The organism is Amycolatopsis sp. TNS106, assembly GCF_019330265.1.
In the GTDB taxonomy this organism is placed as follows: domain Bacteria; phylum Actinomycetota; class Actinomycetes; order Mycobacteriales; family Pseudonocardiaceae; genus Amycolatopsis; species Amycolatopsis lurida.
In genome coordinates this window covers 5718863-5832460 of the sequence record NZ_CP024972.1, presented here as the reverse complement: position 1 = coordinate 5832460, position 113598 = coordinate 5718863, and the positions used below count along the sequence as shown (strand labels likewise).

Below are 113598 nucleotides of genomic sequence, written 5' to 3'. Positions count from 1 at the left end.
GCCAGCGCGACCGATCCGGCGACGTCCCATTCGCGGTAGCTGTGCAGCACCGCCGCGGCCGCGTGGCCCAAGGCGACCTGCGCGATCGCCAGCGCCGCCGAGCCGAGCACCCGGACCCCGGCGTGCGCGGCGGCGGCCCGTTCGATGAACTGGCCCATCCCCGGCCAGACACCCTTGCGCGTGAGTTCCGTGCAGACGATCGCCCCGGCGGTCCCGCAGCGGTCGGTGAGCGTGATCGGTTTGCCGTTCGCCCGCGCGCCGCGGCCGCGCGCGGCGGCGTAGATCTGGGCGCGGTACGGGTCCGCCACCACGCCCACCACCGGGCCCGAAGCGTCGATCAGGGCGAGGCTGTACGCGCACCAGGGGACACCGGCGACGTAGTTCGCGGTGCCGTCGACCGGGTCGACCACCCAGCGGTATTCGGCGACGTCGGCACCATGATCGGCACCGAATTCGCCGCCGACCACGGGGATACCGGGGAATTCCGCGGTCAGCACCCGCCGGGTGTGGCGTTCGAGGATGCGGTCGGTGTCGGTGACCCAGTCGAAGGGCGAGTCCTTCGGATCGGGTTGGGCGCCCCGGCCCGCGGTCGCGGTGATCACGTCGGTCGCGTCGTTGGCCAGCCGCCCGGCCACTTCGAGGGCCCTCGACACCAGCCCCGGCTCGACGGGCTGAGGCGGCCTTGAGGACAGGAGGGTCATGCCTGACTAGTGTGGCCGAGCCTGGTTTACGGAACACGACCTTGAGATGACATGTCGTCTGTTCCGCTTTTGTTGGGGTGGGCGTCACAACCGGATGCGACAGTGATCCGCGTGCGAGTCGCGATAGTCACCGAAAGTTTCCTGCCCCAGGTGAACGGCGTGACCAACTCCGTGCTCCGCGTCGTGGAACACCTCCGCGACCGCGCGCACGACGTGCTGATCATCGCCCCGGGGCCGGGTCCCGTCGAGTACCTCGGCGCCCCGGTCGTGCGCATTCCCGCCCTCGACTTCCCCGGCGTGAACTCTCTTCCGGTCGGCGTGCCGACCAGGACGGTGCTCACCGCGCTGGCCGACTTCGGACCGGACGTGGTGCATCTGGCGTCGCCGTTCGTGGTCGGCGCCCGCGGGCTCGCCGCGGCCAGACGGCTGCGGGTGCCGTGTGTCGCGGTGTACCAGACCGACATCGCCGGTTTCGCCGCCGCGTACGGCTTCGGTATCGCCGCCCGCGCGGCCTGGCGCTGGGTGCGCCGCCTGCACTCGCGGGCCGACCGCACGCTCGCACCGTCGACGGATTCGGTGGAACAGCTGAAACTGCACGGCATCCCTCGGGTGCATCGCTGGGCGCGCGGCGTCGACATCGAGCGGTTCTCGCCGGCCCACGCCGACCCCGCGTTGCGCGCCGAGCTGGCGCCGAACGGCGAACTGCTGGTCGGTTTCGTCGGCAGGCTCGCGCCCGAGAAGGAGGTCGAGCGGCTGACCGCGCTAGCCGGGGTCGACGGGATCCGCGTGGTCGTCGTCGGTGACGGTCCGGAGTTGCCGATGCTGCGCGAACGGATCCCGGGTGCGGCATTCCTCGGCGCCCGGTACGGCGAAGAGCTCTCCGCCGCGTACGCGAGCCTCGACGTCTTCGTCCACACAGGACCGCACGAGACGTTCTGCCAGGCCATCCAGGAAGCGATGGCGTCCGGGCTGCCGGTGCTGGCGCCGAACGCGGGCGGTCCGAAGGATCTGGTCCTGCCCGGCCGCACGGGATATCTGCTGCCCGCCGACCGGGCCGGCTTCGCGACGGCGCTGGTGGACAAGGTGAACGACCTGCGCGACGAAGCGCTGCGCGCCAGGCTGGGGGAGAAGGCGCGCAAGGTCGTGCTGGGCCGCACTTGGCCCGCCGTCTGCCACGAACTGGTCGGCCACTACGAGGCCGTCCAAGGCAAAGTCGCGCGCGCGGCCTGAAATGCACATCGTCCAGCTGGCCAACTTCTACGGACCACGCTCGGGCGGGCTCCGCACGGCCCTGCACCACCTCGGCGCCGGTTACGTGGCGAGCGGCCATCAGGTGACCCTCGTGGTGCCAGGGCGGCGCTACGCGGACGAGACGCTGCCCACGGGAGTCCGCCGGTTTTCCCTTCCGGCGCCGCAGATCCCGGGCACCGGTGGCTATCGCGCGGTCGACCCGCACCGGGTGCGCGCGGTGCTGGAACGCCTGGAGCCGGACAGGCTCGAAGTGTCCGACAGGCTCACCCTGCGCGGCATGGGCGTGTGGGCGCGGCGCAACGGCGTGCCCAGCATGGTGATCTCGCACGAGCGGCTGGACAGGCTGCTGGAGCAGTTCCTGATGCCGGAACCCGTCGCGCGGCGCGTCGCGGACGTCGCGAACCGGCGGATGGCGCGGCGCTACGACACGGTCGTCTGCACGACGGCGTTCGCCCGCGCTGAGTTCGACCGGATCGCCGCACCGAACGTGCGCCGGGTGCCGCTCGGCGTCGACCTCACGACGTTCACCCCGGCCCGGCGTGACGACGGCTGGCGGCACACGCTGTCCGGCACCGCCGACGCCCTGCTTGTCCACTGTGGACGCCTGTCGCCGGAGAAACACGTCGAACGCAGTGTGGACACCGTCGCCGAGCTGACCGAGGCAGGGCACGACGTGCGGCTGGTGATCGCCGGTGACGGCCCTCGGCGGCGTGCGCTGGAACGGCGGGCGCGCGGCCTTCCGGTGACCTTCCTGGGCTTCCTTTCCGGACGCGGCGACGTCGCGCGGCTGCTGGCCAGCGCCGACGTCTCCCTCGCGCCCGGTCCACACGAGACGTTCGGGCTCGCCGCGCTGGAGGCGCTCGCTTCGGGCACTCCGGTGGTGGTCTCGGCGTCGTCGGCGCTGCGGGAGATCGTGCGGCCTGGCTGCGGCGAGGCCGTCGACGATCTGGCCCCGGCGTTCGCGGGCGCTGTCACGGGTCTGCTGGAGCGCCCCGAGGACGCGCGGCGGGCGGCGGCGCGGGCGCGAGCGGAGGAATTCGCCTGGCCGAGGTCGGTGCGGGGAATGCTCTCCGCACTCAAGTGATCACTTTGTATCCATTTTGTACAACCGGCATTCATCGTCCCCTCACGCCATCGAGCGAGAGGACGGCACGTGAGGTTCGAAGTACTGGGCACGTTCAGCATCTCTTCCGGATCGCGGTCGGTCCCGCTGCACGGCCGGATGAGGAGAACGCTCCTCGGCGTGCTGCTGGTCCGCGCGAACACCTTCGTCCCGGTGAACGTGCTCACCGAGGCGCTGTGGGACAGCAAATGGGAGCCGCGCGCGGTGCCGAAGCTGCACTGGCACGTCCACAAGCTGCGGCAGGCCCTGCCCGAGGGCGACCGGCTCGGCTTCGACAACGGCGGCTACCGGCTTGAGGTCCACCCCGGCGAACTCGACGTCGAGACCTTCGAGACGCTGGCGGGCCAGGCGTTGAAGTCCGCCGACCCCGCGCAGCGCGCCTCGCTTATCCGGCAGGCCCTCACGCACTGGCACGGCGCCCCCTACGAAGGCCTCGACGTCCCGCTGCTCTCGGACGAGACGATGCGCCTGTCGGAGCACCGGCTTGTCCTGCTCGAAGAGCTCTACCAGGCCGATCTGGACCTCGGGCGGCACGCGAGCGCGGCCGTCGAGCTGGCGGATCTGGTGCGGCGGAATCCGCTGCGGCAGCGTGCCCAGTACCTCCTGATGGACGCTCTTTGGCGAGCCGGGCGCACCTCCGACGCGCTGGCGGCGTACCGGCGTGCGCGCCGGGTCTCGGTCGATCAGCTCGGCCTCGAACCGGGGCCGGAACTGCGGTTGCTGGAGCGGAGGATCCTCGCCGGCGAGGTCGCGGGGGCCGGTGCGCACCGTGCCCCGGCGTTGCTTCACCGGGTCAGGTGAACCTACGGGACGTCGCTTTGCTCCCGCTTGGCCGCGATCCCTCAGGACGAGCGAAGTAGTGTGCGGGTATGTCCCGAGCGAGTCTTGACAAGGATCCGCACGAAGTCGCCGCCATGTTCGACGACGTCGCGGACGGCTACGACCGCGCGAATTCGTTCATGACCTTCGGCTTCGACCGCCGCTGGCGCACCATCACCGGCCGGGTGCTGGACGCCAAACGCGGCGAGAAGGTGCTGGACCTCGCGGCGGGCACCGGCGTGTCCACGGTCGAGTACGCGCGCAACGGCGCGTGGTGCCTCGCGGCGGACTTCTCGGTCGGCATGCTCAAGGCGGGTAAGCACCGCGGCGTCCCCATGGTGGCCGCGGACGCGATGAAGCTGCCGTTCGCCGACGAGAGCTTCGACGCGGTGACCATCTCGCTCGCGCTGCGGAACTTCGTCGACACCAAGGCCGCGCTCACCGAGATCGCGCGCGTGGTCAAACCGGGCGGCCGTCTGGTGATCTGCGAGGTGTCGACGCCCACATTCCCGCCGATCCGGTTCCTGCACCGGAAGTTCATCGCGAAGCTGCTCACCTGGGTCGGCGCCAGGACCTCGTCGAACCCCGAGGCCTACTCCTACCTGGCCGAATCCATGCTGGCGTGGCCGGATCAGCGGACGCTCGGCGAGATCATCGCGAGCGCCGGGTGGACCGAGGTGGAGTGGCTGAACCTCACGTTCGGCGTCGTCGCCATCCACCGCGCCAAAAAGCCCGCATAAACTCGCGGCCATGACACGTCGCAACGCTGACCACGACGCCGAAGTCATCGTCGTCGGTGCCGGACCGGCCGGCTCCACCGCCGCCACGTACCTCGCCCGCGCGGGCGTCGACGTGCTGCTGCTGGAGAAGACCGAGTTCCCGCGCGAGAAGGTGTGCGGCGACGGTCTGACCCCGCGCGGCGTCAAGCAGCTCATCGACCTGGGGATCGACACCAGCGAGGACGCCGGCTGGGTGCACAGCCGCGGCCTGCGGATCCTCACCGGCGAGCTCACGCTGGAGCTGGACTGGCCGGACCTGACGAGCTACCCGCCGTACGGCGTTTCGCGGACCCGCCAGGACTTCGACGACCTGCTCGCGAAGACCGCGGTGAAGGCGGGCGCGCGGCTCTACGAGCGCACCACCGTCACCGGTGCCATCACCAGCCCCACCGGTCGCGTGATCGGTGTCGAGGCGAAGGTCGGCCCGGAGAAGACGCCGGTGAGCTACCGCGCTCCGCTGGTCCTGGCCTGCGACGGCGTCTCCGCGCGGCTCGCGCTGAGCGTCGGCATCCAGAAGAACGAGAAGCGCCCGATGGGCGTCGCGGTGCGGCAGTACTACAAGAGCCCGCGCCACGACGACCCGTTCATCGAGGGCCACCTGGAGCTGTGGGACCGCTCGGACCCGCGCGACCCGAAGCTGCTGCCCGGCTACGGCTGGGCGTTCCCGCTGGGCGACGGCACGGTGAACGTCGGTCTCGGCATGCTGTCGACGTCGGCCGCGTTCCGCAGCACCGACTACCGCGCGCTGCTGCGCCAGTGGCTCGACGGGACGCCCGAGGAATGGGGCTACCGCGAGGAGAACGCCATCGGCAAGGTCGGCGGCGCCGGTCTCCCGATGGGCTTCAACCGCACTCCGCACTACCGCGACGGACTGCTGCTGCTCGGCGACGCGGGCGGCATGGTCAGCCCGTTCAACGGCGAGGGCATCTCGGCCGCGATGGAGTCGGCGCAGCTGGCGTCGGAGTTCGTCGTGCAGGCGCTGGCGCGCCGCGAAGGTCCTTCGCGTGAGCGGGCGCTGGAGGGCTACCCGCGCGCCGTCGCGGAGCTGATGGGCGGCTACTACCGGCTCGGCAACGTGTTCGCGAAGCTGATCGGGAAGCCGAAGATCATGCACGCCGCGACGAAGTACGGGCTGCGGATCAACTCGATCCTTCCGTTGGTGTACAAGGGACTTTCGGGCTGCTACGACGCCAAGGGCGGCGACGGCGTCGACCGCCTCATCGCCGCTCTGGCCCGCGCCACCCCCTCCCCGCGCTGACACCTCCGGAACTCGCGTGAAGGCCCCCTTCCCTCGGCTCAGCCGAGGGAAGGGGGCCTTCACGCGCTTCAGGAGCCGGGGCGCAAGTAGGCGGTTCCACACGTCTGGACCAGTCACGGGTACTCCGGGCAGTGGTATCGGTCACAGGACAAATGTGGTCAAACGGGCCCCGGAAGCCGATCTTGGGAACGACGTCGCAGGTCATCGGTACCGCATGCGGGAAGCAAGCGTGCTGGCCGTGCGGTCAAGTTAGGGCAGCCTTATAGCACGGGGCCTAGGGACAAGAATGTGAGTCACGTCCTACACTCGCCCCATGCTTTGTGAATCGCTTCACATCCTCGACGGGAGGCTTGTGAACTATTTCACAAGCAAGGGGGCCGTCATGCACGGCCCGTAAGGGTTGCCTAACCCTCGGCGGTGTGACCCAGGTGACTTAGGGTGCCGACCGTGGGAAGCGGTGAACCCCGACTCGAAAACCGCAGCGGCGCGGAAAGGATGGCGAAAACCCCGTGCTGATGTTGCCCGTGCTGACCCAGGCGAACACCCCTTCGGTGCCGAACCTGGACATGTACCTCCCTTTGGTCCTCTTGTTCGTCCTCGCTCTCGGCTTCGCGGTGCTCTCGGTGCTGCTCGGCCCGCTCGTCGGCCCGAGCCGGGCCAACAAGGCGAAGCTCGCGGCGTACGAATGCGGTATCGAACCGTCGCCGCAGCCGGTCGTCGGCGGCGGCCGGATGCCGGTCGCGTACTACATCACCGCGATGCTGTTCATCCTGTTCGACATCGAGATGGTCTTCCTCTACCCGTTCGCGGTCTCCGCGGACGCGCTGGGCATGTTCGGCCTGGTGGAGATCGTGCTGTTCATCGCGACGGTCGGTTTCGCGTACGCCTACGTGTGGCGTCGCGGCGGCCTGGATTGGAACTAGAGAAGCATGGGCCTCGAAGAAAAACTCCCCAACGGCATCCTGCTCGCCAGCCTTGAGGGCCTGGTCAACTGGGCGCGCAAGAACTCGATGTGGCCCGCCACCTTCGGTCTCGCCTGCTGCGCGATCGAGATGATGACCGTCGGCGGTTCCCGTTACGACATCGCGCGTTTCGGCATGGAGCGCTTCAGCGCGACGCCGCGCCAGGCGGATCTGATGATCGTCGCCGGCCGCGTCACGCAGAAGATGGCGCCGGTGCTCCGCCAGATCTACGACCAGATGGCCGAGCCCAAGTGGGTGCTGGCGATGGGCGTCTGCGCCTCGTCCGGCGGGATGTTCAACAACTACGCCGTGGTGCAGGGCGTCGACCACATCGTCCCGGTCGACATGTACCTCCCCGGCTGCCCGCCGCGCCCCGAGATGCTGCTCGACGCGATTTTGAAGCTGCACGCCAAGATCCAGGACGAGCCGATCAACGCCCGCCGGGCCGCGATCCGCGCCGCCAGCGGTGAGCGCACCGAGCTGATCGCCTCCTCGATCAAGTACGCGAAGAAGTGAGCGACGTGCCCGAAGAAAACTCCCCCGAAACCCCGGAAACCGGCGGCGAGCAGTCCAGCGCCGACCGGCCCGAAGGCGGTCTCGAACCGCAGGGCGCCCGCCCGGCCGAGCCGGTCGTCACCGGTAAAGAGCGCCAGGGCATGTTCGGCGTGCGCGGCACCGGTGACACCTCCGGTTACGGCGGTGTCCGCCTCCCCGCGTACAGCCCGCCCCCGGCCGAGCGCCCGTACGGCGGCTGGTTCGACGAGTTCGCCGACGAGTTCTACGCGGCTTTGGCGGACAACAAGATCCCGGCGAACGCGATCCTGCAGACCACGGTCGACCGCGGCGAGATCACCTTCTACGTCTCCCGCGAGCATCTCGTCGAGATCGCCAAGGTCCTGCGCGACGACACCGGTCTCCGCTTCGAACTGCTCAGCTCGGTCTCCGGCGTGGACTACGGCGTCGACGTCCCGCAGCGGCTGCACTCGGTCTACCACTTCACCTCGATGACGTACCGCCGCCGCATCCGGCTGGAGGTCACGCTCGACATCGAAGACCCGCACGTCCCGTCACTGGTCGGGGTCTACCCGACCGCCGACTGGCAGGAGCGGGAAGCCTGGGACATGTTCGGCATCGTCTACGACGGTCACCCGGCGCTGACCCGCATCCTCATGCCGGACGACTGGGACGGCCACCCCCAGCGCAAGGACTACCCGCTCGGCGGGATCCCGGTCGAATACAAGGGCGCGGAGATCCCGCCGCCGGACCAGCGGAGGTCGTACTCGTGAGCACAGAACACCTCTCCGACGTCACGACGGGCACGGACACCAGCGCACGAGGCGCGGACAGCACCGACGACGTCAACTACGCCGACTCCCGCGAGACCACCGAAGGCCGCGTCTACACCGTTTCCGGCGGTGACTGGGAAGACCTCATCGAGGACTCCCGCCACGACGAGCGCATGGTCATCAACATGGGCCCGCAGCACCCGTCGACGCACGGCGTGCTCCGGCTCGTGCTGGAGATGGAGGGCGAGACCGTCACGCAGCTCCGCTCGGTCATCGGCTACCTGCACACCGGGATCGAGAAGAACTGCGAGTACCGCACGTGGACCCAGGGCGTCACCTTCGTGACGCGCATGGACTACCTCGCCCCGCTGTCGACCGAGATGGCGTACTGCCTCGGTGTCGAGAAGCTGCTCGGCATCCAGGCCCCGCGCCGCGCCGAACTGCTGCGCGTGATGTTGCTGGAGATCAACCGCATCGGTTCGCACCTGGTCTACATCGCCACCGGCGGCATGGAACTCGGTGCCACGACGGCGATGACGCTCGGGTTCCGTGAGCGTGAAGAGGTCCTGCACCTGCTGGAGCACCTCACCGGCCTCCGGATGAACCACGCGTTCATCCGCCCCGGCGGTCTCGCGCAGGACATGCCGGACGACTACCAAGAGGTGGTCAGCGCGTTCGTCAAGACGATGGACGAGCGGCTTCCCCTGTACGACAAGCTCTTCACCGGTCAGCCGATCTGGCGCAACCGGCTCAAGGGCGTCGGTTACCTGCCGGTCGACGCGTGCCTCGCGCTCGGTGTCACCGGTCCGGTGCTGCGCAGTGCCGGGCTCCCGTGGGACATGCGCAAGACCGAGCCGTACTCGCGCTACGACGAGTTCGAGTTCGACATCCCGACCTCGACCGAGGCGGACTGCTGGGCGCGCTACCTGCTGCGCGTCGAGGAGATGCACCAGAGCCTGCGGATCATCAAGCAGTGCCTGAAGAAGCTCGAGCCGGGCCCGGTCATGGTCGAGGACAAGAAGGTCGCCTGGCCGGCGCAGCTCTCGATCGGCAGCGACGGCATGGGCAACTCGCTCGAGCACGTCCGCAAGATCATGGGCCAGTCGATGGAATCGCTGATCCATCACTTCAAGCTGGTCACCGAGGGCTTCAAGGTCCCGCCGGGCCAGACCTACACGTCGGTGGAATCGCCGCGCGGTGAACTCGGCGTGCACCTGGTCTCCGACGGCGGCACCAGGCCGCTGCGGGTCCACGTGCGCGAACCGAGCTTCGTGAACCTGCAGTCGATGCCCGCGATGGCCGAAGGCGGCCTGGTGGCGGACGTGATCGCCGCCATCGCCTCGATCGACCCCGTCATGGGGGGAGTGGACCGTTGAGCACCCAGCCCGGAACGACACCGACACCCGAGCCCGGCACCAGCCTGGCCGAGCAGACCCACATCGCCGCCGGTGGTGACGTCGACGTGATCGCGATCGCGCCGGATCCCGCCGAGGCGGAGGGGATCCTGGAGAACGCGAAGCTCGAAGACATCTTCGACGCCGACACCTATGCCAAGGCCCAGAACCTGATCGCGCGGTACCCGCAGTCGCGGTCGGCGCTGCTGCCGATGCTGCACCTGGTGCAGTCGGTGCAGGGTTACGTGAGCCAGGAGGGCATCGCCTTCTGCGCGCAGAACCTGGACCTGTCCGACGCCGAGGTCAGCGCGGTCGCGACGTTCTACACCATGTACAAACGCCGCCCGTGCGGCGAGCACCTGGTGAGCGTCTGCACCAATACGCTCTGCGCGGCCATGGGCGGCGACGCGATCTACAAGAAGCTCCAGACGCACCTCGGCTCCGAAGAGAAGCCGTTGGGGCACAACGAGACCGCGGGCACGCCGAACGAGCCCGGCTCGATCACCCTCGAACACGCCGAATGTCTCGCGGCCTGTGACCTCGCCCCGGTCATCCAGGTCAACTACGAGTACTTCGACAACCAGACCGAGGACAAGGCCGTCGCGCTGGTCGACGCGTTGCAGGCGGGCAAGAAGCCCGCTCCGACGCGCGGCGCGCCGCTGACGAACTTCAAGGGCGCCGAACTGCAGCTCGCCGGGTTCTTCCCGGAGGACGCGCAGCAGTACCGCACGGACGTCGATGGTCCTTCGCAGGCCGTCGAAACCCTGCGGGGAGCGCAGGTCGCGCAGGACCGCGGCTGGACCGCGCCCGCGATGAAGGACGTTCCGCTTCCGGCTCTGCCATCAAAAACAGGGGAGACGAAGTAATGGCCGATCCCATCACTCCGGTCCTCACGAAGCGCTGGCTTTCGCCCAACTCGTGGACGATCCAGTCCTACGAAGCCCTCGAGGGCTACACCGCGATCCGCAAGGCGCTCAAGGCCACTCCCGAGCAGATCGTCCAGCTGGTCAAGGACTCCGGCCTCCGCGGCCGTGGCGGCGCGGGCTTCCCGGCGGGCATCAAGTGGTCCTTCATGCCGCCCAACGAGGACAAGCCGCACTACCTCGTCATCAACGCGGACGAGGGCGAGCCGGGTACCTGCAAGGACATCCCGCTGATGATGGCGGACCCGCACTCGCTGATCGAGGGCTGCATCATCGCCTCGTACGCGATGCGCTCGCACCACTGCTTCATCTACGTCCGCGGCGAGGCGCTGCACTGCATCCGCCGCCTCAACGCGGCCGTGCGCGAGGCGTACGAAGCGGGCTACCTCGGCAAGAACATCCTCGACTCCGGATTCGACCTCGACATCACCGTGCACGCGGGCGCCGGGGCGTACATCTGCGGCGAGGAGACGGCGCTGCTGGACTCGCTGGAAGGCCGTCGCGGCCAGCCGCGGCTCAAGCCGCCGTTTCCGGCCGCCGCGGGTCTCTACGCCGCGCCGACCACGGTGAACAACGTCGAGACCATCGCCAGTGCGCCGTACATCGTCAACGGCGGCTCGGACTGGTTCCGCCAGATGGGCCGCGAGAAGTCGCCAGGCCCGAAGATCTACTCGATCTCCGGCCACGTCGAGAAGCCCGGCCAGTACGAATGCCCGCTCGGCACCACGCTGCGCGAGCTGCTGGACATGGCGGGCGGCATGAAGGACGGCATCCCGCTGAAGTTCTGGACGCCGGGTGGTTCGTCCACGCCGATGTTCACCGCCGAGCACCTCGATGTTCCGCTGGACTTCGAAGGCGCGGCGGAAGCCGGGTCGATGCTGGGCACGACGGCCGTGCAGGTCTTCAACGAGACCGTTTCCGTGCCGTGGGCCGTGATGAAGTGGACGCAGTTCTACGAGCACGAGTCCTGCGGCAAGTGCACGCCGTGCCGCGAGGGCACGTACTGGCTGGCGCAGATCCTGGAGCGCATGGTCGAGGGCCACGGCACCGAGGAGGACATCGACACCCTGCTCGACGTCTGCGACAACATCCTCGGCCGCTCGTTCTGCGCCCTCGGCGACGGCGCGGTCTCGCCGATCCAGAGCGGGATCAAGTACTTCCGCGAGGAATTCCTCGCACTGTGTGAAACCAACAAGCGCGAACTGGTGGGGGCGCAGGCATGACGATCGCACCCGACAAGCCCGGAACCGAGGTCGAAGAGACTCCGGTCCCCGAAGGCCACGTCAAGCTGGTCATCGACGGCGAAGAGGTCATCGCGCCCAAGGGCGAGCTGCTGATCCGCACCGCCGAACGGCTCGGCACGGTCATCCCGCGCTTCTGCGACCACCCGCTGCTCGACCCGGCCGGTGCCTGCCGCCAGTGCCTGGTCGAGGTCGAAATGGGCGGCCGCCCGATGCCGAAGCCGCAGGCCTCGTGCACCATGACGGTCGCCGACGGCATGGTCGTGAAGACCCAGCTGACCTCGGCCGTCGCGGACAAGGCCCAGCAGGGTGTGATGGAGCTGCTGCTCATCAACCACCCGCTGGACTGCCCGATCTGCGACAAGGGCGGCGAATGCCCGCTGCAGAACCAGGCGCTCGCGCACGGCCGCGCGGACTCCCGGTTCGTCGACACGAAGCGGACGTTCCCGAAGCCGCTGCCGATCTCCTCGCAGGTGCTGCTGGACCGCGAGCGTTGCGTGCTCTGCCAGCGTTGCACCCGGTTCTCTCGTGAGATCGCCGGCGACCCGTTCATCGAACTGCTCGAACGCGGCGCCCACCAGCAGATCGGCACGGCCGAGACGGCGGACGTGCTGGACCTGGCTTCGCGGACGACGTCGGGCCAGCCGTTCCAGTCGTACTTCTCCGGCAACGTCATCCAGATCTGCCCGGTCGGCGCGCTGACGTCGGCCGCGTACCGGTTCCGTTCGCGGCCGTTCGACCTGGTGTCCTCGCCGAGCGTGTGCGAGCACTGCTCGTCCGGCTGCGCCGAGCGGACCGACTTCCGCCGCGGCAAGGTCATGCGGAAGCTCGCGGGCGACGACCCCGAGGTCAACGAAGAGTGGATCTGCGACAAGGGCCGGTTCGCCTTCCGTTACGCCACCGCCGATGACCGCATCCGGCGTCCGCTGGTCCGCAACGCCGACGGCGTGCTGGAAGAGGCTTCCTGGACCGACGCGCTGCGCGCGGCCGCCGCCGGGCTCGCCGAGGCGCGGGACGGCAAGGGTGCCGCGGTGCTGACGGGTGGCAGGTTGACTGTCGAGGACGCCTACGCGTACTCGAAGTTCGCGCGGATCGCCTTGGGCACCAACGACATCGACTTCCGGGCCCGTCCGCATTCGGCCGAGGAGCTGGGCTTCCTCGCGTCGCACGTGGTCGGCACGACGCCGGAAAGCGGCGTCACCTTCCGCGAGATCGAGCGGGCACGCACGGTGCTGTGCGTCGCGTTCGAGCCGGAGGACGAGGCGCCGATCGTGTTCCTGCGGCTGCGCAAGGCGGCCCGCAAGAACCGCACCCGCGTCGTCCACTTGGGACAGTGGACCACCTCGTCGGTCCGCAAGACCTTCGGCGAGCTGCTGGCCTGCGCCCCCGGGGCCGAGGCCGCCGCGATCGACGGCATCGCGCAGCACGCGCAAGACGTCGACCAGGCGCTGGCCTCGGAAGGTGCCGTGATCCTCGTCGGCGAGCGTGCCGCCGAGGTTCCCGGCCTGTTCTCGGCCCTGCACCGGCTGGTGGAGCGCACCGGCGCCCGGCTCGCGTGGATCCCGCGTCGCGCGGGTGAACGCGGTGCCCTGGCGGCGGGCGCGGCGCCGACGCTGCTCCCCGGTGGCCGCTCGGTCACCGATGCCGCGGCTCGCGCCGAGGTCGAAAAGGCTTGGGGCGTCACGCTTCCCGCCACGGAAGGCCGCGACACCACCGCCATCCTCAAGGCGGCGGCCGAGAACGGCCTCGACGGCCTGCTCGTCGGCGGCGTCGACCCGGACGACCTGCCGGATCCGGGCCTGGCGTTGCGGGCACTCGTGAACGCGAAGTTCGTGGTGAGCCTGGAACTGCGGCACAGCGCGGTCACCGAGCACGCGAACGTCGTCCTCCCGATCGCCCCGGCGGTCGAGAAGGCGGGCAGCTACCTGAACTGGGAAGGCCGCCGCCGCGAGTTCGCCGTCACCCTCGAAGGCACCGGCGCCCTGCCGGACTGCCGGGTGCTCGACACCCTCGCCGTCGAGATGGACGCGGACATCTTCACGCAGACCCCGGCCGCTTCGGCCGCCGATCTGGCGAAGCTGCCTGGCAAGACCGAGCCCGCGACCTTCGAGCCGGTGGCGGCCGCCGCCGCGAGCGCGGCGAACGGAAAGGCTCTCCTCGCCACCTGGCGGCAGCTGATCGACAACGGATCGCTGCAGGATGGCGAGCCGCACCTCAAGGGCACGCAGCGCGAGGTCGTCGCCAAGCTCTCGGCGAAGACCGCCGAAGGCTTGGGCAAGACCGTGAAGGTCTCCACCGAACGCGGTTCCATCACGTTGCCGATCGAGGTCGCGGACCTGCCGGACGGCGTCGTGTGGCTCCCGGGCAACTCCGACGGCTCGGCCGTCCGCGCCTCTCTCGGCGCGGGTCACGGTTCGGCCGTCACCCTCACCGGAGGTGAGAAGTGACTCCGTTGCTCAGCCAGATGCCGGACGCCGCCGAGCGGGCGGCGCTGCTGGCCGACGACCCGTTGTGGCTGATCCTGATCAAGACGGTCGTCATCCTGCTGATCGGCCCGATCCTGACGATCTTCCTGATCGTCTGGGAGCGGAAAGCGGTCGGCCGGATGCAGAACCGTCCCGGCCCCAACCGGGTCGGGCCCGGCGGCTACCTGCAGTCCCTCGCGGACGCGATCAAGCTGCCGTTCAAGGAACAGATCATCCCGGACACGGCCGACCGCAAGGTGTACTTCCTCGCGCCGGTGATCTCCGCGGTGCCGGCGCTGATCGCGCTGGCGGCGATCCCGTTCGGCCCGGTGGTCTCGATCTTCGGTGAGCGCACCACGCTCCAGCTGGTCGACCTGCCGGTCGGCGTGCTGGTGATCCTCGCCTGCTCCTCGATCGGTGTGTACGGCCTGGTGCTGGCCGGTTGGTCGTCCGGTTCGCCGTATCCGCTGCTCGGTGGTCTGCGAAGCGCGGCCCAGGTGATCTCCTACGAGATCGCGATGGGTCTGTCCATCGTCGGCGTCATCCTCTACGCGGGTTCGATGTCGACCTCGCAGATCGTCGAGTCGCAGCAGACCGGCTGGTACTTCTACCTGCTGCTGCCGAGTTTCGTGATCTACCTGATCTCCATGGTCGGCGAGACCAACCGCGCGCCGTTCGACCTTCCCGAGGCCGAATCCGAGCTGGTCGGCGGTTTCCACACCGAGTACAGCTCGATGAAGTTCGCGATGTTCTTCCTCGCCGAGTACGTCAACATGGTGATCGTTTCGGCGTTCGCGACGACGTTGTTCCTCGGTGGCTGGAAGTTCCCGTTCGTCGGCGCCGACCACGCGCTGAACCAGGGCTGGCTCCCGCTGATCTGGTTCGCCGCCAAGCTGTTCATCCTGCTGTTCGGCTTCATCTGGCTGCGCGGCACGCTGCCGCGGCTGCGGTACGACCAGTTCATGCGGCTGGGCTGGAAGGTCCTGGTGCCGGTCAACCTGGTCTGGATCGTCGTGATCGTCACGGTCCGCGCGATCAAGAACTCGGGTGGCCTGTCCACGCCGCAGATCCTCATCGGCGGCGGCGCGCTCATCCTCGTCGTCGTCATCCTGAGCCTGCTGCTGCCGGACAAGAAGATCCCGGACGACGACTACGTCCCGGTGACCGGTGGCGGGTTCCCGGTGCCGCCGCTCGACCTGCAGGTTCCGGACAAGACTCCGCGTCAGAAGGCCATCGCGAAGGCCGAAGCCCGGGCTGCCAAGCGCAAGCCCGCGGCGGTTTCCAGTGGAAGGGAGGCCGGCGATGGGGATGTTTGATCCCATCAAGGGTTTCGGTGTCACCTTCGGGATGATGTTCAAGAAGGTCGCCACCGAGGAGTACCCGGAGGCAGGCGCCCCCGCCGCTCCGCGTTACCACGGCAGGCACCAGCTCAACCGGCATCCGGACGGGCTGGAGAAATGCGTCGGCTGCGAGCTGTGCGCGTGGGCCTGCCCGGCGGACGCGATCTTCGTCGAAGGCGGCGACAACACCGAAGAGGCGCGTTACTCGCCCGGTGAGCGGTACGGCGCCGACTACCAGATCAACTACCTGCGCTGCATCGGCTGCGGGTTGTGCGTCGAGGCCTGCCCGACCCGGTCCCTGACGATGATCAACTTCTACGAGCTGGCCGACGACGACCGGCAGCGGTTGATCTACACGAAGGAAGACCTCCTCGCGCCGCTGCTGCCCGGTATGGAGCAGCCGCCGCACCCGATGCGGCTGGGCGACAACGAGCAGGACTACTACGTCAACGGCCCGGAACTCGCACGGAAGCCCGCTGAGCCGAAGGAGCCGGTCCAGTGATCACGGCTTTCCTCGCCCAGACGGATGTTTCGGCCGGGATCACCACCGGTGAGACCATCGCGTTCTGGGTGCTCGGCCCGCTCGCGCTGCTCGGCGGGCTCGGCATGATCTTCTCCCGCAACGCCGTGCACTCGGCGCTGTGGCTGGTCCTCACGATGCTGTGCCTCGGCGCGCTGTACATGATCCAGCAGGCGCCGTTCCTCGGCTTCACGCAGATCATCGTCTACACCGGCGCGATCATGATGCTGTTCCTGTTCGTGCTGATGCTGGTCGGCCGGGAGAGTTCCGACTCGGTCGTCGAAGTGCTGCGCGGGCAGCGGGTCATGGCGACCCTGCTCGGCATCGGCGTCGGTGGGCTGCTCGCCGCGGGTCTCGCCCGCGCGATGGCCAACGTGACCCCGGCCCTGCCGGTCGACCCGGCGAACGTCGACGGCGGCGGCCCCGGCGGGCTGGGACGGCTGATCTTCACGAAGTACCTGTTCCCGTTCGAGCTCACCTCGGCGCTGCTGATCACCGCCGCGCTCGGCGCGATGGTGCTCGCGTTCACCGACCGGCACGCCAAGGGCGGCAAGAAGAACCAGAAGGAACTCGTCGTCGACCGGTTCACCGGAAAGCACGACCGGCCTTCGCCGCTGCCCGGCCCGGGTGTCTTCGCCACGGCCAACTCGGTCGCCACCCCGGCGCTGCTGCCCGACGGCTCGATCGCCAGGGAGTCGCTCTCGGAGATCATCGAGTCGACTTCGGCCGCACAGCTGGAAACCGAGCGCAAGCAGGTCGCCGGAACGTCCGACGACGCTGTGGGCCCGCACGCGCTCGTAGGTAAGAAAGAAGGGGACGAGGAATGACCCCGACGTACTACCTGCTCCTGTCCGCGCTGCTGTTCGCCATCGGCGCGGTCGGGGTGCTGGTGCGCCGCAACGCGATCGTCGTGTTCATGTGCATCGAGCTGATGCTGAACGCGGCGAACCTGTCCCTGGTCACGTTCGCCCGGATCAACGGGTCGCTGGACGGCCAGGTGATGGCGTTCTTCGTGATGGTCGTCGCCGCCGCCGAGGTGGTGGTGGGGCTCGCGATCATCATGGCGATCTTCCGCACCCGGCGCTCGGCCTCGGTCGACGACACCAACCTGCTGAAGTACTAGGGGTTCAAGAGTGACCGCATCATCGTGGCTGCTGGTGGCCTTCCCGGCTCTTGGCGCACTGATTCTTCTGCTGGCCGGTAAACGAGCCAGGGGCTGGGGACACCTCCTCGGCAGTGCGACCGTCTCGCTGTCCTTCGTGTACGGCCTGTTGCTGTTCTTCACGGCCGACACGAAGGCCACCGCGGACGTCAAACTGTTCTCGTGGATCCCGGTTTCGGCGCTGCAGGTCGACTTCGGGCTCCGGATCGACGCGCTTTCGCTGACGTTCGTGCTGCTGATCACCGGCGTCGGCATGCTGATCCACTTCTACTCGATCGGCTACATGGCCGAGGACCGCGACCGGTCGAGGTTCTTCGCGTACCTCAACCTGTTCGTCGCCTCGATGCTGATCCTGGTGCTGGGCAACAGCTTCGTGACGCTGTACCTCGGCTGGGAGGGCGTGGGTCTCGCGTCGTACCTGCTCATCGGCTGGTACCAGGACCGCCCGTCCGCGGCCACCGCGGCGAAGAAGGCGTTCCTGATGAACCGCGTCGGTGACGTCGGGCTCGCGCTGGCGATCTTCCTGATGTTCAAGTACGTCGGGAGCACCGGTTACGCCGAGGTCTTCGGCGCCGTCGGCCAGATCCCGACCGGCGCGGTCACCGCGATCGCGATCCTGCTGTTGCTGGGCGCCTGCGGTAAATCCGGTCAGTTCCCGCTGCAGGCCTGGCTTCCGGACGCGATGGAGGGCCCGACCCCGGTCTCGGCCCTCATCCACGCGGCGACGATGGTCACCGCCGGCGTCTACCTGGTCGCCCGCGCGCACGAGATCTTCAACGCGACCGCGGACGGCCGCCTGATCGTCACCCTCGTCGGCACGGTCACGCTCTTGATCGGGTGCATCATCGGTTGCGCCTACGACGACATCAAGAAGGTCCTGGCGTACTCCACGGTCAGCCAGATCGGGTACATGATGCTGGCCGTCGGTCTCGGGCCGATCGCGTACGCGCTCGGCATCATGCACCTGGTGGCGCACGGTTTCTTCAAGGCCGGGCTGTTCCTCGGGGCCGGTTCGGTCATGCACGCCATGAACGACGAGGTCGACATGCGGAAGTTCGGCGGGCTGCGCAAGCACCTGCCGGTCACCTTCTGGACCTTCGCCCTCGGCTACCTGGCGCTGATCGGCATCCCGCCGCTCTCGGGCTTCTTCACCAAGGACGCGATCATCGAAGCGGCGCTGTCCCAGGGCGGCTGGCGCGGCTGGGTGATGGGTGGCGCGGCATTGCTCGGCGCCGGGCTCACCGCGTTCTACATGACGCGCCTGATGGTGATGACCTTCTTCGGCAAGGAACGCTGGAAGGAGATCAAGTCCAGCGACGGTCGGGACTTCCACCCGCACGAGTCTCCGGCGATCATGAAGTGGCCGATGATCATCCTGGCGATCGGCTCGATCGGCGCCGGTGCGTTCTTCGCCCTCGGCGACCGGTTCGCCGAATGGCTTTCGCCGGTGGTCGGTCCGCTCGAAGAGGGCGGCCACAGCGTCATCCCGCACGCGCTTGTCCCGATCCTCACCGTGGCGCTCTCCGTGCTCGGCGCGGCGGCGGCGTGGTTCTTCGTCGGCCGTAAGGACGTTCCGGTGGAACGCCCGGAGCGGGTCTCCGCAGTGGTCAAGGCCGCGCGCAACGACCTGTACGGCAACACCCTGAACGAGACGCTGGTCGCCCGTCCGGGCACCTGGCTCGCCCGCGCGCTGGTCTACGTGGACAACCGCGGGGTCGACGGCGCGGTCAACGGACTCGCCGCCGCGCTCGGCGGCGGATCCGGGCGCCTGCGCCGCCTTCAGACCGGCTTCGTCCGCTCGTACGCACTGTCCATGCTGGGCGGCACATTCCTGCTTCTGGCGGCACTCCTGCTGGTGAGGTTCTCCTGATGACCTGGGTACTCGCATCCATCCTGCTGCCGCTCGCCGGCGCCGCGGTCGTCGCGGGGATGAAGAAGAACGACAGGCTGGCGACGCTCACCGCGCTCGTGGTGTCGCTCCTGACGTTCCTGCTGGTGATCCCGATGTGGGCGAGCTACACGCCTTCGGGGGACCGGATCCAGCAGAAGTCCTCGATGGACTGGATCCCGAACTTCGGCATCCACATCTCGTTCGGCATCGACGGCATCGCGCTGGTGATGATCGCGGTGATCGGCCTGCTGGTGCCGATCGTGGTCGGCGCGCTGGGCCTCACCGACAAGCTCCCCGCCGGGCGCTCGGCGGGCGGGTTCCTGTCGCTGATCCTGGTGCAGGAGGCGCTGACCATCGCGGTGTTCGCCGCGACCGACGTCTTCCTGTTCTACGTGCTGTTCGAGATCATGCTGATCCCGATGTACTTCCTGATCGGCGGCTACGGCGGCGCGAACCGGCAGTACGCGGCGGTCAAGTTCTTCCTGTACTCGTTCCTCGGCGGCCTGATCATGCTGGCCTCGGCGATCGGCGCGTACTCGCTGGCTTCGGACGAGCTCGGCAAGGGCACCTTCGACTGGGAAACGCTCGTCACGGTCGTCCGTGACGCCCCGCTGGGCACCCAGATCTGGCTCTTCATCGGGTTCTTCCTCGCCTTCGCGATCAAGGCCCCTTTGGTGCCGTTCCACACCTGGCTGCCGGACGCCGCGGGTCAGGCGCCCATCGGCGTCGCGGTGCTGCTCGTCGGCGTGCTGGACAAGGTCGGCACGTTCGGGTTCCTGCGCTACTGCCTCCCGATGTTCCCGGAGGCCAGCAAGGAACTCGCGCCCTGGGTGCTGGTGCTCGCCGTCGCGGGTGTCCTTTACGGCTCGATCCTCGCGGCCGGGCAGCGCGACATGAAGCGCTTCATCGCCTACGTGTCGATCGCCCACTTCGGCTTCATCGCGCTGGGCATCTTCACCTTCAACGAGCAGGCGATGGTCGGCTCGGTGTCGTACATGCTCAACCACAGCCTCGCCACCGGCATGCTGATCGTGGTCGTCGGCCTGATCGTGATGCGCGGCGGGTCCACCCGGATCTCCGACTACGGCGGCATGGCGAAGGTGACCCCGCTGCTCGGCGGGATGTTGCTCATCGCCGGTCTGTCCACGTTGTCCCTGCCCGGCACGAACTCCTTCATCAGTGAGTTCCTGGTGCTGCTGGGGTCCTTTGTGGACTATCCGGTGTACACGATCATCGCGACGGTCGGCATGGTGCTGGCCGCGGCGTACGTGCTCTGGCTCTACCAGCGCGTCATGCAGGGGCCCGTCCGCGGTGACGCCCTGATCGGCGCCGGCGGCGGCCCTGGCACGGCCATCGCTCCCGAACTCGGGGCGACCAAAGCCATCAAGGACCTCGGCGGCAAGGAGATCGCGATCCTGGCGCCGATGGTCGTGCTGATCATCGCGCTCGGGTTCTACCCCAAGCCGGTGCTCGACACGATCACCCCGTCGGTGCAGCAGACCATGTCTGCCGTGCAGGGAGGCAAGTAAACCGTGCACTTCTTGACTCAGGCGCCACCGGTGACGGTGCCGTCGATCGACTACTTCGCCGTCACGCCGATCCTGATCATCCTCGGGGCCGCGTGTGTCAGCGTGCTGTTCGAAGCCTTCTTGCCCAAGCACATGCGGTGGCCGTCGCAGGTCTTCCTGTCCCTGGTCGGGATCGGGGCGGCGGGCGTCTTCCTGGCCTGGTACGCCAGTTCGTCCGCGCCGAAGAACGGCATCACGACCTTCAGCGGCTCGATCGCCGTCGACCGGCCGTCGCTGTTCCTGTGGGGCACGCTGCTGGCGCTGGCGCTGGGCGCGCTGCTGCTGATCGCGGACCGTTCGGTCGAGCCGGGTGGCGCGTTCGTCGCGCAGGCCGGTATCCGCCCTGGCACGGTCCAAGACCGCGCGCAGGTCGGCACAACCGGGATGCAGACGGAGGTCTTCCCGCTGACGCTGTTCGCGCTCGGCGGCATGATGGCGTTCGTCGCGGCCAACGACCTGCTCACCATGTTCATCGCGCTCGAGGTGCTGAGCCTGCCGCTGTACCTGATGTGCGGGCTCGCCCGCCGTCGTCGCCTGCTCTCGCAGGAGGCCGCGGTCAAGTACTTCCTGCTCGGCGCGTTCTCGTCGGCGTTCTTCCTCTACGGTCTCGCGCTGCTCTACGGCTACGCGAACTCCGTGAAGCTGTCGGACATCGCCAACGCCGCCGCCGGTTCGGATCGGTCGGACACGCTGCTGTTCGCCGGGCTCGGCCTGCTCGCGGTCGGCCTGCTGTTCAAGGGTTCGGTCGGCCCGTTCCACACCTGGACCCCGGACGTCTACCAGGGCGCGCCGACGCCGGTCACCGCGTTCATGGGCGCCTGCACCAAGGTCGCGGCGTTCGGCGGGATCCTGCGGGTGTTCCAGGTGGCGTTCGAGTCGACGAGCTGGGAATGGCGCGGTGTGCTCTGGGCCGTCGCGATCATCTCGATGCTGATCGGCGCGGTGCTGGGCCTGACGCAGACCGACGTGAAGCGCATGATCGCCTACTCGTCCATCGCGCACGCCGGGTTCCTGCTCGTGGGTGCCATCGCGATGACCGAGGAAGGCCTGTCGAGCACGCTGTTCTACCTGCTGGCCTACGGCTTCACCACGCTCGCCGCGTTCGGTGTCGTCTCGCTGGTGCGGGACGCGAACGGTGAGGCGACGCACCTGTCCGCCTGGGCAGGCTTGGCGAAGCGGTCTCCGGTGCTGGCAGGCGTGTTCACCTTCCTGCTGCTCGCACTGGCCGGTATCCCGCTGACCAGTGGTTTCGTCGGGAAGTTCGTGGTGTTCTCGGCGGCCCTGTCCGACGGGATGGCGCCGCTGGTCGTCGTCGCCCTGATCTTCAGCGCCGTCGCCGCCTTCTTCTACCTGCGGGTGATCGTGCTGATGTACTTCTCCGAGCCCGCCCCCGACGGCCCGACCGTCACCGTGCCCGGAGCGTTCACCACCACGGCGATCACGCTCGGCGTCATCGTCACGCTGGTGCTCGGCCTGCTCCCGGCGTTCGCCCTCGACTGGGCGGGCTCCGGCGGTTTCGCTCTCAAGTAGTCCGGCTTGACGAAAAGGCCCCCTCGCTGTCGTGAGGGGGCCTTTTCGTGTCAGGGCGACGTCAGAGCGGTGTCAGGCCCGACCTCGATAGTTGCCTCATGACTTCCTCTGCCTGGACCGGAATGCTCCCCGTCGAAGACACCGCGCTCGCCGTCACCGATACCGGCGGCCCCGGCGTCCCGATCGTCTACCTCAACGGCCAGTTCGCGACCCAGGGCTACTGGCGGCGGATCCTCGCCGACCTGGGCTCGGACTTCCGCCACATCACCTACGACGAGCGTGCCCGGGGCAAGTCTCGCCGGTCCGCTGACTACTCCTTCGAGGCGGCCGTCCGCGACGTCGGCGCGGTCCTCGATGCCCGGCAAGTGAAGCGAGCCGTGGTGGTGGGCTGGTCCTACGGCGCGGTCGTCGCCGCGCACTGGGCCGCCCGGAACCCGGAGCGCACCATCGGCGCGGTCCTGGTCGACGGCGCGTTCCCGTACGACTGGCTTGACGAAGCGATGGAGCAGCGGATCCGGAAGCTGTTCAAGCGGCTGAACCTGGTCATGCCGCTGCTGCGCCCGACCGGCCTGACCCCGCGGATGTCCGCCGGTCAGCTGGCGGAGAGCAACATCGAACTCGGCAAACTCTCGCGGGAAGCGGAGCTGGGCCCCGTGCTCGACGGCATCACCGTGGCGACGCGGTACGTGGTCGCCTCGGGGACCTCCTTCGGCAGCAAGGGCGAGGAGCAGGAACAGATCCGGGCCGGGCTCGACGGTGTGACCGCGCGCAACCCGGACATCAAGGTGAGCGCGAAGGTCGAGAGCAATCACGGGGCGTTGCTGAAGAAGGACTTCGGTGCCATCTCCAGCGCCATCCGCGAGGTCGCCCGCCTCGGGGGATGACTTGCCCGAGCGCACCGGGCAGGTTGTCGGCGATGCCGAAGCCGAGACCCACACCCCAGGCCAGGGCCCTCGCCGACGGACTGCGAGCCGCGCGGAAGGTCGCCAGGCTGGCCGCGACCGAAGTGGCCGACAAACTGGCGTGGTCCCAGTCGACGATCAGCCGGATCGAAACCGGTGTGCGCGCGGCATCCGCCGAGGAGGTGTCGGCGCTGCTCGCGGTCTACCAAGTCACCGGGGAGCGGCGAGAGGCGCTGCTCTCGCTGGCTCGCGACACCGGGCCGTGGTGGTTCGCCGACGTGTCCTTCCAGCGTGAAACGCTTACGCAGTACGAAAAGGAGGCCATCAAGATCGTCGCGTTCGGAGCCGCGCTCCTGCCTGGTCTGCTGCAGACCCCCTCCTACGCGAGAGCCGCGGGCTCGGGGGAGCGGCGGAAACTGATGGAGCAGAAGAGGTTCGTCGCCTATGTCGACGAAGCGGCGCTGCATCGTCAGGTCGGGGGGCCGCGGGTGATGGCGAATCAGCTTCGGCATCTCCTCTCGATGGCGGAGCGGCCCACCGTCGAACTCCGGGTCATCCCGTTCACGGCCGGAGCACATGCGGGCGATGCCTACGTTCTGTTGGAATTCGGTGACGCATCGCCGGTGGTGTACCTGGAACATCGGCGATGCGGGCTTTTCCTGCACCGGCCTTGCGATGTCGAACCCTATCTGCCGTCCACTGTGGACGCTGTCGCGCTGGATCCGGTGCGGTCGGTGCGGCTGATCGAGTCAGTGATCGAGGCTCGCCCGGAGCGCGGCGACTTTCTGGGCCAGTAACGTGGGTTCGCCGGGCAGGACGGTGATGTACCGGTTCCGGGGCGAACCGCTCACGTGCATGGCCACCCGTCCGGAGCCGAGGTCCAGATAGGACAGACCGTCCGTGGCCTCGGTGCGTTTACCCCCGTCCGGGTGCATGGCGGCGGCGAAGAAACCGACCCCGAAATAGGGCTGGTCGAAGACCTCGTCCAGCTGCCGCGCTTCGCGGCTTCGGGATTCGGGCTCGTCGTAAAGACCGTCCCCACCGTCGCCGTTGAAGTCGTCCTGGGGCAAGGAGAACGGGGCGAACCGCGCCGGCGGGTACTCGGGCAGGTTCATCACGAGCGCCGCCGCGCGGTCGGCGGTCCGCACGCCTTTCAACCACACGCGGTTGCCTTCACAGATCGCGGTCACCGCGGCACGTCCGCGTACGGCGACGAGCACGTTGTACTGCTCTGTCTCCGTACGCAACGTCGCGTAGTACTCGGTGTTCGGCCGGTCGAGTATGTGCAGGACGTCCTCGAAGTCGCTGGTCAGCCGCTTGCCCTCGGTGAATCCGAGCCCGCCGAGCTCCTCGAACGCCGCCCTGTCCTCGCCGTTTCGCGACGACGGCGGGATGTAGCGCAGCCCGCCGGCGAAGATCAGATGCGGATCTCCGCAGCCGGCGTGACGGAACGCGGTCAACAAGGTGTCGAGCGTGATCTCGACCGGGCGCGCGAGCACCACGTGCCTCCCTCCCCTGGGACTGTGGTGCTACTTCTTCTTCTCGCCGATCACCGGCGGCATCGGCTTCTCGGGATAACCGCCGAAGGTCTCGTCGGGATCCGGGTTCTGAAGGTACGCCGGAGCCTTCTTCTCCTTGTCCTCCTCGCCTTTACCGCGAGCCGCGCCGGGCGCCATCGGCATCCCGTTCGCCCCGCCACGACCGGCCGAACCGGCCGCGCCCGCCGCACCACGGCCGGCCGCGCCCGCCGCACCACGGCCGGCCATGCCCTCGCCGGGCATCCCGGCGCCGCTTCGGCCACCCATACCGGGCTGCTGTCCGGGCCCGCCTGTCCCACCCGGACCGGCGACGCCGCCGCGGAACCCGCCGCTGCCCGGCCCACCTGGTGACCTGACGCCCGAACCCGGGACTCCGGGACCGGTCGTTCCCGGCCCGTACCCGGGCGGGAAGGCGCCGGGCGGGTTGTACGTGGGGTTCGGCTTGCCGGTCGGCCCGAAGTCGAGGTTCGCCGCCGGCGGCACGACCGGGGTGGTCTGGGGCGGCGTGTACGAATTCGCGCGGGTTTCGTCCTCCGGCTGCTGGAAGCCGGGATGATGCTGACCTGGCTGGGATCCCGGCCCAGGCTGCGGTCCGCTGTCAGCCGCGCCCGGTGCCGGTGTGCTCGGCCCGCTGGGGCCACTCGGTCCGCTGGGCCCACTGGGGCCCCGGTATGGCTCGCCGACACCGTATTCGCGTCCGTCGGAGCCGTCGCCGAACCCTCTGACCGCCGGCTTCCCGGCACCGCCCTCGTCCAAGGTGACGCTGCCGCCGGGGTCGGTGAGCTGCGCGTACTGGGCGGGCAGCTCGTCACCATTGGCGGTGCTGGCGGAGTGGTAGCTCGCGAAGGTGTCGATGTTGTGCTGGCTGTCGGCCTGGTACCCCTTGACCCTGTCCCAGTAGGTGAACTGGCCGCCGCCACCCATGAGCGCCTTGACGTCCTCGGCCGTCGGTGTGGGCTGCTCGGGCGGAACCGGCTTGACCGAGTTCTTGGCCGTCCCGAACGCGTCCATCTGCGCGCTGATCGCCGACTGCGCCACGGCCAGATGCATCGCGTCGTCGTACGCGGCTTCCACGACAGGCTTCGTCGCGTCGGCTGCGGCGTCGCTCGCGCCACCCTGCCAGCCGGCCATGGTCTTCTGGGTGAGCGCGGTGAGCTTCTGCGCACGCTCGTGGTGCCGCTGGGTCAGGTTGAAGCCGCCCTGCTGTGCATCGGCCAACGATCCAGGGCCTTCGCCACCGGTGATCTGTTCGTAGATCTGGGCGGCGGTGAGCGGTCCTGCCGGCATCAGTTGCCCCCTCGGATTGTGGCGAGGACCCTGATTGCGGCTTCACGAGCAACATCGCAAGGGTCCTTCTTGCCAACGTTTGCTTCGGATTGCTCTGCGGCGACGCCGATGGTTTCGGTGTCGCTGGTTCCCAATGCGGCCGAGCATCGGCCTGCAGAGCGCTCATCCTTGATGCCGTAAGCGGTCAGAGGGTAACCGTCAACTGCTTCGAGCGGCTCCAGGAATTGGTATGCCTTCCCCTTGGCCTCATAGATCCTTGCCGTGCCGCTGTCTTGTGCGTTGCTGAAGACCACACTGATGAGAGGCCGAGTAGTGGAGGGGGCGACCCAAGTGCATGCGGGCCCCGCTGCACCGTCCCGTGCCTCGCCATCCGCCGCTACACCGATGAGTTCTTCGACCTGAGACTTGGTGAGGCTGTTGCAGGGCGTCTGCTTGAGACTTGTCAGGTCGATCGGGTTTCCGACCTTGGGTACGTCAGGGGACGCACTGGCTGGGTTTGACGGGCTCAGACTTGTTCCACCACTGGTGGGGGTGGGGGTGCCGTTCGTGGTGGGGGTCGAGCAAGCGCTGAGGGCAAGCGCGGCCGCGCCGACTATGAGGACTGTTCGACGCATCAGGCGATGCCTTTCGGCTGTTGGTTGACGACTGTGGTGGCGTGCTCTTCCGCAGTGGCGTACTTGCCGAGAGCGGCCAGATACTTCTTGGCCATGTTCTCGCAGTAGGTGATGCGCTGATTAAGGGCTTCGACAAGCGCTTCGCCGGACTGCCGAGTTATGGATGCGTTGTCTCCGCTTGCATACTCGAGTCCTGGCGGCTGAGCAAAGGCAATCCTGTGTGCGTCAATCAGATCGTTCTTGTACTCCACTGCCAGGTCGGACCACTCTTTCACCAGCTCGTGGAGGGTCGCCTCGTCGTACTTGAACCCCGCGCCCTGCGCGACAGGCGTCCCATAGGAACCCCCGCTGGGCCGGAACCGGTCGACCTCGCTCCATCGCAGGCCCGGCTCATAGGTCGGCGAACCTTCAGGCACGGCCATGCACCCCCATGGCGCCGAACCGTTCCCCGCTGAATGGCCTGAGCCGCCCCGAAGTCACCGTCGTCATCTGCCCCTCCCGTGGCTACAAGGCGCGTCTCCCCGATGCACCCTGCGTAATCCGACGCCGGGAAGATTACCAGGGTTCCCGGGGCGGTGAACCCGGCTGCATAAAGTCCCGCTCCCCGCTGAATAGCCTCCGTGATCATGGTGACTATCCGTGAAAATCAATCGTGTGAACCTGCCCTGGAAAACCGGGTTCCACCTGGTGAGCTACCCGGTGAATTCGCACACTCTGCGTAATGAAGTTTCGAAGAGTGATTCTTGGCGCAGTACTCCTCGGCCTGGTGGCGGCTTGTACGGATTCCGTGGATACGCCCCCGCCGCCACCGCAGTTTCCGAAATGGCAGCCGAAGCAACCGCGCCCCGCCGATCGCGACGGACAAGTCGTCGACGCCGCTCTCACCGCGACGGACTTCTGTGCCCTGATCGACCGCGGTACTTACGCGCTGCATCAGCCGCTCGATGCCGCGCTGGCGACCACGCGTCCGGAGGTGAAGCACGGGAGGAAACGGTGCGCCCTCGTCCGAGGAGACAAGGACCTCGTCTACGTCCAGGACGTGGACCCGTCCCACGCGGCCCTCCGCAACGACGGAGCCATCATCGACCTCGGCGGCGTGAAGGCGTACGAGATCGAATCCCGCCGCGAGGGCACGGTCGACGGCTGCGCGATCACCGTGCCGGTCAGTTTCCAGCGCGCGGTCAAGTTCGAGCTGGGGTTTCAGAGCCGGAGCAAGGACTGCGGACTCCTCCGCGACTTCGCCACCGCCGGGGCCGCGAAGCTGCCCCGCGATCTCGTCTACCCGCCGGACGCTCAGGACAGCGCCCGGGTCGGCGCCTGCGCGAACTGGGTCTCGACCAGCAAGGGTGAGACCTGCGATCCGGCGGTCGAGGCCCAGGTGCCCGCGGGTGCCGAGATGATCCTGGCCGCCGGCGCCGCCGACCCGAACGTCGAGTGCGCGGTGTTCCGTGACGCGGTCAAGAAGACCTTCGGGCCGGAGTTCGAGCCGATCGCGACGCCGGGTTCCTGCTATTTCGTCGAGCCGCGCCATCGGGTGCAGATCGAGGCCGGGGCCACCGCGAACGGTGGCGCGCCCGGCGAGTGGCACGCGGATCCGAACGGCACCTTCAAGGACCATCGTCAGCACACCTTCAGCGGGAACCCGGGAGCCACCCTGCGCACCAAGGACGACAGCGGATTCCTCATGTACGTCTCGCCGTTCGGGAATCTCGGCTCGCGCGGGCATGTCCGGCTGCTGATTTCGTCGCAGCAGGAGCGGGGCGTCGACGAATGGCCGCGCTCCAGGGCACTCTCGGCCGTGGACGTCGCCAAGGCGCACGCCGTGATGGAGCTCGTGATGGCGACCCACTTTCGGGGGCCCAGGTGACGTCCGCGCCGTCGTAAGCTTTCTCCATGTACATCGAGCGGGTCCGGCTGGAGAACATCCGCGGCTTCAGCGGCGCCCGCGCCGTCGACCTCCGGTTGCCCGGCCCTGGCTGGGTGGTGCTCGCGGGGCGCAACGGTTCCGGCAAGACCTCGCTGTTGCGCGCCATCGCGGTCGCGGCGGCGCCGGACGTCGCCTGGGGGCTGCTGTCGGACGCCGGCAGCTGGATCTCCAACGATCAGACGTCCGGGTCGATCGAGCTGTCGGTGATGCGCGAGGAAGGCCCGGCGCCGGTCGAGGTCCGCTGGCTCGACTCCGGTCTGCTGCCGATCTCCGGGCTTCCGCCTGGCCAGCCATTCTGTGCGGCGTATGGGCCCTTCCGGCGGCTCGCGGGCGGGAGCGGCGAGGCCGAGTCGTGGATGCGCGGCGCGGGATCGCTGGCGCGGATGGCCAGCCTGTTCCACGAAGACGCCTCGCTCGCCGAGGGCGTCACCTGGCTGATCAACCAGCATCTCCGCGCCCTGGAAGGAAAAGCGGGCGCCCGGGAGCTGAAGGACGCGGCGCTGGAGATTCTCGGTGACGGTCTCCTGCCGGGCGGATACCGGATCCGGGACGTCGATTCGGACGGGCTCTGGGTCGAGTACCGGGGCGACCGGTTCCCGCTGCGCGAGATGAGCGACGGCTACCGCACGGTGACCGCGCTCGTGGTCGACCTGCTCAAACAGCTCGACGGCGCCGGCCTCGACCACGAGAGTCCCGGTGTCGTGATCATCGACGAGGTGGACGCACATCTCCACGTGTCGTGGCAGAAACGCATGGGATCGTGGTTCAAGGCGCATTTCCCGCGGATCCAGTTCATCGTCACGACGCACAGCCCCTACGTCTGCCAGGCCGCCGACCCGGGCGGCCTCATCCGGCTTTCGGGGCCCGACGAGGACGTCCCGCCGCGCGTGGTCTCCGAGGAGCTGTACGAGCGGGTCGTGTTCGGCTCCGGCGACGACGCCGTGCTGTCCGACCTTTTCGGCCTGGACACGCCGTATTCGCCGCAGGCGGTCGAATTGCGGGAGCATCTGGCCGAGCTCGAATTCCAGGTGGCTTCCGGCCGCGCGGACGCGAACGGCGTCCGGGAATGGGAACGTCTGCGGGGCATGCTGAGCAGTTCGCCGCCGAGCCGGGTCGACGAGGTGGCCAGGCGGTTCGAGGCCGACGATCGGTGATCGGGATCCGCCGGATCGCGCTGCCGGGGCGGGTGGTGGCCGATCTCGAAGAGCTGTCGGCGCGGATCCCTCCCGGTGACACGAAAGAAGCCCGGCGGCTTTGGCGGGTTTCGCGTGCCGTGCGGCGTTCTCTGCGGGCGGGCCTGGACGTGATGGCCGCGGGCCGCGGCTACTGCATGTACTGCGGCGACGGCCTCGGGTCCACTGTGGACCATTTCGAGCCGATCGCGCGGAATCCGGGGCGCGCGTTCGACTGGCTCAACCACGTGCTCGCCTGCGAGTACTGCAACAGCCACCACAAACGCGACCTCTTCCCGGTGGACGAAGACGGCAACAGCCTGCTCATCGATCCGACCGCCGAGGACCCGCTGGAGCACCTGTTCCTGGTGCTGTCGATCGGGACCTACCGCGCGCTGTCCGCGAAGGGCGAGCAGACCATCAAGGTGTGCGGGCTGAACCGCGCGCAACTGGCGCGGGGGCGGGAAACGGCGGTCAACCAGGTGAGCGCGCTCGTCATGGGCTGGTGGGCCGCGCGCGAACTGGGCGACGACCGGAAGCGGCGCGCGATGGTCTGGACCCTGCTCGACCAGCCGCACGCCGACGTCCTCCACGCCATGCTCCGGCAGGCTGAGATGCCGGGAGCCCGCGCCGTGTTCCGAGCGGACGACGAGCTCATCAAGCTGCTTCGCGCCCCGGAACTCGCCGAGGACCTTCAGCTCTCCGGCGGCGCGGTGTAGGCGGCCAAGGTGGCGTCCGCGCGGGTGCGGGCGGTGGCCGCGTCCGTCCCGTTGGCGACGTCGGCCTCGTACCAGGCCTCGTTGCTCGAAGTCATGAACCGCACGCCCTCTTCGCTGGTCATCCAGGCCATGGCGGCCGCGGGGTCGGCGGCCTCATCGGATTCGAAGTGGAGGGCGAGCCCGTTCAGCATCATGTCCCAGCCGATGCCGACGGCGCCGGGCCCGAACTGGTTCCAGTGCTCATTGGGGACGGCGGTGTGGTCGAGTTCGAACCGGGTGCGCCCGTCGGCTTCAGGGCTCAGCCGGAGTTCGATCCAGCTGACGTCGCCGCCGTACTCCCAGGTGGCCGCGAAGCTCTTCGGCGGGTCGCAGCGCTCGATCGTTCCGCCCGCGTTGCCTTCGAGCTGGTACTTGCCGCCGACGCGCAGCTCGCCGCTGATCGGCAGGAACCAGCGCGAGATGCGCTCGGGATTGGTGCAGGCGTCCCAGAGGTCGTCGAGGCCGGTGTCGTAGACCTGGCTGACGGTGGCCGTCACGGCCTCACCCGCTTCGACCACGCGCTTGTCCAGTTTGCGCTGGACGGAGTTGATCTGGCTCGTCACGTCGACCATCGGTGCCCTCCTCGGCTCGATTGCCGACAAGATATCAGGCGAGGCTTATATAAGCCAGAATGGAAAAGGGGCGCCCGGTGAGTCCCGGACGCCCCTTTCCCGGCGGGATGGCTTACGGAGTGGGGGAGCAGGCCGTGCGCCCGACGACCACTTCCCCGGTGATGTTCGAGGCCGGGGCGAACTTGATCCGCAGCATCGTCAGCGCGATGCTGCCGTTGCCCGGCAGTGTCTGCTCGTTGAAGATCGCTTCGGCGAGCAGGGTGCCGTTGGATTTGGTGATCGGCTTGACGTAGCCGACCGGCACCGGCGACGGCAGGGTGCCGAGCCCGGTCGCGCCGCCGTAGGTCCAGCTCGCGTTCGTGCTGGTCTGCGTGGCCGTGCAGCTGACCGAGTAGGACCTGATCTTGATCCGCGGCCCGCTCGACGAGACCAGTGCCGACAGCTCGAAGTTCTGCCCCTTGGCCTCCGACTTCGTCGTGGTCACGTCGTTCTCGGGGTCGACGAGGGTGGTCGTGCACGTCGAAGTGCCGCCACCGAACGTGATCCCGGTCCTGGTCACGACCCCGGACGAGTTGCTCGTCGGTCCCTCGACCGCGCAGTCGGCGAGCGAGGCGATCGAGATCGGCGCCGAGGTCCCCTTGGTGAAGGCGGCTGAGCCGAGTGAGGCCATGCCCGCGGGGTTCGACGCGGCGGCCGGGGACACCCCGGCGCCGAGGCCCGCCAGCAGCAGCGCGCCGACCAGGCCTGCCCGGCTTGCGATGGTGATGCGCATTCCACGTCCTCCTCACGTGACGGAGAGCGAGCCGGTTGGCCGTTCTTCCTTTGTCATCACTATCTGCGTGTCGCATTCGCCCGTTGCGTGCGTGACGGTCGTTTCACTCGACCGTGGATCATGGGCACCCATTGGATATTCGAATCCGTATCCGGATACAGATCTGTATATTCGACGTCATGCCGACTTACCGCGTCCTTGTCAACGGCAAGTTCGATCACCCCGACGCAGACACCCGTGCCCGGCTCCTCGCCGAGCTCGATCAGCACCAGGCGATGGGGTTCACCGAGGACGGCTTGCTCACTTACAGCGCGCACCTCGGCGCGTTCACCTTCCGCATCACGCTGCGGGGCGAAGAGGAGCGCGACGTGCTCGACGAAGCCGAGCTGAAGATCATGGAACTGCTGGACGCCAAGGGCTACCCGTACCGCGACGTCGCGGGCAAGGCGACCTGCATGGACGACATCAAGGTCCGCCGCCGCTGACCCGTTCGTGCCGAAGCGAGCGGGATACTCGGCGGGGGTGTCATCTTCGTCACCGTTTCCGCAGGACAGCACGTCAACAGGCCTCAGCGGGTAGCCACTACGCTGGGAGCAACCCCGAACGGTGTCAAAGAGAGCGGAGCCGACGTGTCTGTGTCTTCACCTGCCCCAGGTGGTGCCATCGAGGACCTGCGCGCGTCCGTGGGGCTCCAGATCGCCGACGAGCAGCTCCTGCGCACGCTCGCGAACGGTCTCGCCGACGTCGAGACGCTGCTCCGTGAGGTCGTCCGCAGTGACGTCAAGGCCGTCGAGGACGCGGCGTCGCACCTCGTCGAGGCGGGTGGCAAGCGTTTCCGTCCGCTGTTCACGCTGCTGGCCTCGCAGTTCGGGCCGAAGCAGGGCGACCAGGTGGTCACCGCCGCGGCGGCGGTCGAGCTGGTGCACCTCGCGACGCTGTACCACGACGACGTGATGGACGAGGCGACGATGCGCCGCGGCGCGGAGAGCGTCAACGCCCGCTGGGACAACACCATCGCCATCCTGACCGGCGACTTCCTGTTCGCGCACGCCTCGCGGCTGGTCGCCGACCTCGGCACCGACGCGGCCCGGATCATCGCCGAGACCTTCGGCGAGCTGGTCACCGGGCAGATGCGCGAGACGGTCGGCCCGGCCGACGGCGACGACGCGGTCGAGCACTACCTCACGGTCATCGCGCAGAAGACCGGGTCGCTGATCGCCACCTCCGGCCGGTTCGGCGGGATGATGTCCGGCGCGCCTGACGACTACATCGACGCGCTCCGCCGCTTCGGCGACATCATCGGGACGGCGTTCCAGATCTCCGACGACGTCATCGACATCGCGTCCGCTTCGGACGAGCTCGGCAAGGCGCAGGGAACCGACCTGCGCGAAGGCGTCCGCACCCTGCCGATGCTGTACGCGCTGGCCGACCCGGCCACCGACCCGCGCCTGGTCGAGCTGTTGTCGGGCCCGATCTCCGACGACGCACTCGTCGCCGAGGCCCTGGACCTGCTGCGCGCCTCGTCCGGACTCGAACGCGCACGCGAAACTCTTTCCGACTACGCTCGTCGGGCGCGTGCCGAGCTCGCGGCGCTGCCCGCGTCGCCCGCCCGGGACGCCTGCGAATCGGTCGCCGACTACCTGGTCGCGCGAACGCATTGACAAAGGGCAGGTTAGATGTCCATTTTCGGACAGGTTTGGCTGTGGAGTCTGCTGGCGTTCGTCGTCGGCGCGCTGCTCACCTGGCTGGTGCTGGTGCTCCCGGCGCGCAAGCGCATCCGTGAGCTGGAAAGCTCGCTGGCCTCCGCGCACGCCGAGACGTCGAGACTGCCGGCCGGGGTGAGTCTCGGCGCGGGCGCGGCGGCCGTCGCCGGCGGGACCGCGTATCTCGCGAAGCCGTCGCACGACGAGCTGGACGAGGAGTTCGCGGCCGTTGAGGAGCCGAAGCCCGCGTACCCCGAGACGCTCACCGAGCAGGAGCCCGCGCAGCAGTGGACCGAGCCTGCCGAGGAGCCCGTCAAGGACGTCCACGAGGACGTTCACGAGGAGCCGGAGCACTCTTCGACGCAGGTCTTCGAGCCCGAAGAAGAGTACGAGGCCGAGTACCGCACCGCGCCCCAGCCGGACCCGGAGCCCGAGCCTGACCAGGAGCACCCGGCCGAGCGGACGCAGTACATCCCGGCGGCCCTGCCGGAGCCGGAGCCGGAACCCGAGCCGCAACCCGAGAACCCGTACGTCGCCGCGGCGACCGACTACCTTCAGCCCGCCTCGCAGCTTGAGGTCGAGCCGGAGCCGGAGCCGGAGCCGGAACCCGAGCCGCAGCCGTCCTTGCCGGGCGAGGGGCCGTACCGGTCCCGCCTGGAGATGCAGCTGGACCCCGAAGGCGCGGAGACGCAGCCGGAGCCGGTTTCGCTGTTCAACCCCGCGTCGCGCGTGGAGACCGAGCAGGCCCCCGTCGAGACCAACTGGTTCGAGCGGGAAGAGGAGCTGCACGACCCGACGCCCGCGTACGCCTTCGGTTCCGACGAAGAAGCGAAGGGCGGTCTCCTCGACTCGGAGCCCGAGACGCCCGCCGAAGCCACCCAGGTGCTGCCCAAGCGCACGCCGCGCGGCGCGGTGCGCGGTGGTTTCGAGCCGCCGCAGCCGATCCAGCCGTCGATGCGGGCGATCGAACGTCGTGAGCCGGAACTGTCCGGTGGGCAGAGCGGTTCGCTGTTCGAGCCCGCCGTCCAGCCCGGCGACGCGATGCCCGCCCCGGAGCCCCCGCCCGCGCGGCAGGTCGCTCCGGTGACGGAGTCCGTCCCGCCCGGTCCGTTCGGCCCCGGCTCGGCGATGCCGCGGCCGGGCGGTGGCCGTCCCGCCGATGACTTCGCGGTCAAGGCCAGCGTGACCGCCTTGCGGTACTGCACGGAGGAATCGCCGCAGTTCCCGAAGATGGTCGCGGAGGTCTGGTTCCGCTCCGCCGCCGACGCTGAGCGTGTGGGCTTCCGACCTCTCACCTGATGAAGCGCGTGAAGGCCCCCTTCCCTCGGCTCAGCCGAGGGAAGGGGGCCTTCACGCGCTTGAGGACCGGCTAGCTGACGACGGTCCAGGTGTCCTTGCCGCGCAGCAGCCCCTGCAGATCGGGCTTGCGGGCGGCCTGGGCCTCCGCGACCTGGGCGCGCGCCTGGTCGTCGTAGGTGGGCCGCTCGACCTGCCGCAGGATGCCGGTCGGCACGTGGTTCAGGTTCTGGTCGCCGATCCGCGAAAGCGCGAAAGCGTACGAGGTGTCCTCGATCGCGGGGTCGTGCACGACGAGGTTCTCCTCGCCGATGTTCGCGACCTTCCCGACCTCCAGGCCGGCCCAGCCGCTGCGCGTGACCCCGTATTCACCCTGCGGCCCGAACTTGATCGGCTCGCCAGCCTGCAGCGGGATGAGCCGGGTCGCGGCCTCGTCCTTGTCCTTGAGGACGTCGAAGGCGCCGTCGTTGAAGATCGGGCAGTTCTGGTAGATCTCCACCAGCGCCGACCCGCGGTGCTTCGCGGCGGCCTCCAGCACCTCGGTCAGGCCCTTGCGGTCCGAGTCGAGCGCGCGGCCCACGAACGACGCCTCGGCGCCGATCGCCAGCGAAAGCGGGTTGAATGGGGTGTCGACCGAGCCCATCGGGGTGGACTTCGTGACCATGCCCGGCCCGGACGTCGGCGAGTACTGGCCCTTCGTGAGGCCGTAGATCCGGTTGTTGAACAGCAGGATCTTGATGTTCACGTTGCGGCGCAGCGCGTGGATCAGGTGGTTGCCGCCGATGGACAGCGCGTCGCCGTCACCGGTGACGACCCACACCGAGAGGTCGGGCCGCGCGGTCGCGAGCCCGGTCGCGATCGACGGCGCCCGGCCGTGGATCGAGTGCATGCCGTAGGTGTTCAGGTAGTACGGGAACCGTGACGAGCACCCGATTCCCGAGATGAACACGATGTTCTCGCGCTTGAGGCCGAGCGTCGGCAGGAACGACTGCACGGCGTTGAGCACGACGTAGTCACCGCAGCCGGGACACCAGCGGACCTCCTGGTCCGACTTGTAGTCCTTCGCCTTCTGCGGTTCGGTCTCGGTCGGCACAAGGTCCAAGCCGCCGAGGGTGGGGATCCCCAGATCGATCGCGGTCACTTCGTCCCCTCCGTACTGGTGATGATCTCCGTGAAGACGCCTTGCAGCTCTTCGGCCTTGAAGGGCAGCCCGGCGACCTTCGTGTACGACTTCACGTCGACGAGGTACTTGGCCCTCAGGAGCATCGAGAGCTGTCCGAGGTTCATTTCGGGGACGACAACGGTGTCGTACGAACGGAGTACGTCGCCGAGGTTGCCCGGGAACGGGTTGAGATGACGCAGATGCGCCTGCGCAATCGGCATGCCGTCCTTGCGGACCCGGCGGCACGCGGCGCCGATGGGCCCGTAGGACGACCCCCAGCCGAGCGCCAGCACCCGTGCCTTGCCGCCGCTCGGGTCGTCGACGACGAGATCCGGGACGTCGATACCGTCGATCTTGGCCTGGCGCAGGCGGACCATCTTGTCGTGGTTGTCGGGGTCGTAGGAGATGTGGCCGGTCTTGTCGGCCTTCTCCAGCCCGCCGATGCGGTGCTGCAGCCCGGCGGCGCCCGGCACCGCCCACGCGCGGGCGAGGGTTTCGGGGTCACGCACATACGGCCAGAATTCCCCGGAACCGTCCTCCGCATTCGGCTCGGTGGCGAATTCCACGCGCAGATCCGGCAGGTTCTCGACGTCCGGGATCAGCCACGGCTCGGAGCCGTTCGCGATCGCGCCGTCCGACAGCAGGAACACCGGGGTGCGGTACTTCAGCGCGATCCGGGTGGCCTCCATCGCCGCGTCGAAGCAGTCGGCGGGGGACAGCGGCGCGACGATCGGCACCGGCGATTCGCCGTTGCGGCCGAACATCGCCTGCAGCAGGTCGGCCTGTTCGGTCTTGGTCGGCAGGCCGGTCGACGGGCCACCGCGCTGGACGTCGATGACGACCAGCGGCAGTTCGGTCATCACCGCGAGACCGATGGCCTCGGACTTCAGCGCGACACCGGGCCCGGAGGTCGAGGTGACGCCCAGCGCGCCGCCGTAGGAGGCGCCGAGCGCGGCGCCGATACCGGCGATCTCGTCCTCGGCCTGGAAGGTGAGGATGCCGTAGTTCTTGTGCTTGGACAGCTCGTGGAGGATGTCCGACGCCGGGGTGATCGGGTACGTGCCCAGCAGGATCTGCAGGCCGGACTGCTGCCCGGCGGCGACCAGCCCGTACGCCAGCGCGGTGTTGCCGGTGATCTGGCGGTACGTGCCCTGGTTCAGTTTCGCGGGCGCGACCTCGTACGTCGTCGCGAACGACTCCGTCGTCTCGCCGTAGTTCCAGCCCGCGTGGAAGGCCAGGATGTTGGCCTCGGCGATGTCGGCCTTCTTCGCGAACTTCTCGCGCAGGAAGCGTTCCGTGCCCTCGGTCGGCCGGTGGTACATCCACGAGAGCAGCCCGAGCGCGAACATGTTCTTCGCGCGTTCGGCGTCCTTTTTGGACAGTCCGGTGGCTTCGAGCGCGCCTCTGGTCAACGTCGACATGGCCACCCGGTGGACTTGATAGGCCGAAAGGGTGTCGTCGTCGAGCGGGTCGTTCTCGTAACCGACCTTGACCAGGTTCCGCTTCGTGAACTCGTCGGTGTTGAGGATGATCGTCCCGCCGGTCGGGACGTCGGCGAGGTTCGCCTTCAGCGCGGCGGGGTTCATGGCGACCAGGACGTCCGGCCGGTCGCCCGGGGTCAGGATGTCGTAGTCGGCGAAGTGCACCTGGAAGCTCGAGACGCCGGGGATGGTGCCCTGCGGCGCGCGGATCTCCGCGGGGAAGTTCGGCATGGTCGACAGGTCATTGCCGAAGGCGGCCGCTTCGGAGGTGAACCGGTCGCCCGTCAGCTGCATGCCGTCACCGGAGTCACCGGCGAACCGGATGACCACCCGGTCCAGCTTGGCGACCTCGGTGGGCCTGACGGCCGACAAGGAGCCGTTGCCGTTCGCACTCGTGCTCATAGGTCAGGGATTCCCTCTCTCCCGACGTGCGTCGTCCCCGGCCATGCCGGAGTTCGGCGTGCCTCGCCCGGCGATGTCGGCCAGGTCACAGGTGCCATGTCCCGAGGTTAGTCCTCGGGACACTTTCCAGGTTGCCGTAAAAACGGTCTGGACCTACTCCTCGAGTGTCCTGAGCTCGGCGCTGAGCGGGGATTATCCGGTTTATCTGTTACCGATGGTAACGGTCGGCGATGCGGCCCGATTGTGAGCCGTATCTCCTTCCAGCGTAGTGAAGTCCGGTCGAGGAACGGTCATCGGCCGGTAATGGCCGCGCGCAACTCGGTGAGTCGTTCGGCGAACGCGGGGCCGGTGAGCGACGCGATCTGCGGCTCGATCTCCGCGTCGACGGCGGCCGAATGGTCGGTCAGTCCCGCGGTGTGCCGGAGCGTGCGCTTGGTCGCCAGAAGGACGTCGCGCGGGGCGCCGACGGCGGGTTTCGCCAGTTCACGGGCCGCCTCGACCAGGTCCCCTTCGACGAGCCGGAGCGCGAGCCCGCATTCGACAGCGGCTTCGGCGCCGACGACTTCACCGAAGAGCGTCATCGCCGCCGCCTTCTGCGGGCCGACGAGCCGCTGGATCATCCACGTCATCCCGCCGCCGGGATGGATGCCCAGATCGAGAAATCTGGCCACGAATTTGGCCTTCGGTCCCACGATGCGGACGTCCGCGGCGAGTGCGAGGTTCAGTCCGGCCCCCACGGCGGCGCCGCCGACCGCGGCGATCGTCGGAAGTGAACACCGCGCCACCGAGAGGAATCCGTCGTAGATCGCGCGGAGCCCGTCTTCCCTGGCGCCGGCGAGCGTGTCCAGATCGGCGCCCGCGCAGAACGCCGGCGGTGCGCCGGTGATGACCAGAGCGTGGACACTTTCGTCGGCTTCGGCGCGTGAAACAGCCTCGGCCAGCTGCGCGGAGAGGTCGAGCGTCAGGGCGTTGCGGGTCGCGGGAGCGTCGATGGTGAGCACGGTGACGCCGCCGTCGTGGCTGGAGCGGATCTGATCGGTCACGGGATCGAGGGTGTCACGCTTCGGGCGTCGGTGGGCGCTCCAACAGCCGGGACAGGACGACGGTGGACACCGTGCGGTCGACGATCTCCAGGCCGCGCAGCCGCTCCAGCGCGGTCTCCAGATGGTGGATGTCCGACGCGCGCAGATGGACGATCGCGTCGGCCGCCCCCGACACCGTGTACGCCGCGACGACCTCCGGCAACGGCTCCAGCCGGGCGCGGATCCGCGCCGGGGTGATGTTGCCGTTGCAGGTCATCTCGACGAACGCCTCGGTGCCCCAGCCCAGCGCCTCCGGGTCGACGACCGCGGTGAACCCGCGCAGGACCCCGGTTTCGAGCAGTCTGTCGACCCGCCGTTTCACCGCGGGCGCGGACAGGCCGACGACCTTGCCGATGTCGGCGTAGCTGGACCTCGCGTTGGCCATCAGGCATGAAACGATTCGCTGGTCGATGGTGTTCACACGCAATGTTTAGCAGGTATATGCGCAGCGAACAGCGATTGATTGCGGAATTAGGTAAGCCTTACCCTTCGGGTATGCCGGAACTGGAGCAGCAGCCCCGTGTACCCACGACGCGCCGCTACCTCATGTGCCCGCCGCGGTACTTCGCGGTGGACTACGTCATCAACCCGTGGATGGACCCGTCGGTCCCGGTCAGCGTCGACACCGCGATGGCGCAATGGACCGAACTCCGCGACACCTATCGGCGCCTCGGCCACACCGTCGAGGAGATCGATGCCCAGCCAGGGCTGCCCGACATGGTGTTCGCCGCGAACTCCGGCACCGTCGTCGACGGCCGTGTCCTCGGCTCGCGGTTCCGCGCGCCGCAGCGCACCGCCGAGGCCGAGCACTTCCGCCGCTGGTTCGTCGAGCACGGCTACCGCGACATCACCATGCCCGAGAAGATCAACGAAGCCGAGGGCGACTTCGCGTGGACCGGCAAGGTCCTGCTCGCCGGTACCGGCTTCCGGACGGACCCGGCCGCGCATGCCGAAGCGCAGGAGGTCCTCGGTGTCCCGGTCGTGTCGCTGCGGCTGATCGACCCGAGCTACTACCACCTCGACACCGCGCTGTTCGTGCTCGCCGAGGCCACCGACACCACGTCCGCCCAGATCGCCTACTTCCCGGAGGCCTTCTCGGCCGGGTCGCGAAAGGTGCTGGAGCGGATGTTCCCGGACGCGGTAATCGCGAACCGGGCCGACGCGGAGTGTTTCGGCCTGAACGGGGTGTCCGACGGCCGCAACGTCGTTCTGCCGGTCGAGGCGACCGGATTGGCGGCACGGCTGACCGAACGCGGCTACGAGGTCGTCTTCCTGGACATTTCCGAGCTCAGGAAGGCGGGCGGCGGCCCGAAGTGCTGCACCCTGGAGATTCGCAAGTAACCCGTTCGTGGACACCTTGCGGGATCATGTAACTACTCCGTTCGCCAACTCGATTAATCGGGAAACACACTCGGTCCCGAATGAGGCGCGGATGGTGATCCTGGCGATAGGCGGCGTGGGCAGGCCCGTGCGCGCGCTGGATCCCGGTGAAAACGAATCATGGGTGACGGTCGAACAGTTCGAGCGGGTGCTCGACACCGTGGCCGGACGCGAAGACGTCGGCCTCACGTTCGACGACGGCAACTCCTCGGACGTCGAGATCGCGCTCCCCAGGCTGGTGGAGCGCGATCTCACGGCCGAGTTCTTCCCGCTGGCGGGCCGGATCGGGCAGCGGGGTTTCCTCGACGCCGACGGCCTTCGCGAGCTGGTCGAGGCGGGCATGTCGATCGGTTCGCACGGCTGGGAGCACCGCGACTGGCGGCGGCTCGACGACCGGAACGCCCGGCGTGAACTGGAAACCGCGCCGAAACTGCTCGCGGACTTGAGCGGGAAACCCGTGCGCGCCTACGCGCCGCCGTTCGGCGCCTACGACCGGCGGGTGCTCAGCAGGCTCCGGCGTTCCGGCGCGACGAGGGTCTATACGACCGAAGGTGGCACTGCTTCGCGCGACGGCTGGCTGCGGCCGCGGATCGAGGTGCGGCACGACGTCGACCAGGAGTGGATCGACAGTGTGCTCGGTGAGCGGGAAGGGCTGTACCGCCGAGCGGGACGGCTCATGGCGCGGGTCGCCAGGCTTGCCCGCTTTTGACCGGTTTTCTTTGTGCAGTGGGAAAATAACCCTTGAGCGGAATCGACCGCGAAGGCATTCTGAGCACCCTCGGTAAAGAAGTTTTATTAACAAAGGGGTGCTCGGTATGCGGAAACTGCTCCTCTTATCGGCGATGGTGATGGCCGCGGGGCTGACCCCCGCGGCGACGGCCGTGGCTTCCCCCTCGACACAGGCGGCCCCGACCGCGCAGCAGTTGCTGGCGAAGACCACCACCTGCAAGCAGGTGTCGAACGGCAAGTACAAGACCGACGAAGAAACCGGCCGGACCATCGCGGTCTGCGACGCGGGGAGCGCCGTTTTCTGGAAGGCCGACATGGACGTCGACTGCGATGGGCAGCCGACCGCGCGGTGCAACAAGAACACCGACCCGTGGTTCCAGGACGGCACCGCGTACCCGCGCTCCGACGGCAAGGCGCTGATCGCCGACCAGACGCCCTACGTCGTCGTGCCGAGCATCAGCAGCACGTGGAACTTCGAGAAGGCGGGCCTCAAGGGCGCCGGCTCGTGCGCGGTGATCTACAACGACAAGGTGCTCTACACCGTCATCGGCGACACCGGCCCGAAGGACATCATCGGCGAGGCGTCTTACGCGGCCGCGAAGGCGCTCGGGATCAACCCGGACCCGAAGAACGGCGGCGTCGACTCGGGCGTGACCTACATCTGCTTCAAGAACTCGAAGGTGTCGCCGATCGAGGACAACGGGAAGTCGGCCTCGGTCGGGCAGAGCCTGGCGGCGAAGTTCGTTCAGGGCTGAGCGGAAGTCGACGGCCCCGGGAGCCTTCGCCCCGGGGCCGTCCGAGCGGATGATCAGCGCGGGACCACGTGCAGGGTCCACTGGCCGGGGTTGTAAGGCGGTGCGACGACCTCGACGGTCTCGCCGGACGTGCTCGTCCGCCATGGGCCGAGTATCGAGAGCCGGTATTCGCCGACCGCGACGTTGGTGAAGGTCAGGAAGCCGTTGGCGTCGGTCTTGGCGAGCGACACGAGCTTCTTGTCGATCGTGCTCAGGGCGACGGTCGTGTTCGCCACTCCTTCGCCGGGGTCGATCCGATGATCACCGTTCTTGTCGTGCCAGAGCCGGCCGCGGGAGTCGGCCCTGGCGCCCGGCACCTTCGCGTTTTGGTAGGCATACGGCCCGGAACTCAAGGAGTTGTCGTTGTCGAACCAGCAATCGAGCCCGGTCTCACCGTAGGCGCCCGCCCTCGCGGGCACCTTGCCGGCGACCTTCAAGACCACGCTTTGCCCAGGAGCGACCTTGCCGGCCTTGTTCACGTAACTGAACGCGCCCCACTGGGTTTGCGGGACCTCCAAACCCCGTTCGAAGCCGCCCGGGTCGCAGCCCGCGTACAGGCCGGTGACTTCGCGGGTTCCGACGTTCGTCAGCGTCACCGTGGCCGTCGCGGTCTCGCCCACCGCGTAGCTGGCCTTGTCGAGCGCGATCTTCGCGCTCAACGAGTCCGTCAACGGGCGGATCGCCCTGCCCTCGAGCGCGGTGTTCTGCCCGCTGCCGTCCACTCTCAGGCTCGGCGGGTATTCGGTCACCCAGCCGTCCGGAAGCTTCTCGAAGTGCCACGAGATGTTGGAACCGACCGGGACGGCAGCAAAGGAGAATCGACCTTCGGCGTCGGTGATCGCGACGAGGTGCCCGGACATACCCGGACCGATCAGACGAGCTTCGGCACCGGCAAGCCCCTCGCCGGGCGAGAGCTTGCCGTCCTCGTCGCGGTCGCCGTAGAGCACCCCGGCGACACGGTCGGTGGTGTCGGGCGACAGCAGCCCGACTGTGGTCCGGCTGCGGTTGTCCGAGTAGTCGGCCTCTTCCGGGCTGCTCACATCGATGGTGAGCACCGGGTTGCCCTCGGTGAGGGTGTACACGCTGCCCTTGAGCGTGTACACCCTGCTCTCGCCCGGCGCGTAGGTCGCGCCGTCCGCGGAGCGGAGGTCGCCCCAGGAAGCTTCGTCGAAGGTGAAGTAGGCGCCGGACTCACGGTCGCCGTACCCCTTGACCTGATTCGCCGTCGTGTCACCGATGTTGGCGACCGTCACCTCGATCGGAATGGCGTCACCCGGCAGCCAGCGTCCCTCCTGGGCTTTGGCCGTCACCTTGATGTTCGGGCCGGTGGCGGCGTACGCGGGCACTGCGGTTGCCAGGCCGGCGACCATGAAGGCCGTGGTCAACGCGCCGATCGTGCGCAGCGACGTTCTTCGCATGGTGTTCCCCCAGTCTCGCCTGGTGCGCGCCCGTCTCCCACGGGCGCTCCCGGCGATCGTCGACGAAGCGAACCTAAAGTCCGGATCATCCGGGAGGGTAGAGCGGAACATTCCGGTGCCGTGGCCGGGCAACCGGGAGGGCGTTTCACGCGTGTACGAGGGATCGAGACGAAACCCTTACGCGCTTCCTGTAGCGTTTCGCGCCCCGCGGACGATGAGTAATTCCCTTGCCGCACAGGCATTCCGCCAAAAGCAGGCGAACGACGGACACCGGTAACGAACCCGGCCCTCCCGCCGACCAACGGGCAGCGGAATGCGGCTGGAGGAATTCGTCATGAAGATCAGTGTCTTCGGGCTCGGTTACGTCGGTTGCGTGTCGGCGGCGTGCCTTGCCGGACGCGGGCACGAGGTCGTCGGGGTCGACGTGAACCCGGTGAAGATCGAACTCGTCGCCAGCGGCAAGGCGCCGGTGGTCGAAGAGCGGATCGGGGAACTGACCGCGGAGGTGGTCGCCGCGGGCAAGCTGAGAGCGACGACCGACGTGAGACAGGCGATCGCGGACAGCGAAGTCTCCCTCATCTGCGTCGGTACCCCGTCGGCGCCGAACGGCAGCCTGTCGACGGCGTTCCTGGAGCGTGTCGCCGAGGAAATCGGCGAAGCGCTCAAGACCAAGACGCAACGGCACACCGTCGTCTTCCGCAGCACCATGCTCCCCGGCACCTGCCTGGATCTGCTCGTCCCCATCCTCGAGAAGTCGTCCGGCCGCACCGCGGGCGTCGACTTCGGCGTTGCGGTGAACCCCGAGTTCCTGCGCGAGGGGAGCAGCGTCAAGGACTTCTTCGACCCGCCCAAGACCGTCATCGGCGAGCTCGACGCGGCCAGTGGTGACGTCGTCGCAGCGCTGTACGAAGGCCTTCCCGGCGAGGTCTTCCGCGTCCCGATCCCGGTCGCCGAGATGACGAAGTACGCCGACAATTCCTTCCACGGGCTCAAGATCGGCTTCGCGAACGAGCTCGGCGCGATCTGCCGGGCGCTGGGGCTCGACTCGCATCAGGTGATCGACGTCTTCCTCGCCGACCGCAAGCTCAACATCAGCCCCGCCTACCTCCGCCCCGGGTTCGCCTTCGGCGGCTCGTGCCTCCCCAAGGATCTGCGCGGCCTGGTCTACGCCGCGCACCGCGCGGACGTCGCCGTCCCGATCCTGTCGCACGTGCTGCCCTCCAACGACGAACACCTCCAGCGTGCCTTCGATCTGGTCGCGCGCACCGGGAAACGCAAGATCGGCCTGTTCGGCCTCTCGTTCAAACCCGGCACCGACGACCTGCGCGAGAGCCCGCTGGTCGAACTTGCCGAGCGCCTGCTCGGCAAGGGGTACGACCTCCGCATCTACGACGCCAACGTCAGCCTTTCGCGGCTGATCGGCGCGAACCGCGAGTACATCGAGGGCAGGTTGCCGCATCTCGGCCAGCTGCTCGCCGGCTCGGTCGGCGAGGTCGTCGACCACGCCGAGGTCTGCCTCATCGGCTCCACCGATCCGGAGGTCCTCGCGGCCCTCCCGGCGGGTGGCGGCCACACCATCATCGATCTCGTCCGCGTACCCGACGCCGACCGTCGCCGGGCTGAAGAGGGATATGTCGGTCTTGCCTGGTAAAGCTCTCATCCTCGTCGAGAACCTCTCCGTCCCCTTCGATCGCCGCGTCTGGCAGGAGTGCCAGACGCTTCGCGACGCCGGCTGGGAAGTCCACGTCATTTGTCCACAAGGGACGAAGCGGGACACCGAAGCCGAGGTCACCATCGACGGCGTCCACATCCTGCGGTACCCGCTGAAGGCCGCGACCGGTGGTCCGGCCGGGTACGTCCAGGAGTACGGCTCGGCGCTGTGGCACACGCTGCGCCTCGCCCGCAAGGTGGGCCGGGTGGACGTCGTGCACGCCTGCAACCCGCCGGACCTGCTGTTCCTCGTCGCGCTGTACCTCAAGCGCCAGGGCGCGAAGTTCATCTTCGACCAGCACGACCTCTGCCCCGAGCTGTACCTTTCGCGCTTCGACCGCGGGGAGGACTTCCTCTACCGCGCGGTCTGCGCGCTGGAGCGCCGCACCTACAAGACGGCCGACGTCGTCATCGCGACCAACGAGAGTTACAAGGACGTCGCCGTGAAACGCGGCGGCAAGTCGCCGGACGACGTCTTCGTCGTGCGCAGCGCGCCCGTGGTCGAGCGGTTCCACCTGGTTCCGGCCGAGCCCGAGCTGAAGAAGGGCAAGCCGCATCTGCTGGCGTACCTCGGCGTGATGGGCCCGCAGGACGGCGTCGACTACGCCTTGCGCGCGCTCGCGTCACTGCGGGACGAGGTCGGCCGCAGGGACTGGCACGCCGTGTTCATCGGCTCCGGCGACGCTTTCGACGCCATGGTGGCGTTGTCCAAGGAACTGAAGCTCGACGACCAGGTCGAGTTCACCGGCCGGATCTCCGACGAGGACCTGCTGCGCTACCTGTCCTCGGCCGACGTCTGCCTTTCGCCGGATCCGCTGAACCCGCTCAACGACGTGTCGACCATGAACAAGATCATGGAGTACATGGCGATGAGCCGTCCGATCGTGTCCTTCGAACTGCGGGAGGCCAGGGTTTCGGCCGGAGAGGCCGCCCTGTACGCCCCGGCGAACGACGAGCCGGAGTTCGCGAAGCTGATCGCGCATCTGCTCGACTCGCCGGATCAGCGGGCCGCCATGGGTGAGCTGGGACGGGCGCGCGTCGCCGGTCCGCTGTCGTGGGAGAACTCCCAGAAAGCCCTGCTCGCGGCCTATGCGGCCGCGGTCCGGTGATCGACTTCCCGGTCGCGTTTTGAACAAGAGTCGGGAAACCCTGTAACCAACGCGGTGGCCGGTCCGACGGGATTCATGCACACCCCCACGCACCGGACGGAGATCCCGGCTTTGACTGACGACACGGTGCGCCTGTCCATGATCGGACAGGTCTTGCGCGGGCGATGGCGGACCTTGCTGGTCCTCGCCGTGCTCGGCGCCCTGCTCGGCGCGGGATCGTCGGTGATCCTTTCGCCCGGCTACACCACGACGTCCAGCGTGCTGCTGCAGGGCCCACGCGAGGCGGACGAACTGCTCACCCAGGCCGAGGTGGCGACCAGTTCGGTCGTCCTCGACCGGGCCGCGGCCGGGCTCGGCGACGGGATGACCGGCGCGGAGCTGCGGGACAAGGTGGCCACCTCGGTCGCACAGGGCAATGTCATCACCATCGAGGCCACCGGTGACACCGCCGAACAGACGCAGCGGATGGCAGACCAGATCGCGAGCGAGTTCGTGAAGTACTCGACGCAGATCATCGCCGGTTCCGGTGACGCGGCGGTCCAGCTGGCGCAGGAACGCCGCGAGACGCTGCGTCAGCAGGTCCAGCAGACGAACCAGCGCATCAGCGAACTCTCCGCGAAGGTCAATGAAGGCAAGACGACCGTCGAGAGCGTCCAGCTCCGCACCGAACTGCAGGGCCTGCGCTCGTCGATCGAATCGGCGATGTCCAGTTTGAACGCGGCCGACACGGCCAGCGGCCTCGGCAACATGGTCGTCCTCGGCTCGGCCGAACTGCCGTCCTCGGCGGCGGCGCCCACGCTCCCGCAGCTCGCCCTCGGCGGCGCGGTGCTGTTCTTCCTCATCGGCCTGTTCGGTCACCTCTTCACCGCCCGCACCGACCGGCGGCTGCGGGACGAGGAGGAGATCGCCGCGGCGATCGGCGGCCCGGTGCTCGCCACCTTCGACGCCGTGGAGCAGCCGTCCGACGGCACCACGTTGCGGGCCAAGCTTCTCCGTGACGATCGGCCGTGGAACGTCCCGCGGGTCGACGTCTTCGCCGACGAGATCGGCTCCGAAGTCCTGTACCGGCGCCTGATCTCCCGGCTGCCGCACCGGCGGCTGCTCGTGGTCGCCGCCGACGGCGATCGTGCCGGGCAGGCGGCCGCCGAACGGCTCGCCGCGCTCGCCGACCGGTGGTTCACCGTCGTGACGGTGTCCCCGGCGCGGCCCATCGTCACGGACACCGGCGCGGACGGGGTCCTCGTCGTGACGAGCCTCGGCTCCAGGTCTGCCTGGGAGCTGGTCGGGATCGCCGAAGCCGTCGCCGACGCCGGTCTCGCCATGGTGGGCACCGTGCTGATCCGGCCGGTCCGGCCGACCCGCACCCGGCCCGGCACATCCGCCCCGTCCGACCACGAAGCCCTGGCAGGTACCGCGTGACCAGCGCCGAAAAAGCGAAGTCAGAGCCGCTCGTCGACCTGCAGCGGCTGGTCGTCTCGGTACGGAGACGACGTCGGCTGTGGGTGGCCACCGCCCTGCTGGGCCTGATCGCCGGCGGGCTGGTCGCGATGCTGATGCCGTCGCCGCCCACCGCGGTCGCGCAGATCCTCGTGATCCACCCAGACGACTCGCCGACCGACAGCGGAACCCTGATGCGGACCGACGTCGCCGTGCTGGAGACGACGAAGACCGCGGGCGAGGCGCTCAAGAAGCTGAACAGCACGCAAGCGCCGGAGGAGTTCCTCAAGGACTACGAGGGGCTCGGCCTGACGAACAACGTGCTCCAGCTGACGGTCAAGGGCAAGACCAGGGACGAGGCGCTGGCCCGCGCTCAGGCGATTTCGGAAGCCTTCATCGCCGAGTACGTCGGCCGCAACCAGGCGGCCGCGGCGGCGCAGCAGAAGGCCCTGCTCGACCAGCGCAATCAGGCCCAGAACGAGCTCACCCCGATCGAAGCGTCGATCGTCACCGAAGAGGCCAAGGGCCGCAACGCCAACCCCGCTCAGCTGGAGCGGCTGTACTCGCGCCGCGCGGAGCTGACGTCCAAGATCTCCGACTACGACGGCCGCGCGCAGGAGGCGGGCATCGGCACGCCGAAGGTCGCCGCCGGGACACAGATCGTGGACGCGCCGCGGATCCTGCCGCATTCGCTGCTCAAGACCCTCGCCACCGACGCCGGGATCGGCTTCGCGCTGGGATTGCTCGCCGGACTGGGCCTCGCGGCCGTCACGAGCGTGGTGAAGGACCGGCCGGTGCTGCGCCGCGAGATCTCGCGGCACCTAGGCGCCTCGGTGATCGCGCAGCTGCCCGATCCGCCGCGTTTCCTGCGGCGGTCCCAGGCGGAGACCGGGCGGCGGCGGGTCGCGGCCACCCTGGTCCGCGCCGTCCGGCAGGAGGGCGGCTCGGTGTCGCTGCTCGACCTCGGCGCCCGCCGGGTCACCGCCGCGCTCGCCGTCGACATGGCGCGCGAGCTGGCCGAGAAGGGGCCGGTCTCGCTCGTCGACGACCTGCCGAAGACGAACCTCCGCGAGCTGGCAGGGGAAGGCCCGATCCAGGTACTGGACCGTGGTGACGTCCCGATGGCCGCGCAGGAACGGCGCATCGGCGTCGGCTCGATCGAGCCCGGCACGGCGTGGACCGATCTCGAATTCCTCGGTGCGGAGACGATCCTCGTCGTGCGCGCGGGGCACGCGAACACCGAATGGCTGCACACCGTCGCCCGTCAGCTGGCGGACCGGCGGATCCCGATCATCGGCGTCGTCGTGGTCGACCCGGATCCGCGCGACCACACCGACGGGACGCTGTGGGACGGCCTGCACACCGCGTTGCGCGGTCGCGCCGGTGCCGTGCCCGAGCGCAAGGCCCCGCCGGAACGACGGGCGCCGCGACCGGTGGTGAAGCCGGTCGAGAGGGTCGCCACGCCCGCGCCGAAGCCGGTCGAGATGTTCCCGCGGGAGAAGAAGAACGGACGGCGGCATCCGACCCCGTACAAACGCGCCGACGACAACGCCGATCAGCCGACCAAACGATTCAAGCCTGTGTCACCGGATAACGCCGAAGCCTTGTAAGGGGAGCGACAGCAGATGTGCGGCATCGCAGGGGCCTACTTCTGGCCGGACGGGGGACCGCTCACCGATCGGCTGACCAAGACACTCGCCCACCGGGGGCCGGACGGTTCCGGCAGGTACGACCACGGAGAGGTCCACTTAGGACACCGACGGCTGTCGATCGTCGACCTGACCGAAACCGGCGCGCAGCCGATGGTCAAGGACGGGCTGGCGCTGACCTACAACGGCGAGCTGTACAACGCGCCGGAGCTGCGGAAGGAACTCGAAGCCACCGGTGTGCGCTTCCGGGGCACGTCCGACACCGAGGTCCTGCTGGAAGCTTGGCGCGCGTGGGGCACCGAGGGCTTGCACCGGCTGCGCGGCATGTTCGCGTTCGGTGTCTTCGACGAGCGGTCCGGCGAGCTGGTGCTGGTCCGCGACCAGCTGGGGATCAAGCCGTTGTTCCTGGTGCGTCGCGGCAAGGGCGTCGCCTTCGCGTCCGAGCTGAAGGCGCTGGCCGCCGAACTGGGCGGCTCGCTGACCGTCGACGACACCGCGCTCGTCGCTTCCCTGCTCTACTACTGGGTCCCGGACGGCCGCTGCGCGTTCAAGGAGGCCGAGAAGCTGCCGCCGGGGAGCTGGGCGCGGTTCCGGCCGAACGGCGACGCCGAGCGCGGCACCTTCTGGTCGTTGCGCCAGGTCGCCGAGGAAGGCGCCGCGTATGAGGGCGAGTTCGACCTCAACGCCGTCATCGAAGACTCCACGCGCAAGCATCTGATCGCGGACGTGCCGGTCGCGACGTTCCTCTCCGGCGGCCTCGACTCCAGCTACCTGACCGCGCTCGCCGCTCGTGAACGGCCGGGGATCTCCGCGTACACCATCGGTTTCCGGGCCGAGGACGCGAAGTTCGAGGCGATGCCGGACGACCTGATGTACGCGAAGAAGGTCGCCGCGAAGTTCGGCGTCGACCTGCACGAGATCGAGATCGCGCCGCAGGTGCTGGATCTGCTGCCGCGCATGACGTATCACCTCGACGAGCCGATCGGCGACCCGGCGGCGATCAACAGCTACCTGATCTGCACCGCGGCCCGCGAGGCGGGCGTCAAGGTGATGCTCTCGGGTATGGGCGCCGACGAGCTGTTCGCCGGATACCGCAAGCACCTCGCGAACACGCTTGCCGTGCGGTACCAACGGGTTCCCGGCCTCGTGCGGCGGCCCGTCGAGTCCCTTGTGGACAGACTGCCGGTGGCGACGTCGAAACGGGGATTCCGGTCGGTCCGCTTCGCCAAGCGGTTCCTCTCGTTCGCGGAGCTGCCCGAGGAGACCGCGTTCCGGCGCAGCTACACGATGTACGACCAGGCGGAACTGGTCGGCCTGCTGAACCCGGACCTCGCCGGCGCGGTCGACGACGTGATCACCGAACATGCGGACACCTATCACGACAACACGTTGTCAGACTTCGTGAACCGCATGTGTCTCGCCGACTCCCGGCTCTTCCTGCCGGGGCTCAACCTCGCCTACACCGACCGGTCCAGCATGGCGGCCTCCACCGAGGTGCGGACGCCGTTCGTCGACATCGAGGTCGTGAAGGCCGCGTTCCGGATCCCCGGCGACCGGAAGATCGTGAAGCGCCAAGGGAAGATGGCGCTCAAGGAAGCGGCGCTGTCGATCCTTCCCGCCGAGATCGTGCACCGGCCGAAGGGCCTGTTCAGCGCGCCGCTGCGGGCCTGGATGAGCCGCGACCTCGCGCCGCTGGTGCGCGAGGTGACGAACGAAGGTGAATTGGTGAAGGCCGGGTTCCTCCGTCGTGAGGCCTTGCAGAAGCTCGTCGACGAAGACGCGTCCGGGCAGCAGGACCGGTCGAAGCATCTCTGGCACATCTTGACCCTCGAGTACTGGTATCGCGGCGCCGTTTCGGCCCGGACCCCCTGATCGCTGAGGAGCGACGTGAAGCAGGTAGTGCAGAACTACAAGAGCGGGGAGCTGGCGCTCCTCGACGTCGAAGTGCCCGCGTGCAAACCGGGGGGTGTGCTGGTCCGCACCGCCTATTCGCTGATCTCCACCGGCACCGAGATGATGAAGGTGTCCGAGGCGAGCCTTTCGCTGGTGGGCAAGGCGAAGGCCCGGCCGGATCAGGTCGCGAAGGTGATGCAGAGCGTCGCGACGAACGGGCTGGGCGCCACGTACCGCAAGGCGATGAACAAACTCGACTCGTACACGCCGCTGGGATACTCGCTGTGCGGCGTCGTCGAGGAGGTCGGCGCGGGCATCGACGACGTCGCCGTCGGGGATCACGTGGCCTGCGCGGGGAACGAGCACGCGCTGCACGCGGAACTGAACTGGGTGCCCAAGAATCTGTACACCAAGGTGCCCGACGGCGTCGACCCGCGGCACGCCGCGTTCGGCACGGTCGGCTCGATCGCGATGCAGGGGGTCCGCCAGGGCGAACCGCAGATCGGCGACATCGCGCTGGTCATCGGGCTCGGCCTGATCGGCCAGCTGGTCGTCCAGCTGCTGGTCGCCTCCGGGGTCCGCGTGGTCGGCGTCGACCCGGATCCGGCGCGCTGCGCGCTCGCCGAACGGCTCGGGGCGCTGAAATGCGGGGATCCCGGCTCCGGCGTCATCGACACCGCGGTCGCGGAGATCAGCTCCGGGCACGGCGTCGACCAGGTGTACCTCGCCGCGGGCGGCAGCACGAACGAGCCGGTGGAGCTGGCCGCGAAGCTGGCCCGCGACCGCGGCCGGGTGATCGACATCGGCAAGTGCTCGCTGAACCTGCCGTGGAACGCCTACTACGAAAAGGAACTCGACGTCCGGTTCTCCCGTTCGTACGGCCCCGGCCGCTACGACCCGGAGTACGAACTCGAAGGCCGCGACTACCCGATCGGCCAGGTCCGCTGGACCGAGCGCCGCAACCTGGAATGCGTCGTCGACCTGATGGGCAGCGGCCGTCTCGACGTCGAGCCGCTGATCTCGCACGTCTCGGCCTTCTCCGACGCCGTGGAGACGTACCGGAAGCTGAACGAGGGCGAACTCAAGGCCGTCGCGGTGCTGTTCGAGTACGAGAAGCGCGCCGCCACCACCACCGAGCCCGTCACCGAGGTTTCGCTGCCCAAGCCCGTCACGAGCCGCGCGGTGCCGAAGCTCGACAGCTTGCGGATCGGCTTCATCGGCGCCGGCAACTACGCGTCCTCGATGCTTCTCCCGCATCTCGTGGAGATGGAGTACCTCGACCTTTTCGAAGTCGTCACCACGTCCGCGCTCTCGGGTGCGAACGCCAAGCGCAAGTTCGGCTTCGCCCGCGCCTCCACCGACGTCGACGCGATGCTCGAAGACGACTCGATCCACGCCGTGTTCATCGTGACCAGGCACAGCTCGCACGCCGAACTGACCAGGCGCGCGCTGCTCGCGGGCAAGGCCGTCTTCGTGGAGAAGCCGCTCGCGCTGTCGGAGAAGGAACTGGAGGTCGTGCTCGGCGCGATCGAGGAATCCGGGAACGACCGGCTGCAGGTCGGCTTCAACCGCCGATTCGCCCCACTGCTGAACGAGTCGGTGCGCCAGTTCGGCCCGCGGATCGGCCCGGCTTCCGTGCGGTACCTGGTCAACGCCGGGCAGCTCGACGCGAACAGCTGGTACAACCAGGCCGACAGCGAGGGTTCGCGCTTCGCGGGCGAGGGTGGCCACTTCATCGACACGGTCAGCTGGCTGCTCGGCTCCGACCCGGTCTCCGTGTACGCCACCGCGACCCCCGGTCACCAGGACCTGCAGATCCTGCTGCGCTACCCGGACGGCTCGACCGCGTCGATCGCGTACACCACCAGTGGTTCGTCGGCGTTCCCCAAGGAGACGATCGATCTCACCGCCGACGGCAAGGTGCTGAAGTTCGACGACTTCGCGCGCGCGTCGGTGTTCGGCCGCAAGAAGTGGGCGAGTTCGCGCATCCCCAAGGGCCGGGACAAGGGGCAGGCGGCCGAACTCGAAGCGTTCGTCGACGCGCTGAGCACCGGGGTCGCGATGCCGGTCTCGGTCGAGTCGCTCGTTTCGACGACGCTGGCCACGCTCGCGGTCAACCGCAGCCTGGAAACCGGGATGCCGGTCCGGATCGGACTCGGCTGATGGATCCGTCCTGGTACCTCCGGAGACTGTCGAGGATGGGGCCCGCCGAGATCGCGGGCCGGGTCACCGACGTCGTACGCAAACGCCAGTGGCGCGGGGTCGCGGGGGAGAAGGCGGCTTGGCTGCCGGACCGCCGGTTCGCGACGGTGCCCGGCGAGGACGTCCTCGCCGCCGTCTCGGGCGAGGCGGTGAAGGATCTGCTCGTCGCCGCCGACCGGTTGATGGACGGGCGCGCCGAGTACTTCGGCGTCGAACGGGACGACCTCGTCGCCCCGGACTGGTCGTACGACCCGAAGACCGGCCGCCGCGCACCGTCCGACGTGTACTCCTTCGACATCCCGTACCGGAGCGAGGACGCCGTCGGCGACATCAAGCAGATCTGGGAGCCGTCGCGGCACCAGCACCTCACCGTGCTGGCCGCCGCGTACGCCCTGACCGGCGAGGACCGGTACGCCGAACGCGTGGCCGCGCACCTGAAGTCGTGGTGGGCGGCCAACCCGCCCATGCGCGGGGTGCACTGGGTCAGCGGGATCGAACTAGGCATCCGGCTGCTGTCGTGGGTGTGGGTCCGGCGCCTGCTGGACGGCTGGGCACGGACTCCGGCGTTGTTCGAGGACAACCCCGTGGCGCTCGGCCAGATCTGGCACCACCAGCGCTGGCTGGCGGCGTTCCCGAGCCGGGGTTCGTCGGCGAACAACCACGTGATCGCCGAGGACGCGGGGCAGCTCGCCGCGGCCTGCGCGTTCGCCTGGTTCCCGGAATCCGCCGGGTGGCGGGACACGGCGCTCGCGTCACTCGACAAGATGTTGCGGCACAACACCTTCGACTCCGGCCTCAACCGGGAACTCGCCACCGAATACCACGGGCTCGTGCTGGAACTGGGGTTCGCCGGGGCGCTGGAGGCCAAGGCCGCCGGGGTCGCGGTGCCCGAATCGATCTGGCTCGTGCTGCTCCGGATGACCGACGCTCTGGCATCCATTGTGGACGATCAGCTGCGCCCACCGAGGCAGGGTGACGCGGACGACGGCTTCGGGCTCATCGTCGATGGCGACGAGACGAGCCGCTGGGCGTCGCTGCTCGACACCGGATCCGTCCTTTTCGGACGGTTGGACTGGTGGCCGGAGACGCCGGGCGGGGACGTCCGCACGCAGCTCTTCTCCGCGCTGGCCATGGACATCCAGGTAGACGCGCGGCGGCCGGTGCGGCGGCGGGACGACTTCGCCGACGCCGGGATGACCATTCTGCGGGACGGTGCGATCTGGTGCCGTTGCGACGGCGGGCCGCACGGCTTCCTGTCCATCGCCGCCCACGCGCACGCGGACGCGCTCTCGGTGGAGGTCCGGCACGACGGTGTCGACATCCTCGCCGACCCCGGAACCTACTGCTACCACGGCGAACCGAAGTGGCGGTCGTACTTCCGGTCCACGGCCGCGCACAACACGCTCGAACTCTCCCGCGCCGACCAGTCCGTTTCCGGCGGGCCGTTCCTGTGGACGAAACACGCCGCGACCACCGTGATCGCGGCGGGCACGCCGTCACGCTGGAGCGCGGAACACGACGGCTACGCGCCGTCGGTCCACCGGCGTTCGGTGGAGCTGAACGGCACTGAACTGCGGATTCTCGATGAGGTTCGCGGCGGCGAGGCGCGGTGTTGTCGTCTCGCGTTCCACCTCGGACCCGCCGTCGAGGTCGCCTTGACCGGCAGCAGCGCCGCCCTGTCGTGGACGGTCGACGGCCAGGACAGGGCTGCCACACTCGAGCTCCCGCCGGAACTCACCTGGTCGGCGCATCGCGGCGAGACCGCCCCGCCGATGGGCTGGTACTCGGCCGGGTTCGGCCGCCGCGAGCCCGCGTGGACCCTGCTCGGCGGTGGAACCGCCGCCGACGGGGCGACGTTCACCAGCGTGCTCACCTTCGAATCAGGTAACGAGGATCCACCATTGTGATCGCACGACCGCACCGCCTCCGCCGGGCAGCGCTTCTGGCGCTGCTCGGCTCGTTGACGCTCACCGCCTGCACGACCCCGGCCGACGAGCCGGGACCGGATCCGGGCAAGCCGCCGTCCTTCGCGCAGGTGTGCGACAGGCTGCCGGAGGGCCCGGCCGAAGCGCCGGCGGGGGCGGTGAAGATCGACCCTGCGGTGCCGGGTGATCTCGCCACGAAGACCCGCTCGAACCCGGCCGGGACGACGTTCTGGCTGGCACCGGGGACGCACAGACTCGGTGACGACCGCTACGACCAGGTCAACCCGAAGCCGGGCAACGTCTACCTCGGTGGTCCGAAGGCGGTCCTCGACGGCCGGAAGATCAACCAGTACGCCTTCTCCGGCGACGCCGCCGACGTCAGGATCCGCAACCTGACCGTCCAGGGTTTCGCCGCGCCGCACGACGAAGGCGTGGTCAACCACGACTCGGCCGACGGATGGGTCATCGAGCACAGCACCGTCCAGGACAACGACGGCGCGGCGCTGATGGCGGGCGCGCGGCAACAGGTGCGAGGGAACTGCCTGCGGCGCAACGGGCAGTACGGGATGAACGCCTACGCGCAGAACAACAAGATCACCGGCCTCGTCGTCGAGGGCAATGAGATCACCGGCAACAACACCGGCGATTGGGAAGCCAAGATCGACGGCTGCGGCTGCTCCGGCGGGATCAAGTTCTGGTCGGTCGACGGCGCCGACGTCACCGGCAACTGGGTGCACGACAACCGCGGCGTCGGCTTGTGGGCCGACACGAACAACAACGACTTCCGCATCGAGGCCAACGTCATCGAGAACAATGACGGCTCGGCGCTGATGTACGAGACCAGCTACAACGCCGTCATCGCCGGGAACACCATCCGCCGCAACAACTGGGTGGACGGCAAGCGCTACATCGACCGCGGCGACAGCTTCCCGGTGGCGTCGATCTACGTGTCCGAATCCGGCGGCGAGCCGAGGGTGAAGGCGCGGACGGACAAACTGGAGATCTCCGGGAACACGTTCGAGAACAACTGGAACGGCGTCACCCTGTGGGAGAACTCCGACCGGTTCTGCAACAGCCCGGCCAACACGTCGTCCGGCTCCTGCACGCGGCTGGTTCCGGAGCAGGCGAAATGCGCGCAGCCGGCGATCGCGTCGGGCGGCTTGAACGCCGACTGCCGGTGGAAGACCCAGCGCGTCGAGATCCACCACAACCGGTTCGTGCTCGACCCGGCCGTCGCGGGCTGCGAGGAGAGCTGCGCGCGGATCGCGATGCTCGCGAACTTCGGCACGTATCCGGACTGGTCGCCGTACAAGGGCGAGGTCGTCCAGCAGGCGATCACGTTCCACCAGGGCAACCGGCTCTACGACAACGTCTACTCCGGGCCTTGGAACTTCGTCGCGTTCGAGCCGAGCCGGGTCCTGGGCTTCGGCGAGTGGCAGGGCGCGCCCTACAAGCAGGACCAAGGCAGCAAACTGACCCGTGCGGGAGGTGGCTGACATGATCGAACCCGCGGTCCGCCCGGCGGCGGCGATCCGCAGCACCCCGAAGGCGGTCGGCATCGCCTGGACGTTGCTGATCATCAACACGCTGGGCTCGACCGGGGCGAAGACGGTCATCCCGCTGCCGAGGTCGGTCAGCCAGCTGATCACCATGGGCGCGCTGGGCGCCGCGTTCATGATCGCGCTCGCGCTGAACGCGAGGCTGCGGATCCGGCCGAGCGCCTATCTTTTCCTGCTCACGGTCCTGCTGGTGCTGAGCGTGGTCGCGAGCCTGAACCTGGAAGGCGGTTTCGGCGCGCTGTTCCGCTGCTTCCGGTTCGCGTTGTTCATCAGCACACTGTGGTTGCTGACCCGCTGGTGGAACGGCGGCCTCGACCTCGTCCGCACCCATATCCGCGCTTACGGCGTGGTGCTGGTGACGGTGGTGATCGGGCTCGCGCTGGGCCCGGGCAACGCGCTGCCGTTCGAATACGGCGGACGGCTCACCGGCACGCTGTGGCCGCTGACGCCGCCACAGGTCGGCCAGTACGCGGCCATCGTCATCGGCCTCACGACCCTGCTGTGGCTCGGCGGGAAGCTGGAGCGGCGGAACGCGCTGGTGGTCATCGTGCCGTCGTTCGCGATCCTGCTGCTGACTCACACCCGTACCGCGATGCTGGGCCTGGTGGCCGGGACCGTGGTGGCGCTGATGTCGCAGTGGATGTCCAACGCCCGGGCGCGCAAGGTGTTCACCGGGCTGGTCCTCGTCGGGGTGTTCTGCGTGGTGGCGCTGAGCGGGCTGCTGCAGACCTGGTTCCTGCGCGGCCAGTCCGAGGAGAACTTCTCCAGCCTCACCGGCCGCGCGAAGGTGTGGGACGCGCTGCTCGACGCGCCGCGGACGACGCTCGAGTACCTGTTCGGTGTCGGGCTGACCGACAAGTCCTACGACGGGCTCCCGATCGACAGCAGCTGGCTCGCCGTCTACCACGAGCAAGGCTATGTCGGGATCGCGATCGTCGCCGCGTTCCTGCTCGTGCTGGTCGTGGTCGCCGTGCTGCGGCCGCCGTCGCCCGCCAGGGCCTGCGCGATCTTCCTGATCACCTACTGTCTTTCCGCCTCCTACACCGAGGCGGGCCTCGGCGACGCGTCGCCGTACCTGCTGCACCTGGCCTTGGCCGCGTCGCTGCTGGTGCGTGTGCCCGCCGAAGAACCCGAGTTCGTCAAGGAGACGGCGTGAAGGTCCTCGTGATCCACAACCGGTACCGATCCGAGCAGCCGAGCGGCGAGAACAACGTTGTCGACCAGGAGACCGCGCTGCTGGCCGAGGCCGGGCACGAGGTGGACCTGTTCGAGCGGCGCAGCGACGACATCGCGGAAATGTCGCTGCCGCGCAAGGCCGTCGTCCCGCTGCGGGTGCCGTGGAACCGGGCCGTGCGCGTGGAGCTGGCCCGCCGCCTCGCCGACGACCGGCCGGACGTCGTCCACATCCACAACACGTTCCCGCTGCTTTCGCCGTCCGTGCTGGCCGCGTGTGCGGACGCCGGGGTGCCGACGGTCGCGACCGTGCACAACTACACCCTGATCTGCCCGCCCGGCACGCTGTACCGCGAGGGCTCCATCTGCACCGACTGTGTGGGACGCAAGCCGATCCCGGCGGTGCGGCACGGGTGCTACCGCGGTTCGGGGCTCGCCACCGTGCCGATGGCGGCGAGCATGATGCTGAACCGCGACCGCTGGTGGTCCGGTGTCTCGAAGTTCTTCTGCATCTCGCGGGCACAACGCGAGATCCTGATCGCCGCCGGGATGCCCGCCGACCGGCTAGCGGTGAAGTACAACTACGTCACCGACCCGGGCAAGACACGCAAGGACACCGGGGAGCACCTGCTGTTCCTCGGCCGGATCACCGAGGAAAAGGGCATCGGCCTGCTGATGAAGGCCTGGGATCGGCTCGCCGCGGCGGGCGGTCCGCTGCTGCCGCTGGTGATCGCCGGCACCGGCCCCATGCAGGACGAGGTCTCGCGCTGGGCCCACGGCCGCGACGACGTCCGCTACGTCGGCCTTCAGTCCAAAGCGGAGTGTCAAGACCTGATCGTCCGCTCGAACGCCGTCATCGCCCCCTCGGAATGGCTTGAGGCGTTCGGGCTGGTCGTCGTCGAAGCGATGGCCGCCGGCGTCCCCACGGTCGCCGCCGCCCACGGCGCCTTCCGCGAGCTCGTCGAGGACGGGGTCACCGGTCTGCTGCACGAACCCGGGGACCCCGAGTCGCTCGCGGCCCGGTTGCGGGAGGTCGTCGGCGACGCGGAGCGGAATCAGGAGATGGGCTGGGCGGCGCGGCTGGTGTACGAGCAGGAGTTCACACCGAAGGTCGGTCTCGAACGGCTGGTCGGCGGTTACCAGGCTGCGATCGACGCGTGATCACCGGTCCGCCCGCGGTGCCGCCGCGGGCGCGAATCCCGCTCTGGACCCTGGCCGCCTTCGGTCTCGTCGTCGCGCTCGTGCTCGGCCTGCGCTACGCCGGGACCTCGCACACCGCCGGACTGGACGCCTTCGTGCTCCCCGCCGTCGACCGCGTCGAGGGTCCGCTCTGGTACGTGGCGACCGCCATCGACTTCGCGGGCGAACCGGTGGGCGCGATCGTGGTGATGGCGCTGTTCGGCTGGGTGTCCGTGCGGCACCGGCGGCCGCGGATCGCGATCCTCATGGTGGCGGCGAGCGGTGTGACGGTGGCGCTGACCACTGGCCTGAAACCCCTGGTCGGCAGGCTGATCCACGGTGAATTCCTCTCGTATCCGAGTGGGCACACGGCCTTCGCGGTGACTGTCGCGACTGTCGTGGGGTTGCTGGTGATCGACGTCCGGGGGCTCGGGGCCGGCGGTGCCGCTCTGGTGCTGGTGGGGCTGATCGTGTCCGCGGGGCTCGCGATGGGGTGGGCCGAGGTGGCGCTGGGGGCGCACTACCCGACGGACACCTTCGGCGGGTTCGGGGTAGCTGTCGCGGTGGTGCCGGTGGTGGGGTGGGCGGTGGACCGGCTCACTTCCCGGTGACGCCGTCGAGCAGTTCCCGCCCGACGTCGACGTGACCCGCGTGCCGGGCGAAGCTCTGCGCGAGATGAAGGAGGACCCACGCGAAAGTCGGATACTCTTCGACGCCGCCGCGTCGCGTCGCCCTGGCGGCGAGGCCGTCCAAGGGGGTGACGGCTGCCAGCCGGGCGCAGTTCTGTCGCTCGCCGTGGAAGAAGGTGAGGATCCCGGTGGTGGTGTCGTCCGGCGTGATGCGCCACTCCTGCTCGGCCGTGCCAGGCCACGAGAAGTCGACGTCCTCGCCGGCGAACATGTGCCGCAGCCAGAACCGCTCGGTACAGGCGAGATGTTTGACCATGCCGAGCGGCGTCCACCCGGACGGCACCGTCGACCGCCGGAGGCCGGCTTCGGAGAGCCCGTCGAGTTTGCGGAGGATCGCTGTCGCGCTGTGGTCGAGATAGCCCAGAAGCAGCGCGCGGATATCGGTGATTCCCGGCGAAGGCTCGGGGGTCTCTTCCATCTCCACACGCTACGCGGCCTGCTTGATCACGACGTTCGGCCTGGGCCGGGCCTGCGCGGTACGGAACGCGGCTCGAAGCTCACGCTGGACCTCGTCCGGCTCGGTGCGGAGACGAGACGGCAGCGTCTGGAGCACGACGATCCCCGCAGCGACGTAGCGGGCGTTCCGGGCGACGGTGGCGCGATGACCGTCGAGGCCGGCGTGGTGGCGGTAGGAATCGATCTCCCAGGCGAAGGCGCACTCGTCGCACCAGAAGTCCGGGGTGGCGACGTAGTTCCCGTTCGCGTCGAAGATCGGGACGTTCCAGTGGCCGGGCGGGAGCCCGGATCTTCGCCAGAGCCGCCACGCGTCGGCCTCGGCGACGGATCTCGCTCCGGCCACGAGCGGGGCCAGGGCTCTTCGGGGTAGCGCGGTTCCGGTCCTTCCCGCTTGGTCCAGCTCGTGGGTGAGCATGTCGGTGGTGCAGAAGCGGCGCTGGACGGACTCGGCCATCATCGCCTGGATCTCGTCTTCGTCGGTGAGTCTCCGGGCGGCGTCGATGACGGCCCGGGGGACGGGCGCGACCGGGAGATCGCCGCGGAGGTGAGGTCGCGGGAGGTGCCGGGTCCGTTCGACGTGAACGAACCCCGTCGTGGCGACCCGCCGGTCGGCGGGCACCAGGATGTGCACGTCCCGAGGCGGTGGTGGTCGCTCCAGGCCATGACGGCGAAGCGCCCAGATACCACTCAGGACCGCCTTCTCACGGCCATGCAGTAGCGCCCCCTGGAGCCGTTGGCCATCGGTGGGTTCTCCGTTGTGGAGCAGCACGATTCCGGGCAGCAGCCGTTGCCAAGGGCCGCCGGGACCGCATCGGCGCGAAATGGTCCGGCCCGGTACACCGGCGGCTTCGAGTGCGGCCGCGCGAATCACCGTCGGGCCGTGAGTGAGCTGAGGGTCAGTCGACCAGGTTCCTCTTTGCACCTGATCACCATGCACGCGACCACCGACAAGATCTCTTCCGAAGAGGCACGAATGGTCCTGTCACGCCGATTTTTTCGCGAGCGTGGAGGATTTGGGACGTTCAATGTCCCAAATCCTCCACGCTCGCACCAGCTGCGCTCCGGCTCAGCACCCGCCATCACCGAAAGAACTACAAGCATCCTGCGAGTAAGGAGCCCCCTGCCACTCCGAAACCCCCAAGGTCCGCGAAGTGTCATGAACGACGAACCGCCACCCGCCCGAATAAGCGTTGTCATACCACCGGTTCTCCTGCCGGAACGTCACGGCGTCCGAAACGGAGGACCCCCGATAAGGCGACCACTCCGGATAAGTCCCGAAGTTCGCCAAAAGCGCCATCCGCCCGCAAAAGCCCGAGCAATCGGACCCGTGGGAGAACGTGTTGCCGTGGATCGAAACCCGCTGCGTCTTCCATCGGCAGTCGTCGTACAACGGGCGAGAAGCGATCCCCGGCGCGGAACACGAAGAGACCGAGGGGACGAGGAGCGTGCAAGCGCCGGAAGACGTGTTCGCCGGGCTGTTGCAGAAGCGATCCGCGTTCTCCCACAGGGTGATTCCGGACCAGTTGTCCTCGAAGACGTTGTCGGCGATCTCCACCAGCGAAGTCCTGGCCCGGATCCGCGGCTCACCGCCGGACTCCGAGATGTACACCGTCCCGACCGGGAAATCGTCCCCGCGAGAGGCGAAGGCCCGGCCTTGCACGAGGGTGTTCCGCCGGAAGGTGTTCCCGCGGACCACGACGTTGTAGGAGATCTCGTAGAACAACGCCTCCGCGTCGTTGTCCTCGATCAGGTTGTCCTCGATGAGGAAGTCGTTGTTGTTCGTGTCCGCCCACAGCCCGGCGCCGTGGTTGTGGTGGACCCAGTTGCCGCGGATGTCGGCGCCGTTCACCGCCCAGAATTTCGCGCCGCCGCTGCAGCCGCAGCCGGGTTCCTTCGTCTCCCAGTCGTCGGTGTTGTTCCCGGTGATCTCGTTGCCCTCGACGAGCAACCCGGTGATCCCGTCGCCGGCCCGATAGGCGTTGATGCCGTACTGACCGTTGTTCCGCAGGCAGTTCCGGAGGATCTCCTGACGCGGTCCCGCCATCATCGCGGCGCCGCGGTTGTCCTCGATCGTGTTGCCCTCGATGGTCCAGTGTTCACCCGAGTCGTGGTTGACCACCCCTTGATCCCGCGGCGCCGCGAAACCGCGGATCGTGAGGCCGCGGATGACGACGTCGCGAGCCTGCTGGGTGAACGCGTAGCGGTTGACGCCGCCACCGTCCAGCACGGCACCGGGTGCGCCGAGGTAGGCGTTGCCGTCCTTGGGGATGATCTGGCCGAATTCGTCCGGGTCCAGCGTGTGCTTGCCTTCGGTCAGCCAGAACGTCGTACCGGCAGGGAGTTCGCGCGTCTTCGCGGAAAGATCGGTGCCGGGGGAGACGACCACGGCGTCGTCCGGTTTCCCCGGGCTCACCGGTCCCGCGGCGCAGGCCGCGACAGGAGCCGCCGAAGCGGGGACGACTCCTGTCGCGAGCAGCAGCACCATGACGAGTAACGCGGGCATACTGGAACGGTAAGCCACCGCGGACCGTCCCAGATGGACACTTACAGGTGAAACTTCAGCACGTCGTCGGAACGCCGAACCCGCTGCACGTGTCCTGCCGATAGGGCTCCGCCTGCCATTGCGCCGCGGTCAGCCGCCGTGACGTGTCGTGCGCGACGAACGTCCAAGGCCCGTAGTACTGGTTGTCGTACCACCGGTTGTCCTGCCGGAAGGTGATCGCCTCCGAGATCACGGCACCCCGGTACGGCGACCAGGACGGGAAGGTCCCGTAGTTCGAGAGCACCGCCATCCGCCCGCACAGGCCGAGGCAGCCTTCCATCGACGAATCGAACTCGAACGTGTTCTCGTGCACCGAAACGCGCTGGGTCTTCCAGCGGCAGTCGCCGTACAACGGTTCGGTCTTGATGCCCGGATCGGAGCAGGCGGACGTCGGTGAGACGAGCGCCGTGCACGAGAGTGTCGAGGTGTTGGCCGGGCTGTTGCAGAACCGGTCGGCGTTCTCCCACAGCGTGATCCCCGACCAGTTGTCGGAGAACATGTTGCCCCGGATGTCGATCCGGCTGGTCCGGGCGGGCAGTCTCGGCTCGCCGCCCGATTCGCTGATGTACACCGCGGCGACCGGGAAGTTATCGCCCTTGGCGGCCCGTGTCCGGCCCTGCACCAGCGCGTTGCGGTTGAACGTGTTCCCGATCAGCTCCAGGTTGTAGGAGATCTCGTAGAACAACCCCTCGGACGCGTTGTCCTCGATCAGGTTGTCCTGGATGAGGAAATCGTTGTTGTTCGTGTCGGCCCAGAGGCCGACACCGTGGTTGTGGTGGACCCAGTTGCCGACGATGTCGGCGCCGTCCACGGCCCAGAACTTCGCGCCGCCGCTGCAGCCGCAGCCAGGGATCTTGCTCTCCCAATCGCCGGTGTTGTTCCCGGTGATCTCGTTGCCCTCGATCACCAGGCCGGTCAACCCGCCACCGAACCGGTAGGCGTTGATGCCGTACTGGCCGTTGTTCCGCAGGCAGTTCCCGATCACCCGCTGGCCGGCCCCGGTCATCATCCCGGCGCCGTCGTTGTCCTCGATGACGTTGCCTTCGATGGTCCAGCGTTCGCCGGAGTCGTGGTTGACCACGCCCTGATCCCGTTCGGCGACGAAGCCGCGGATGGTCAGCCCGCGGATCACCACGTCCTTGGCCTGCGTGGTGAAGGCCGCGCGGTTGATCCCGCGCCCGTCGAGCACGGCGCCGGGCGCGCCGAGGTAGACGTTCCCGTCCTTGGGCATCACCTGGCCGAACTGGTCGGAACTCAGCGTGTGCGTGCCCGGTGCGAGCCAGAACGTGCTCCCCGGCGGGCTGAAGCGGGTTTTGTCGGTCAGGTCGGTGCCCGGTTCGATGACCTGGGCCCCTTCCGGGGCGGACGGGACGCCGACGGTCGTGCCGCACACCCCTCGAGCCGGCTCTTCGGACGCCGCCGCTGTTGTTTCAACGACGACCTGGAGCAGTAACACCGACAACGCGACGCGAAACGTGCGCGAGCCGGTCGAGCGATATGCGATCCCTGGACTCATACCCTTCTCCGAAATACCGGCTTCACCGGACGGCCACCCAGCCACGGCGCCGGATCATCCGCGTCGAGCGCTTTGCGGTACACGAGGCAGGCCTGCGAGACCACTTCGACCGTCCGGTCGATGTCTTCTTCGGACAACGCGCTGCTGACCACGAATGACGGTCCGAGGACCCCGCCGGTGACCAGTTGCCGCAGGAACAACGTTCGGTAGTCCTGCGACGGGTTCTTCTCGGCGTCGAGCGTGGCGAAGACGAGGTTGCTCGCCCGGCCGCGCACGACGACGTGTTCCCCGACCCCGGCCGAGGCCGCGACTTCGCGCACCCCGGCGGCGAGCCGGTCGCCGAGCGCGTGCAGCCGCGCGGCGATGCCTTCTTCGGTGTAGGTCTCCATGACCGCGATCGCGGCGGCCAGCGAATGCGTCTCGGCGCCGTGCGTGGTCGACAGCAGGAAGACGCGGTCCTCGCCGGTGCGCAGCCCGCCGAGTTCCATCAGCTCGCGCTTGCCCGCCAGCGCCGAGACGGCGAACCCGTTGCCGAGCGCCTTGCCGAACGTCGACAGGTCCGGCGTGACACCGTAGAGCCCCTGCGCGCCCGCCTCGGACCAGCGGAAACCGGTGATCATCTCGTCGAAGATCAGCACGCAGCCGTACCGGTCGGCGAGTTCCCGCAGGCCGGCGAGGTAGCCGGCGGGCGGTTCCAGCTGGGTGGACGCCTCCAGGATCAGGCAGGCGATCCGGCCCGCGTTCTCCCGCAGCAGTCGTTCCGCCGCCGGGAGGTCGCCGTAGGGGAACGACACGGTGAGATCGGTGATCGCCTCCGGGATACCCGACGACATCGCGGTGGTGCCGATGAACCAGTCGTCGATGGAGAAGAACGCGTGGTCGCGGCAGATCGCCACGAGCGGCCTGCCGGTGGCGGCCCTGGCGAGCTTCACCGCGGCCGTGGTGGCGTCCGAGCCGTTCTTGGCGAACTTGACCATCTCCGCGGTCGGCACGGTTTCGAGGAACTTCGCCGCCGCCCGTTCCTCCACGATGGACGGACGGGCGAAGTTGGCGCCCCGGTCGATCTCGCGGTGGGCGGCTTCGGTCACCCTCGGGTGCACGTGCCCGAGGCTGACCGCGCGCAGCCCTGAGCCGTACTCGATGTATTCGTTCCCGTCGACGTCCCAGACGTGCGCGCCGCGCCCGTGCGAGATGACCGGCGCCAGGTTCTCCGGGTACTGGTCGTCCCCCTTGGCGTAGGTGTGCGCCCCGCCGGGGATCATCGCGTGGAGGCGCTCGTTGGCCCGCATCGATCGGGGAAGCTGACGGGTCATGCTCTCACCTCGTGTTCTGTAAGACGGCGGAAAGCGGGAGCGCGCGCCGGTCCCGCTCCGACATGAGCGCCACCGGAAGCGGCCACGGGATCGCCAGTTCCGGGTCGTCGTAGGCGATCGCGACGTCCTCGGCGGGATCGTGCGCGCGGTCGATCCGGTAGGAGACGTCGGCGTACTCGGTGAGCGCCTGGAACCCGTGCGCGCAGCCCGCCGGGATGTACAGCGACACCTGCGTCTCACCGGAGAGTTCGAACGTCTCCTTGCCGAGGTACGTCGGCGAATCCGGCCTCAGGTCGACGACGACGTCGAAGACGGCGCCCCACGAACACCGGACCAGCTTCGCCTCACCGAGCCCCGAGCGGAGGTGCATCCCGCGCAGCACTCCCTTGCGAGAGCGGGAAACGCTGTCCTGGAGGAACCCGTTCGGGTCGATCCCGGCCGACCGGACGACGTCGGCGTCGAAAGTGCGGCTGAAGAAGCCGCGTTCGTCGGCGTGCGGGGTCGGCTCGAACAGGTACGCGCCCGCGATGGCGGGCACCGGGATCACCTTCATCGGACTCCCATCGGCAGGAAGGCGGCCGACAGCGCGGCGAACTGTTCGTCCAGCAGCCGCGTCTGCTCGACGCCTCGTTTCGCGACGATCTCGGTCAGTTCGCCCGCCCTGGACTCGAGGTCGGCGAACTGGCGCACCAGCTCGCCGAAGTCGATCTCCTTGGCGGACTGGCAGAACTCGCCGAGTCCCAGCGTGGTCATGAGGACGTCGTTCTTGCGGGCGTACCCGACGGACAACGTCGGTTTCGCCAGCTTCAGCGCGCACAGGACGTTGTGGTACCGGGTGGCGACGACGGTTTCGACCGCCGACATCGCCCGCATCACCTCTTCCAGCGTGGCCGTGTCCGCGGCGGCGATCAGCGGGGATTCCACCTCCCGCATGATCTCGTCGACGACCTGCGCGTCGGCCCGGTCACCGATGAACAACCGCACCGGACGGCCCTCGGCGACCAGGTGGGTGACGAACCGGGTCATCTTGTCCACATAGGACTCATAGATCTCGGCGGCGCGGTGCCGATCGTCGTTTCCGCCGTGGTACGCCATCACCCCGACCCCGACGGATCGGGGCAGCACCGGTTCCGAAGGCGCGGGGAGGGCGAAGGCGAGATCGGGGTAGACGCGGTCGTTCGTGACGTCGACGCCCATCGTGCGCATCGCGTCGCGTGACGGCTCGTCCCGGTAGGACCGGAACGTGGCGAGCCGCGCGGCCCAGCCGATCACGGACCGGGTGATCCGGTGCGTGCTCACGCTGGCGCCGACGCTCACCAACGCCACCTTGGTGCCGACCAGACGGCCGGATACCGAAAGCAGCAGCAGGGCGTAGGGGAAACCCCAGGGACGCAGGGGAAGGGTGGATTCGAGGACACCCATCCCCGGCACGATCACCGTGTCCTGCCGTCGCACCCACGCCACCGTGCGGAAGATGTCGACGATCTTCCCGAAGCCTTTCATGGCGATGGACAGCGGTCCCGAGGCTGTTCGGTACTCGCCCTCGTACCAGTTCAACGCGGTCGTTTCGAGTCCGTAGCGCGACGCGACGAGGTCCGGACCACCGCACATCACGCTGAGCGTGGCGTCCGGATGCTCCGTGCGCAAGTACCCGAGAACCGCCTCGAAGGAGCCGTCGTTGCCGAGGTTCCCTGAGCCGAGGAGCCCGAACAGCCCGATTCTCGCGGGCGAGGTCAAGGGACTCGTCCCTCCTGGCCTGCGACGACCGAGGCCACGGACACCTCACGCGGGCCGAGTTCGGCCTCGGCCTGGACGGGCATCCGCCCCATGGCCGGGTTTCCCGCCCGGTTCAGCATCCATTGCCGCAGGTAGCGGAAGCATTCGCGCTTCTCCGCCCCGGAGATCGGCGCGTTGCGGATCGCCTTGACGTAGCCGAGCACGTATTCGCCGAGCAGCCGCACCATCGGGTGGCGCAGCTTGTCGGCCCGTTTCGGGTCGAGGTTGGTGGCCCGCCTGCGCACGGTCGGGTGCTCGTGCTCGGAGCGGCCGGGGTGGTCGCGCCGGAAGTACAGCCAGTCGGGCACCTGGTGGAACGGGCCGTGCAGGGCCAGTTCCGAGATGATCGTGCGGTCCGCGTGGTGGTAGCTGTCCAGCGGCGCGACGCGGCGCAGCACCTCGGTGCGGATGACCGCGCCGTCGTCGTCCCCGCCGGGCGCGAACAGCGTGCTGCGGAAGCGTTCCGCGGCGTGCGGCGAGACGGTGTTGAGCGGGTACTCCAGTGCCTGAGTGACGACGGCCTTCTCGTCGATCATCGCCGTCCACGAGTGCGAGAGGATGAACTCGGGGTGCTCGTCGAGCGCCTCGACACAGCGTTCCAGCAGGTCACGCGCGTAGAGGTCGTCGTCGGACGCCCATTTGAACAGTTCGCCGCGCGCGACGTCGACGCAGTAGTTGTGGTTGGGCGCGCAGCCGATGTTGACCGGTTGGCGCACATAGCGGACACGGGAGTCCAGCTTCGCGTACTCGCGGCTGATCTCTTCGGTGCGGTCCAGCGACGCGTTGTCCGAGATGATCAGCTCGAAGTTCTCGTAGCTTTGGCCGAGGAGTGCGTCCAGTGATTCGGCGAGGTAGTCCTCGCCGTTGTAGACCGGGAGCCCGATGCTCAGCCGAGGAGCGGTGCTCATGACGTCCTCATTTCTTCCTTCTCCGAAGTCAGATGCTCTTTGAGAGCGGAGTGGAGCTGAAGCCACCACACCGAGGACCCGCTGGTGATCGCCAAGGCGACCCCCCAAGCGGATCCGGGCGCCCCGGCCAAGAAGGCGCCGATGAGCCCTAAGCCGACATAGCCGGCGGAGTTGATCAGCTGGGCGCGAAGGCTCCGTTTCGCAGCGCCGAGCGCACGCAGTCCGGCGGCCGCCCCGGTGTTGAATCCCGCCGCGGCGATACCGATGGTCACCGGGAGGATCAGTTCCGAAGCGGGATCCCAGACGTCGCCGAGCACGAACCGGCCGGCGTCGTCGGGTACCAGAAGCAAGGCGAGGCCCCAGAGGAGGGCCGCGACCGCCTGGCCCGCGCCGAGAACGGCGCAGAAGCGGCGAAGGCGATGCGGGGCCCGTTGGAGCACCCGCGCGCTTTCGGCCACCGTGACCAGGGAAAGTCCCATCAAAAGAGCGAAGAACGGCCCGAGCAGCAATTCGGCGCCGCGCACCGCCCCGACGCTCGTCAGTCCGGCGATCGCGCCGAGGCCGTACATCCGCAGCTGCGTCGAGCCGCTGTTGCTGACGTTCTCGACCAGGTAGCGGGTGCCGAGATCGCGGTGGCGCTTGAGCCACTCGAGCGTGCCGCGCGGATCCGGCCGGACCCCGGCCTGAAGACAGCCGTACCCGGCGGCGACCGCCCCGGACAGGCCCCACGCCAGGATGAACGCGACGACCGTGTCGAACCACCGGTGCGCGATGAACAACGCCGGGACCAGGGCGATGCCCCAGACGACGTCGTTGACGAACGCCTTCTTCCCGTGCCCCGCGGCGAAGAAGGTGAACCGCCAGGCGTCCTGCAGCAGCAACGTGGGGATGACGAAGCCGAGCGCGACGAACGCGCCGCCGATGGGGCCGCCCACCACGAGACCGGCGATCACGCTGATGGCGCCGGCGACGACACCCGCGGAGAGCGCCGTCCCGGTCGCCTTCGCGGTCGCGGCCCGCCAGGATTCGGTGGACACGCCGGAGAACCGCACCATCAGCGGATCGGTCGTCAGTCCGCGCGAAAGGTTGAGCACCACGCCATAGCTGACCCAGGCGAGGCTGAACATGCCGAAGGCGAACGTGCCGAGTGAGCGCGCCACGAACAGCCCGACCACGAAGTTGGTGATGCTGGAGACGGCCTGGTCGCCGAGACCCCAGCTGAGCCGCCCGGCCATGGCCCGGACGGCTTGGGAACGCAGAAGTGATCGCATCTCTAGTCCTTGAGCAATCCGGCGTCGTGCAGCGCCTCGGCGGCGGCGACGACGGAATCGAACGGCAGCCCGGACCGCTCGGCGACGTCGAGCAGGCTGTGCTCGCCGTCCGAGAGGTTGAGCACCCAGAGCATCGCCATCTGGGCCTGTTTGGCGTCGCTTCGCCCGCCGAGCGAGTCGTACAGCCCGCGTTTGCCGAGCTGCGGCTCGCCGAAGGGGCTGAGGTTGACGTAGCTGCGGTTGCGGTCAAGGACGGAGAAGGTGTCCCGCAGGGTGCGGAGGGTTTCTTCCATGGCCTCCGTGGACACGAAATCGAGGTTGTCGGCCGAGGTGTGGTACTCGGGGTAGCCCGCGTACGGCGTCCTCGTCAGCGATCCGACACCGAGGTTGAAGCCGGGGGAGCAGAACTGGCGCTCGTCGTAGCCGTAGGGCGAGAAGTCCACGATCTCGTGCGCGCGATCGGCCAGGACGTACGCGAGCACACGGTCGATTTCGGCGTCGCCCCGGCGGCTTCGCTTGTAGGTCAACGAGCCCGGGTCACCGGCGCACGCCAGCACGAGCCCCGCCTTGATCCGGCCGACGCGGTCGTTGTTGCGCGCGAGCCAGGTGATGGCGCCGATCGTGCCGGGCATGAACAGGAAGCGGTAGGTGTAGTGGGGCTTCTCCAGCGTTTGAGCGAACGCGGCCGCGATCGCGATCCCGGCGACGTTGTCGTTCGCCAGCGAGGGATGGCAGGTGTGGCAGGAGATGATCACCTCGTCGGTGACCTCGCCCGGCACGACGTGCTCGGCGTAGGTGAGGTTCCCGTCGGCCAGCGTGGAGTCGATGCGGACCTCGTACTCGCCGTCCGGCAGCGCGTCGAGCGTCTCCTGCGCCAGGCAGAAACCCCAGGTCGGCGAGTAGTAGCTGGTCCGGTACGGCACCCAGGACGGCTGGTCGGGCAGAGTGTGCAGGTGTTCGCGCAGCTCACTGAGCGGCATCTTCCGCGACACCGGGACGCTGTAGCCGACGACGTGCAGGTTCGACTCGCCGAAGTCGACCACGCGGCGGCCGGCGGCGTCCTTGATGTAGGCGTCGCGGATGTTCCATTCCTGCGGCACGGTCCAGTCCAGTACCTGGGTGCCGGTGGGGACCTCGTGGATCTCCAGGGGGATGTGCTCGCCGACGATCTCCAGCGTGCGGCGGACGCCGTCGCCGGTGATGCTGCGGCACAGCGGATACAGGCGCTCGACCAGCTCCCGCAGGTCGGCGCCCGTGTCCAGGGGTTTACGCGTCATCACCGTCGCCGCAGGGTTTCGTCGATCTCGCCCGCGGCGGTCCGCGCGTTGAGCGTGGCCAGCCTGGTGAAGCGGTTCTTGAAGTCGTGCGCGGTCAGGCCGTGCGTGCGGTAGGCGTAGATCAGGTCGAGCGCGCCGTCCTTGACCGACCAGTCGCATTCGAAGCCGGGGATCGCCTCGCGGAAGCGGGAAAAGTCGACGCGGTAGGAGCGCGGGTCGCCCGCGGACTCGCCGGTGATTCGCAGCTTCGCGCTGGGGACGGCCTCGACGACCTGCTGGGCGATCTCGGCCACGGTCACGTTGTTGCGCTCGGTGCCGATGTTGAACGCCTTGTCGTGGACGGCCGCCTTGGGGGCGACCAGCGCGGCCTCGAAGGCGCGCGCGATGTCCTTGGCGTGCACCAGCGGACGCCACGGCGTCCCGTCCGACAGCACCAGGATCTCGCCCGAGACGTGGGCGTGCGCGGTGAGGTTGTTGAGCACGATGTCCGACCGCAGCCGCGGCGAGAAGCCGAACGCGGTGGCGTTGCGCATGTACACCGGGGTGAAATCGTCGTCGGCGAGCGCGTGAAGGTCGTCCTCGACCCGCACCTTCGACTCGGCGTACGGCGTCACCGGGCGCAGCGGCGCGTCCTCGTCGACCAGACCGTCTCCGCCCGAAGCGCCGTAGACGGAGCACGTCGACGCGTAGAGGAACCGCTTGACCCCGGCGTCCTTCGCCAGCTTCGCGAGCTTGACCGAGGCGCGGTGGTTGATGTCGTAGGTGAGTTCCGGCGCCAGCGATCCCAGCGGGTCGTTGGACAGCGCGGCGAGGTGGATCACCGCGTCCACCCCGGTCACGTGCTCGGCCGTGACGTCCCGGAGGTCGACTTCGTAGCCCTTGGGATCGTCGGGCTTCGGGCCCAGCACGCAGGTGTCGAAGAGACCGGAGTCGAGGCCGACGACCTCGTGGCCTTCGGCGGCCAGCACCGGGGCCATCACCGTGCCCAGGTAACCCTTGTGCCCGGTCAGCAGCACACGCATGGCTTTCAGCCTTTCGGAGTGAGGTCGAGCGTCAGTTTCTTGAGGTCGAAGGCCTCCGCATAGCGGTGCCCGCATTCGATTCCGCGAATGCGGGCGAGGCCGAGGAAGGCTTCCCGGTCGTACCAGGGCCGGTGCCGCTGCGAGGCGTAGTGCTCCTGCAGCAGCCGGACCTTCTGTTCGGCGATCTCGGGGGTGAGCGGCACGTACGCGGTGGGTTTGGCGAGGTCGCCGTCCCATTTCACGATCTCGTACTCCAGCTGGAGATGGGTGCGGAACACCGTCGGCACCAGCGTCGCCAGCCCGCGGTGGTCCTGGTGCGCGTCCGCCGTGCGCGGGGAGAGGACGAGATCCGGGTCGGTGCGGCGGCGCAGCTCTTCCAGGCTGTTCTTGGCCTCTTCCCAGTGCGCGGGGAACCGGCCGTCGGGCAGTTTGAGCACGGTGACGTCGACGTCGGCGCCCTGGCAGAAGGCCGCGAGCGCGGCGCGCTCCTCGGTCTCCCGTTCGGTGCCGCCGCCGGAGAGGACGAGCGCGTCCACCCGGACACCGGGATTCTGGTCGCAAATGGTCAGCAAACTGCCGCCCGCCCCGATGGCGATGTCGTCACAATGCGCGCCCAGCGCGACGATCCGCTCGACTCCGCCGGTACCGAGTCCGATCACGCGATGCTCACCGGAGCCGGTTCGTGCTCCCACAACGCCCACGGACGGTCTCCGTGCGCGTAGGCGTCGTCCAGCTGGACGCGTTCCTTGACGGTGTCCGTCGGCTTCCAGAACCCGCGATACGGGTACGCGAGCAGCTTCCCCTGCTTGGCGAGTTCACCGCAGCCGTCGGCCACCAGGTCGCCGCCCTCGGGGATGTGGTCGAAGATCTCCTGGCGCAGCACGAAGTACCCGCCGTTCTCCCACAGCGGCATCTCGCTGACCGGGGTCAGCGCGCCGATCCGGCCGTCCTCGCCCATTTCGACGCAGTGGAAAGACGACTGCGGCGGCACGACCATCATCGACGCGCCGGCGTCGGAATCGGTGAACCGCTCGATCATCTCCGGCAGCGGGGCGTCGGTGAGGACGTCGGCGTAGTTGGCGAGGAACATCTCGTCGCCCTCGAGGTACGGGCGCACCCGGCGCAGCCGCTCTCCGATGGCCGATTCGAGACCGGTCTGCACGAAGGTGATCGACCAGTCCGCGATATCGGTCGACAGCAGTTCCGCCTTGCCGTTGCGCAGGACGAAATCGTTGGAGGTGGTCTCCTGGTAGTCGAGGAAGAACTCCTTGATGTGGTGCGCGCCGTAGCCGAGGCAGAGGACGAACTCGGTGTGGCCGAAATGCGCGTAGTACCGCATCACGTGCCAGATCAGCGGTCTGGGGCCGACCATGGCCATCGGCTTGGGCACGTCGGACGCGTCACCGTTGCGCATCCGCATGCCGTAGCCGCCGCAGAAGAGGACTACCTTCACGACTTCACCTCGACGATTTCCAGGTGGGGGATGGGAAAGACCAGTTTTCCGCCCCATTCGTCCACAAAGGACAATTGAGCGGTGAGTTCCTTCCGGAGGTTCCACGGAAGGACGAGCACGTAGTCGGGCTTGTCCGCTTCGATCCGTTCCGGCGGCAGGATCGGGATCCGGGTGCCGGGGGTGAAGCGGCCGTGCTTGTACGGGTTCCGGTCGACGGTGTACCGCAGCACGTCCGGACGGATGCCGCAGTGGTTCAGCAGCGTGTTCCCCTTGCCGGGGGCGCCGTAACCGACGACGGTCTTGCCTTCGAGCGCCGCGTCGGTGAGGAACTTGTTCAGCTCGAGCCGGACCTTGGTGACCCGCTCGGAGAATTCGGTGTAGCCGGACATTTCGTGCAATCCGGCGGCCTTCTCGGCGTCGAGGACCTGCATCATCCGCTCGCTCGGCTCGCCGGCGACGGCGTCCGGGCGCGCCCACAACCGGATCGAACCGCCGTGGGTGGGCAGGAGTTCGACGTCCACAACGGACAATCCGCCGCGCGCGAGGGCCCGGCGCGCGGATTCCACCGTGTAGTACTGGAAATGCTCGTGATAAATCGTGTCGTACTGGTTCTCCTGGATCAGCGTCAGCAGGTGCTGGACCTCGATGCTGACCCAGCCGTCATCGGCGACCAGGGCGCGCAGCCCGTGGGTGAAACCGATGATGTCCGGAATGTGCGCGTAAACGTTGTTCGCCACGACGAGGTCGGCGGGACCGTGCTCGTCGCGGACCGCACGACCGGTCTCGGGGCCGAGGAAAGCGGTCTTCGTCGGCACCCCGGCGTCACGCGCGACTTGGCCCACGTTCACCGAAGGTTCCACGCCAAGACAGCGGATCCGCCGCGCCACAACGTTTTTGAGCAGATAGCCGTCGTTGCTGGCGACCTCGACGACGAACGACGAATCGTCGAGCCCGAGCCGCTCGACGGCGCCGTCGACGAACGTTTTGGCGTGTTCGACCCAGGAGGCGGAATACGACGAGAAGTACGCGTATTCGGTGAAAGTCTCTTCCGGGGTGATCAGCGGCGGGATCTGGGCCAGCCAGCATTCGGTGCAGATCCGCAGGTGCAGCGGGTAGGTCGGCTCCGGCTCCGCGAGCTGTTCCGCGGTCAGGAATCGCTCGCACGGCGGCGTCGCCCCTAGGTCGACGACGCTGGCGAGATGGGCCGAGCCGCAGAGTCGGCAGGTGGTCATCGAAAAGGCTCCTTGGCTCGCGTCACGTATCCCAGACGTCGGCACCTCGGGTCGCCTTGTTACATGCCTTCCAGGGGTCTCACGCTTCCGTCTCACAACCGAAACCTGTCGTCTCGGCCATCGGCGCAGACGCCTCCGCCATCCGGGCGCGGGTACTCGCGTTCAGCGGGCTGAACGCGACACGCGAGGCCGGCGCGGACGTCGCGAAAGCCACTTTCGCGACGTCTGATGTCCCGAAAGTGGCTTTCGCGACACGCGGTCGCCACGCCCCACCGGCCACTTCGCGTTTAGCGGGCTAAACGCGAAGTGGCCGGTAGGGGCCTCAGAGCGTCAAGAAACCACCAGCGCGTAGTCCGCGTCGGTGGCCGAAGTCTCCGGGTGCCCGTCGGCGTTCACCTGCGTCGCCACCACCTCCACCGTCCACGTACCCGCGGCCGGCTTCTCGAGGATGACGTTCTCCACCGTGTCGACCGTGTTCGGCGACCCGCCCGCGGTCGAGAAGTTGCCCGCCTTCAGCCCGTTGTTGCCGTAGTAGACGGTCCCGTTCGGCGCGGTGACCTTCAGTGTCAGGTCGTTGACCCTGGCGACCGACGCGCTCGGCGAGCCCGCCGGGTCGGTGTAGGCCAGCGTCGCCTTGAACTGCTTGGTCCCGTTCACCGCGACCGTGTACTTCTTCGACTGCCCGGTGCCCAGCAGGTCGGTCTCGTTCACCAGCACCGGCAGTTTCCACCCGTTCGCCTTGGCCTGGTCGTGCAGGTACCGCACGTTCGCGGTGCCCCAGCCCTGATGCGTCCTGGTCATGTCGTGCGACGTGCCGCTGAACGCGAACTGGTCGGCCCCGTTGACCAGCAGCGCCTTCGCGGTCGCGGCGTGCGGTCGGCTCGTGAAGACGTCGCGGCCCTTGCCGGGCCCGCCGTCGAACACGCCGTCGGCCCACATCTGGAACAGCAACCCGGCGTTCCCGCAGGTGATCGGGGTCGCGCCGCTCGTGCCGCCGAACGACGTCGTGTACGAGGTGTCACTGCCCGACGACGTGGTGTCGATCCGGTCGTAGTAGTTCGACAGTTCCGGTTTGATCCGGCCGTCGGCCGCCGGGCCGATGCTGGCGCCGCCGCTCCACTTGTCGTCGGTGCGGCCCAGCGTGTTGTAGTGGTACTGCCCGCCCACCGAGAGCACGTTCTTCGACCAGGCCTGCGGCCGCGACTGCTGGGTGCCCGCGTTGCTCTGCGACTGGCAGATCAGCAGGTCGTGATCGAAGACGATCTTGTCGAGCTCGGCGGAGACGGAGTTGTAGGCCGTGGTCAGCCCGCCGCCCCAGCTGTTGCTCTGGAACACCGCGCGGTACTTGCCCGCCGGGTCGACCAGCTCCTTGGTGTGGGCATAGCGGTCCGGCTTGTTGTAGGTGGCGAAGATCCCCTGCCCCTCGGGCAGCAGCCCCCGCTGTGGCGCGCTCACGCCCGACGCGAAGATCTGGCCGTAGGTGGAGGTCCCGTGGCTGGTGCTGGTGGAGTTCGAGCCGTGCATCACCGTCGGCCGTGCCTTGAACTCCTGGTGGGTGACGCGCAGGCCGCCGTCCATCACCTCGCCGCGTACGCCCTGACCGCGGTAGCCGCCGACACTCTCGACGTAGTTCGCGCCCCCGCTCTCCCTGGCGTTGGCCATGTCTGTTTCGGGGGCGGTGATGGCGCCGACCGCGAGCACTTCGGCTCCCTGCGCCACGGCGGCGGCCTGCCCGGAACCGAGTTTCGCGACGATGTGCTGTCCGCTCTGCGAGATCGCCTCGATACCGCCGCCGAGCCGCAGGATCCGCTCGGCCACGGCGCGCTGGTCCCGCGCGTCCGGCTCGACCAGCGTCACCAGGTGACTGCCGGTGGCGGCCGCCGACATCTCCATCTTGTCGTCCGGCCGGTATTCGCCGAGCCAGCGGACGAATGTCAATTCCGCCACCGATGCACGGTTCTCCGGCTTCAGCCGGACCACATAGGCGAAATCGGGAATGTAGGTCCCGATCCGCACACCGAGTGAGCGCAATTTCCCTCGCTGCGCGTCGGTCAGCGCGCTCCGGACCTGGAGCAGGTACGCGCCCTTCCAGTCCTGGCTCGTCGCCGTGCGCTGGCTCAGCGGGTCGAAGGTCCTGCTGGCCAGACGGATGAACTGGGGATCTTCGGCGGCCGGGGCGGCGACGGCCGCCCCACTCGTCAGTAGCATCGCGCCGATCATGGGCGCGAGGAAGCGGACAGACTTCGGCCGTGGCATGAATACCTCCGGGGAGCTCTGCAGGGGAGAGAGGTCTTTCGAAGGTACCGGCCGAAAAGCGTGATGATCAGCCGCTGAACGGCCCAGCCGTTTTCCGGTATGGTGGGAAATGGAGCATAAACGGTTAAAAACTGATTCAGGAGATCTCGTCGATCGCCCCGCTGAATCGCGTCAGCCGCTCGCGTTCCTCTTCGGCGAGCCGCCGCGTGCTGCCTTCGGGGAGGGTGCACGCGACCCAAATGGTGCGGCAACGCGCGTAGACCGCACGTTCGTCGCGCAGCCTGCTGTTCACCATGACGTCGCAGGTGCCGATCCGGCCGACCACGGTCTCCACCTCGACCGGGTTGTCACGGAAAGTCAGCCTGCGCAGGTAACTGACGTTGTGCTTCGCGATCAGGTACGCCGGTCCCTTGGCCTGGAGAAGGTACTCGCGCCGCGGGTCGAGCAGCGCGATCTGGGCCTCCTGGAAGTAGTCCAGCATCCGCACGTTCCCGACGTGACCGAGACAGTCCAGGTCGGCGACACGCAGGCGATGGCGGTGGAGGTGGATCTCGGGAGCGGGACGCGCACTGGTCGTCCCCAGCGGATGTGCGTGCACGAAGTGGATCTTCAACGATCGCGTGGTGTTACGGCCGCGCGGCGCAACGGACGTCGGCCCGGTTCACTCCATCAGGGCTTCGGAGAGCTCGCGGATCGCGGCGGTCTCGGCGGTGTGGATGTCTCGGATCATGGCGCCCATCGTGCCGAAGAGTTCCCGGGCTTCGACGTCGGTGAACGGTGTTTCGTCGTTGTAGTGCGCGCGCAGTTTCCACATTTCCGCACCGGCCGCGGCGGCGGCTTCCTGCCCCGCGTCGCCTTCCCGGACACCCGCCGACACCGCGCTGACCAGTCCGCGCACCCAGGCGAACTCGGCGTTCGACGCCGGGACGGCCGTCTCGGCCAGTTCGGCCCAGCGTTCGCCGATCCCGCGCCAGGTCGACGCCTGTTCGGCCAGCGCCGGGAGTTCGAGCAGGACGGCGGCTTCGGTGAGCGCGTCGGCGAACAGCCCGCGCAGGTGCCCGCCCTCCATCCCGGCCGGGGTGACGCTCTCCCAGACGTTGAACAGCGCCCCGACGAGCCCGCGCCGCTCGCCGAACGCGCGCGGCCAGCCCTTCGGGTCGCGTTCGTCGGTCATCGCCTTCGCCCAGCGTCCCCAAGCGGGCAGCGAGAACGACTTCGACGGCGCCGAGAGATTCCGGGCGCAATCCGTCAGCCCGTCACGCACGGCCGTCCGCCAGTCGGAGACCTCGCCGGGTTCGACCGTCGCGAGCAGGTTCTTGTACGAGCCGACCCGGCCGCGCGCGGCGTCGAACGTCTTCCGGTCGACCGTCAACCGGGCGAGATTCCGGTCGTCGACGAGCACCCGGCCGTCCTCTTCGCCGTACGCGACGACGAAGTGGCCGCCACCGCCGGACATCTCCGGTGGCAGATGCCAGTAGCCGAGCGACTCGCGGTCGGGGAGGACGATCACCGGCCGCCCCGCTTCGAGATCGGCGGTGAGCCGTTTCGCGGCGGCGCGTTTGCCGCCGGTGGTGTGGAGGCGCAGGCCGAGCCCGAGACGGTCCACTGTGGACTTGAGCCAGTCCTGCGGATACTGCCAGCGCGCGCGGAAACCGAACACGATCGTCGACATCGTTTCGTGCGCGAAGTCCCACAGGATGTAGCCGGCCCCGATCCCGCCGGACACAGCGAAGACCAGTGCTTCGGTGGGCGCCTTCCCGTCCGGCCCTTCGACGCCGTGATGCGCCAGTACGGCGGCCACGGCCGAGACGTCCGGTTGCAGCCCGCCGCGCAATTCGTACTCGGTCACCCCGCCATCATGCCCGCTCCGGCCTCAGAAGTCCCTGATCAGAGAAACCCTGCCGCGCAAAGGATCCGCCACGTACACCGTCTTGGTGCGCTGGTCGATCGCGACCGCGCCGGGGTTCACGCCGAGTGACAGGTCGCCGGTGAGCAGGCTCGTCACGCCGTCGATCCTGGCGACGCCGTTCGGCCCTCCGTTGGAGTACACGGTGTTCGATCCCTCGTGGACCGCCACCGACGAAGACTCCGAGCGCAACAGCACGGTCGCCTTCTCCTTGCGCGCGCCCGGGTCCACAACGGACAGATGATGGATCGCCGAATTCGCGACGAACACCGTCCCGGACGCGCTGTGCACGGCGACCCCGGTCGGTGACTTGCCGACCGGGATCCCGCCGGTGAACTTGCCCGCACCGATGTCGAAGACCTCCAGGGAGTCGGTGGTCGTGCTGGTGCAGTACACGAGCTTGCGTCCGCTGTCGACCGCCGTCGACGACAACTCCCGGGTGGGGCCGGGGACGAGGTCCAGCAGGCGGCAGCCGACGCCGTCGATGACGGCCAGCGTCCCGGTGAGGGCGCTGACCGCGTAGATGCGGTTCGCCCGCTCGTCGATGTCGACACCGGACGCACCAGGGCCGGCAGGCACCACGCTGACGACGTCGTTGGTCCGCCCGTCGATGACGAGGACGGTCCCGCCGGGCGGGTTCGCGACGAAGATCCGGTTGGTCACCTTGTCCACGGCCAGCCCGGCTGGCTCGCCGCCGACCGGGATCACGTCACCGACCGTGCCGGACCGCGAATCGAGGACGACGATCGTGCCGGTGGACGGGTCCGAGAGGTACGCGAAACCGGTGACGGAATTCACCGCGATCGCCTCCGGGGCGCCTCCGACCTCGACGAGAAGCACTTTTTCGGCTCTGGCCGCCGGCGCGAAGGCGACCGCCGAGGCGCCGGCCGCGGCCAGGGTGAGCAGGGCTCTGCGGCTCAGTTCGGGTCCTCGCACAGGCGCCTCCCGATGATCGTTCCGGGGTTCGACGATAACCCGCGAGCCGAGCACGCGAAGGAACTTCGCGTCCCCCGATCGCGTTGTTTCCGATGAGTAACCCCACCCCGGAGAATGGAAGGAGCAGGACGCCGTGCACAAACACCAGAACGGGCTCAAGACCGTCGTCCTGCTCGGCCTGCTGTCCGCGCTCATCGTCGGGATCAGCGGTTTCTTCGGGCGAGGCGCGCTGGTCATCGGCCTGGTGGTGGCGCTCGGGGTCAACGCGTACGCCTACTTCAACTCCGGCAAACTGGCGCTGCGGGCCATGCGCGCCCGCCCGATCTCGGAGGCCGAGCACCCGGCGATGTACCGGATCGTGCGGGAGCTGGCCACCACCGCGCGGCAGCCGATGCCGCGCCTCTACGTCAGCCCCACGCAGGCCCCGAACGCCTTCGCCACCGGCCGCAGCCCGCGCCACGCGGCGGTGTGCTGCACCACCGGCATCCTCGACCTGCTCGACGAACGCGAACTGCGCGCGGTGCTCGGGCACGAACTGTCCCACGTCTACAACCGCGACATCCTGATCTCGTGTGTCGCGGGCGCGCTGGCGAGCGTGATCAGCGTGATCGCCAATATCGCGATGTTCACCAGCGTCTTCGGCGGCAGTAACCGCGAGGACGGCGAGAGCCCGCTGGTCGGGCTGCTCCTCGTCGTGATCGGGCCGATCGCGGCCGCCGTGGTGAAGCTCGGGGTGAGCCGCTCGCGCGAGTTCCAGGCCGACGCGTCGGGCGCGGAACTCACCGGCGACCCGCTCGGGCTGGCGTCGGCGCTGCGGAAACTCGACCGAGGGACGCGCGCGGCACCGCTCGTGCCGGAGCCGAAGCTGGTCTCCCAGTCGCACCTGATGATCGCGAACCCGTTCCGTCCGGGCGAAGGCCTCACGAAGCTCTTCTCGACCCACCCGCCCATGGCCGAACGCATCCGCCGCCTGGAAGAAATGGCGCGCCACCCCCACTGACCAGCCGGATCGCGATTAGCCCGCGAAACGCAGGTCGGCCGCCAGATCGCGATTAGGGGGCTAAACGCAGGTCCGGCCCGGTGTCCCAGGTCGTGGGAGCGGGAATCGGGGCATGGGCGCGCGAGTTCCCCGGGCATGGCTTCCGCACAGCAGTTGCACCTCGGGGTCGCGCTCGACGGGGCCGGCCGGCATCCGGCCGCCTGGCGGGTCTCCGACGTCCGCCCGGCCGCCTTGTTCACCGCCGCCCACTACCTGACTCACGCGAAGCTCGCCGAAGCGGCTTCGCTCGACTTCGTCACCCTCGACGACACCCTCGCGCTCCAACCAGGAGGCGAGGAGGTCGTTCGGGGCCGGCTCGACGCGCTGTTGACCTTCGCCGCGATAGCCCCGGTGACCAGCGGAATCGGCCTCGTTCCGACGGTCACCACCACGCACACCGAGCCGTTCCACATCTCGACGGCCGTCGCTTCGCTCGACTTCGCTAGCCGCGGCCGCGCAGGCGTCCTCGCGGTGCCTTCGCGCACCGACGCGGAGGTCGCGCACTTCGGCAGGCGCACCCTGCCGTCCGAGGCGGACGCCGAAGCGGAGAACGCCGAGGTCGTCGACGTCATCGCGCGGCTCTGGGACAGCTGGGAGGACGGCGCGATCATCCGCGACGAGCCGACCGGCCGCTTCATCGACCGGGAAAAGCTCCACTACGTCGACTTCGAGGGCCGCTTCTTCAGCATCAAGGGACCTTCGATCACGCCGCGCCCGCCGCAGGGGCATCCCGTCGTCGCGGTGTACGGCGACTCGCCGTACGCACACGGCGCAGACGTCGTCCTGGTCGACGAGGTCCGCGGCGCCCGCGAACGTTTCCCGGACGCCAGGCTTCTGGCGGGTCTGACGATCGTGCTCGCCGAGACGGAGCAAGCGGCCCTCGACCGGCGTCGCGCGCTGGAGACCTTCGCGCCCTTCCCGCACAGCCTGAGCTTCACCGGCACTCCCGCCGACCTCGCGACCGAGCTGCCCCGCCTCGCGGCGTCCCACGGTCTCGACGGCTTCCACATCCGCCCCGCGGTCCTGCCCGACGACCTGGCGCTCTTCACCGCCGAGACCGTCCCCGCGCTCCAGGCCGCGGGCGCGTTCCGGCAGACCTATACCGGCACCACCCTGCGCGACCATCTCGGCCTCGGGGTCGCCGCCAACCAGTACGCGGAGGCGTGACAGATGGCCAAGCAGGTCAAACTCGCCGCACATTTCCCCGGCGTCAACAACACCACCGTGTGGAGCGACCCGCGTTCGGGTAGCCAAATCGACTTTTCGTCCTTCGAGCATCTCGCGCGCACGGCCGAGCGGGGCAAGTTCGACTTCCTCTTCCTCGCCGAGGGCCTGCGCCTGCGCGAGCACGCGGGCAAGATCCTCGACTCCGACGTCGTCGGGCGGCCGAACACCACCACCGTGCTGGCCGCGCTGTCGGCGGTCACCACCCGGCTCGGGCTCGCGGGCACGCTGTCGTCGACGTTCAACGAGCCGTACGAGGTCGCGCGGCAGGTCGCGAGCATCGACCACCTTTCCGGCGGCCGCGCCGCGTGGAACGTCGTCACCTCACCGGACGCGTGGACGGGCCAGAACTTCCGCCGCGGCGGCTTCCTGAAACGTGAGGACCGTTACCGTCGCGCCGAGGAGTTCCTCGCCACCGTGCGTGAGCTCTGGGACAGCTGGGCGCCCGGCGCGCTGGTGGGGGACAAGGAGAACGGCGTCTTCGCGCGCGGTGTCGAGCGCTTCGTCCACAGTGGATCGCAGTTCGACATCCGCGGCGAGTTCACCGTCCCGAGGACCCCACAGGGGCAGCCGATCGTCATCCAAGCCGGCGACTCCGCCGAAGGCCGGGAGTTCGCCGCCAAGACCGCCGACGTCATCTTCAGCCGCCACGGCTCACTGGAAAGCGGCAAGGAGTTCTTCGCCGACGTCAAGCGGCGGCTACCCGCTTACGGCCGCCAGCGCGGCGACCTACTGATCATGCCCGCGGCGACGTTCGTCCTCGGTGACACCGAGGAGGACGCGCACGAGTACGCCCGCGAGATCCGCTACCAGCAGGTACGTCCGGCGACCGCGATCCAGTTTCTCGAACAGGTCTGGAGCCGCGACCTCTCCGCCTACGACGCCGACGGCCCGCTCCCGGAGATCGACCCGGACCCCGACGCCGAACCGCTGACCTGGGGCCGCGTCCGGCACGAGAAGGATCCCCTCGCCGTGGCCGCGAAATGGCGGGCGATCGCGGAGGAGAAGAAGCTCTCCATCCGCGAACTCGTCATCGAGGTGACCGCGCGCCAGCAGTTCGTCGGCACCGCCCGGCAGGTCGCGGAGTCGATCGACGAGTACGTCCAGAGCGACGCCGCCGACGGTTTCGTGCTGGTACCGCATCTGACCCCGGGCGGGCTGGACGCGTTCGTCGACGACGTCGTTCCGCTGCTGCAGGAACGGGGTGTCTTCCGGACCGACTACACCGGCGACACCCTGCGCGAGCACCTGTTCAGCCGGTAGCACCCTGGGTGCGCGCGACGTTCATCAGATATTCGCCGTAGCCGGACTTCGCCAGCTTCGCGCCGAGCGCGTAGCACTGTTCCGCGTCGATGAAGCCCATCCGCAGCGCGACTTCTTCGAGACAGGCGATCCGGACTCCCGTCCGGTGTTCGAGGACCTGCACGAACTGGCCTGCCTCCAGCAGCGAGTCGTGCGTGCCGGTGTCGAGCCAGGCGAACCCGCGGCCGAGGTCGATCAGGGTCGCGCGATCCTGGCGCAGGTAGGTGAGGTTGACGTCCGTGATCTCCAGTTCCCCGCGCGGGGAGGGCTTGAGGTCACGGGCGATCTCGACGACCTGGTTGTCGTAGAAGTACAGGCCGGTGATGGCCTTGTTCGACTTCGGCTTCTCGGGTTTCTCCTCGATGGAGAGGAGCTTGCCGTCGGCGTCGATCTCGCCGACGCCGTACCGCTGCGGATCCTTCACCGGGTAGCCGAACAGCACACAGCCGTCGAGCGAGGTCGCCGCGGCCTGCAGCCTGCTGGAGAACCCCTGGCCGTAGAAGATGTTGTCGCCGAGCACGAGTGCGACGTCGTCGTCGCCGATGAAGTCCGCGCCGATGACGAACGCCTCGGCCAGCCCGTTCGGGGCAGCCTGTTCGGCGTAGCTGAAACTGAGGCCGAACTGGCTGCCGTCACCGAGCAGCCGCCGGAAATGCGGCAGGTCGACGGGGGTCGAGATGATCAGGATCTCGCGGATCCCGGCGAACATCAGCACCGAGATCGGGTAGTAGATCATCGGTTTGTCGTAGACCGGTAGCAGCTGTTTCGATATCGCCTGGGTGATGGGATGCAGACGCGTCCCACTGCCCCCCGCCAGCACGATGCCCTTCATGCGATGCCCCCGCTTCGTAGCCGATCGCTCGGGACCTCACACTACCGGGTGGCTCAGAAAGCCGGGCCCTTCGCGAAGTACGCCTTGCAGCCGAGGTTGTACTCGGTGGAGATCTGCAACACGTTCTTGCCCCCGTCGACCGGCAGCAGCGTCGAGCTGTAGTTGGGACAGAAGTTGTCGTGGATCCCGGTGATGTGCACCGGCGCCGGAAGTTCGTACCAGTGCCCGGCGCCGAAGTTGTCGTTGGCCAGCAGCACCTTGCCGTTCTTGCTCTGCGGGACCCCGGCGGCGTTGGTGTAGATCTGCCCGACCATCACCAGCCGCACCCCGTTCGGGCCGCCGGGGAACAGCGTGATCGTCTGGGCGTGCTGGAAGTAGTTGCCGTTCGCGGTGGTGACGCGGGTGCCGGGGTCGCGGGGATCGCCCCAGTTGGCGCCGTCGGAGGAGATCTTGAAGTACGGGTCGCAGAAGCGGTCGCGGTAGTTGCAGATCTCATAGGCCAGGTAGTACCGGCCGTCGGGGAGGCGGCGGATGATCGGCATCCCCGGCCGCACCCGATGGGGCGGGATGGCCATCGTGCGCTGCTTGGTGCCCCAGTTCACCCCGTCGGTGGAGGCGACTCGGTTCATCACCTGTGCGAACTGCGGCGCCTCGGTCTCGTCGGCGTAGTGCAGCCAGAGCGTGCCGCCCGCGTCGACGACGAACTCCGGCTCCCAGATGCCGTCGTGATTGTGCGAACGGGCCGCCTCGGACAGGAAACCCCACGTGCGCCCGGCGTCGCGGCTGGACCAGATCCTGATGCCGATCCGCCGCTGCGGGCCGGCGTCCTGCCGGTAGCTCGCGGCCCACAGCAGGGTGCCCGCGCGGAGCCTGCCGACCCGCCGCGGCAGTTCGTACAGCGTCCCGCAGCACATGCCGCGGCGGCCGTCGGGATCACGGACCTCGCCGATCTTGCGGAAGCTCTTGCCCTCGTCGGTGCTCTCCATGATCGGGGTGAACTTGCCGCTCGCGTCCTCGCTGCTCAGCGACGCGAGGATGCGGCCGCGGCCGATCGGGGAATGCTCCAGGCGGATGAGCCGGGGGTACGAGCCGTAGCCGGGCACGAGCTGCTGGCGTTCAGCGGCCTGCGCGGGGGTGAACAGGGACGCGATCACCGTGAGTGACAGCGCGAAGGCGAGTGCGGAGCTGAAACGGCGCTTCATCATGACCTTCCTCGAACGCGATCGCCGGATTACAACACGGGCTTTTGTCCCTTTCGGGCTCCCGCGAAGGCGTCGCGGTGGAAACCCACTTCCGAGTGGCCTGAATCGCTCGCCAGAGTGGTCCGGTAACGCTGGGCTATCGGCAGGCGAAGATCCGTTGACGGGTTCGACCAGGGGGAATTTCGTGATCATGCGCTTGTGCGCCGCCGTGCTGCTGACCATGGGCCTGGCGGCCTGCTCACCGCCGAACCTGGGCCGAGTCGTCCCGCAGGCGGCCGCACCGGAAGGCCTCGCCGCGCCTTCGCCGACCCCCACGACCACCCCGACGCCCGGCCCGCAGCCGGAGGAGAAACACTCGGGCAAGGGGAACGCGTCGGTCCCCATGGCTTGGCCGACGCGCCTCGGCTTCGTGACCTTCGACTGTCCGAAGTGTTCCGGTCATGTCGCGGTCAACACCGAGAACGAGCTGATCGTCAACGACACCGGCCCGTACAAGGGCACCCAGTGGATCAACGACATGCCCGGCCGTCAGGCGAAGACGTTCACCATCAAGGCCAACGCCGCCTGGACGCTGACCATCACCGACGAAAGCGGCTTGCCCGTCCTGGAGCCGGGTAAGCCTTTTTCGGGCAAGAGCGAAGCGGTGTTCGCCGTGCCCGGCACCGCCACGTCGGTCGCCGTCACCACCAAGAACAGCGGCCGGACCGCGGTGTGGGTGCACAGCGGCGACTACTCGGAACTGCCCGTGAACCAGCTCGGCGACTACCAGGGCAGCGTGCCCGTGGCCGGCACGGCCTTCGTGTCGGTGGAGGGCGACGGGACCTGGACGGTCACCGCGTCGTAGATCTTGGAGCCCGCCGCGATCTTGGTGCAGACTTGACGCCGTGGTGGGACGAGCGGCGACCGTGATCTCGATCGTCCGGGCGGGTCGTGAGGTGAGGGCGGCGGAAACGAAACCCGAGGGGCCGACTGCCGACGCGCTGGACAAGGAGCAGCTGGACCAGCTGCACGCGGCCACGTTGAAAGCCGCCGACTCCTGTTTCGAACTCAAGAAGCTGTGCGCGACGGTGCTCGTCCCCGCGGGTGTCCTGGTCGCCACCTTCAGTGACAAGAAGCTGAATCCGGCCGTTTTCGTCGCGGGCTTCATGGTGATCGCGGCGTTCTGGATCGCCGACGCCTTCAGCTTCTACTACCAAAGACGACTTCGGGTGCTCATGAAAGACATTTGGAACCGGCGTGCCGAGCGCTGCGCGGAGGGCTACGACCACGTGCAAAAGGTGACCGCGGTGAGCTGGTTCCGGGCCGCGTTCAACTCCTCCATGATCTATTACCTGATCCTCGCGGCGATGGTCGGAGCGGCGCTGGCGGCCTACGCGCTCGGCGTTCTGCGGGGCACCCCATGAGAATGTTCGTGAGCTACTCCCGTGCCGACAACTCGCTGGAACGGTTGGTGGCACTTCGTGCTCGGCTGGCAGGAAGCGCCGACGTCTACGTGGACGACCTCGACTGGGCGGCGTCCGGGTTCGACCGGGAGGACGCGGTGCACCGCGAACTGGTGCGGGCCTCGATCTTCGTCGCTGTGGTAAGCATCACCTATCGGAAGACCCCGTGGACGGCTTGGGAATTCGACGTCGCCCTGAAGCGGGGAATCCCGAAGCTCGCCTACCTGTCCGACGGCAGACTCGTGGACGAACACTCGGACGAGTGGCCGTTCGCTTCGGCGGCCCTCACCGGAAACCTGCCGTCCGTGCCTCCGCGGGTACTGCGGGCGAGTACCCGCGGACGGCATCGGATCAGCGGTAGTTCGTGAACTGCAGCGCGATCTCGAAGTCCTTGCCCTTCAGCAAGGCGATCACGTCCTGCAGCTGGTCCTTCTTCTTGCCGGACACCCGCAGCTGATCGCCCTGGATCTGCGCCTGGACTCCCTTGGGGCCCTCGTCGCGGATGAACTTGGCGATCTGCTTCGCCTTGTCCGACGCGATCCCCTGCAGGATCTTGCCGCCGATCTTGTAGATCTTGCCGGACAACGCCGGCTCGTCCGCCTCGAAGGCCTTCAGGGAGATGCCGCGTTTGATCAGCTTCTCCTTGAACACCTCGACCGCCGCCAGCGCCCGCTCCTCGGTCTCGGACTCGATCGAGATCGCTTCCTCACCGGACCAGTCGATCTTGGTCCCGGTACCCCGGAAGTCGAACCGTGTACCGAGTTCCTTGCTGGCCTGGTTCAGGGCGTTGTCCACCTCCTGGCGATCGACCTTGCTCACCACGTCGAAAGAGGGATCCGCCACGTGTTCTCACACCTCGTACTCGCTTGTCAGGAGCTTCCACCCTAGCCCTGCGGAACCCGGTTGACCGGCCCGCCACGGCATTGGGTATTCTTTCGTCTCGGCCGGGGACACCCGGTCACGGCGAGTTGCCCGAGCGGCCAAAGGGATCTGACTGTAAATCAGACGGCACTGCCTTCGGGGGTTCGAATCCCTCACTCGCCACACCGAAGCGGCCCCTGAACTGGGAAACCAGGCCAGGGGCCGCTTTCGTTGTGTGCGGCGCTGAGGGCCGTCGCGGCTGCCCGCGCCGAATACGCCCCGAAGCTCGCCAACTCGGAGCCGTCGATCTGTCGACCGGCTGGCCCATCCGGAGCATCAGCGTCCTTTCCGGTCGATGTCCCGAAGACGCCGGTCGGGGTGTAGCGCAAGACACCTTTAGTTAGTAGTTAGTAACCAGTAACTTCGGGTTATGGCGGTACGGATGAGCGGACCCGAACGACGTGCCCAGGTGCTGGCCATCGCCGCGGAGGAGTTCGCGCGGCACGGGTTGCACGGGGCGTCGACGGAAGCGATCGCGAAGACGGCGGGGATCACGCAGGCGTACGTCTTCCGGATGTTCGGGACGAAGAAGGCCCTGTTCCTGGAGCTCGTCCAGGCCGCTTTCGAGCGGCTTAGCGACGCGATGCGAGAAGCGGGCGAAGGGGAGACCGGCCTCGGCGCGCTTTCGGCGATGGGTGCCCAGTACTTCGATCTGCTGGCCGATCGGACTGGATTGTTGTTGCAGCTTCAGGGCTTAGCCGCGTGCGGAGACCCGGAGGTACGCGACGTGGTGCGGTCGTGTTTCGCGCGGATGTGGGACACGACCGAGCACGGCACCGGGCTCGACCCGGTGACCGTGAAGACGTTCCTCGCCTTCGGGATGCTGCTGAACGCCGGCGCCGCGATGGACGTCGAGCAGGTCGACGCGGTCTGGGCCGAGGGGGTGCGCACCCGGATCCAGCCGGGCCTGTTCACGCACGTCACCACCGAGACGAACCGATGAGCGCCTCTGTCCGGCACGACGGACGGCTGAGCACCGCACTCGTGTGCACGGCGTTGGCGGGGGCCGTGATCGGCAGTGTCGGAGCGCCGCTGATCACCCCGGTCGCCACCGGGCTGCACGTATCCCTCGACGCGGCGCAGTGGACGCTGACGGTGACGTTGTTCAGCGGCGCGATGGCGGGCCCGGTCCTGGGCAGGCTCGGCGGCGGCCCGTACCGCCGCACCACGATCCTGGTCACCCTGGCTCTTGTCATGGCCGGCGGGTTGCTGACGGTGCTCCCGCTTCCGTACGTGGCGTTGGTGATCGGACGCGGCCTGCAGGGGCTCGGAGTCGCGGCCGGGGCGCTGTTGATGAGCGTCGCCCGCGCGCACCTGCCGCCCGAGCGCTCGACCTCGACGATCGCCGCGCTGTCGGTCGCGTCGACCGTCGGCATCGGGGTCGGCTACCCGGTGGTCAGCCTCCTCGATCAGCTCGCCGGGCTGCGCGTCGCGTACGGATTCGGCTTCCTCCTCTCGGCCGTCGCGTTCCTCATCGCCTGGCGGACGCTGCCTGTCGAAGTGCCTGGTGAACCACCCCGGATCGATGTCCCCGGCGCGCTGCTCCTCGCTCTCGGCACGCTCGGGGTTCTCCTGCTCATCGCCGTGCCCTCGCTGTGGGCGACGACGTGGCAGGCCGGTGGTCTCCTCGCCGGTACCGCCGCGGTCCTGGCGGTGTGGGCGTTCATCGAGCTGCGCACGACGGAGCCGTTGGTCGACTTACGGCTGCTCGGCCGAGGCTCCGTCCTCCGCGCGAACCTGGCGATTCTCGTGGCGGGGGCGGGTTTGTATCTCCTGTTCAGTCTTTTCACCCGATACGTGCAGACGCCTGCGGACGCCCAGTACGGATTCGCGCTCCCCGGTGTCGCCGCGGGCGCGGCGCTGATCCCCTTCTCACTGTTCGGATTCGTTGCGGGGAAAGCGATTCCGCGCGTCAACGGTCGGTGGACGTACCTGGTCTCGACCATGTTCGCCGTGGCAGGCGCGCTGTTGTTCGCCGTCGGCAGTCAGTCGTTCGTTCTCGTCCTCGCCGCGATCGCCCTGCTCGGTTTCGCCGTCGGCGGCATCTTCGCGGTGATGCCCGGACTCGTGCTCGTCGGTGTGCCGCAAGGGGAAACGGCCAGTGTGCTCTCCATCAACCAGATCGCCCGCAGCATCGGCATGGCCGTGGGCAGCGCCCTCGCCGGGTTGCTGCTCGCCGCCGCCACTCCGGACGGCGCGCTGTTCCCCACCCGGAGCGGCTATCTCACGACGGCTCTGTGGGCGCTGCCGTTGTTCGTCGTCAGCGCGGTCATCATCACCACGGGCCGACGCGCTCCCACACGGACACGTGCTTGGTGCTCTCGGCGGTGAGCTCCGAACGGTCCCAGTCCGCCCAGCGGTACTTCAGGCGCATGCCGGCGATGCGCGCCATGAGGTCCATTTCGGCGGGCCACGCGTACCGGAAGGGGATGCGGCGGAACCGCCCCTCTCCCTCCGGTGACACCGTGACGTGGTTCGAAGTGAACTCCTGCCTGACGACGTCGTACTGGTCGAACCCGACGTAGCCGGGCGCCATCGCGAACGGAACGATGTCCTGACCGGGTGGCAAGCGGCGCAGATCCGGCAGGCCGACCTCGACGAGGAACAGCCCGCCCGGCCGCAGGTGCGCGGCCGCGTTGCGGAAGACGTCGACCTGGCCGTCCTGGGTGGTCACGTTGCCGATCGTGTTGTAGACCAGGTAGACCAGCGAAAATTCGCCAGGCACCCGGGTTTTCGTCATGTCGCCGATCGTGACCTCGACCGCGTCGCCGCCCGGCTTGGCCGCGACCCGGCCCGCCATCGCCCGGCTCAGTTCGAGACCGCTCACCGGTACACCGCGCGCCGCCAGCGGGAGCGCGATCCGTCCGGTCCCGGCGGCGAACTCGAGCACCGGACCGTCGGCCAAGTCTTCGAGGACGTCCACCGCGGGCGTCACCACCTCGGGCGTGTTCGCGCCGCCCGGCGCGTCATAGCGCGCGGCCACACTCTCGGGGAACCAGCCGTCCGCCGGGTCGTCTCCCGTGTCCGTCTCACTGATCACGGTCGCCGACGCTACGCCCGCGACCGTGCGCTTCTCATCCCGTTTTCGGTGGCCTCAACGCGCCGCGGCCCAATAGCGCAGCAGCACGATCCCCGACGCGAACGTCCGTTCCTCCGCCAGGCGAAGCTTCGGAACGCCGGTGGCACCCTCGAACAGCCCGCGGCCCTCACCGGCCACGACGGGATAGACGAACAGCCGGTATTCGTCGACCAGTCCCTCGGCGATGAGCGCCCGCACCAGCGAGATGCTGCCTGTCGTCACGATGTCCTTGCCTTCGGCGGCCTTCAGCTTCTCGATCTCCGAACGCAGCTCACCGGAGAGCACCGTCGTGTTCTGCCACGCCGGCTCCGTCAGCGTGCTCGAGACCACGTACTTGTCCACTGAGTCGAGATAGGCGGAGATTCCCGTCGTGTCTTCGGTTTGCTTCGGCCAGTAGCCGCGCATGTCTTCGAAGGTGACGCGTCCGAGGAGGAACGCGTCGGAGTTCTCACGTTGTTCTTCGAGCACGGCCAAAACATCCGACCGGTCCATGTCCGGATCCGTGTCGGCAGGACTGAACCAGTCGCCCGTCAGTTCGATGACGCCGTCGATCGTGCAGTTCTCGGTGACGATCAGCTCCCGCATGGACCAGACCGTACCGCCGCCCACCGACAAAAACGGCGTGTCACGCCTCGCCGTGCACCGCTCGCCTCGACGGGTACCACGTCTCGCCCGCGGGTTCGCCCGCCATGTTCCAGCTCCACGACACCTTCGGCGTCACGCGCGCGTAAATGCCCGGGCCGACCACTCCCACTCGTTCGATCGGCTCGTCGGCCTCGCCGTAGACGCGGACACCGCGGGCGACGAACGGGTCGAAGGAGACCGTGTCGTCGACGACCAGGGCGACTTTGCGCCGCCCCGCACGGATGTTGCGGAACTTCCGGGTCGCGAGAACCGAGGCACCCACTCCGCCGACCCAGAAATGCGTGCCGTCGAATTCGAAGGCCAGCGGGACGACATCAGGCTGTTCGCCGTCCTCCGACAGGGTCGCGAAGCGGGCCAAAGGTTGCGAACGCAGGTACGCGATCTCCTCGTCTGTAAACGTCATGCCGCCATCATCCGCTCAAGCCGCGAGAATCCGGGCGCGGTTGAGGACCAGCATGTCGGTGACGAAGCAGACCGGCGTCCCGTCGGCCGACCGGCCGATCCAGGTCGGATAGCTGCCGTCGCCCCAGCCGGTGGTGAACGCGATGATGTTGCCGCCGGCTCCGTCCAGGGTGACGTCGACATGCGGGTCCACTTCCTCGAACTTCTCCAGGAGTTCGTCGTCCATCTCGTCGGGAAGGGCGGCCGCGTCGGCGAAGCAGCCCGTGCCGCTGTCCACGCCGTAGCCGTAGAACTCCCCGTCCCCGAGGAAAAGCGCGTTCTGCCCGGGCCAGAGCGCGGTTTCCCAGGTGGCGACGGGAGTATCCGCGACGACGAGTTTGGCGGCAGCGACCCGTTCGTGGGCCGGCTCGTCGACGAACCGGATCACGGAGATTTCGACCTGGTACTCACCGGGCGGCACGGTGACCGTGAAGTACTCCGCGTCCGCGTCCAGGAACGCCGGATCCGCCGCGACGAGCCTGCCGCTGGGCATGCGGAGCTTCCCGGCGTCCCGGAGTTCGACCTCGACGAGGCCGTGGTCGCCGCTCAGCGAGTAGCGCGTGCCCGCGGTGAACATCTCGTCCATGCCGGAAGGGCGCAGCGGAACCGACGGCCGCCAAGGACGTTCGTCGGCGGGCAGCGGCGAATCGGCGTCGGGCGTGTCCGGGGTCCGGAGGGTCAGCGGTCCCGAATTCGCGAGCGGCTCCCATTCACCGAAGGCGGGCTTCGGCATCGTCAGCTCCGACACCTGCTTGCTCACCTGGCCACTGCTTGAGCCGCCGCCGTAACCCTGGGGCGCCTGATGCATCCATCCCTTGCCGTCCGGGCCGAAGGACATCTCCAGATGGCCGGCGCTCTTCTTGTCGAACTCCTCCTGGTCGTCGAACCGGTAGGTCCACTGCTCGACCTTCATGAGGAACAGCGTGCCGTCCTCCAGTACCCGGAACTCGAAGAAACCCCGGCGCCTGCCCGACTCGTCGAACTGCACCGTGCGGGCGAAGCAGTGCTTCCACGCGATTTCGAGGAGCACCAGCGGCACCTCGGTGCCAGGGCGTATCAAGGCGACTGCGTACTGCTCTCCGGCGGCGTCGCGCCGGCGCGCGGTGCCGGACGAGAGTCTTCCTGTCACCGCGCGGGCGGCCGGATCCCAGCCTTCGCAATAGACGACGTCCAGCAAGGTCCCCTCAGACATGAGGCGGAACCTAGCGTGAACCACCGACAAAACCCAGGGCTATTCACGGATCGCATAGTCGCCGAACGCCGGTTCCAGCAACTCGAAAGCCCGTTGTGCCGCCTTCGTCAGCGCTTCGGCGATCTCGTCGTTGCTCTCGCCGGCGTGCGAGCGCCGGAGGACCTCGCGGAAGAGGACGCGGTCGATCGCGTTGAGCTCGGCGGCGGCCATGATCGGGGTGACGTCGTCCGGGTCGGCTCCGGTCTCGCTCGCGAGCAGTTCCGCGAGCGCCGCTTCCCGCAGTTCGTGCAGTTCACGCAGCCGGGCGGTCAGGGTCGGGCTCTCCAGCACCATTTTGGCGAAAACAGGCCCGGTGAAGCCGATCACGGGCGAGTGCTCGGCCACCGCGTCCAGGAAGGTGCGCCGTAGCGCGGCCAGCGCCGACTCACCCGGCTTCCGGTCCCGGACGGCGTTCGCCAGCCCGTTCGTGAACTCCTCGTGCTGGTCGAGCGCCAGGTCCTCCTTGCGCGCGAAGTAGTTCGTGACGGTCTTCTTCGCGACTCTCGCCGCCGCGGCGATCTCGGCGATCGTCGTCTCCTCGAACCCCTTCTCGATGAAGAGCAGCGTCGCCTGGTCGGAGATCAGCTGCCGTGTCTCCTGCTTCTTGAGCTCTCGCAAACCCACATCCGTGCTGGTCATGAGCGAAGTTTACCACCGTAGTAAAAATATCCTTGACTTATGGTGCGTCGGATGTAAACTTACGTCCGTACTACCGACCAGTGAGAGAAGAGGCTCCTTGACCGCTCGAATCCCCCAAGGCAACGAAGGCACCAACCGCGCCCAGGTCCGCCGGAACGACCGTCGTCACCAGCAGCCGTTCCCGGGCCGCTCGATGCCGGCGCGCCGCTCGATCGGCGTCCCGCGCCGCCGGTCGTACTGACCGGCCCGCTTCTCCGAAACCCACCGCCGACCCGAAGGGGATAGCCCATGAACGTCCTTGCCTCCACCGTCTCGCTGACCGTCGACGACGTCGCCGCTTCCAGCCGCTTCTTCACCGAGCATTTCGGCTTCACCGAACAGATGGCCGCGGAGGGTTTCGTCTCCCTCGGGCACGAAACCGCGAAGATGGCCATCGTCCTGCTTCAGGCGGGGATCGAGGTCCTGCCGGAGAACCTGCGGCAGCAGCGTGCGTCCGGGGTGATCGTGGCCTTCACGGTCGAGAACCTCGAAGCCGAGGAGAAGCGCTTGCGCGAAGAGGGTGTCGAGATCACGTTGCCGCTGCGGGAAGAGCCGTGGGGAGAGCGCCTCCTCATGGTCACCGACCCGAACGGCGTGCCCGTGGAACTCGTGGAATGGGTGCAGCGGTAAGGAAAAGGGAAAGCGGGGCTTGGTCCACAGTGGACCAAGCCCCGCTTTGCCGTGTCTGGCTACTTCATCGTGGCGAGCTGGATCAGGTTGCCGCAGGTGTCGTCGAAGACGGCGGTGACCACGGGCCCCATGTCGACGGCGTCCTGCGTGAACTCGACGCCCAGTCCCTTGAGTCGGTCGACCTCGGCGTACACGTCGTCGACGGCGAACTGGGTGAACGGGATGCCGTCGTCGGTCAGTGCCTTCTTGAACGGCTTCGCCGCGGGGTGGCCGTCCGGTTCCAGTAGCAGCTCGACACCGTCGGGGTTGGCGGGGGAGACGACGGTGAGCCAGCGTGCGTCGCCGGTGGGCACGTCGTGTTTCTTGATGAACCCGAGCTTTTCGGTGTAGAACTCCAGCGCCTTGGCCTGGTCGTCGACGAAGACACTGGTGATGGTGATCCGGATCACGGGTTCGGTTCCTCTCGGTCGATGGGCCACCGCTCGACGATCGACCGCAACGGGCTCGTGTCGATGTGGTGGAACTTGTAGCGGCCCTGTCGCCGGGTATGCACCAGGCCCGCCTGTTCGAGCATCGCGAGATGCTGCGAGATGGCCTGCCGTGACGAGGCCAGGCCGTGTTTCATGGTCAGCCTGCCGCAGATCTCGAACAGGGTCTGACCGTCCTTTTCGGTCAGCTCGTCCAGGATGGTGCGCCGCGTCGCGTCGCCGATCGCCTTGAACAGGTCGCCGTCCACGACCCCAGTTATAGGCAAGTCGTCACTTGCCTGTCAACTCGGGCTCAGGACCCGAGGTATCGCAGGATCGCGAGGACGCGGCGGCTGTACCCGGCGGTGCTGGCCAGTCCGAGCTTGTCGAAGAGGGCGTTCACGTGCTTCTCGACGGCGCTCAGCGACACGAACAGCGACTCGGCGATCCCGGCGTTCGTGTGGCCCTGCGCCATTTTCTCCAGCACTTCGCGTTCGCGGACGGTCAGTTTCGCGAGCGGATCGGTATGCGTGGTCCGCGCGAGCAGCCGCCGGACGACCTCCGGATCGAACGCCGCCCCGCCCGCGGCGACGCGGTCGAGCGCGTCCAGGAATTCGCCCACCTGGGCGACCCGGTCCTTCAGGAGATAGCCGACGCGCTCACCGTCGCCGGAGATCAACTCGGCGGCGTAGCGCTTTTCGACGTACTGCGAGAGCACCAGCACCCCGATCTCCGGCCAGCGTTTCCGGATCTCGAGTGCCGCGCGAAGCCCCTCGTCGGTATGGGTCGGCGGCATCCGGACGTCGGTGACGATCACGTCCGGCCGATAGGCGGCCGTCGTCGAGAGGAGCGCGTCACCGTCGCCGACCGACGCCACGACCTCGTGCCCCTCTTCGGCCAGCAGGCGGACCAGTCCCTCACGCAGCAGGGTCGAGTCCTCGGCGAGGATCACCCGCACGGCAGCACCGCCGTCACCACGGTCGGGCCGCCGGGTGGACTGTCCACAGTGAACTCTCCGTCCGCGGCCGCGACGCGCCGTGCGAGCCCGGAAAGGCCGCCGCCGGACTCCCGTGCCCCGCCCGTGCCGTCATCGGTGATCCGCACCCGCACCCTGTCCCCGTCCCGCTCGGCCTCGATGTCGATCCGCGTCGCCGCGGCGTGCTTGATCGTATTGGTGACCGCCTCGGACGCGACGAAGTAGACGACGGTCTCGATCGCCGCCGGTGGCCGTTCCGGCAGGTCGACCCGCAGATGGACCGGGACCCCCGAGCGTTCCGCGAGCGCCTCCAGCGCGGGATGCAGCCCGTCCGCGTCCAGCGCGATCGGATACACCCGCCACGAGACCTCACGCAGGTCGACGAGGGCGCGCTGGGATTCCTCGTGCGCTTGCCGGAGCAGGTCCGACGCGTGTGCCGGGTCGGTGGCCCGCCGTGCCCGGCCGAGCAGCATCCCGAGCGCGACGAGCCGCTGCTGGACGCCGTCGTGCAGATCCCGTTCGATCCGGCGGCGCTCACCGTTGACCGCCTCGACCACCTCGGCCCGGCTCGTCGCGAGTTCGGAGACCCGGCGGCGCAACTGTTCCTTCTTGCTGGGCCCGAAAAAGCTCAACGCCAGCTTCTGATCGAGCGTCGCGGCTCCGATGAGTCCTTGCAGGGAAAGGAAAACGAGCAGCGCGCCGAAGAGGACGGTGGTGACCGGGTCGTACCAGTCGGCCGGGGCCTCACCGCCGGGCGACCTGCCGTCCAGGAGCTGATATCCGATGATCACACCCGATCCGGCACCCGTCAGGATCAAGGCGAAGATCCCGCCGGTGAGCACCCCTATGACGCAACGCGGGACCAGGTAGGCCATCGCGCGGCGTTCGGAGTAATCGGTCGCGTTCTCCAGGCCGAAGTACTTCTCCAGCCGTCGCCGCTCCATTTCGGACAGTGTGCGAGCGCCCGAGAAGACCGGCTGCCGCCACGCGGGGATCGCGAGCGCCAGGCCGCCGAAGAGCACGTACAAGAATTCCGCGACCGCTGTCGTGGCGCCGATCGCCAGGCCCAGCGTGCCGCGGAGCATCTTGCGCAGGTAGCGGCGCATCGCTGCCGGGACGGGCATAACACCAGGCTAGCGGGGTATCCGAAGACCGGTATTGCGGTTTTCCGCAGTGATCTGTGCCGCTTCACCACAGGGTGCGGAACCCGGGTGATTCGTACGTTCGTTGGCAACTGCAGACGACCACGAAAGGCCGCCATGAACCTCCTGCTCGCCCAAACCGCCAGCGAACCGATGGGAGGACTCGCCGGCTGGGCGGTGTCACTGATGGACGCGCTGGGCGGTCCGGGTGCCGCGATCATCGTCGGCCTGGACAACCTGTTCCCGCCGATCCCCAGCGAACTGGTGCTCCCGCTCGCCGGGTTCTCCGCCAGCCAGGGCACGTTCACCCTGGTGGAAGCGCTGGTGTGGACGACCTTCGGTTCGGTCGCGGGTGCGATCATCGTGTACTACCTCGGCCTCCTGCTCGGCCGGGACCGCACTCGCCGCTGGATGGCGAAGATTCCGCTCGTCAAAACGTCCGACTTCGACAAGACCGAGGCTTGGTTCCAGAAACACGGCACCAAGGCGGTGTTCTTCGGCCGGATGGTGCCGATCTTCCGCAGCCTCATCTCGCTGCCCGCCGGGATCGAGCGCATGCCGTTCTGGCGGTTTCTGGCCCTGACCACGCTGGGCAGCCTGATCTGGAACACGGTGTTCGTGCTGGCGGGCTACGGCCTCGGGGAGAGCTGGCACCTGGTCGAGGAATACGCCGGGTTCTTCCAGTACTTCGTGATCGCCGCCGTCGGGGTCGCGCTGACCCTCTTCGTGGTGAACCGCCTGCGTGAGAAGAACCGCACCAACGCCTGAGCCGCGTGCGGGGCGCCCGGGCGGGCGCCCCGCACGCAGTGTCAGAGCCTGGTGGTGGAGCTTGGGAAGGACACAACGCGTGAACCCGCCCGGCCGACGTCGATCGCGGTGCGGGTTCACCAGCAGGCAGTCAGGAGCGGAAGGGGCCGGTCACCTCGTAGGTGATCCCGCCGGAGGACGAACCGGAGGTACCGCGTTGCGACGAGAAATACAGCCGGTTGCCCGCCGGGGTGAACGCGGGGCCGCAGATCTCCGACGAGCTCTGGCCGTTGATCCGCAGGAACGGCGCCACGATGTCGTTCGGCGTGATGATGCAGATCTCCATGTTGCCGCCGTCTTCGGCGACGAACAGGTCACCCGAGGAGGTGCCGGTGACGTTGTCGACGCCGGTCAGCGGGGCCGAGCCGGGGCTGACCAGCGAGTCGTCGTAGGCCAGCTCGTAGGTGTTGTTGGTCAGGTTGAGCTGCCAGACGCGGTTGTCGCCCTTGGTGGTGAACCACGCGGTGTCGTTGGCGTAGTGCAGCCCTTCGCCGCCGCTGAACCGTTTCGCGCCGGACACCTGGTTGCGGGTGGCCGTGGGAGAGCCGTCGGGGTCGGGCACGTTCGCCCAGGTGAAGCTGCCCGAGGTCGCCGTGCCCGCCTTCAGTACCTGCAGCGTTCCGGCGGAGAGGTTGCCCCAGGTCGTCGGGACGAAGCGGTAGAAGCAACCGTCCGAGGTGTCCTCGGTCAGGTAGACGACCTTGCGCACCGGGTCGGCCGCCGCCGCCTCGTGCTTGAACTTCCCCATCGCGGGCCGCTGGACGGCGGCCGTGGCCGGGCCGTTCGGCTGGCACTCGTAGACGAACCCGAGGTCGATCTCCTCACAGGAAAGCCAGGTGTTCCAAGGAGTCTTGCCACCCGCGCAGTTCTGGCGGGTGTTCGCCAGGATGCGATGGGCGCCGGTGATGTTCCCGCTCGCGTCGAATTTGATCGCGCTCGCCCCGCCGCCGGGCGTGATCTCCGAGTTCGACACGTAGATCCAGCCGCTGCCGTCGGCGAACACCGCCCCGCCGTCCGGGGCGTTGTGCCAGGTGTACCCGGTGTTCGCGACCTGCTGGCCGGACCTCGCGATGACGCGGCTGGTGAATCCCGCCGGCAGCTGGATCCCGTTCGCGTCGGCCGCCTGGAGCGCGCCGTACGGGCTGGGTCCGTTCTGGGCGGGCGCGGCGAGGGCCGCCCCCGAGAGCCGGTTTCCGAACGCCGTGACACCGGCGCCGACCACGGCCGCGCGCAGGAAATTCCGTCGCTTCACTCATGCCTCCGAGACATCCGCTGATGTGGTGGTGCGGGAAGGAGCGGGTCGGAGAGTACGGGCGGAACGGGACTTCCAGGTGAATTCGCGGCGTATTCACCGCGAGAAGAGAACTTTCGTAGGGGACCCTCGTTCAGGACGATTTCCCTGGCTTTGCGGAGCCCCGGCGCGTCGGCCCCGCCGCGCTGTTCCGCGACGGCCAAAGCGAGCAGTATCCGATCGATCGGCGCGCATCCGCCATTTCGGTGGTGACGACGTCCGATCAGGTGACGCCACTCGGCGAGATACTCGTCGATCCCCGGCTCTCCGGGAACCGGCCGGAGCAGGGCGCGCAGCAGGGCTCGCATCTGGCTTTCGTTGCCGGGCAAGGTGTTTCGGGCCAGCAGGTCGGCCAAGGTGCTGCGGGACCAACCGGTCGCGGCGGCCAGCGCGCGGATGCTGAGGCCGCTTCGGTCGCGAAGTTCACGCAGCCGCGCCATGAACTCCGATTCGGTGTTCATCGGGGTGCCCTGGCGGGCGCGGGGTGGCGGAGAACGGCGCCGAACAGGGCGATGGCGATGCCCGCGGCGATCGAGGCGCTGGTGCCGGCGAAGGTCAGCGCCGCGGTGAAACCGGTGAGAATGCTCAGACAGACGATCTGACCGGCTGAAACGCACCTGCGCCTCGGCCGCAACGGGGAAAGAATTCCTTGACTCATGACCTTGCCCTCTCAAGGATCACGCACCCCTACCGGGTGGCACGCACTACACGTTATCAAAACGTGATAGGGAGTTTAAGGTAAATCAATGTCCGGGTTCGTCCGGATCTCGGAACGCCGAAAGCCCCGGATCCTGGGCGGGATCCGGGGCTTCAGGGCTGTCGGGCCTCGCGCTGTTACGCCGCTTGGGCGACCGGAGCCGTCGCCGGGGCCAGCGCGATGTCCAGGACGTCACGGACGTTCGCCACGGCGTGGACGTCCAGCTGTGCCAGCACTTCCGCAGGCACATCGTCCAGATCGGGTTCGTTGCGCTGCGGGATGATCACCGTCTTCATCCCCGCCCGGTGCGCGGCAAGCAGCTTCTGCTTGACCCCGCCGATCGGCAGCACGCGTCCGGTCAACGACACCTCGCCGGTCATCGCGACGTCCGACTTCACGACCCGGCCGGAAAGCAGGGACGCCAGCGCGGTCGTCATCGTGATGCCGGCGCTCGGCCCGTCCTTGGGCACCGCGCCCGCGGGGACGTGCACGTGGATGCCGCGGTCCTTCAGGTCGCCGACCGGCAGTTCCAGCTCGGCGCCGCGCGAACGCAGGTACGACAACGCGATCTGCACCGACTCCTTCATCACGTCACCCAGCTGGCCGGTCAGGGACAGTCCGGTCGAGCCCGACTCCGGATCCGCCAGCGACGCCTCGATGTAGAGGACGTCACCGCCGGCGCCGGTCACGGCCAGGCCGGTCGCCACGCCCGGGGTCGATGTGCGCTGCGTCGACGCGGGCAGTGAGGACTCGGGCAGGTGCCGTGGGCGGCCGAGGTAGGTCTCGAGCCCGTCGGCGTCGATCGTCAACGGCAGCTCGACCTCGTCGAGGGCGACCTTGGTCGCCACCTTCCGCAGCACCTTCGCGATGGTCCGGTTCGCGTTGCGCACCCCGGCCTCCCGCGTGTATTCGGCGGCGATGCGGCTGAACGCGCCGTCGGTCAGCGTGACGTCGTCCTTGCCGAGACCGGCACGCTCCAGCTCGCGGGGAAGCAGGTGGTCACGAGCGATGGTGACCTTCTCGTGCTCGGTGTAGCCGTCGAGGGTGACCAGCTCCATCCGGTCCAGCAGCGGGCCGGGGATGGTCTCGAGCGCGTTCGCCGTCGCCAGGAACACGACGTCGGACAGGTCCAGCTCGACCTCGAGGTAGTGGTCGCGGAAGGTGTGGTTCTGCTCCGGGTCCAGCACCTCCAGCAGCGCGGCCGTCGGGTCGCCGCGGTAGTCGGCGCCGACCTTGTCGATCTCGTCGAGCAGCACGACCGGGTTCATCGAACCGGCTTCCTTGATGGCGCGGACGATCCGGCCGGGCAGCGCGCCGACGTAGGTGCGGCGGTGACCGCGGATCTCGGCCTCGTCGCGGATGCCGCCGAGCGCGACCCGGACGAACTTGCGGCCCATCGCCTTGGCCACGGACTCGCCGAGCGACGTCTTGCCGACCCCGGGAGGACCGGCGAGCGCCAGCACCGCGCCCGAGCGACGGCCGCCGACCGGGCCGAGCCCCGACTCCGCGCGACGTTTGCGCACGGCCAGGTACTCGATGATGCGTTCCTTCACGTCGTCGAGACCGGCGTGGTCGGCGTCGAGGATGTCGCGCGCGGCCGCGATGTCGTGGACGTCGGTGGTGCGCTCGTTCCACGGCAGTTCGAGGACGGTGTCCAGCCAGGTGCGGATCCAGCCGCCCTCCGGGGACTGGTCGGAGGTCCGCTCCAGTTTGTCCACTTCGGACAGTGCGGCCTTCTTGACCGCGTCCGGCAGTTCGGCGGCCTCGACGCGGGCGCGGTAGTCGTCGTCGTTGGCCGTGCCGTCGAGTTCGCCCAGCTCCTTGCGGATCGCTTCGAGCTGGCGGCGCAGCAGGAACTCCTTCTGCTGCTTCTCCATGCCCTCCTGGACGTCCTTGCGGATCGTGTCGGTGACCTCGAGCTCGGCCAGCTGCTCGCGGCTCCATTCGAGCGCCTTCTCCAGCCGCGTGGAGACGTCGAGCGTGGTCAGCAGTTCGAGCTTCTGCTCGGTCTTGAGGTAGGACGAGTTGCCCGCGAGGTCGGCGAGCGCGGACGGCTCCTCGACCTCCTGGACGGCGTCGATCATCTGCCAGCCGCCGCGCTGCTGGAGGATCGCGATGACGACGGACTTGTACTCGGACGCCAGCTTCGCGGAGTTGTCGTCGGTGGTCTCGGCGGCGACCTCGGCGTGCACCCAGCGGGCGGCGCCGGGACCGTCGGCGATGTGGCCGACGACGGCACGGCGGGTGCCGCGCAGCAACACCGCGGTCTTGCCGCCGGGCACGCGCCCGATGCGCTCGACGGTCGCGATGGTGCCGAGTTCGGCGTACTCGCCGTGGACGCGGGGGACGATCAGCACTTCGGCCTTCGTGGCGGCGCTGGACCGGATCCCCGGGAAGGAAGCCTGGGCAGGCGTGGTGGCCTGGGCGGACTCCACCGCGGCGCGCGTCTCCGTGTCGGCGAGGTCGAGCGGGACGATCATGCCCGGCAGCACGACGTCGTCATCGAGCGGGAGGACGGGCAGGAGGCGGTTGTCGGTCATCTGTGCACTCCTCGGTTAGTTGAGTCTGTCTAGCTCAACTCTCCGATCGACCCGTTTGTTTCCTTCCCGCGTTCGCCGTCAGCGATCACTCATGCCTCCGACCTCTAACGCCCAACGCGTCGCGTTTAGGGGGCTAAACGCGACGCGTTGGGCTTAAAGGTCGGATGTCAGGGGTGGACGGCGACCCCGCACCAGGCGAACGGCCGGGCACCTTCCTCGTCCCGTCGCAGCTCCCGCACCGGCCGCCAGTCGGGCAGGTGGACGACGCCGGGCTCTAGCAGCGGCCAGTCCCCGAAGAGCGGCTCGATCTCTTCGCGGTCCCGCATCCACACCGGGTTGCTCGTCTTCCGGTACTGCTCGACCATCCAGTGGAGCCCGTCGGCGTCCTCGCCCGTCTGGCCGCCGAAGCTCATATGCGACAGCCCCAGCCAGCTGCCGGGCGCCAGCGCGTTCCGGTAGGTCGCGACGAGCGCGGGCGGATCGTCGTGCGGTCCGGCGAAATGCAGGACGGCCATCATCATCAGGCACACCGGCTGGTCGAAATCGATCAGCCGCAGCGTCTCCGGATGCCGCAGCACGTCCTTCGGCCGCCGCATGTCCGCCTGGATGATCCCGGCCCAGTCGGTCGCCTCGTGCCGTTCGAGGATCAGCTCCGCGTGCGCCACCGCCACTGGTTCGTAGTCGACGTACACGACCTTCGCCGTATCGCCCGGCTCCAGTTCCTCCTGGACGATCTCGTGCACGTTCCCGGCGGTCGGGACACCGGAGCCCAGGTCGATGAACTGGCGGATCCCGGCGTTCAAGGCCGCGCGCACGACCCGGTTCATGAACTCGCGGTTGTGCCGCGCGCCCGGTTTGACCCACCGCCACTGCTTTTCCAGCGCGCGGGCGAACTCACGGTCGACCGCCCAGTTGTGGGTCCCGCCGAGGAACCAGTCGTAGATCCTCGCCGCGGACGGCTTTTCGGTGTCGACCCCGGTCGGCGCCACCGGGGCCGCGTCATCGTCCCTCTTCACGAAATGAGCCTATCGGGATCAGGGCACCGCGGGTCGGCGCTGCCAGTACGTCCAGAGCGGCCGGTAGCCCTGTGCGTACCAGAACGGCGTCGAGCGCGGGTTGGCCAGCGCGTGGTGCAGCAGCACGGCTTCGGTGCCGCATTCGTCGAAGACCTGGTGCGCGTGCGCGGCGAGTGCCGTCCCCACTCCGCTCGATCGCGCCGGTTCGGCGACCGCCAGCGACGACAGGTAGCCGACGCGGTCGGCCGCGACCCGGCCGCCGATCCACCCCGTCTCGCCGGGGAACTGCACCCGGACCATGCCCAGCGGGCGGCCGTACAGTTCGGCGATCCACAACGTCGGATTTTCGCGGCCGACGTGTTTCGACAGCTCCGCCGTGATCGTTTCCTCCGCGCCCTCGCGCAAAGTGACAGAACCGAACTGCGCGTCGTAACGCTGCAATTCCAGTTCGAGTCCGACGGCGGTTTCGAGATCGTCCGCTTCGGAGGGCCGGATGTGCACTCCGGGAGTGGCGGGCGGTCCCGTCACGGCGAGCCGGTCGGCCGGGCGGACCGCGATCACCAGCACCGGCGCGAAGCCGCGGCGCAGCAGTTCGGCCGAGCCGGGGGAGTCCCGGCTGGGCCGCACCACGGTCGCCGCGGTCTCGACATCCCCAGGTGGGGCCACGGTCTTCAGATGTTCATCCCATCGGGTGAGTAATGCGTCAAGGGCCGCTTCCGGACGTGGTCCGGTGAGTCGCGCTTCGAGGCGATGTTCGACGAGCGCCCGCCACGGAGAGTCAACAGAATCGGGACCCGCTTCGGTCCGTACCGACAATCCGGCGGCGGCCGAGTCGCCTGCCGTCGCGGAGAGTGACACGGAGCCCTCGACAGGCTCCAGTGCAGGCATTTCGGGGAGCAGGGCGTCCACGGTGGCGAGCCGCTCGGCATGCCCGGCGGCGATGGCGTGGCTATTCATAGGGCTATTCAAGCCCCTACTCGCGGGTCCGCCGGGAACTTCACGAGATCGGCCGGGGCGTGGCGCCAGGTGACTTCCGGTAGTCGGAAGGAACGCGAATAACGCTCCCATTTCACCCCTTGGTCCACGCAGGTCAGCGCGACGCGCCCATTGTTAACCCTGGGGTGATCTCATACTGTCTCGAATGGGACTCGGGTACGCCCTCCGGGGTACTGTATTGCCCTCGTCCCCGAGGTCGCGGTAGGACAAGACCGGTTGGGCAGCCGGGAAGGAAGGTCGGATGCCGGACACGAACGGCAGGCCCGGGAGCGCCGCACAGGCGGCAGCGGGCAAGGGAGGCGCCGTTACGGAGGCTCGTACCGACGAGCGACGATTCCGCGTCTACACCTTCGCGGTCCTCACCATGGGCATCGCCGCCGCGGCCGCGGTCAGTCTCTGGCTGGACTTCGAGGCTTCGGACGACCTGTTGTGGATCGGGCCGATCCTCGCGCTCGCGTTCCTCCTCGCCGAACAGCTCGGCATCAACGTCGACGTCCGCAGCGGTATCTCGTGGACGATCTCGTTCACCGAGATCCCGCTGGTCATCGGATTCTTCGTCGCTCCCTTCGAAGTCGTGCTCGCCGCCCATCTCGCGGCGGGCATCGGGACCTTGCTGGCCCGCAAGGTCGCGGGCCGCGTGCTCTACAACGCCGGCGCCTTCCTGCTGGAGATCACCGGCGCGTTCGCCGTGGCAGGACTGGTGAAGCAGGCCTCCGGCGCCCAGGACATGACCTGGATCGCCGCGCTGGCGGGCACTTTGACCGCGCCACTGGTCAGCACGCTGCTCGCGCTCGCCGCCGTCCGCGTGCTGCGCCGCCGGATGCGGGTCAGCACCGCGATCCGGCTGACCGGCCGCATCCTCGTCGTCGGCTTCGTCAACGCTTCGGTCGGTCTTTCCGGATATTTGGTCATTTCCGGGACGCCGAAGGCCTGGCCGCTCGTGCTGGCCGTCTTCCTCGGGCTCACCGCGTTGTACTGGGCGTACTCCGATCTGCTCCGTGAGCAGCGCGACATGGAAGCGCTGTCCGACGTGAGCCTCATGGTCGCGCGATCCGGGCAACAGGCCGCCGCGCGGCCCGCCGGGCGAGCCGACGAACTCGTCGGCGGGGTCGACGTCCGCGAATGGGCGACCATCGCCGAACGCATCAAGGATCAGCTCGCCGCCGGCCGGGTCGTGCTCAGGCTGCGGCTGGAACCGAAGGACACCATGCGGATGGTCGTCGCGGGCGACGAGCTGCCGCCCGTCGACCCGGCCGCCGACGATCCGCTGCTGCGCCTGCCCGGCGCGCACGTCCGGCATTTCCGGATCACCGAAGCCAATCCCGACGTCCGCTCCGCGTTGCTCGACCGCGGCGCGCAGGAGGCGCTGGTCGTCCCGTTGCGCAGCGCGAACCAGCTCCTCGGCGTCGTCGAAGCGCACGACAGGCTGTCCCGCTGGCGCGGGTTCGGCAAGTACGACGTCCAACTGCTCGGCACGATGGCCAGCCACCTCGCGACGTCGCTGGACAACCGGCGTCTCCTCGCGACCCTGCGCCACGACGCCTACCACGACCCGCTGACCGGCCTGCTCAACCGGCCGGGCTTCCGCCAGGTCGCCAAGGAACCGTTGCGGGAACAGGTCGACGCGGTCGTGCTCCGGATCGACCTCGACGTCTTCTCCACCGTCAGCGACGCACTCGGCTACGTGTGGGCCGACCGGATGGTCATCGCCGCGGGCCGCCGGATCCGTGACGCGCTCGGCCCCGACGTCCCGCTCGCCAGGCTCGAAGGCGCGTCCTTCGCGGCGCTCCTCGTCGGCTGCGCGCCGGAACGCGCCCAGGCCGCCGCGGAACTGCTGCGCGCGGAGCTCGTCGCCCCGTACCCGGTGGACCGGCTCTCCGTCGAAGCCAACGCGATGATCGGCTACGCCACTTCGTCGGCGGAAGACGACGACCAGGTCGACGTCGACGGGCTCCTGCAGCGCGCCGACGTCGCCGTCCGCGCCACCAAGGGCGGCGAAGAGGTCCGCGGCTACATGGCCAGCATGGGCCAGATCTTCATGCGCCGGTTCCAGATGGTCACGCAGTTCCGGCAGTCGCTGGAAGAAGGCCAGCTGAGCGTCCACTACCAGCCGAAGATCACCTTGCCGAACCGCCAGATCCAGGGCGTCGAGGCGCTCGTGCGCTGGGTGCACCCGGAGTTCGGCAGGCTCGGCCCCGACGAGTTCGTCCCGGCGATCGAAGCGGCAGGCCTCATCGGTGTCCTGACGTCGTTCGTGCTCGAAGAGTCGTTGAAGCGCGTGCGCAAATGGCTCGACGAGGGCCTGCGCATCTCCGCCGCGGTGAACCTCTCGGTGCGGAACCTGGCCGACGAGGACTTCCCGACGAAGGTCGCGCGCGAACTCGACCGTTTCGGCATCCCGCCCGAGCTGCTCACCTTCGAGCTGACCGAGTCCGGTGTGATGTCCGACCCGCAGAAGGCGCTGCCGATCCTGCGGGAGCTGCACTCCCTGGGCATCGTGCTCGCCGTCGACGACTTCGGCACCGGGTACTCGTCGCTGGCGTACCTGCGGCAGCTCCCGGTCGACCAGGTCAAGATCGACAAGAGCTTCGTCCTCGGCATGGGCACCGACCTCGGCGACCTCGCCGTCGTGCGCTCCATTGTCGAGCTGGGCCACTCGCTCGGCCTCACAGTCGTGGCGGAGGGCGTCGAGGAGGACGTCGCGCGGGATCAGCTCGAGGCGATGGGGTGTGACGTGGCACAGGGCTACCTCATCTCGCGGCCGCTGCCGGAGGACCGTCTGGAGGCGTGGCTGCAGGCTCGCACGGCACGTTCGCCGGGGCGGCACTCCGAGACCGTCCTGACCCTGCTGACCTGAGGTTTTGCGGTAAGGGGACCCCCCTGAAATCGGGGTCCCCCGAAGTTGGTAATCTTTCCAAGTCCTCGCGAGAGGCAAGGCCCCTTTAGCTCAGTCGGCAGAGCGTCTCCATGGTAAGGAGAAGGTCTACGGTTCGATTCCGTAAAGGGGCTCGCGACCTCAGCCGCGTCACGTAAGCGTGTCGCGGCCAGGTTCATGTAAGGCGGTGTAGCTCAGCTGGCAGAGCAAGCGGCTCATAATCGCTGTGTCGCCGGTTCAAGTCCGGCCACCGCTACGCGGTAATCCTGGGTATCCCAGGCCTAGTAGAGAAGGAAATGCTGTGGCTGCCACTGACGTGCGACCGAAGATCACGCTCGCGTGTGAGGAGTGCAAGCACCGCAACTACATCACCAAGAAGAACCGGCGCAACAACCCGGATCGCCTGGAGATGAAGAAGTTCTGCCCGAACTGCGGTACGCACCGGACTCACAAAGAGACCCGCTGAGCGTCTAGCGGTTCTACCTGTCTCACCCGAAGCCGTCCTGGTCACCAGGGCGGCTTCGGGTATTTTTCGGGTTCGGTAGCCTGCTCGGGTGGCCTTGGACCAGTCGTTCACCGGGCGGGTGTACCCGCCGACCAGTACCTATGAAGTGAGTCGCGAGAAGATCCGGGAGTTCGCCGACGCGCTCGGCGACGCGAACCCGCTCTACCGCGACGCCGAAGCGGCGAAGGCGGCCGGCTACCTCGACGTCATCGCCCCGCCGACGTTCCTGACGATCATCAACCTCGCCTCGATCAACGCGATCGTCACGGACCCCGAGCTGGGTCTCGACTATTCGCGGATGGTCCACGGCGACCAGCGGTTCACCTACACGCGGCCGGTGCACGCGGGCGACGTCCTTTCGCTCACCACGTACATCGACAACATCATGACCCGCGCCGGGAACGACTTCATCAACCTGCGCGCCGAGATCTCCGGCGCCGACGGCGGCCCGATCGCCACCACGAACGCCCAGCTCGTGGTCCGAGGGGAGGACGCGTGAGTACGTTCACCGCCGGGGAAGAACTGACCCCGCTGACCATCGACGTCACCCGCGAGCAGCTGGTGCGCTACGCCGGCGCGTCGCTGGACTTCAACCCCATCCACTGGAACGAGGCCTTCGCCAAGGAGGTCGGCCTGCCGGACGTCATCGCGCACGGGATGCTGACCATGGCGCTCGGGGCGCGGCTCGTCACCGACTGGCTCGGCGACCCCGGCCGCCTCGTCGACTACTTCGCGCGCTTCACGCGCCCCGTGGTCGTGCCGAACGACGGTGTGGCGACGATCGAGTTCACCGGGAAGGTCGCCGTGGTCAACGACGACGGCACCGCCCGCGTCGACATCACCGCCAAGTTCGAGGGCAAGGCCGTCCTGGGCAAGGCGCAGGCGGTCGTCCGTAACTGACCTCGAAGCGGAGCAAGGGACCTTTGCTCCCACTCGCTTAGCGTGCCTAAGTAAGTGGGAGCAAAGGTCCCTTGCTCTCTTTTCGCAGGTCACGAAGCTCGAGAAGCCTGCTTCGCGCGCTTAAGCGACCGTAAGGCGCATGGCGGGACCAATGACGCCCACTGTGTGGATTTCGAGGCGTTGGACGACCCGAAATCCACACAGTCCCGCGTGACAGGTCCGGTCATGCGGCCGCGCGCACCGCCAACCAAGCCCACCACAGCTCAAGCCGGCTTGAGCAGCTTTCCGATGACCTCCGCCATCCCTTCCGCGCCCCGCGCATTCGGGTGCAGCGGCGCCGCGGGCACGGAGGGAGCGGGGCCTTCGATCCATCGCCGGTTCGCGGCACTGCACATGTCCCGCCCCTTGCTCGCTGTCGACATGTCGGCGAAGCCGGCTTCGTGTTCCTTCGCCGTCTCCTGGAGCGCGGTGTTCAGTCGTTTCAGCGAGTCGCGGAAGTACGCCACGTCACCCGCGCCGACCGGCACGACCGGCCAGCAACCGGCGTCGTCGTCCGGGAGCACCGTCGGGTATCCCACGACCACGATGCGCGCCGAAGGGGCTTTCGAGCGGATCTGGTCCAGGATTCCGCCGAGCCGCCCCGCCGCGGCGGTGATCCGCTCGGCCAGCTGGTCGCGCCCGCCCGCGGTCAGCTGGGTCTTACAGGGCGAAGCGGTCTGTACCTGCGTCGAGCACTGGCTCGCGAAGCCGACGAAGCCCACGTCGTTGCCGCCGATCCCGACGGTCACGAGAGTCGTGTCGCCGTCGACGGCGTCGAGTTGCGGAGCGTTCGTGCCGTCGCGGGTCTTCTGCTCACCGGTGAGGTGTTCGGTCGTGGCGCCGCCGCAGCTGGCGTCGACGAACTCGGCCGGGCGCAGCTTCGCGGCGAGCAGGCTCGGATAGTTGTTGTCCGATCGGTCGCACCCCGGCGGCGCGCCCACGGGCCGTCCGGTGCCAGGCGAAGCCGTGTAGGAATCTCCCAGCGCCACGTACCGTCCTGAGCCGTCCGAAACGGTCACTCCCGCAGGTGTCACCGACGTCCCACGCTCCCACAGGTGGTAAGCGATCCCCAGGACGGACAGCACGATCACCAGGAAGAGGCAGCCTCCGCCCGTTCTCCGCTGCGTCACCCGTTCGTTGTACGCGACCTGGGTCACCTTTGTCACCGGTCCGCTCGTCGGTGAACGACGCGTGAACGGGTGATCTCAGGTTGCCTGAGACATGGATCACGTTCAGGGTGGTGCCCGTACCTGCCCCGAGGAAAGGCGAAAACCGTGAGCCTGAACTTGAACAAGCTGGTCGACAAGGCATGGGAAGACAAGGGGATCGGCGAGTTGCTGGACGCGCCTCCCTCCGCACTCGAAGGCCTGACGAAGAAGCACGACGAACTCCTCGCCGAGCTCAAGATCAAGACCGTGCGGGACCTAGGCAACTGGAAGTACGCCGCGAAGGCCCACGCGCTCGTCCAGCTCGCCGACGGCGAATCCTGACCTCCGGAAGGCCCTTCCCGGTGAACCGGGGAGGGCCTTCAGCCGTGGGGGACGAGGTCGCGCAGTCCGGCGGCGAGATCGAGTGCGTGGTCGACGTCCCGCGCGAGGTAGTGCGGGTCGACGAAGGCTTCGGCGATCCCGGTCTCGGCAGCCGCCTTGAGCTGCGTGGCGACGTCTTGGAGAGCGGTTCCGGGCTTCGGGTTGACCCGCAGGACCCGCCGCAACGTGCCCGGATCGCGGCCCGCTTTCTCGGCCGCGCTCACCACGGTCTCCCAGAGCTTCGCCAGATACGGCGCGGGCAGTCCCGCGGGAAGCCAGCCGTCCGCGCGGCGGCCGACGCGGTCCAGCGCCACCGGTGACAGCCCGCCCAGCAGCACCGGCGGATGCGGGCTCTGCGCCGGTCGCAAGCCCACCTTCGACGCCGGGATGCGCCAGCGGTCGCCTTCGTGCTCGAGCGGGTCGCCGGTCCAGAACTCCCGAAGGACGTCGAGAAGCTCCTCCAACTGTCCGCCGCGCCCTTTCCAGGGCGTGCCTGTCGCCGTGTACTCGTCGCGAAGCCAGCCGATGCCCAGGCCGACGTCCAGCCGCCCGCCGCTCACCTGATCCAGTGTCGTGAGCATCCGGGCGAGCACGACGGCCGGATACACCGTTCCGGTGAGTGTGCTGGTGCCCAGCCGGACCTTGTTCGTGACGCTCGCGGCGACGGTCAGCAGGATGAGCGGATCGGCGAAGGTGACGAACTCGGGCGGGTACGGCCGTTCCGGCGTGCCGCCGGGGTAGAAGTCCGACGGCGACACCGGGGCCAGCACACGATCCCCGACCCACAAGGACTCGTACCCGAGTTCCTCGGCGGCCGCGGCGAAACCGGTGACGGCGTCCATCGACGCGAGAGGGCCATACTGCGGAAGAGCGATTCCCAAGCGCATCAGGGTCACCGTGCTTCCGCGAGCAGCCGGCCCATCCTGGAGATCCCTTCGGTGAGATCGTTTTCGTTCAGCGCATAGGAAATCCGGAAGTATCCCGGTGTCCCGAACGCCTCGCCGGGCACCACGGCGACCTCGGCCTCGCGCAGGATCAGATCGGCGAGCGCCACCGTGTCGGCCGGGCGTTCACCGCGAATCTCCCTGCCCAGCAAAGCTTTCACCGATGGGTACACGTAGAAAGCGCCGAGCGGAACCGGAGTTTCCACGCCCGGGATCTCGGAAAGCAGGGAAAGCGCGGTCTTTCGCCGGGCATCGAACGCTTCGCGCATCGCGAAAACGGCGTCGAGCGGACCGCTCACCGCGGCCAGCGCGGCTCGTTGCGCCACGTTCGAAACATTGCCGCACAAGTGCGACTGGTACGCCGTCGCCGCCTTGACCACGTCTTGCGGACCGAGCAACCAGCCGACCCGCCAACCGGTCATCGAGTACGTCTTCGCGACACCGTTGAGGACGATCGTGCGGTCGGCGAGCTCCGGGACCACGACGGGCATCGAAGGCGCTTCGGCACCGTCGTAGACCAGGTGCTCGTAGATCTCGTCGGTGATGACCCAGAGGCCGTTCTCGTGCGCCCAGCGCCCGATCGCCTCGACCTGCTCGCGCGGGTACACCGCGCCGGTCGGGTTCGACGGCGACACGAACAGCAGCACCTTCGTGCGCGGCGTCCTGGCGGCTTCGAGCTGCTCGACGGTGACCAGGTAACCCGTCGTCTCGTCCGCCGTGACCTGCACCGCGACGCCGCCGGCGAGGGCGATCGACTCCGGGTACGTCGTCCAGTACGGCGCGGGCAGCAGCACCTCGTCGCCGGGGTCGAGCAGCGTCGCGAACGCCGAGTAGACCGCCTGCTTGCCGCCGTTGGTCACCAGGACGCGGCCGGGGTCGACCTCGAACCCGGAGTCGCGGACGGTCTTCGCCGCGATCGCCTCGCGCAGCTCCGGGAGCCCGCCCGCGGCCGTGTAGCCGTGATTGACCTTGTCCCGGACGGCCGCTTCGGCGGCTTCGAGCACGTTCGCCGGGGTGGGGAAGTCCGGCTGCCCGGCGCCGAATCCGATCACCGGACGCCCTTGAGCCTTGAGCTCCCGGGCCTTCGCGTCGACGGCCAGCGTGGCCGAGGGCGTGATGCCGCCGATGCGGGCCGAGACGCGGGTCGCCGTCGAAGTCGAGGGTGCGGGAGCGCTCATGGCGACATCGTGGCACGATCATGGGGTCGGCCGTGGGGGAGTTTCCCCGCGGAAGGCTGCTCCGCGCCACTTTGAGGGGCGCGGTTGCGAAGCTGTTCGGGGGTTGCCGTAGACTTCTGGTCTCGGAACGCACTACGGTCATCCCCGCCACGGCGGTGGGGACGATGGAATGCGTCCTCGGGAGCTCCAGAGCATCGGGGTTCCAAAGGGGTGTAGCTCAATTGGCAGAGCAGCGGTCTCCAAAACCGCAGGTTGCAGGTTCAAGTCCTGTCACCCCTGCGTTAGCGAACTGGTGAAGGCGGAGGAGTGGTCGTGAGCGACAGCGACGCCAGCGGTGAGAAGGCGCAGGACGGCGCCGGGCAGAAGCCCGACGAACAGTCCCGCCCGGTGACCGCCGCTGCCCGGCGTGAGCGCCGTGCGTCCGCGCGCCCGTCCGGTAAGGCCGACGCCAAGTCGGACGACAAGACCCGCCCCGCCGGCAAGGCGAAGGCCGGGGACAAGACCGAGAAGTCCAAGGACGCCAAAGGCACGGCGACTCCGAAGCGCGACCGCAAGCCGAAGCAGGCGTCGATCTTCGCCCGGCTCATGCGCTTCATCCGTGAGGTCTGGGCCGAGCTGCGCAAGGTCATCTGGCCGAACCGCAAGCAGATGGTCACCTACACCGCGGTGGTGCTGGTCTTCGTGGTGTTCATGGTGGCGCTGGTGAGCGGCCTCGACCTGGCCTTCAAAGAGGTCGTCGGTGCCGTCTTCGGCAGCTGAGGCAGCCGGCCGCGGTGCCTGATGGCGCCGCACGGTGGCCTGCGCCACGGCAACCGATCAACTGAGAGGACGGAACGTGACCTCCGACAACGGCACAGCAGCCGGTCATGAGCTGACCGAGCTTTCCGACGAGCAGGTGCACGCGGCACTCGGTGACGAGCAGTCCGAGCACCTGGACTCCGTCGAGGTGCCCGCCGCAGGCGACGAGGTCGACGAAGCCGGAGATGTCGCGGAGGCCGAAGAGGCGTCCGACGAGACCGACGAGACCGCAGCCGACGACACCGCCGCCGAGCCCGAGGCCGACGAGGACGCCGACCCGGTCGCGAAGATGCGCGCGGAACTCAACGCCGCTCCCGGTGAGTGGTACGTCGTGCACTCGTACGCGGGTTACGAGAACAAGGTGAAGACCAACCTCGAGACCCGCACCCAGACGCTGGACGTCGAGGACTACATCTTCCAGATCGAGGTCCCGACCGAAGAGGTCACCGAGATCAAGAACGGCCAGCGCAAGCAGGTGCAGCGCAAGGTGCTGCCCGGCTACATCCTGGTCCGCATGGACCTGAACGACGCCTCGTGGAGCGCGGTGCGCAACACGCCGGGTGTCACCGGGTTCGTCGGTGCCACGTCACGTCCGTCGCCGCTGACCGTGGACGAGGTGCTCAAGTTCCTCGCGCCCAAGG

General features: G+C 68.4%; 110 protein-coding genes and 4 tRNA genes (2 of these 114 only partly in view). 63 read left to right on the top strand and 51 right to left on the bottom strand.

Annotated features, from left to right (window positions below):
* Positions 1 to 701, bottom strand: partial view of an inositol monophosphatase gene (locus CVV72_RS26405; RefSeq protein ID WP_034310664.1) — the 5' portion only. It extends 130 nt beyond the left edge of the window; 701 of the gene's 831 nt are visible here — the first part of the coding sequence; its start codon is at positions 699 to 701; its stop codon lies beyond the left edge, outside the window.
* A gap of 111 nt (positions 702 to 812) precedes the next feature.
* On the opposite strand from CVV72_RS26405, the gene CVV72_RS26400 reads away from it, so the two are divergent.
* From CVV72_RS26400 to CVV72_RS26300, 21 genes are all read left to right on the top strand, one after another.
* The gene (locus tag CVV72_RS26400) at positions 813 to 1931 is read left to right on the top strand and encodes a glycosyltransferase family 1 protein (RefSeq protein WP_219146231.1); all 1119 of its coding nucleotides are present in this window, start codon (positions 813 to 815) and stop codon (positions 1929 to 1931) included.
* A gap of 1 nt (position 1932) precedes the next feature.
* The gene (locus CVV72_RS26395) at positions 1933 to 3036 is read left to right on the top strand and encodes a glycosyltransferase family 1 protein (protein WP_219146230.1); all 1104 of its coding nucleotides are present in this window, start codon (positions 1933 to 1935) and stop codon (positions 3034 to 3036) included.
* Between the two features lie 69 nt (positions 3037 to 3105).
* Entirely contained in the window at positions 3106 to 3876 is a 771-nt protein-coding gene (locus CVV72_RS26390) for an AfsR/SARP family transcriptional regulator (RefSeq protein WP_219146229.1), read from the top strand.
* 68 nt (positions 3877 to 3944) lie between these two features.
* A complete protein-coding gene (locus CVV72_RS26385; RefSeq protein ID WP_219146228.1) occupies positions 3945 to 4634 on the top strand; it encodes a demethylmenaquinone methyltransferase in 690 nt (229 codons plus the stop codon).
* A gap of 10 nt (positions 4635 to 4644) precedes the next feature.
* Positions 4645 to 5931 carry a geranylgeranyl reductase family protein gene (locus CVV72_RS26380; RefSeq protein ID WP_126733244.1) on the top strand — a complete coding sequence of 429 codons (1287 nt, stop codon included), beginning with the start codon at positions 4645 to 4647 and terminating at the stop codon, positions 5929 to 5931.
* 515 nt (positions 5932 to 6446) lie between these two features.
* Positions 6447 to 6854 carry an NADH-quinone oxidoreductase subunit A gene (locus CVV72_RS26375; protein ID WP_219154136.1) on the top strand — a complete coding sequence of 136 codons (408 nt, stop codon included), beginning with the start codon at positions 6447 to 6449 and terminating at the stop codon, positions 6852 to 6854.
* 6 nt (positions 6855 to 6860) lie between these two features.
* Positions 6861 to 7409 (top strand): NADH-quinone oxidoreductase subunit B family protein, encoded by a 549-nt coding sequence (locus CVV72_RS26370; RefSeq protein ID WP_005151847.1) that lies wholly within the window; start codon positions 6861 to 6863, stop codon positions 7407 to 7409.
* Between the two features lie 5 nt (positions 7410 to 7414).
* Positions 7415 to 8179 (top strand): NADH-quinone oxidoreductase subunit C, encoded by a 765-nt coding sequence (locus tag CVV72_RS26365; RefSeq protein ID WP_219146227.1) that lies wholly within the window; start codon positions 7415 to 7417, stop codon positions 8177 to 8179.
* A complete protein-coding gene (locus CVV72_RS26360) occupies positions 8176 to 9555 on the top strand; it encodes an NADH-quinone oxidoreductase subunit D (protein WP_219146226.1) in 1380 nt (459 codons plus the stop codon). Before CVV72_RS26365 ends, CVV72_RS26360 begins: the two co-directional genes overlap by 4 nt.
* Positions 9552 to 10439, top strand: a complete 888-nt coding sequence (nuoE, locus tag CVV72_RS26355) for an NADH-quinone oxidoreductase subunit NuoE (RefSeq protein WP_219146225.1) — start codon at positions 9552 to 9554, stop codon at positions 10437 to 10439. The genes CVV72_RS26360 and nuoE overlap by 4 nt, the downstream gene beginning before the upstream one ends.
* Positions 10439 to 11719: an NADH-quinone oxidoreductase subunit NuoF gene (gene nuoF, locus CVV72_RS26350; RefSeq protein ID WP_126733248.1), complete on the top strand. Its 1281-nt coding sequence runs from the start codon at positions 10439 to 10441 to the stop codon at positions 11717 to 11719. The genes nuoE and nuoF overlap by 1 nt, the downstream gene beginning before the upstream one ends.
* Complete coding sequence (locus CVV72_RS26345) at positions 11716 to 14184, top strand: NADH-quinone oxidoreductase subunit G (RefSeq protein ID WP_219146224.1); 2469 nt, start codon at positions 11716 to 11718, stop codon at positions 14182 to 14184. Before nuoF ends, CVV72_RS26345 begins: the two co-directional genes overlap by 4 nt.
* Positions 14181 to 15518 (top strand): NADH-quinone oxidoreductase subunit NuoH, encoded by a 1338-nt coding sequence (gene nuoH / locus CVV72_RS26340; RefSeq protein ID WP_255632268.1) that lies wholly within the window; start codon positions 14181 to 14183, stop codon positions 15516 to 15518. The genes CVV72_RS26345 and nuoH overlap by 4 nt, the downstream gene beginning before the upstream one ends.
* Positions 15505 to 16044, top strand: a complete 540-nt coding sequence (gene nuoI / locus CVV72_RS26335; protein ID WP_125678873.1) for an NADH-quinone oxidoreductase subunit NuoI — start codon at positions 15505 to 15507, stop codon at positions 16042 to 16044. Before nuoH ends, nuoI begins: the two co-directional genes overlap by 14 nt.
* The gene (locus CVV72_RS26330) at positions 16041 to 16889 is read left to right on the top strand and encodes an NADH-quinone oxidoreductase subunit J (protein ID WP_219146223.1); all 849 of its coding nucleotides are present in this window, start codon (positions 16041 to 16043) and stop codon (positions 16887 to 16889) included. Before nuoI ends, CVV72_RS26330 begins: the two co-directional genes overlap by 4 nt.
* Positions 16886 to 17185 (top strand): NADH-quinone oxidoreductase subunit NuoK, encoded by a 300-nt coding sequence (gene nuoK / locus CVV72_RS26325; protein WP_005151882.1) that lies wholly within the window; start codon positions 16886 to 16888, stop codon positions 17183 to 17185. Before CVV72_RS26330 ends, nuoK begins: the two co-directional genes overlap by 4 nt.
* Positions 17186 to 17195: 10 nt before the next feature.
* Positions 17196 to 19094, top strand: coding sequence for an NADH-quinone oxidoreductase subunit L (gene nuoL / locus CVV72_RS26320; RefSeq protein ID WP_219146222.1), 1899 nt, complete (start codon positions 17196 to 17198; stop codon positions 19092 to 19094).
* Entirely contained in the window at positions 19094 to 20644 is a 1551-nt protein-coding gene (locus tag CVV72_RS26315) for an NADH-quinone oxidoreductase subunit M (protein ID WP_034310692.1), read from the top strand. The genes nuoL and CVV72_RS26315 overlap by 1 nt, the downstream gene beginning before the upstream one ends.
* Before the next feature lie 3 nt (positions 20645 to 20647).
* Complete coding sequence (gene nuoN / locus CVV72_RS26310; RefSeq protein ID WP_219146221.1) at positions 20648 to 22213, top strand: NADH-quinone oxidoreductase subunit NuoN; 1566 nt, start codon at positions 20648 to 20650, stop codon at positions 22211 to 22213.
* A gap of 98 nt (positions 22214 to 22311) precedes the next feature.
* Complete coding sequence (locus tag CVV72_RS26305) at positions 22312 to 23097, top strand: alpha/beta fold hydrolase (protein ID WP_219146220.1); 786 nt, start codon at positions 22312 to 22314, stop codon at positions 23095 to 23097.
* Positions 23098 to 23129: 32 nt separating this feature from the next.
* The gene (locus CVV72_RS26300) at positions 23130 to 23912 is read left to right on the top strand and encodes a helix-turn-helix transcriptional regulator (RefSeq protein WP_219146219.1); all 783 of its coding nucleotides are present in this window, start codon (positions 23130 to 23132) and stop codon (positions 23910 to 23912) included.
* Here CVV72_RS26300 and CVV72_RS26295 read toward each other — a convergent pair.
* The 4 genes from CVV72_RS26295 to CVV72_RS26280 are packed head-to-tail and all read right to left on the bottom strand — an operon-like array spanning position 23865 to position 26976.
* On the bottom strand, positions 23865 to 24617 hold the full coding sequence (locus CVV72_RS26295) for an ESX secretion-associated protein EspG (RefSeq protein ID WP_219146218.1): 753 nt from the start codon (positions 24615 to 24617) through the stop codon (positions 23865 to 23867). The two genes, CVV72_RS26300 and CVV72_RS26295, sit on opposite strands and share 48 nt — an antisense overlap.
* Positions 24618 to 24644: 27 nt before the next feature.
* On the bottom strand, positions 24645 to 25940 hold the full coding sequence (locus tag CVV72_RS26290) for a PPE domain-containing protein (RefSeq protein WP_219146217.1): 1296 nt from the start codon (positions 25938 to 25940) through the stop codon (positions 24645 to 24647).
* Positions 25940 to 26554 carry a DUF3558 domain-containing protein gene (locus CVV72_RS26285; RefSeq protein ID WP_219146216.1) on the bottom strand — a complete coding sequence of 205 codons (615 nt, stop codon included), beginning with the start codon at positions 26552 to 26554 and terminating at the stop codon, positions 25940 to 25942. The genes CVV72_RS26290 and CVV72_RS26285 overlap by 1 nt, the downstream gene beginning before the upstream one ends.
* Positions 26554 to 26976, bottom strand: coding sequence for a hypothetical protein (locus CVV72_RS26280; RefSeq protein WP_219146215.1), 423 nt, complete (start codon positions 26974 to 26976; stop codon positions 26554 to 26556). The genes CVV72_RS26285 and CVV72_RS26280 overlap by 1 nt, the downstream gene beginning before the upstream one ends.
* 365 nt (positions 26977 to 27341) lie before the next feature.
* Between CVV72_RS26280 and CVV72_RS26275 the strand changes: the two genes are divergently transcribed.
* Genes CVV72_RS26275 through CVV72_RS26265 form a run of 3 tightly spaced genes read left to right on the top strand, consistent with a single transcriptional unit; the run spans position 27342 to position 30372 of the window.
* Positions 27342 to 28421, top strand: coding sequence for a hypothetical protein (locus CVV72_RS26275; RefSeq protein ID WP_255632267.1), 1080 nt, complete (start codon positions 27342 to 27344; stop codon positions 28419 to 28421).
* A 26-nt stretch (positions 28422 to 28447) separates the two neighbouring features.
* Positions 28448 to 29635: an AAA family ATPase gene (locus CVV72_RS26270; protein WP_034310707.1), complete on the top strand. Its 1188-nt coding sequence runs from the start codon at positions 28448 to 28450 to the stop codon at positions 29633 to 29635.
* On the top strand, positions 29632 to 30372 hold the full coding sequence (locus tag CVV72_RS26265; RefSeq protein WP_219146214.1) for an HNH endonuclease: 741 nt from the start codon (positions 29632 to 29634) through the stop codon (positions 30370 to 30372). The genes CVV72_RS26270 and CVV72_RS26265 overlap by 4 nt, the downstream gene beginning before the upstream one ends.
* Here CVV72_RS26265 and CVV72_RS26260 read toward each other — a convergent pair.
* Together CVV72_RS26260 and CVV72_RS26255 are read right to left on the bottom strand one after the other, a co-directional pair.
* Positions 30348 to 30983, bottom strand: coding sequence for an SRPBCC family protein (locus tag CVV72_RS26260; RefSeq protein WP_219146213.1), 636 nt, complete (start codon positions 30981 to 30983; stop codon positions 30348 to 30350). The genes CVV72_RS26265 and CVV72_RS26260 overlap by 25 nt on opposite strands.
* A 112-nt stretch (positions 30984 to 31095) precedes the next feature.
* On the bottom strand, positions 31096 to 31755 hold the full coding sequence (locus CVV72_RS26255) for a hypothetical protein (RefSeq protein WP_219146212.1): 660 nt from the start codon (positions 31753 to 31755) through the stop codon (positions 31096 to 31098).
* Between the two features lie 179 nt (positions 31756 to 31934).
* On the opposite strand from CVV72_RS26255, the gene CVV72_RS26250 reads away from it, so the two are divergent.
* The 3 genes from CVV72_RS26250 (at position 31935) to CVV72_RS26240 (ending at position 34757) form a co-directional block, all read left to right on the top strand.
* Positions 31935 to 32240, top strand: a complete 306-nt coding sequence (locus tag CVV72_RS26250) for a DUF6204 family protein (protein ID WP_219146211.1) — start codon at positions 31935 to 31937, stop codon at positions 32238 to 32240.
* Positions 32241 to 32390: 150 nt separating this feature from the next.
* The gene (locus CVV72_RS26245) at positions 32391 to 33416 is read left to right on the top strand and encodes a polyprenyl synthetase family protein (protein WP_219154129.1); all 1026 of its coding nucleotides are present in this window, start codon (positions 32391 to 32393) and stop codon (positions 33414 to 33416) included.
* Between the two features lie 15 nt (positions 33417 to 33431).
* The gene (locus CVV72_RS26240) at positions 33432 to 34757 is read left to right on the top strand and encodes a hypothetical protein (RefSeq protein WP_219146210.1); all 1326 of its coding nucleotides are present in this window, start codon (positions 33432 to 33434) and stop codon (positions 34755 to 34757) included.
* 70 nt (positions 34758 to 34827) lie between these two features.
* On the opposite strand, the gene CVV72_RS26235 is transcribed toward CVV72_RS26240, so the two are convergent.
* From CVV72_RS26235 to CVV72_RS26220, 4 genes are all read right to left on the bottom strand, one after another.
* A complete protein-coding gene (locus CVV72_RS26235) occupies positions 34828 to 35895 on the bottom strand; it encodes a 2-oxoacid:ferredoxin oxidoreductase subunit beta (protein ID WP_219146209.1) in 1068 nt (355 codons plus the stop codon).
* Entirely contained in the window at positions 35892 to 37799 is a 1908-nt protein-coding gene (locus CVV72_RS26230) for a 2-oxoacid:acceptor oxidoreductase subunit alpha (RefSeq protein ID WP_219146208.1), read from the bottom strand. Before CVV72_RS26230 ends, CVV72_RS26235 begins: the two co-directional genes overlap by 4 nt.
* Before the next feature lie 290 nt (positions 37800 to 38089).
* On the bottom strand, positions 38090 to 38842 hold the full coding sequence (locus CVV72_RS26225) for an enoyl-CoA hydratase (protein ID WP_219146207.1): 753 nt from the start codon (positions 38840 to 38842) through the stop codon (positions 38090 to 38092).
* A 13-nt stretch (positions 38843 to 38855) separates the two neighbouring features.
* On the bottom strand, positions 38856 to 39302 hold the full coding sequence (locus tag CVV72_RS26220; protein ID WP_005151923.1) for an Lrp/AsnC family transcriptional regulator: 447 nt from the start codon (positions 39300 to 39302) through the stop codon (positions 38856 to 38858).
* Between the two features lie 74 nt (positions 39303 to 39376).
* On the opposite strand from CVV72_RS26220, the gene ddaH reads away from it, so the two are divergent.
* From ddaH to CVV72_RS26205, 3 genes are all read left to right on the top strand, one after another.
* Positions 39377 to 40222: a dimethylargininase gene (gene ddaH, locus CVV72_RS26215; protein ID WP_219146206.1), complete on the top strand. Its 846-nt coding sequence runs from the start codon at positions 39377 to 39379 to the stop codon at positions 40220 to 40222.
* 91 nt (positions 40223 to 40313) lie between these two features.
* Entirely contained in the window at positions 40314 to 40970 is a 657-nt protein-coding gene (locus CVV72_RS26210; RefSeq protein ID WP_219146205.1) for a polysaccharide deacetylase family protein, read from the top strand.
* A gap of 106 nt (positions 40971 to 41076) precedes the next feature.
* Positions 41077 to 41745: a glycoside hydrolase family 75 protein gene (locus CVV72_RS26205; protein ID WP_219146204.1), complete on the top strand. Its 669-nt coding sequence runs from the start codon at positions 41077 to 41079 to the stop codon at positions 41743 to 41745.
* A 53-nt stretch (positions 41746 to 41798) separates the two neighbouring features.
* On the opposite strand, the gene CVV72_RS26200 is transcribed toward CVV72_RS26205, so the two are convergent.
* Positions 41799 to 43202, bottom strand: coding sequence for an SdrD B-like domain-containing protein (locus CVV72_RS26200; protein WP_219146203.1), 1404 nt, complete (start codon positions 43200 to 43202; stop codon positions 41799 to 41801).
* 334 nt (positions 43203 to 43536) lie between these two features.
* Between CVV72_RS26200 and CVV72_RS26195 the strand changes: the two genes are divergently transcribed.
* The 11 genes from CVV72_RS26195 (at position 43537) to CVV72_RS26145 (ending at position 59649) form a co-directional block, all read left to right on the top strand.
* A complete protein-coding gene (locus CVV72_RS26195; protein ID WP_219146202.1) occupies positions 43537 to 44853 on the top strand; it encodes a nucleotide sugar dehydrogenase in 1317 nt (438 codons plus the stop codon).
* Positions 44834 to 46021, top strand: a complete 1188-nt coding sequence (locus CVV72_RS26190) for a glycosyltransferase family 4 protein (RefSeq protein ID WP_219146201.1) — start codon at positions 44834 to 44836, stop codon at positions 46019 to 46021. The genes CVV72_RS26195 and CVV72_RS26190 overlap by 20 nt, the downstream gene beginning before the upstream one ends.
* 138 nt (positions 46022 to 46159) lie before the next feature.
* Positions 46160 to 47440, top strand: coding sequence for an exopolysaccharide biosynthesis protein (locus CVV72_RS26185; protein ID WP_219154127.1), 1281 nt, complete (start codon positions 46160 to 46162; stop codon positions 47438 to 47440).
* A complete protein-coding gene (locus CVV72_RS26180; protein WP_219146200.1) occupies positions 47437 to 49068 on the top strand; it encodes a Wzz/FepE/Etk N-terminal domain-containing protein in 1632 nt (543 codons plus the stop codon). Before CVV72_RS26185 ends, CVV72_RS26180 begins: the two co-directional genes overlap by 4 nt.
* A gap of 15 nt (positions 49069 to 49083) precedes the next feature.
* Positions 49084 to 50979, top strand: a complete 1896-nt coding sequence (gene asnB / locus CVV72_RS26175; RefSeq protein WP_219146199.1) for an asparagine synthase (glutamine-hydrolyzing) — start codon at positions 49084 to 49086, stop codon at positions 50977 to 50979.
* Positions 50980 to 50994: 15 nt separating this feature from the next.
* Positions 50995 to 53163: a bi-domain-containing oxidoreductase gene (locus tag CVV72_RS26170; protein WP_219146198.1), complete on the top strand. Its 2169-nt coding sequence runs from the start codon at positions 50995 to 50997 to the stop codon at positions 53161 to 53163.
* Positions 53163 to 55109, top strand: coding sequence for an alginate lyase family protein (locus CVV72_RS26165; protein WP_219146197.1), 1947 nt, complete (start codon positions 53163 to 53165; stop codon positions 55107 to 55109). The genes CVV72_RS26170 and CVV72_RS26165 overlap by 1 nt, the downstream gene beginning before the upstream one ends.
* A complete protein-coding gene (locus tag CVV72_RS26160; protein WP_219146196.1) occupies positions 55106 to 56623 on the top strand; it encodes a right-handed parallel beta-helix repeat-containing protein in 1518 nt (505 codons plus the stop codon). The genes CVV72_RS26165 and CVV72_RS26160 overlap by 4 nt, the downstream gene beginning before the upstream one ends.
* 1 nt (position 56624) lies before the next feature.
* A complete protein-coding gene (locus CVV72_RS26155; RefSeq protein ID WP_219146195.1) occupies positions 56625 to 57842 on the top strand; it encodes an O-antigen ligase in 1218 nt (405 codons plus the stop codon).
* Positions 57839 to 59020 (top strand): glycosyltransferase family 4 protein, encoded by a 1182-nt coding sequence (locus CVV72_RS26150; protein ID WP_219146194.1) that lies wholly within the window; start codon positions 57839 to 57841, stop codon positions 59018 to 59020. The genes CVV72_RS26155 and CVV72_RS26150 overlap by 4 nt, the downstream gene beginning before the upstream one ends.
* Positions 59017 to 59649 (top strand): phosphatase PAP2 family protein, encoded by a 633-nt coding sequence (locus CVV72_RS26145; RefSeq protein ID WP_219146193.1) that lies wholly within the window; start codon positions 59017 to 59019, stop codon positions 59647 to 59649. Before CVV72_RS26150 ends, CVV72_RS26145 begins: the two co-directional genes overlap by 4 nt.
* On the opposite strand, the gene CVV72_RS26140 is transcribed toward CVV72_RS26145, so the two are convergent.
* From CVV72_RS26140 to CVV72_RS26055, 18 genes are all read right to left on the bottom strand, one after another.
* The gene (locus CVV72_RS26140) at positions 59636 to 60145 is read right to left on the bottom strand and encodes a DinB family protein (protein ID WP_219146192.1); all 510 of its coding nucleotides are present in this window, start codon (positions 60143 to 60145) and stop codon (positions 59636 to 59638) included. The genes CVV72_RS26145 and CVV72_RS26140 overlap by 14 nt on opposite strands.
* A 9-nt stretch (positions 60146 to 60154) precedes the next feature.
* Positions 60155 to 61054, bottom strand: a complete 900-nt coding sequence (locus tag CVV72_RS41780; protein ID WP_255632266.1) for a hypothetical protein — start codon at positions 61052 to 61054, stop codon at positions 60155 to 60157.
* A gap of 195 nt (positions 61055 to 61249) precedes the next feature.
* On the bottom strand, positions 61250 to 62686 hold the full coding sequence (locus CVV72_RS26130; protein ID WP_219146191.1) for a right-handed parallel beta-helix repeat-containing protein: 1437 nt from the start codon (positions 62684 to 62686) through the stop codon (positions 61250 to 61252).
* Positions 62687 to 62741: 55 nt separating this feature from the next.
* On the bottom strand, positions 62742 to 64118 hold the full coding sequence (locus tag CVV72_RS26125; RefSeq protein WP_219146190.1) for a right-handed parallel beta-helix repeat-containing protein: 1377 nt from the start codon (positions 64116 to 64118) through the stop codon (positions 62742 to 62744).
* Positions 64119 to 64237: 119 nt separating this feature from the next.
* Positions 64238 to 65554 carry a glutamate-1-semialdehyde 2,1-aminomutase gene (locus CVV72_RS26120; RefSeq protein ID WP_219146189.1) on the bottom strand — a complete coding sequence of 439 codons (1317 nt, stop codon included), beginning with the start codon at positions 65552 to 65554 and terminating at the stop codon, positions 64238 to 64240.
* 4 nt (positions 65555 to 65558) lie between these two features.
* Entirely contained in the window at positions 65559 to 66107 is a 549-nt protein-coding gene (locus CVV72_RS26115) for a dTDP-4-dehydrorhamnose 3,5-epimerase family protein (RefSeq protein WP_219146188.1), read from the bottom strand.
* On the bottom strand, positions 66104 to 67291 hold the full coding sequence (locus CVV72_RS26110; protein ID WP_219146187.1) for a polysaccharide pyruvyl transferase family protein: 1188 nt from the start codon (positions 67289 to 67291) through the stop codon (positions 66104 to 66106). The genes CVV72_RS26115 and CVV72_RS26110 overlap by 4 nt, the downstream gene beginning before the upstream one ends.
* The gene (locus CVV72_RS26105) at positions 67288 to 68238 is read right to left on the bottom strand and encodes a glycosyltransferase family 2 protein (RefSeq protein WP_219146186.1); all 951 of its coding nucleotides are present in this window, start codon (positions 68236 to 68238) and stop codon (positions 67288 to 67290) included. The genes CVV72_RS26110 and CVV72_RS26105 overlap by 4 nt, the downstream gene beginning before the upstream one ends.
* Positions 68235 to 69509: a hypothetical protein gene (locus tag CVV72_RS26100; RefSeq protein ID WP_219146185.1), complete on the bottom strand. Its 1275-nt coding sequence runs from the start codon at positions 69507 to 69509 to the stop codon at positions 68235 to 68237. Before CVV72_RS26100 ends, CVV72_RS26105 begins: the two co-directional genes overlap by 4 nt.
* A 2-nt stretch (positions 69510 to 69511) precedes the next feature.
* A complete protein-coding gene (locus CVV72_RS26095) occupies positions 69512 to 70786 on the bottom strand; it encodes a DUF4910 domain-containing protein (RefSeq protein ID WP_219146184.1) in 1275 nt (424 codons plus the stop codon).
* Positions 70786 to 71808, bottom strand: a complete 1023-nt coding sequence (locus CVV72_RS26090) for an NAD(P)-dependent oxidoreductase (protein ID WP_034324191.1) — start codon at positions 71806 to 71808, stop codon at positions 70786 to 70788. The genes CVV72_RS26095 and CVV72_RS26090 overlap by 1 nt, the downstream gene beginning before the upstream one ends.
* 5 nt (positions 71809 to 71813) lie before the next feature.
* A complete protein-coding gene (locus CVV72_RS26085; RefSeq protein WP_219146183.1) occupies positions 71814 to 72467 on the bottom strand; it encodes a PIG-L deacetylase family protein in 654 nt (217 codons plus the stop codon).
* Positions 72464 to 73261 carry a sugar phosphate nucleotidyltransferase gene (locus CVV72_RS26080; RefSeq protein WP_219146182.1) on the bottom strand — a complete coding sequence of 266 codons (798 nt, stop codon included), beginning with the start codon at positions 73259 to 73261 and terminating at the stop codon, positions 72464 to 72466. Before CVV72_RS26080 ends, CVV72_RS26085 begins: the two co-directional genes overlap by 4 nt.
* Positions 73258 to 74493, bottom strand: coding sequence for a class I SAM-dependent methyltransferase (locus tag CVV72_RS26075; RefSeq protein WP_219146181.1), 1236 nt, complete (start codon positions 74491 to 74493; stop codon positions 73258 to 73260). Before CVV72_RS26075 ends, CVV72_RS26080 begins: the two co-directional genes overlap by 4 nt.
* A gap of 330 nt (positions 74494 to 74823) precedes the next feature.
* Entirely contained in the window at positions 74824 to 76701 is a 1878-nt protein-coding gene (locus CVV72_RS26070) for a S8 family serine peptidase (protein ID WP_255632265.1), read from the bottom strand.
* Between the two features lie 184 nt (positions 76702 to 76885).
* Positions 76886 to 77347 carry a thioesterase family protein gene (locus CVV72_RS26065; RefSeq protein WP_255632264.1) on the bottom strand — a complete coding sequence of 154 codons (462 nt, stop codon included), beginning with the start codon at positions 77345 to 77347 and terminating at the stop codon, positions 76886 to 76888.
* A 63-nt stretch (positions 77348 to 77410) separates the two neighbouring features.
* Positions 77411 to 78598 (bottom strand): BtrH N-terminal domain-containing protein, encoded by a 1188-nt coding sequence (locus CVV72_RS26060; RefSeq protein WP_219146178.1) that lies wholly within the window; start codon positions 78596 to 78598, stop codon positions 77411 to 77413.
* Between the two features lie 24 nt (positions 78599 to 78622).
* The gene (locus CVV72_RS26055) at positions 78623 to 79591 is read right to left on the bottom strand and encodes a hypothetical protein (RefSeq protein WP_219146177.1); all 969 of its coding nucleotides are present in this window, start codon (positions 79589 to 79591) and stop codon (positions 78623 to 78625) included.
* Between the two features lie 133 nt (positions 79592 to 79724).
* Between CVV72_RS26055 and htpX the strand changes: the two genes are divergently transcribed.
* The 3 genes from htpX (at position 79725) to CVV72_RS26040 (ending at position 83117) form a co-directional block, all read left to right on the top strand.
* Complete coding sequence (gene htpX, locus CVV72_RS26050) at positions 79725 to 80591, top strand: zinc metalloprotease HtpX (protein WP_219146176.1); 867 nt, start codon at positions 79725 to 79727, stop codon at positions 80589 to 80591.
* Positions 80592 to 80726: 135 nt separating this feature from the next.
* Positions 80727 to 81797 carry an LLM class flavin-dependent oxidoreductase gene (locus CVV72_RS26045; RefSeq protein WP_219146175.1) on the top strand — a complete coding sequence of 357 codons (1071 nt, stop codon included), beginning with the start codon at positions 80727 to 80729 and terminating at the stop codon, positions 81795 to 81797.
* 3 nt (positions 81798 to 81800) lie between these two features.
* Positions 81801 to 83117 carry an NtaA/DmoA family FMN-dependent monooxygenase gene (locus CVV72_RS26040; protein WP_219146174.1) on the top strand — a complete coding sequence of 439 codons (1317 nt, stop codon included), beginning with the start codon at positions 81801 to 81803 and terminating at the stop codon, positions 83115 to 83117.
* Here the strand turns inward: CVV72_RS26040 and rfbA are convergent.
* Both rfbA and CVV72_RS26030 read right to left on the bottom strand, forming a co-directional pair.
* Positions 83107 to 83988 (bottom strand): glucose-1-phosphate thymidylyltransferase RfbA, encoded by an 882-nt coding sequence (gene rfbA / locus CVV72_RS26035; protein ID WP_034324212.1) that lies wholly within the window; start codon positions 83986 to 83988, stop codon positions 83107 to 83109. The genes CVV72_RS26040 and rfbA overlap by 11 nt on opposite strands.
* Positions 83989 to 84041: 53 nt before the next feature.
* Entirely contained in the window at positions 84042 to 85190 is a 1149-nt protein-coding gene (locus CVV72_RS26030; RefSeq protein WP_219154123.1) for a sialidase family protein, read from the bottom strand.
* Positions 85191 to 85380: 190 nt separating this feature from the next.
* Here CVV72_RS26030 and CVV72_RS26025 point away from each other — a divergent pair, with 190 nt between their 5' ends.
* The 3 genes from CVV72_RS26025 to CVV72_RS26015 are packed head-to-tail and all read left to right on the top strand — an operon-like array spanning position 85381 to position 87000.
* Positions 85381 to 86034 carry a hypothetical protein gene (locus CVV72_RS26025; RefSeq protein ID WP_255632793.1) on the top strand — a complete coding sequence of 218 codons (654 nt, stop codon included), beginning with the start codon at positions 85381 to 85383 and terminating at the stop codon, positions 86032 to 86034.
* Positions 86035 to 86074: 40 nt separating this feature from the next.
* Positions 86075 to 86593 (top strand): hypothetical protein, encoded by a 519-nt coding sequence (locus CVV72_RS26020; RefSeq protein ID WP_219146172.1) that lies wholly within the window; start codon positions 86075 to 86077, stop codon positions 86591 to 86593.
* The gene (locus CVV72_RS26015; protein ID WP_219146171.1) at positions 86590 to 87000 is read left to right on the top strand and encodes a toll/interleukin-1 receptor domain-containing protein; all 411 of its coding nucleotides are present in this window, start codon (positions 86590 to 86592) and stop codon (positions 86998 to 87000) included. The genes CVV72_RS26020 and CVV72_RS26015 overlap by 4 nt, the downstream gene beginning before the upstream one ends.
* Here CVV72_RS26015 and CVV72_RS26010 read toward each other — a convergent pair.
* Positions 86984 to 87475 (bottom strand): YajQ family cyclic di-GMP-binding protein, encoded by a 492-nt coding sequence (locus tag CVV72_RS26010; protein WP_034324222.1) that lies wholly within the window; start codon positions 87473 to 87475, stop codon positions 86984 to 86986. The two genes, CVV72_RS26015 and CVV72_RS26010, sit on opposite strands and share 17 nt — an antisense overlap.
* A gap of 119 nt (positions 87476 to 87594) precedes the next feature.
* Here CVV72_RS26010 and CVV72_RS26005 point away from each other — a divergent pair.
* The 3 genes from CVV72_RS26005 (at position 87595) to CVV72_RS25995 (ending at position 89884) form a co-directional block, all read left to right on the top strand.
* A tRNA-Tyr gene (locus CVV72_RS26005) sits at positions 87595 to 87676 on the top strand.
* A gap of 259 nt (positions 87677 to 87935) precedes the next feature.
* Positions 87936 to 88496 (top strand): TetR/AcrR family transcriptional regulator, encoded by a 561-nt coding sequence (locus tag CVV72_RS26000; protein WP_219146170.1) that lies wholly within the window; start codon positions 87936 to 87938, stop codon positions 88494 to 88496.
* Entirely contained in the window at positions 88493 to 89884 is a 1392-nt protein-coding gene (locus CVV72_RS25995; protein ID WP_219146169.1) for an MFS transporter, read from the top strand. The genes CVV72_RS26000 and CVV72_RS25995 overlap by 4 nt, the downstream gene beginning before the upstream one ends.
* On the opposite strand, the gene CVV72_RS25990 is transcribed toward CVV72_RS25995, so the two are convergent.
* From CVV72_RS25990 to CVV72_RS25970, 5 genes are read right to left on the bottom strand one after another with little or no spacing between them, the layout of a single operon-like run.
* Positions 89829 to 90593, bottom strand: coding sequence for a class I SAM-dependent methyltransferase (locus tag CVV72_RS25990; protein WP_219146168.1), 765 nt, complete (start codon positions 90591 to 90593; stop codon positions 89829 to 89831). The two genes, CVV72_RS25995 and CVV72_RS25990, sit on opposite strands and share 56 nt — an antisense overlap.
* Positions 90594 to 90647: 54 nt before the next feature.
* On the bottom strand, positions 90648 to 91217 hold the full coding sequence (locus CVV72_RS25985) for a dihydrofolate reductase family protein (protein ID WP_219146167.1): 570 nt from the start codon (positions 91215 to 91217) through the stop codon (positions 90648 to 90650).
* 40 nt (positions 91218 to 91257) lie between these two features.
* Complete coding sequence (locus tag CVV72_RS25980) at positions 91258 to 91680, bottom strand: PPOX class F420-dependent oxidoreductase (RefSeq protein WP_219146166.1); 423 nt, start codon at positions 91678 to 91680, stop codon at positions 91258 to 91260.
* Between the two features lie 15 nt (positions 91681 to 91695).
* Entirely contained in the window at positions 91696 to 92910 is a 1215-nt protein-coding gene (locus CVV72_RS25975) for a DUF4241 domain-containing protein (protein ID WP_219146165.1), read from the bottom strand.
* Between the two features lie 39 nt (positions 92911 to 92949).
* Positions 92950 to 93588, bottom strand: a complete 639-nt coding sequence (locus CVV72_RS25970; RefSeq protein WP_219146164.1) for a TetR/AcrR family transcriptional regulator — start codon at positions 93586 to 93588, stop codon at positions 92950 to 92952.
* Between the two features lie 97 nt (positions 93589 to 93685).
* Here CVV72_RS25970 and CVV72_RS25965 point away from each other — a divergent pair, with 97 nt between their 5' ends.
* The gene (locus CVV72_RS25965) at positions 93686 to 93829 is read left to right on the top strand and encodes a hypothetical protein (protein ID WP_219146163.1); all 144 of its coding nucleotides are present in this window, start codon (positions 93686 to 93688) and stop codon (positions 93827 to 93829) included.
* A gap of 47 nt (positions 93830 to 93876) precedes the next feature.
* On the top strand, positions 93877 to 94257 hold the full coding sequence (locus CVV72_RS25960; protein WP_219146162.1) for a VOC family protein: 381 nt from the start codon (positions 93877 to 93879) through the stop codon (positions 94255 to 94257).
* 59 nt (positions 94258 to 94316) lie between these two features.
* Here CVV72_RS25960 and CVV72_RS25955 read toward each other — a convergent pair whose 3' ends face one another.
* Genes CVV72_RS25955 through CVV72_RS25940 form a run of 4 tightly spaced genes read right to left on the bottom strand, consistent with a single transcriptional unit; the run spans position 94317 to position 96824 of the window.
* Positions 94317 to 94706: a VOC family protein gene (locus tag CVV72_RS25955; RefSeq protein WP_304511274.1), complete on the bottom strand. Its 390-nt coding sequence runs from the start codon at positions 94704 to 94706 to the stop codon at positions 94317 to 94319.
* Positions 94703 to 94993 (bottom strand): helix-turn-helix transcriptional regulator, encoded by a 291-nt coding sequence (locus tag CVV72_RS25950; protein ID WP_005152025.1) that lies wholly within the window; start codon positions 94991 to 94993, stop codon positions 94703 to 94705. The genes CVV72_RS25955 and CVV72_RS25950 overlap by 4 nt, the downstream gene beginning before the upstream one ends.
* A gap of 44 nt (positions 94994 to 95037) precedes the next feature.
* Positions 95038 to 95682 carry a response regulator transcription factor gene (locus CVV72_RS25945; protein WP_219146161.1) on the bottom strand — a complete coding sequence of 215 codons (645 nt, stop codon included), beginning with the start codon at positions 95680 to 95682 and terminating at the stop codon, positions 95038 to 95040.
* Positions 95673 to 96824: a sensor histidine kinase gene (locus CVV72_RS25940; protein WP_255632263.1), complete on the bottom strand. Its 1152-nt coding sequence runs from the start codon at positions 96822 to 96824 to the stop codon at positions 95673 to 95675. The genes CVV72_RS25945 and CVV72_RS25940 overlap by 10 nt, the downstream gene beginning before the upstream one ends.
* Positions 96825 to 96959: 135 nt before the next feature.
* Here CVV72_RS25940 and CVV72_RS25935 point away from each other — a divergent pair, with 135 nt between their 5' ends.
* Entirely contained in the window at positions 96960 to 97610 is a 651-nt protein-coding gene (locus tag CVV72_RS25935; RefSeq protein WP_219146160.1) for a DedA family protein, read from the top strand.
* A 130-nt stretch (positions 97611 to 97740) separates the two neighbouring features.
* Here CVV72_RS25935 and CVV72_RS25930 read toward each other — a convergent pair whose 3' ends face one another.
* From CVV72_RS25930 to CVV72_RS25905, 6 genes are all read right to left on the bottom strand, one after another.
* Positions 97741 to 98901 carry an alkaline phosphatase PhoX gene (locus CVV72_RS25930; RefSeq protein WP_219146159.1) on the bottom strand — a complete coding sequence of 387 codons (1161 nt, stop codon included), beginning with the start codon at positions 98899 to 98901 and terminating at the stop codon, positions 97741 to 97743.
* Entirely contained in the window at positions 98898 to 99401 is a 504-nt protein-coding gene (locus CVV72_RS25925) for a helix-turn-helix transcriptional regulator (RefSeq protein WP_219146158.1), read from the bottom strand. Before CVV72_RS25925 ends, CVV72_RS25930 begins: the two co-directional genes overlap by 4 nt.
* On the bottom strand, positions 99398 to 99598 hold the full coding sequence (locus tag CVV72_RS25920; protein WP_219146157.1) for a hypothetical protein: 201 nt from the start codon (positions 99596 to 99598) through the stop codon (positions 99398 to 99400). Before CVV72_RS25920 ends, CVV72_RS25925 begins: the two co-directional genes overlap by 4 nt.
* Before the next feature lie 176 nt (positions 99599 to 99774).
* Positions 99775 to 102177 carry an endopeptidase La gene (gene lon, locus CVV72_RS25915; RefSeq protein ID WP_219146156.1) on the bottom strand — a complete coding sequence of 801 codons (2403 nt, stop codon included), beginning with the start codon at positions 102175 to 102177 and terminating at the stop codon, positions 99775 to 99777.
* Positions 102178 to 102344: 167 nt separating this feature from the next.
* Positions 102345 to 103193, bottom strand: a complete 849-nt coding sequence (locus CVV72_RS25910; protein ID WP_219146155.1) for an SAM-dependent methyltransferase — start codon at positions 103191 to 103193, stop codon at positions 102345 to 102347.
* Between the two features lie 18 nt (positions 103194 to 103211).
* Positions 103212 to 104150, bottom strand: a complete 939-nt coding sequence (locus CVV72_RS25905; protein WP_219146154.1) for a GNAT family N-acetyltransferase — start codon at positions 104148 to 104150, stop codon at positions 103212 to 103214.
* Positions 104151 to 104430: 280 nt separating this feature from the next.
* Here CVV72_RS25905 and CVV72_RS25900 point away from each other — a divergent pair, with 280 nt between their 5' ends.
* The 6 genes from CVV72_RS25900 (at position 104431) to CVV72_RS25875 (ending at position 108469) form a co-directional block, all read left to right on the top strand.
* Complete coding sequence (locus CVV72_RS25900; protein WP_219146153.1) at positions 104431 to 107046, top strand: bifunctional diguanylate cyclase/phosphodiesterase; 2616 nt, start codon at positions 104431 to 104433, stop codon at positions 107044 to 107046.
* Between the two features lie 79 nt (positions 107047 to 107125).
* Positions 107126 to 107198 (top strand) — tRNA-Thr (locus CVV72_RS25895).
* Positions 107199 to 107247: 49 nt separating this feature from the next.
* Positions 107248 to 107320: transfer RNA gene (locus CVV72_RS25890), tRNA-Met, on the top strand.
* Between the two features lie 45 nt (positions 107321 to 107365).
* Complete coding sequence (gene rpmG / locus CVV72_RS25885) at positions 107366 to 107530, top strand: 50S ribosomal protein L33 (RefSeq protein WP_005152047.1); 165 nt, start codon at positions 107366 to 107368, stop codon at positions 107528 to 107530.
* 88 nt (positions 107531 to 107618) lie between these two features.
* Positions 107619 to 108068, top strand: coding sequence for a MaoC family dehydratase N-terminal domain-containing protein (locus tag CVV72_RS25880; RefSeq protein WP_219146152.1), 450 nt, complete (start codon positions 107619 to 107621; stop codon positions 108066 to 108068).
* Positions 108065 to 108469 (top strand): MaoC family dehydratase, encoded by a 405-nt coding sequence (locus tag CVV72_RS25875; RefSeq protein WP_219146151.1) that lies wholly within the window; start codon positions 108065 to 108067, stop codon positions 108467 to 108469. Before CVV72_RS25880 ends, CVV72_RS25875 begins: the two co-directional genes overlap by 4 nt.
* A gap of 263 nt (positions 108470 to 108732) precedes the next feature.
* On the opposite strand, the gene CVV72_RS25870 is transcribed toward CVV72_RS25875, so the two are convergent.
* Complete coding sequence (locus CVV72_RS25870) at positions 108733 to 109665, bottom strand: SGNH/GDSL hydrolase family protein (protein WP_219154118.1); 933 nt, start codon at positions 109663 to 109665, stop codon at positions 108733 to 108735.
* A gap of 117 nt (positions 109666 to 109782) precedes the next feature.
* Between CVV72_RS25870 and CVV72_RS25865 the strand changes: the two genes are divergently transcribed.
* Entirely contained in the window at positions 109783 to 109998 is a 216-nt protein-coding gene (locus CVV72_RS25865) for a hypothetical protein (protein WP_219146150.1), read from the top strand.
* A gap of 38 nt (positions 109999 to 110036) precedes the next feature.
* Here CVV72_RS25865 and CVV72_RS25860 read toward each other — a convergent pair whose 3' ends face one another.
* Positions 110037 to 110933: a TIGR03619 family F420-dependent LLM class oxidoreductase gene (locus CVV72_RS25860; RefSeq protein WP_219146149.1), complete on the bottom strand. Its 897-nt coding sequence runs from the start codon at positions 110931 to 110933 to the stop codon at positions 110037 to 110039.
* Positions 110930 to 112159: a pyridoxal phosphate-dependent aminotransferase gene (locus CVV72_RS25855; RefSeq protein WP_219146148.1), complete on the bottom strand. Its 1230-nt coding sequence runs from the start codon at positions 112157 to 112159 to the stop codon at positions 110930 to 110932. The genes CVV72_RS25860 and CVV72_RS25855 overlap by 4 nt, the downstream gene beginning before the upstream one ends.
* Positions 112160 to 112365: 206 nt before the next feature.
* Between CVV72_RS25855 and CVV72_RS25850 the strand changes: the two genes are divergently transcribed.
* From CVV72_RS25850 to nusG, 3 genes are all read left to right on the top strand, one after another.
* Positions 112366 to 112438: transfer RNA gene (locus tag CVV72_RS25850), tRNA-Trp, on the top strand.
* A 27-nt stretch (positions 112439 to 112465) separates the two neighbouring features.
* Entirely contained in the window at positions 112466 to 112918 is a 453-nt protein-coding gene (gene secE, locus CVV72_RS25845; RefSeq protein ID WP_007031001.1) for a preprotein translocase subunit SecE, read from the top strand.
* 76 nt (positions 112919 to 112994) lie between these two features.
* Positions 112995 to 113598, top strand: partial view of a transcription termination/antitermination protein NusG gene (gene nusG, locus CVV72_RS25840; protein WP_219146147.1) — the 5' portion only. 251 nt of this gene lie beyond the right edge of the window; the window shows 604 of its 855 coding nt (coding positions 1-604); it begins with the start codon at positions 112995 to 112997; the stop codon falls past the right edge of the window.

What these genes read in the sequence shown, in the direction of transcription:
- CVV72_RS26395 (WP_219146230.1), top strand. Translation starts at nt 1,933, where the DNA reads ATGCACATCGTCCAGCTGGCCAACTTCTACGGACCACGCTCGGGCGGG.
- CVV72_RS26385 (WP_219146228.1), top strand. Translation starts at nt 3,945, where the DNA reads ATGTCCCGAGCGAGTCTTGACAAGGATCCGCACGAAGTCGCCGCCATG.
- CVV72_RS26380 (WP_126733244.1), top strand. Translation starts at nt 4,645, where the DNA reads ATGACACGTCGCAACGCTGACCACGACGCCGAAGTCATCGTCGTCGGT.
- CVV72_RS26375 (WP_219154136.1), top strand. Translation starts at nt 6,447, where the DNA reads ATGTTGCCCGTGCTGACCCAGGCGAACACCCCTTCGGTGCCGAACCTG.
- CVV72_RS26370 (WP_005151847.1), top strand. Translation starts at nt 6,861, where the DNA reads ATGGGCCTCGAAGAAAAACTCCCCAACGGCATCCTGCTCGCCAGCCTT.
- nuoF (WP_126733248.1), top strand. Translation starts at nt 10,439, where the DNA reads ATGGCCGATCCCATCACTCCGGTCCTCACGAAGCGCTGGCTTTCGCCC.
- CVV72_RS26345 (WP_219146224.1), top strand. Translation starts at nt 11,716, where the DNA reads ATGACGATCGCACCCGACAAGCCCGGAACCGAGGTCGAAGAGACTCCG.
- nuoI (WP_125678873.1), top strand. Translation starts at nt 15,505, where the DNA reads ATGGGGATGTTTGATCCCATCAAGGGTTTCGGTGTCACCTTCGGGATG.
- nuoK (WP_005151882.1), top strand. Translation starts at nt 16,886, where the DNA reads ATGACCCCGACGTACTACCTGCTCCTGTCCGCGCTGCTGTTCGCCATC.
- CVV72_RS26315 (WP_034310692.1), top strand. Translation starts at nt 19,094, where the DNA reads ATGACCTGGGTACTCGCATCCATCCTGCTGCCGCTCGCCGGCGCCGCG.
- CVV72_RS26305 (WP_219146220.1), top strand. Translation starts at nt 22,312, where the DNA reads ATGACTTCCTCTGCCTGGACCGGAATGCTCCCCGTCGAAGACACCGCG.
- CVV72_RS26300 (WP_219146219.1), top strand. Translation starts at nt 23,130, where the DNA reads ATGCCGAAGCCGAGACCCACACCCCAGGCCAGGGCCCTCGCCGACGGA.
- CVV72_RS26290 (WP_219146217.1), bottom strand. Translation starts at nt 25,940, where the DNA reads ATGCCGGCAGGACCGCTCACCGCCGCCCAGATCTACGAACAGATCACC.
- CVV72_RS26285 (WP_219146216.1), bottom strand. Translation starts at nt 26,554, where the DNA reads ATGCGTCGAACAGTCCTCATAGTCGGCGCGGCCGCGCTTGCCCTCAGC.
- CVV72_RS26280 (WP_219146215.1), bottom strand. Translation starts at nt 26,976, where the DNA reads ATGGCCGTGCCTGAAGGTTCGCCGACCTATGAGCCGGGCCTGCGATGG.
- CVV72_RS26270 (WP_034310707.1), top strand. Translation starts at nt 28,448, where the DNA reads ATGTACATCGAGCGGGTCCGGCTGGAGAACATCCGCGGCTTCAGCGGC.
- CVV72_RS26260 (WP_219146213.1), bottom strand. Translation starts at nt 30,983, where the DNA reads ATGGTCGACGTGACGAGCCAGATCAACTCCGTCCAGCGCAAACTGGAC.
- CVV72_RS26255 (WP_219146212.1), bottom strand. Translation starts at nt 31,755, where the DNA reads ATGCGCATCACCATCGCAAGCCGGGCAGGCCTGGTCGGCGCGCTGCTG.
- CVV72_RS26250 (WP_219146211.1), top strand. Translation starts at nt 31,935, where the DNA reads ATGCCGACTTACCGCGTCCTTGTCAACGGCAAGTTCGATCACCCCGAC.
- CVV72_RS26240 (WP_219146210.1), top strand. Translation starts at nt 33,432, where the DNA reads ATGTCCATTTTCGGACAGGTTTGGCTGTGGAGTCTGCTGGCGTTCGTC.
- CVV72_RS26230 (WP_219146208.1), bottom strand. Translation starts at nt 37,799, where the DNA reads ATGAGCACGAGTGCGAACGGCAACGGCTCCTTGTCGGCCGTCAGGCCC.
- ddaH (WP_219146206.1), top strand. Translation starts at nt 39,377, where the DNA reads ATGCCGGAACTGGAGCAGCAGCCCCGTGTACCCACGACGCGCCGCTAC.
- CVV72_RS26210 (WP_219146205.1), top strand. Translation starts at nt 40,314, where the DNA reads ATGGTGATCCTGGCGATAGGCGGCGTGGGCAGGCCCGTGCGCGCGCTG.
- CVV72_RS26205 (WP_219146204.1), top strand. Translation starts at nt 41,077, where the DNA reads ATGCGGAAACTGCTCCTCTTATCGGCGATGGTGATGGCCGCGGGGCTG.
- CVV72_RS26200 (WP_219146203.1), bottom strand. Translation starts at nt 43,202, where the DNA reads ATGCGAAGAACGTCGCTGCGCACGATCGGCGCGTTGACCACGGCCTTC.
- CVV72_RS26195 (WP_219146202.1), top strand. Translation starts at nt 43,537, where the DNA reads ATGAAGATCAGTGTCTTCGGGCTCGGTTACGTCGGTTGCGTGTCGGCG.
- CVV72_RS26190 (WP_219146201.1), top strand. Translation starts at nt 44,834, where the DNA reads ATGTCGGTCTTGCCTGGTAAAGCTCTCATCCTCGTCGAGAACCTCTCC.
- CVV72_RS26185 (WP_219154127.1), top strand. Translation starts at nt 46,160, where the DNA reads ATGATCGGACAGGTCTTGCGCGGGCGATGGCGGACCTTGCTGGTCCTC.
- asnB (WP_219146199.1), top strand. Translation starts at nt 49,084, where the DNA reads ATGTGCGGCATCGCAGGGGCCTACTTCTGGCCGGACGGGGGACCGCTC.
- CVV72_RS26165 (WP_219146197.1), top strand. Translation starts at nt 53,163, where the DNA reads ATGGATCCGTCCTGGTACCTCCGGAGACTGTCGAGGATGGGGCCCGCC.
- CVV72_RS26155 (WP_219146195.1), top strand. Translation starts at nt 56,625, where the DNA reads ATGATCGAACCCGCGGTCCGCCCGGCGGCGGCGATCCGCAGCACCCCG.
- CVV72_RS26140 (WP_219146192.1), bottom strand. Translation starts at nt 60,145, where the DNA reads ATGGAAGAGACCCCCGAGCCTTCGCCGGGAATCACCGATATCCGCGCG.
- CVV72_RS26130 (WP_219146191.1), bottom strand. Translation starts at nt 62,686, where the DNA reads ATGCCCGCGTTACTCGTCATGGTGCTGCTGCTCGCGACAGGAGTCGTC.
- CVV72_RS26120 (WP_219146189.1), bottom strand. Translation starts at nt 65,554, where the DNA reads ATGACCCGTCAGCTTCCCCGATCGATGCGGGCCAACGAGCGCCTCCAC.
- CVV72_RS26115 (WP_219146188.1), bottom strand. Translation starts at nt 66,107, where the DNA reads ATGAAGGTGATCCCGGTGCCCGCCATCGCGGGCGCGTACCTGTTCGAG.
- CVV72_RS26105 (WP_219146186.1), bottom strand. Translation starts at nt 68,238, where the DNA reads ATGAGCACCGCTCCTCGGCTGAGCATCGGGCTCCCGGTCTACAACGGC.
- CVV72_RS26100 (WP_219146185.1), bottom strand. Translation starts at nt 69,509, where the DNA reads ATGCGATCACTTCTGCGTTCCCAAGCCGTCCGGGCCATGGCCGGGCGG.
- CVV72_RS26095 (WP_219146184.1), bottom strand. Translation starts at nt 70,786, where the DNA reads ATGACGCGTAAACCCCTGGACACGGGCGCCGACCTGCGGGAGCTGGTC.
- CVV72_RS26090 (WP_034324191.1), bottom strand. Translation starts at nt 71,808, where the DNA reads ATGCGTGTGCTGCTGACCGGGCACAAGGGTTACCTGGGCACGGTGATG.
- CVV72_RS26075 (WP_219146181.1), bottom strand. Translation starts at nt 74,493, where the DNA reads ATGACCACCTGCCGACTCTGCGGCTCGGCCCATCTCGCCAGCGTCGTC.
- CVV72_RS26070 (WP_255632265.1), bottom strand. Translation starts at nt 76,701, where the DNA reads ATGCTACTGACGAGTGGGGCGGCCGTCGCCGCCCCGGCCGCCGAAGAT.
- CVV72_RS26045 (WP_219146175.1), top strand. Translation starts at nt 80,727, where the DNA reads ATGGCTTCCGCACAGCAGTTGCACCTCGGGGTCGCGCTCGACGGGGCC.
- CVV72_RS26040 (WP_219146174.1), top strand. Translation starts at nt 81,801, where the DNA reads ATGGCCAAGCAGGTCAAACTCGCCGCACATTTCCCCGGCGTCAACAAC.
- rfbA (WP_034324212.1), bottom strand. Translation starts at nt 83,988, where the DNA reads ATGAAGGGCATCGTGCTGGCGGGGGGCAGTGGGACGCGTCTGCATCCC.
- CVV72_RS26030 (WP_219154123.1), bottom strand. Translation starts at nt 85,190, where the DNA reads ATGAAGCGCCGTTTCAGCTCCGCACTCGCCTTCGCGCTGTCACTCACG.
- CVV72_RS26025 (WP_255632793.1), top strand. Translation starts at nt 85,381, where the DNA reads ATGCGCTTGTGCGCCGCCGTGCTGCTGACCATGGGCCTGGCGGCCTGC.
- CVV72_RS26015 (WP_219146171.1), top strand. Translation starts at nt 86,590, where the DNA reads ATGAGAATGTTCGTGAGCTACTCCCGTGCCGACAACTCGCTGGAACGG.
- CVV72_RS26000 (WP_219146170.1), top strand. Translation starts at nt 87,936, where the DNA reads ATGAGCGGACCCGAACGACGTGCCCAGGTGCTGGCCATCGCCGCGGAG.
- CVV72_RS25995 (WP_219146169.1), top strand. Translation starts at nt 88,493, where the DNA reads ATGAGCGCCTCTGTCCGGCACGACGGACGGCTGAGCACCGCACTCGTG.
- CVV72_RS25985 (WP_219146167.1), bottom strand. Translation starts at nt 91,217, where the DNA reads ATGCGGGAGCTGATCGTCACCGAGAACTGCACGATCGACGGCGTCATC.
- CVV72_RS25980 (WP_219146166.1), bottom strand. Translation starts at nt 91,680, where the DNA reads ATGACGTTTACAGACGAGGAGATCGCGTACCTGCGTTCGCAACCTTTG.
- CVV72_RS25975 (WP_219146165.1), bottom strand. Translation starts at nt 92,910, where the DNA reads ATGTCTGAGGGGACCTTGCTGGACGTCGTCTATTGCGAAGGCTGGGAT.
- CVV72_RS25970 (WP_219146164.1), bottom strand. Translation starts at nt 93,588, where the DNA reads ATGACCAGCACGGATGTGGGTTTGCGAGAGCTCAAGAAGCAGGAGACA.
- CVV72_RS25960 (WP_219146162.1), top strand. Translation starts at nt 93,877, where the DNA reads ATGAACGTCCTTGCCTCCACCGTCTCGCTGACCGTCGACGACGTCGCC.
- CVV72_RS25940 (WP_255632263.1), bottom strand. Translation starts at nt 96,824, where the DNA reads ATGCCCGTCCCGGCAGCGATGCGCCGCTACCTGCGCAAGATGCTCCGC.
- CVV72_RS25935 (WP_219146160.1), top strand. Translation starts at nt 96,960, where the DNA reads ATGAACCTCCTGCTCGCCCAAACCGCCAGCGAACCGATGGGAGGACTC.
- CVV72_RS25925 (WP_219146158.1), bottom strand. Translation starts at nt 99,401, where the DNA reads ATGAACACCGAATCGGAGTTCATGGCGCGGCTGCGTGAACTTCGCGAC.
- CVV72_RS25920 (WP_219146157.1), bottom strand. Translation starts at nt 99,598, where the DNA reads ATGAGTCAAGGAATTCTTTCCCCGTTGCGGCCGAGGCGCAGGTGCGTT.
- lon (WP_219146156.1), bottom strand. Translation starts at nt 102,177, where the DNA reads ATGACCGACAACCGCCTCCTGCCCGTCCTCCCGCTCGATGACGACGTC.
- CVV72_RS25905 (WP_219146154.1), bottom strand. Translation starts at nt 104,150, where the DNA reads ATGAATAGCCACGCCATCGCCGCCGGGCATGCCGAGCGGCTCGCCACC.
- CVV72_RS25900 (WP_219146153.1), top strand. Translation starts at nt 104,431, where the DNA reads ATGCCGGACACGAACGGCAGGCCCGGGAGCGCCGCACAGGCGGCAGCG.
- CVV72_RS25855 (WP_219146148.1), bottom strand. Translation starts at nt 112,159, where the DNA reads ATGAGCGCTCCCGCACCCTCGACTTCGACGGCGACCCGCGTCTCGGCC.